Source organism: Paraburkholderia lacunae, assembly GCF_003353175.1.
Classification (GTDB): Bacteria; Pseudomonadota; Gammaproteobacteria; order Burkholderiales; family Burkholderiaceae; genus Paraburkholderia; species Paraburkholderia lacunae.
The window spans coordinates 1-115,343 of sequence record NZ_QHKS01000007.1 but is presented as its reverse complement, the minus strand read 5'-3'; the positions used below and the strand labels follow the sequence as shown (position 1 = coordinate 115,343).

The window sequence follows — 115,343 nt, the reverse complement described above, 5'->3', positions numbered from 1 at the left end:
ATGACTGGAGTGCAAACATGACTCATGCCGCCGACGAACGCGTGGAGGTCGTCAAGCTCCGGTTCATGCTGGGTGTCAAGCTCGCGGCCTTCAACCAATTTGTTGCGGGGCAACTGAGACTGAACGTCACCGACCTGAAATGCCTGGAAGTCGCCTATTACGATGAGGTGCAGCCGGTCACGCCTGGCCGGCTGTCGAAACTGACGGGACTATCGCCTGGCACGATCACGACTTCCCTGAAAAACCTTGAAAAAGCCGAGCTGATAAAACGCGAATCCGATCCGACCGACGGTCGGCGCATCCTGTTGCGCTTTATTCCGGGCCGGCGGGCACTGATCGATGCTTACTTTGAACCGGTCAACCGTGATCTGGCCGATTTCGATCGCACGCTCGACAGCGGAGAACTGGAAAGCGTCAAAAAGTATCTGTGCGGATTGATGAGGATTCTTGACGAATATATGTCGGCACCCAGCCCGATGATACGGGCCCACTCGATGCTGCGCCCCAGTAAGAACAGTCGGAGAAGGACATGAGCACGATCACTACCGAAACGGCGGCACTTGTAATACCTCTAGCCGGGAGCGTCGCGTACATGATGCACAAGGCGATACCGCGCTTGGGCGATGCGTTGCTCGAAGTATTGGCACGGGTCGGCTCGGCTTCGCTGTTGGGCCTGTTCGCATACTTCGCGATCCAGCATTGGCTTGCCGATCCCGGACGCATCACGCTGTTGCTGCTGGTGATCGCCGAGTGCTTCACCGTGGGTCTGTCGCTTTTCACAAGGATTCCGGTCAAGCGTGACTGGACGCCGTTCGCGTTCGTGTGCTCGATGGGTGCCACGTACTACTTTCTTGCCATTCAGCTTGGACCTGGTGCACGACTCGTACCGGAATCGATCGGGGCTGCGCTTCAGGTTTCCGGTATCTGCTGGCAGCTCGTTGCAAAGGCCTCGCTGCGGCGCTCGTTCGGCATTCTGCCGGCCAACCGCGGTGTCGTGTCCTGTGGCGCCTACCGGTTCGTACGGCATCCAATGTATCTCGGCTACCTCGTTGCGGATATTGGTTTTCTGCTGACGAACTTCGATTTGCAGAACGTTCTCGTGTACGGCTTTCAGTTTGCCTTGCAGGGTGGGCGCATCCTGCGTGAGGAGCGGATCCTGTCGTCCGACGAGAACTATCGTCGCTACAAAGGAAATGTGCGCTATCGGGTGATTCCTGGGGTGTTCTGATCCTGTGAATCGTTCGGCATCGGCAGCGGCCACTAAGCCACTCGATCGGTCGCAGCTTGAAGAGGATGCGCCCGACGAAGGGCTGCCCGTGGTCTGGTGCGGAGCGATTTCCAAGTGTTGGGGATAGAACAAAACAAAGCATGGAAGCGGACCGGGGACTCAAGTGAAGAATACGTTCATTATCGAAAAGCGAACGACTTACGATTCATGGGGCAGAGTAACCGTCCCGATCGTTGTCGCGTTAATCGGCTATGGCATCGTCCTGTTCGCGCGGCAGTTTCTGAATGATGGCGATACCTACTGGCACATCGCAGCGGGCAACTGGATGCTTCAGAACGGCTCGGTCCCGCACGCCGACCCGTTTTCGTATACGGCCGCCGGAGCGCCGTGGGTAGCGCATGAGTGGCTATCTGAGGTTCTTATGGCGCTCGCCTACAAGGCTGGCGCATGGAACGGCATCGTCATGCTCTATGGCGCCACAACCGCGTTGGCATTTGGACTGTTGGCGCATTTCCTTCGACGCTGGTTAAATCAACCGGCTGCGCTGGTCGTCTTTGTGCTCGCAGCCGCATGTGTCAGCCCGAGCCTGCTTGCGCGTCCGCACATTCTCGTGTTGCCGATCGTGGTGCTTTGGTCCGCCGGTTTATTTTTGGCGAAGGACAGGGGCGCGGCGCCATCGCTGCTTCTGCTTCCACTTATGCTGATCTGGGCAAATTTGCATAGCAGCTTCGTTTTCGGCCTTGCGCTTACCTTGCCGATCGCACTCGAAGCACTGGTTGCGACGAAGGTGGACCGAGCCCGGATCGCACGCAGTTGGGGCGTGTTCTGCGCAGCGGCAACTGGGGTATCGCTTTTGACGCCGAATGGCTGGCATGGACTGCTGTTCCCGTTTCAGGTCTCACGCATGCCGCATCTCTCGCTCATCGGCGAGTGGAGTTCAACGAACTTTCAGACGCTTGGGCCGCTGGAGCTAGCGCTAATAGCGGCGCTCTGCATCGCGTTTTCGCGGGGGATCCGGTTGCCGATTCCCCGGCTGCTCACGCTTATCGTGTTGCTGCATCTTGCGCTTCAGCACAGTCGGCATCAGATGCTCGCCGGTGTCGTGGGCGCGTTACTGCTGGCGAGGCCCCTTGGCGAGGCTTTCGGCGGAAACGAGCAAGGCAACGCGAGCCGCCTCGCCTCGTTACGCTGGGCCGTCGTTGGGTTGGCTTGCGTGGTGCTATTGACGGCACTTCGTCTGGCACAACCTCTCGTGCGTACCGACGATCGCGTGTCGCCGATCGCGGCGCTAAATCATGTACCGGCAGAGATTTTGCGGGAGCCTGTCTTCAACAGCTATGACTTCGGCGGCTATTTGATATTCAAGAATATCAAACCATTCATCGATGGCCGCATCGACATGTACGGGGATGATTTCTTTGCAGATTACATCGTCGCCTTGACGCCGAACCGCGTTGCCTTTGAGCGGTTAGTAGAGAAGTACGGAATTCGATGGGCGATCCTGAGCGCGAACAGTACCACGCTGGATATGGTCGATTCGCTTCCGCAATGGCGGCGTCTGTATGCGGACGGTGTTGCCGTGGTGTACGTGCGCGATGCGCCGCGATCATAGCTCGTCGCGCATCGCTCTCGTTACCGTCGAAGCTTTCGACTGCAGAACGTTGAGTCCGCCGCGAGCCTATGGCCGGATTACACAAGAAAGAGAAACGTCCGAGATGAGCGTACGTGATATGCAAGCCACATTCGCCCGCGTTCATCCGGCATAGCGTGTCAAATCAGAATAACGGGGAGGTAGCGATGCCTGAACAACACAAGGGCCCACTGATTTCACTGGTGGTGCCGTTCTACAACGAATGCGACGCCGTAGGCCACTTCTTCAGCGAGATCGTCCCGGTTCTCGAAGGGATTGCATTGACGCGTTTCGAAATCGTCTGCGTCAACGACGGCAGCACCGATGGAACCCTTGACAAGCTGATCGCTGCCAGCGTGCGGGACGCGCGCATACGCGTAATCGACCTGACGCGAAACTTCGGCAAGGAGGCGGCGCTGACCGCTGGTATCGATGAAGCGTGCGGCGACGCGGTGATCCCGATTGACGCGGACCTTCAGGATCCGCCGAGCCTGATTCCGGTGATGGTCGAACACTGGCGGCAAGGAGCGGAAGTGGTTGCCGCCAAACGGACCAACCGCGCGTGCGACACCTTCGCGAAACGCACCGCCGCCGCGATCTACTATCGCGTTCACAATGCGCTGTCCGAAGTGAAGCTTCCGGAAAACGTCGGCGACTTTCGTCTGATGGACCGCCAGGTCGTCAATGCACTGCGAAACTTGCCTGAGCGGCGGCGATTCATGAAAGGGCTGTTTGCGTGGGTTGGCTATCGGACTGTCATTGTCGAGTATCAGCGCGAGCCGCGTAGCGCCGGCCATTCGAAATTCTCCGGATGGCGGTTGTGGAATTTTGCGCTCGAAGGCATCACGAGCTTTAGCACCGTGCCGCTGCGTAGCTGGACCTATATTGGCCTTGCGATCGCCACCGTGGCTTTTCTCTATGGCGGTTTCATCATTGGCCGCACGTTGTGGTTCGGCAACCCCGTCCCCGGTTATGCGTCGCTGCTTTCCCTGATGCTGTTCATGGGCGGTATCGAACTGATCGGCATCGGCGTGGTTGGCGAATATATCGGGCGCATCTACTACGAGACAAAGGGCAGGCCAGTCTACCTCGTGCGCCGACGCTATCAGGCAAAGAGCAAGGTCAGCACGCTGCCCATCAAACGCGACGGTTCGCGCACGTCGAACACACTGCGGCTCGAAGACTCACGCAAGCGTAATGGCCAGCGTGTGCGGTTTGCTGCCCGCTGAATCGTGGAGGCATAAATCATGTCCCCGGATGCTTATCTGCAGATGGCCGAAACCGAGGCCGAACATTGGTGGTTTCGCGGCCGGCGCGATGTGTTGCGTTCGATACTGCGCCGCCTCGCGTTGCCGTCCCGAGCGCGCGTGCTCGAAGTGGGCTCGGGCACAGGCGGCAACCTGGAGATGCTGGCCGAATTTGGCAGTGTGAGTGGAATTGAAATGGACGAAACGGCACGGAGGCTGACCGCAAAAAGCACCGGTGAGCGCTTCGACATCCGCGCGGGGCGTTGTCCGGATGATCTGCCGTTCTACTGCGAACGCTTTGACCTGATCTGTTTTTTTGATTGCCTTGAGCACATCGCCGACGACGTGGGCTCGCTGGTGCGCATGCGGGAGGTGCTGGCCTCCGGCGGAAAAGTTGTCGTGACGGTACCGGCCTATCAATGGCTATGGAGCGCGCATGACGTGTTTCTTCAGCACCACAGACGCTACAGTCGAGCGACGCTGACGGCGTGTGCGGACGAAGCTGGATACCGCATCGAACGCATCACGTACTTCAACACGCCGCTGCTTCCGCTCGCGATTGCCGTGCGTTTAATCGATCGCCTGCTCAAGCGCGACAGATCGAGCGGCGATGCCACGCCGGCCGGCGTGCTGAATACGCTGCTATACCGGATCTTCAGCGCGGAGCGCCACTGGCTTTCACATGGCGCGTTGCCGTGCGGAGTTTCGCTACTCGCTGTGCTGACGGCGAAGTGACTCGGCTATGACAGCCCACCCCGAGTTGATAAGACTGGTCCGCTTCGGTGTCTGCGGACTGCTGGCGACAGCGTTGCATATCATCGTGGCCGTCGTGCTGATATCGCACGCCGGCGCCTCGCCGACGCTGGCGAACACGGTGGCGTTCGCCAGCGCGACGTGCTGGTCATATCTGGTGAACACGCTTTGGAGCTTTTCGTCTTCGCTTCGTCTCAGGAATGTCTGGCGATTCATCGTTGTTTCGCTTGGCGGTATGGCTTTGGCCGGACTGGTGTCGTACCTCATGCAGGTTGCCGGAGCGGGTCCGTGGATAGGGATTGCAATCGTCGTCTGCGCGGTGACTCCGCTCACTTTTGTCACACACCGTCGCTGGACATATCGATAGGGTGTGGATATCTGTGAGTCGTCGCATCCTCTATCGAGAACGTTCTAACAGCATAACTGACGACCGAGCAAGAAGCCGGCCTTATATCTATGGAGGAAATCCATGCTTGCGTCCAATCCGCTTCCTGCGCTGTGGCACTTCGCATGCGAATGGTGGTTCCGCTATGAGATCGTGTTGTCGCTGTTCATCGTAGGCGCGTTGATCGAGGCGCGCCGGCCGGTACAGCATCTGCAGTCCAGGGCGGTCATCCGTTTGAACCTCGCATACTCAGCTATCTCTACGGCCTTGGGTCAGGCCGCGCGGCCGTTGACCGCGGCCGCTTCGGTCTGGATCGTCAACCTGCTGGGAGGCGGCCTGATCGTGTTGCCCGCCCACGGCTGGGGCGTGTTCGTATCGGTTCTTGCGCTCGTGCTCACGATCGACCTGCTCGAATATCTGTTTCATCGCCTGCAACATGCGTGGCCGCTGCTGTGGCGCATGCATTCGTTGCATCACAGCGCGGAATCGTTCAACGTCACTCTGACCACGCGCCACTACTGGTTTGAAGCGCTACTCAAGGGCTTCCTGATGTTTCCGTTGGTCGGCGTGCTGTTCAGGGTCGATCCGTCGATCGCAGGCATCGCCACCCTGGTGTTTTTGCCAGTCAACTTTTTTGCGCATATGAACCTGCGCATCAACCTCGGTCGCTTCGTTACGTGGGTCAACAACCCGCAATATCACCGGCTGCATCACTCTCGCCGCGCCGAACATTTCGATAAGAACTTCACGCAAATGTTTCCGTTGTGGGATCGCCTGTTCGGCACGATGTGGACACCGGCGCCGCACGAGTGGCCGCCAACCGGGCTTGACGACGCCGCCGAGCCCGCGTCAGTGCTGGCCGCGCTGTACTGGCCGCTGCGCAGGCGCACCGGCGGCGACCCCGCCGCCGCGGTGGCGCGCGTGGCCGAGTGACGGTCGGCGATAGCGCGCCACGGTGCCTTCATCGGGTGCACGGTGCCTTCATGGGGTGTTTACACATGACCCAAAAGCCCCGACTTCCTTGGCAGTCAATTGCGCCCTGAGCACCCACTGGTCCAGCTTTTCCAACCTGCCAGGTTAGGTGAAACCTGTAGACCGGTGCCCGCGACACCCCCGCGTCCTTATGCATGAACATCAGCGTCACTACGGGAAATAGCGGGCTGGCGTACTGATGCATCGCGCAAACTATTGCTGTCGTGGTCCCGTCACAAAATTGGGCAGTCGAGGATGCCGGACAGGATAGGTAGTGGAAGATGCTCGTCGCCGCCACGTTGCCAGCGGGATGTACACTTTCCAGTAGGGGGCAGTTTCAGGACGGGCTGAATCAGGCAGGCAAGGTCGGCAATGAAAAGAATTTACGGATACAAAGGCTTTGAAGTCGCCGTGGAGCTCGAGCCAGTGTGGAAGACTGCAGGCGGCGTTACGCTATTGGCCCCGCAGGGATTCGTCGCCGTTGTGCAAATCAGAATGGCGGGCGCTACTCACCCGCTGGTTGCGCCGATACGCCTCTCGTCGACCACCCAGCAACCATTCGCGACACAAGCCGAGGCGCTCATGGCGGGATATAGCGCCGGGCAGCGGGTAGTGGACGACACGCTCGCGGGCTGACAACAGTTCGCTACGGGATACCAGCACCACGAATCCGAACCGCGCATCGCGGGACATTCGTATTGCCACGGGCGTATAGATAACGTCGAGTTTCGCGCCCGGGCCGGCCTCGCGCTGATTCCTGCCCCCGATCTTGTTGCAGGCCGGGTCCTCCTCGCGCATGCCGCTCGTCGAGCACGAAACCCGCCGTACTTCGCGGCGGCAACCAATACTCCCATCTTTCTGAGCATTTCGACATTGCCGCCGATACTGTATGAATGTACAGTATCGTGCGTAGCCGGACAGCAAGCGCAAGCGCATTCCGGTCGGGGGCGTCATGCAATGATTCTGTGGCGAGTGTTCGGCCGTGGGGCGATCGATGGCCTACAAATCAAATATCGGCTGGCCGGCTGGCGCGGCGAAGGCGCACCGTGAATCCGGCCGCCGCCGATTAATTTTTCTTGGCGCGCGGGCAAGCGCGCACGTTTGAACGGAGATTCAACTCATGCCGGCTTCACCCACTCAGGCGCGCCATGCCTGAACAGCTTTGGTTGCCCGGGCTCGAGGCGCCGCCAATCCCGACAGACGGCCTGTTCTTCGCCGTCGTTCCAGACACGAATACGGCGGCCAGCATCTCGAAGCTGGCGCAACAGCTCTGCGGCGAGACGCGCTCAAAGAGCAAGCCGCTCGCGGCCAACCGTTTGCACGTCACGTTGCTTCACCTCGGAAACTTCGCGGGAGGTTTGCCGCCCGCGCGTGTAGAGGCGGCGATGAACGCAGCGGCGTCGATCAGGATGGCGCCTTTTAGCGTCGAGTTCGACCGTGCGGTCAGTTTTGCGTTGAAACCGCGGCCGGGGCCATTGGTGTTGGCCGGAGGTGAGGGCGTCGCGGGACTGCAAGCACTTCACGACGCGCTTGAACTGGCATTGGACAACGTGGGCTTCGGGGATCGCACAGCCTCGCCAAATGCGCCGTACACGCCGCACGTGACGCTGGCTTACGGCATGCCGTGGGTGGCGACCCGTGCGGTCGAAGCGGTCAGTTGGAACGTGCGTGAGCTTGTTCTGGTCCACAGCTTGCTCGGGCGCACCCGGCATGTCGCTCTGGCGCGCTGGCGGTTGGCAGCCGAGTGAGAGGCGCGCGCGCCGGGCGCCCCTCAAATACCTAAAATCTGAAAACCAGGGGGTTTCGTCGGTGGGACTGCCGGAACGGGCATGCGCGCCCTGATAGAATGCTTGGGCCGCAACGTAGTGGACTGCAGATGAAATTGCTTGATGCGTTAGTCGAACAGCGTATTGCCGCCGCAGCCGCGCGCGGTGAGCTCGACGATTTACCGGGCGCCGGCGCGCCGCTGCCCCAGGACGACGATGCACTGGTCCCGGAAGAAGTGCGCGTCGCCAACCGGATTTTGAAGAATGCGGGCTTCGTGCCGCCCGCCGTCGAGCAGTTGCGCGCTTTGCGCGACTTGCAGGCGGAGCTGAACGCGGTCAGCGACCAGGTTGCCCGTTGCCGTCTGCAGGCTCGCATGCTGGCGCTCGACATGGCGCTCGAATCGCTGCGCGGCGGCCCGCTGGTCCTGCCGCGCGAATACTGCCGGCGGATCGCCGCGCGGCTGACGGAGCGCGTCGGCACCCTCAATACGGCCGAAGCGGGATCGCAGTGAGCGACCCGCTTATCCGCTCCGCCACGCCTCGTGCGGACTCTATCAAACCGGGTGAAGCCGCAGCGTCGCCGGCGTGTCAAGCCGAAATCGTTGGCGCCAGTTCCGTCGAACCGGCGCCCTATGCGCCATATGACCCACCAGTCGGCGCATCGACTCATGCCTCACTGCCGGACGAACCGCCTGCAGCACTGATTTCCGAGCGCGATCGCCGCTTCATGGCGCTCGCCCAGGCCGCAGCAGAAGAAGCACGTGCGGCGGGCGAAGTGCCGGTCGGCGCGGTGCTCGTACGTGGCGACGAAGTCATTGCCAAAGGGTTCAACCATCCGATCGGTGCGCACGACCCATCGGCGCATGCGGAAATGGTCGCGATACGCGCAGCCGCGCAAGCCGTCGAGAACTACCGGCTGCCCGGCTGCGAGCTGTATGTGACGCTCGAACCCTGTCTGATGTGCGCCGGCGCGATCATGCATGCGCGTATTGCTCGCGTCGTCTTCGGTGCGCGCGACCCGAAAACGGGCGCGTGCGGCAGCGTCGTCGATGCATTCGCAAATGCCCAGTTGAATCATCACACCACGGTGACGGGCGGCGTGCTCGAAAGCGAATGCGGCGCCGCGCTCAAAGCATTCTTTGCCGAGCGGCGGCGCGCAAGCCGCGAAGCACGCGAGGCGGCGCGCACCGAACCAGGACCGGCTGAGCCGCTCTAGAAACTACAACGTTCAACAGGTCTTGCCCATGACCGTTCATCGCACTTTCGAACTGATCGCGCCGTCCGGCTATCCGCATGACACGGAGGTGCTGCATCGCGCATTGCACCGCTTGCATGCGCAGGGGCATCGCGTGAACGGCGTGGAGGCAGCGATGCGCCGCTACCAGCGTTTCGCCGGTACCGACGGCGAGCGCGCGGCCGAGTTGAACCGGCTGGCCGATCCTTCGCGGGCACTGCCCGACATCGTGCTGACGGTCCGCGGCGGTTACGGCGCGATACGCATTCTGCACGGACTCGACTATGCAGGACTCCAGCGGCGGCTGACCGATCAGCCGGTCGCGTTGGTGGGGCACAGCGATTTCACCGCAATCCAGCTCGCGTTGCTCGCGCGCGCCGGGGTAAAGACTTTCGGCGGTCCCATGCTGATGAGCGATTTCGGCGCGGAAAATGTGAGCGAATTCACCATGCGGCACTTCTGGTCGGCGCTGACGAAGCCGACCATGACGGTGACAAGCGATGTGCCGCAAGCACAATCTGCCGATGTCTCCGGCATGTTGTGGGGCGGCAATCTGGCGGTGCTGGCATCGTTGATAGGCACGCCGTACATGCCGCCGGTGCAGGGCGGCATCCTGTTCCTCGAGGACACCAATGAGCAGCCGTACCGGCTCGAGCGGATGCTTTACCAGTTGCATCTTTCCGGCATCCTCGCGCAGCAGCAGGCGCTCGTGCTTGGCGATTTCTCCGGCGGTAGTTCATACGACTACGACAACGGGTATGACCTGCAGGCGATGATCGAGCAGGTGCGCTCGGTGATCGGGATTCCGGTCGTCACCGGTCTGCAGTTCGGGCATACGCCGGACATGCTGACGCTGCCGGTCGGCGCCGACGCGCACCTTGTAGCCGGCGCACACGGATTCAAGCTGACGTTATCGGGCTATCCCTGCCTGGTTTGAAGCGGCAAAGAAAGCGGGCGGTTGTCCGCTTTCTTTGGGGCTGTAGATGCAACTAACGGTCAGCTATTCGATGTCACCACTGACAGAGCAGACAGTGAAGGCCCATCCATTTTGTTGACAAAAACCGCCATCAATAGACAGCCCACGCTCACCTTAATTAAACTGATATTGAAGCGAGACCGGACTTCAGTCCCGTACCAGATAGGCTGAAGCCCAACACCGTCATGATGATTGTCGAAAATAAAGATAAAAATTGTTGACAATCTTTATGTCCATCCTAAGATGACCGACATAGCGAGACGAACATCATGTCCGACACCGATTCCGCCAGCGCGAATAGTTCGAAACCCGAGGCGATCGCCGAGCGCATCCGCGCCGCGATCCTCGAACATCGGCTCGCTCCTGGCGCCAAGCTGACAGAAGCCCAGTTATGCGAAGTATTTGGCGTGAAGCGCGGTCCGATCCGCCAGGCGCTTGCGCAACTGGCCACCGATCACCTCGTCGACCTCGAGCCGAACCGTGGTGCATTTGTCGCGAGTCCGTCGCTGCAAGAGGTGCACGAGGTGTTCGAGATGCGCCGGATCATCGAACTGGCGGTGGTGGAGCGGCTTTGCAGCGGGCACGGCATGCGGCGTTTGAAGAGTATCGGCAGCATGATCGGCCGCGAACGCAAAGCGTTCGAAACCCGTGATTTTCCGGCATGGATTCGTCTGTCGGGGGAGTTCCACACCGAGTTGGCCGCGCTGACCGGCAACACCGTGCTGTGCGACTGTCTGAACGGCCTGGTGGCGCGGTCCACGCTGATTTCCGCACTGTACGAGTCGCTCGGACGCAGCCCGTGCTCGTTCGAGGACCACGAAGCCATTCTCGCCGCGCTCGACGCCGGCGATGCGAAAGAGGCGGCGGCCTTGATGTCGCGCCATCTGCAAAGCGTCGAGTTGAAGATGCTGGACCGCCCGGCACGCGGCGCGGCCGATCTGCATGAAGTGTTCGGTGCACGTAACGATGCACACAAAGGCAAGTCCGCGCCAGGCTGAGGCAAGCGGCCGGTGTGCGCCCGTTGCTGGTGCGCGCCGCACTGAACTGAACTGAACTGAACTGAATCAAGCGTTGCAAGGCGGCTCGGCGCGAGCGCTGCCGGCTTGCGTGCGCGTGGCCGTCGCCGGGCGGTGGCCTGGGAGTAGTCACACATCGTCAGGGGGCCGCGGCTGCTGGCGGTGCGATAAGCACAAGTACTTCAGTACGGAGACATCCGCGGCGCGGCCATTCAGGCGACTGAAATTCCGTTCGGTTCAACCCGGATGGGAGGGTGCGCCTGGCATAGCCGATGCAACGTCCTTCGATTCGCTATCGATGGTCCCTATCCCAAAGGAGGAATCATGGCTCAGTTCAGTGCAGCGCCCGGCAGTCCCGCAATTTCCACTTATGAAGACGACAGCGCGACCGGCGACCCATCGTTGCCGTTGGGTTACAGCGAGAGGCTCTACAACGAAGACCTGGCGCCGCTGCGCCATCAAACCTGGGGCGCCTACAACATCTTCGCGTTCTGGATGTCGGACGTGCACAGCGTCGGCGGCTATGTGTTCGCGGGCAGTCTGTTCGCGCTCGGGTTGACGAGCTGGCAGGTGCTGATCGCATTGCTGGTCGGCATTACGATCGTCAACGTGCTGTGCAATCTGATTGCCCGGCCGAGTCAGCAGAACGGCGTGCCTTATCCGGTTGCCTGCCGCGCGACCTTCGGCGTGCTCGGCGCGAATATTCCCGCAGTGATTCGCGGCTTGATCGCGGTGGCGTGGTACGGGATTCAGACCTATCTGGCTTCGAGCGCGCTGGTTATCGTGGTGCTGAAGTTCGTCCCGCAACTGTTGCCGTATGCGGACGTTCATCACCACGGCTTCATGGGTCTATCGACACTCGGCTGGGCCGGTTTCATGCTGTTGTGGGTGTTGCAGGCGCTGGTGTTCTGGCACGGCATGGAGACCATCAAGAAGTTCATCGACTTCGCCGGTCCGGCGGTCTACGTGGTGATGTTCATTCTCGCGGGCTATATGGTGTATCGCGCAGGATGGCGGAACATCGGCATCAACCTGGGCGGCGTCAAATATCACGGCATGGAAGTGGTGCCGGTGATGATCACGGCAACCTCGCTGGTGGTGTCGTACTTCTCCGGACCGATGCTGAATTTCGGCGACTTTTCGCGCTACGGCAAGAGCTTTCGCAGCGTTCAGCGCGGCAACTTCTGGGGCCTGCCGGTCAACTTCCTGGCCTTCTCGCTGGTGACGGTGGTCACGACCGCGGCCACGCTGCCGGTGTTCGGCCAGCTGATCACGGATCCGGTCGAAACGGTGGGCCGTATCGATTACCCGACCGCGGTGATTCTCGGCGCACTGACCTTCACGATCGCGACCATCGGTATCAACATTGTCGCCAATTTCGTGTCGCCGGCCTTCGATTTCTCGAATGTCGCGCCGCGCCTGATCAGCTGGCGCGCGGGCGGCATGCTCGCCGCGGTGGCGTCGATTTTCATCACGCCCTGGAATCTGTTCAACAATCCGGCGGTGATTCACTACACGCTCGATGTGCTCGGCAGCTTCATCGGACCTTTGTATGGCGTCCTGATCGTCGATTACTACCTGGTGAAACGCCAGAAGATCGTGCTCGACGACCTCTATACGGTGTCCCGAACCGGCTCGTACTGGTACCGCAACGGCGTCAACTACCGGGCTGTGGCTGCGTTGCTGCCGGCCGCGCTCATCGCCGTGGTCTGCGTGATGGTGCCGACGCTCGATGGGCTGGCAAATTTCTCGTGGTTCATCGGCGCCGCGTTGGGCGCGCTGTTCTACCGCGTACTCGCTCGCTGAGCCGGCGTCGCAACAGGAGTCGATATGCGCATCAAACTGATCAACCCGAATACGACGCAACGTATGACCGAGGCAATGGGCCGTTGCGCTCGCGAAGTTGCCTCGCCAGGCACCGAAGTGATCGCGGTGAATCCGACGATGGGACCGCCGTCGATCGAAGGCTACTACGACGAGGCTCTCGCGACGCCTGGCTTGCTGGCCGAGATCAGCGCCGGCGAGCGCGACGGTTGTGACGGCTACGTGATCGCCTGCTTCGGCGATCCCGGACTGTACGCCGCGCGCGAACTGGCGCGCGGGCCGGTCATCGGCATCGCCGAAGCGGCGATGCACGCGGCAAGCGTGCTGGCGCCGGGCTTTTCAGTGGTCACGACGCTGGCGCGCACCTGCGGCATGGCATGGCATCTCGCCGAGCGCTACGGCATGAAGCGCTTTTGCCGCAATGTGCGCGCCACCGACGTCGCCGTGCTCGATCTCGACAAACCCGGCTCGGCGGCACGCCGCATCATCCTCGACGAATGCCGCCGCGCGCTGGACGAAGACGGTTCGGACGCGATCGTGCTCGGTTGCGCCGGCATGGCGGAGTTGTGCGCGGAGATCGAAGATGCATTGGGCGCACCGGTCATCGAGGGCGTGACGGCGGCTGTCAAATGGACCGAGGCGCTGGTTGCGCTGCGTCTGTCGACCGCCAAGCGCGGCGACTATGCGCGGCCGCTGGCGAAGCGCTACGACGGCGCGTTGGCAGCTTTCAGTCCGACCGATGCCGCTCCGAATCCGCTGCCCCAGCGCGGTTTCGCGGTCGATGCGCAAGAAGCAGCGACCAACGCCGATTCGCTGCGGGTAAACACTACAGACGCGGCGCCGCACATACATTCCGTCTGACACGCACTATCTGCCCGGGTGTATGGGCGCACCCGGGCGTTTTCGCTAAACTGATCCCACTCGGCGCTGGTGCCCGAAGCGCTTATTGCTGCTGCTTTTCCGGCGCTTTCTGGTGCTGTTCCGGGGGCTATTGCCGCCCGCGCCGGCTCGGATCACAAGCCGATGCCGAGCAAACCCCGAGCGAACTTCATATGCATGTCATGTGAATTCCACGCGAATTTTTCGTACCGTCACCACGCATCTCGTCAAATCATGCCACTCGACTCGAACTATCCACGCGATCTGATCGGCTACGGCCGCTACCCGGTGCAGGCGAACTGGCCCGGGCGAGCGCGCGTGGCGGTGCAATTCGTCCTGAACTACGAAGAGGGCGGTGAAAACTGCGTGCTGCACGGCGATCCGGGTTCGGAGCAGTTCCTGTCGGAGATCGTCGGCGCGGCGGCCTATCCGGCCCGCCATATGAGCATGGAGTCGATCTACGAATACGGCTCGCGCGCGGGCGTGTGGCGCATTCTGCGCGAATTCGAAAAGCGCGGTTTGCCGCTCACCGTGTTCGGTGTCGGCATGGCGATCGAACGGCATCCGGAACTCGCGCGCGCTTTCGTCGAACTCGGTCATGAGATCGCCTGCCACGGCTATCGCTGGATTCACTATCAGGACGTGCCGCCGGAGAAAGAAGCGGAGCACATGCGCCTCGGCATGGAAGCGATCGAGCGTGTCGCGGGCGAGCGGCCGCTCGGCTGGTACACCGGCCGCGATAGTCCCAACACCCATCGGCTGGTCGCCGAATACGGCGGTTTCCTTTACGACTCGGATTACTACGGCGACGACCTGCCGTTCTGGATGGACGTCGAAGTGACAGGCGGTGCAAAAGTGCCGCAACTGATCGTGCCGTACACGCTCGACACCAACGATATGCGCTTTGCGAGTCCGCAAGGCTTCAATACGGCGGATCACTTCTTCACCTATTTGCGCGACGCATTCGACGTGCTCTACCAGGAAGGCGACGAAGCGCCCAAGATGCTGTCGATCGGCATGCACTGCCGCTTGCTCGGCCGCCCAGGGCGTTTGCGCGCGCTGCAACGTTTCCTCGACCATATCGAACAGCACGATCGCGTGTGGGTGACGCGGCGCGTCGATATCGCGCGGCACTGGCGCGAACATCATCCTTACCAGCAGAACAACCGCGAGGCAGCGGCATGAAGGCGATGCAATACACTCTTGATCAACTCAACAGCACCTCGACCGACGCGTTTGTCGCGGCGCTGTCGGGCATTTTCGAGCACTCGCCGTGGGTCGCGGAAATCGCGGCGAGTCAAAGGCCCTTTGCGAGCATCGACGAGTTGCATCGCAAGATGTCGAACATCGTCGAAACGGCGGGCGAAGAGAAGCAGCTCGCCTTGATCAACGCCCACCCGGAGCTCGCGGGCAAAGCTGCGGTGCGCGGCGAGCTGACGGCCGAGTCGACCCGTGAGCAGAGCGGCGCGGGCCTCTCCCAATGCACGCAGGAAGAATTCGACAAGCTGGTCGCGCTGAACAGCGCCTATCGCGGAAAGTTCGGTTTCCCGTTCATCCTCGCGGTGCGCGGCTTCGACCGCCACGGCATCATCGCGAACTTCGAGGCGCGTGTGAACAACAGCCGCGCTGACGAATTGCGCGCCAGCCTCGACCAGATCTACCGCATCGCACGTTTCCGGCTCGACGACCTGATCGACGCGTAAGGTTTTCAGCGCGCGTTTCTAGTGTGCATTTCTAGCGTGCCGCGGACCTCGAACCGAAACGTTTTTTCAGCACTGACCACATCAAGGAAGACAAAGATGGCACTCCCGATTCTCGATCCCAACGCACCGGACTTCACGCGCCGCTATGTGAACCTCGCGGACCCGCGTCTGGGCGCACAGGCGCTCGAGGCCAGCGACGATTTCTTCGCGCCGAAGGAGCGCATGCTGAATCCGGAGCCGGCGGTCTTCATTCCCGGCAAGTACGACGACAACGGCAAATGGATGGACGGCTGGGAAACGCGCCGCAAGCGCGCCACCGGCTACGACTGGTGCGTCGTCAAGCTCGCGCGTGCGGGCGTGATCAAGGGGCTTGATCTCGACACCAGCCACTTCACGGGTAACTTCCCGCCGGCGGCTTCGGTGGAGGCCGCACGCGTGGCGGACGGCGTGCCGAACCCGTCGACGCAATGGACCGAGATCGTGCCGTCGACCACGCTGCAAGGCAACAGCCACCACTATCACGAAGTCAGCGACGCGAACGCGTATACGCACCTGCGCGTGAACATCTACCCGGACGGCGGCATCGCGCGCCTGCGGGTGTATGGTCAGCCGCAAGTGGACTGGGCGGGCGCGAGCCGCACCGAGCAGTTCGATCTGGCGGCAATGGAGAACGGCGCGTATCTGGTCGCCGCGAACAACCAGCACTTCGGCGCTGCGTCGACGCTCCTGATGCCGGGCCGGGGCGTGAACATGGGCGACGGCTGGGAAACGCGCCGCCGCCGCGAGCCGGGCAACGACTGGGCGATCGTCGCGCTGGCGCAGCCGGGCGTGATCAGGAAGATCGAAGTGGATACGGCTCACTTCAAGGGCAACTATCCGGACCGCTGCTCGATCCAGGCCGCGTATGTGACGGGCGGCACGGATAGCTCGCTGATCACGCAGGCGATGTTCTGGCCGGTGCTGCTCGGCGAACAGAAGCTGCAAATGGACAAGCAGCATTACTTCGAGAGCGAAATCGCCGCACTGGGTCCGGTGACGCATGTGCGCTTCAACATCATTCCGGACGGCGGCGTGTCGCGTCTGCGTCTGTGGGGCACGCTCGAATCATGAAAACGCTGGCGATCGAACCGTTGACGAAGGAAGCGTTCGCCGCGTTCGGCGACGTGATCGAACTCGAAGGCGCGAAGCAGATTCCGATCAACCTCGGCACCACGATCCGTTATCACGACCTCGCGAAGGTGGACGTGAGCGACGAGAGCGGCCGCACGCTCGTGAATCTGTTTCGTGGGCAGCCGCGCACGCTGCCGTTCGAAGTGAAGATGCTCGAGCGTCATCCGCTCGGCAGCCAGGCGTTCGTGCCGTTGAACGACAAGCCGTATCTGGTGGTCGTGGCGCCGGCGGGCGAACTGGATCCGAAGCGGATTCGCGCGTTCGTGACGAGCGGCTGGCAGGGCGTCAACTATGCGAAGGGCGTTTGGCACCATCCGCTGATCGCGTTAGGTAACGTGAGCGACTTCATCGTCGTCGATCGTGGCGGGGACGGGCTTAACCTCAATGAGCAGGATCTGACCGAGTCGCTCTGGCTCACCGAAGATACGTTGAGCGCCGTGACGGTTTGAGGTTTGTTGCGTCAGCGCATTGAAGAGTCTGGTTGTAAAGAAGCCCACAGTGCATGCTGTGGGCTTTTTCAGTTAACGGGCTGCGATGGGCGCAACTTCGTCTTTCAGTTGCGCTTGCCCAGAAGCGGTGGGTGCTCGATGAATTCGCGCGCAGGTTCCGCCGGCTCGGGCGCGGAACAGCCTGCTGGTTTCGATGTTCGAATCGGGCATGCGTTGCTCAGCCACAATGTCCTCGAACTTGCATCCATGTCCATGCGCCGCGACCTTGAGGTCATCGCTCGCCGCTTCGGGCAAGCGCGCGAAGCGCGACGCGCTCATGTCATTCAGGGTGAATACTCCATGCGCGCCTTACGGCCTTCAGTGTGTCCATGACGTCGGCTACGGTGGTCATGTACAGGCGGCAAAGAAAAAGCGGGCTTCCCGCTCGCGCGAAAAGCCCGCTTCATGTTTGGCCAGGCCAGGCACGAGGCCCGGCCCAGTTCGCTCATTACTTCGCCGCACCGCCCTGGAACCACGCAGCGATCTTCATCCGCTCGTCGTCGGTCATGTGGGTGACATTGCCCAGCGGCATCGCCTTCAACGTGACAGCCTGCTGATAAATCCGCTGCGCGTTCTGCGAAATCTCATCCGGCGTATCCAGCAGCACACCGGCCGGGGCGCTGCCCATCATCGTCGGATGGGCGGAGTGGCAGGCCACGCAACGCTGTTGCAGCACGGGTGCGATATCGGCCACCTTGACCACCGGCGCATTCGCGGCTTGCGCTTGCGGCACGACCGGCTTCGGCATGGTCCAGAAGAGGGCCGCGAACATCAGCACGATACCCACGAGCGGCAGGTACCACAGCACCTGGCCACGGTGACGCATCACGAAGAACTGCCGGATCAGCGCGCCGGCCAGCATGATGATCACGAGCACGGCCCAGTTGTGCGGGTGCGTGTACGTCATTGCATAGTGGTTCGACAGCATCGCGAACACGACCGGCAACGTGAAATACGTGTTGTGCACCGAACGTTGCTTGCCGCGCTTGCCATAGATCGGGTTCGGCGTGTCGCCCTTGAGCATCGCGTCGACCATCTTGCGTTGGCCTGGAATGATCACGAAGAACACGTTCGCCGACATGATCGTGGCCAGCATGGCGCCCATGATCAGATAAGCCGCGCGGCCCGCGAAAATGTGGCACGCAAGCCATGCCGCGATCAGCACATATGCGCCGACGCAGATGCCGAGCACCTTGTCCTTGTTGCCGAGAATGCGGCACAGCGAGTCGTAGACGATCCAGCCGGCGGCCAGAAAGCCGAGCGCCGAAGCGACGGCGACCACCGGACCCATGTCGAGCACGTTCCTGTCGATCAGGTAAGTCGTGGGCGAGAACAGATACAGCACGGTGAAGAGACCGAAGCCCGACAGCCACGTGGTGTACGACGGCCACTTCGACCAATGCAGATCTTCCGGCATTTCCGGCGGTGCGACGGTGTACTTCTGCATGTTGTAGAAGCCGCCGCCGTGCACGTGCCACAGTTCGCCGAACACGCCGCGCTTGCGCTGGTTCGGGTCCTGCGGCGGTTTCAGGCTGTTGTCCAGCGCGACGAAATAGAACGATTCGCCGATCCATGCAATCGCGGCGATGACGTGGAACCAGCGAATCGCCAGATTCAGCCAGTCGGTGATAAAGCCTTCCATGACACTCCTCCACTTCTGATTCGTTGTACGCGCAATGACGGAGTTGCTTTCCGGGACCCGGGCCACGAGTCATCGGCATGCATCGCGTCGTTGCGCAGACTGCGCGGCGCCCCCAAGGGGACTTCTTTCGGGGCTGCGCCCCTTCAGGGCGAAAGACGCGGTGCGTTCAGTTCGCGCGCGCCGTTTTTTTTGGAACTGCGGGTCGAGTCGCCGGCGTTCGATTGCGTTTCGCGGGTGCCTTCATGCCGATGGGCGCGGGCGCGCGCATCGGCGTTCATCTGCGCAATGCAATCGGGCGCGATCAAAAAATGCAGCACAATAAATGCAGCACGACTTCAAACTCGCCTTCACCCCTTAGCTGCCCCGATACGTGCTGTACGACCACGGCGACACCAGCAGCGGCACGTGATAGTGCGCTTCGGCATCGGCGATGCCGAAGCGCAGCACGACGCGATCGACGAAGCGCGGCTCCGGCACCTTCGTACCGATCGATGCGAAATAGTCGCCGGCAGCGAACACCAGTTCGTATTCGCCCGCGACCAGCGCGTCGCCTTCGAGCAGCGGCTGATCGCAGCGGCCGTCGTCATTGGTGAGGGTGGTTTTGAGCGCGCGGCGAGTGTCGCCCGCGAGCGCGAAGAGTTCGACCTTGATGCCCGCGCCGGGACGGCCGTTCGCGGTGTCGAGCACGTGGGTAGTGAGCTTTCCCATTCGCAATTTTCCTTATGTGAATGCGAGGTTTCGGCGGCAGCCCGATCCAGTTACGTTTGCGGCGGATCGAGGCTCCACGTCAGTGGCTACATACCCGTCGGCGAATTGAAGCGAGCGCCGTGGCATCCATTGTAGAAAGGTTGTTCCCGTCAGCGCGCGAGAGATAGGAAAGATAATACCTGGCGCATGACGGACAGCCCGCTGAAAGCCGCAGCGAGTCGATTCGTTCGACTATTGCAATGCGATTCGATCCTACCGGCGCCAAAAAAGGCCCACTATATCGGCAGCGTGAAGTCGGGTATCGCACCGGCATGAGTTGTCAGCGTAATTTTGGCCGTCGAAGGTTACGTCTGTGCGCCGCAGCACGCAGGTTTCAGGCGAGGCGCACGCCCCGAAGGAAGTCCCTTCGGGGGACCCCGAAGACGGCGGAACACGCTGGGTAACCGGGCCAACGGCGTTCGACGGGACGCGGCGGCACGGTGGCGTGCCGTCACATCGCGTTCGAACGGCTTTGCACGGAAGCAACGAAGCGGAGAAACGAATGACGATGGAGCAGGCGGCGAGCGCGCCGCATGAAGCGGGTAAGCCGAAGAAAACGATGCTGGTCAGGCACGCGGACGTACTGGTCACGATGGACGGCGCCCGGCGCGAACTGCGCGACGGCGGACTGTATATCGAGGACAACCGGATCGTCGCGGTCGGACCGACGGCGCAACTGCCGCAAACGGCCGACGAAGTGCTGGACATGCGTGGGCATCTGGTGATTCCGGGGCTGGTGAACACGCACCACCACATGTATCAGAGCCTGACGCGGGCGATTCCCGCCGCGCAGGACGCCGAGCTGTTCGGCTGGCTGACCAGCCTCTACAAGGTGTGGGCGAACCTCACGCCGGAGATGATCGAAGTCTCGACGTTGACGGCCATGGCCGAGCTGCTGCTGTCCGGTTGCACGACCTCGAGCGACCATTTGTATATCTATCCGAACGGCAGCCGCCTCGACGACAGCATCGCCGCGGCGCGCCGGATCGGCATGCGTTTTCATGCGGCCCGCGGCAGCATGAGCGTGGGGCGGAAGGACGGCGGTCTCCCCCCGGATTCGGTGGTCGAGCGTGAAGCGGACATTCTGAAGGACACGCAGCGTCTGATCGAGACGTATCACGACGAGGGACGTTACGCGATGCTGCGCGTGGTGGTGGCGCCGTGTTCGCCGTTCTCGGTGAGCCGCGATCTGATGCGTGAATCGGCGAAGATGGCGCGCCACTACGGCGTGTCGCTGCACACGCACCTCGCGGAGAACGTCAACGACATCGCGTACAGCCGCGAGAAGTTCGGCATGACGCCCGCCGAGTATGCGCAAGACCTCGGCTGGGTCGGCCACGATGTGTGGCATGCGCACTGCGTACAGCTCGACGAGCCAGGCATCGAACTGTTCGCCCGTACCGGAACAGGTGTCGCGCACTGTCCGTGTTCGAACATGCGGCTCGCATCGGGCATTGCGCCGGTCAAGCGGATGCGTCTCGCGGGTGTGCCGGTCGGGCTCGGTGTGGATGGCTCGGCTTCGAACGACGGTGCGCAAATGGTCGCGGAAGTGCGCCAGGCGCTGCTGTTGCAGCGGGTCGGTTTCGGCCCGGATGCGATGACCGCGCGTGAGGCCTTGGAGATTGCGACCCTGGGGGGCGCGAAAGTGTTGAATCGCGACGATATCGGCGCGTTGGCGCCGGGCATGGCGGCGGACTTCGTGTCGTTCGATCTGCGCCAGCCGCTGTTCGCGGGCGCCTTGCACGATCCGGTGGCGGCGCTGGTGTTCTGCGCGCCGTCGCAGGTGAGCTACAGCGTGATCGGCGGCAAGGTGGTGGTGAGAGACGGGCAGTTGACGACGCTGGAACTCGGGCCGGTCATCGAGCAGCACAACCGGTTGGCGAGGACACTTTACGAAGCAGCGGCGTAACGAAATAGCGTGAGGCGTGCAATCTATCGGCATCCGCAACGCGTGAGCGATGCCGATAGATCACTAAAGAAGCTCAAGGCTTATCGATCAAGGTCCTGGTTGCTTCTGCAACCAGACTGCGCAGCCAGCGCACTTCGTCGGAGTAATGCACGCGTTCGTGCCACAGCTGGTAGTACTGCATCGGCGGGAAATCGAGCGGTGCGGGGACCACGGTCAGCGGCAGGAATTTGGCGTAGTAATCGGCAAACAGGCGTGTCGTCGTGAAGATCAGATCGGACTTGATCAGCACGTACGGCGCCAGATTGAAGTACGGCAACGTAACGACCACATGACGCTTTAACCGCTCGCGCGCGAGGTGCACGTCGATCGCGCCGCGCTGGCCCACCGAGTAAGGAGTAGGCGCAAGATGCGGAGCATTCAGGTACTGGTCGAGCGTCAGCCCGCCGCGCTTGGCGAACGGATGCGTGTTGCTCATCAGGCAGACGATCTGGTCGACGAACAGGTTGGACAGGTGCAATTGCTCCGGCGGCTCCGGCCAGTTGCCGACCACGATGTCGAGCTTGCCGTCCTCGAGCGCGAGTTCGTAGTCGAACGCCGGCCCGAGCGAATGAAACTCGAGCGTCGCGTTCGGTGCGGCCTGACGGAAGCGTTCGACCACCGTCGGCACGAAGAGCACGTTCAGATAGTCCGGGCAGCCGATCCGGTAGCAGCGAATGGAGGTGGCAGGATCGAAGTTGTGCTGCTGAAACTTGATGCGCTCGATCTCGCGCAGCGCGTTCTGCACCGGTTCGAGCAGGCGCAGGCCGTATTCGGTCGGCACCATGCCGGACTTGCCGCGCACCAGCAGCGGGTCGCCGGTGATGTCGCGCAACCGTCGCAGCGCCGCACTGATCGCGGGTTGCGATTGATTCAGTTTGACGGCCGCGCGCGTGACGCTGCGTTCCATCAACAGGGTGTGCAAGACGCGTAGTAAGTAGGTATCGATCGCCTCGCGTTGCTGACTCATGACTTCTCCGATATATATGTGCTGGCTGATCGAATGGGCGTGGGGTTATATGACTTTTAATATGAACACAAAACCACGTCAAGAGTGGGATACCCGCAGAGCGCGCTACGGCGCGGGTTTGCGGGGAATTTTGGCGGCTCGACTGAGTGGGTCGAATTAGGTATTGTCACCCGGTTGTGGTGACGGATCGCTCGCCGTGAGGGCGGGCGGACGCGCTGGAACCGGCAGTCACCGACGTACTACGGAATCACATGAGCGACTCTTCTTATAGCGACGGCGCCGCCGCGCAGCCGGCAACGAGGCCGGCACAGGCGGCGCCCCGGCTGGTGCTCGAGGGCATCACCAAACAGTACCCGGCCGTGCGCGCCAACGACGACGTCACGTTGGTCGTCGCGCCGGGCGAAATCCACGCCGTGCTCGGCGAAAACGGCGCCGGCAAAAGCACGCTGATGAAGATCATCTACGGTGCGGTGCGGCCCGACGCCGGCGAGATCCGCTGGGAAGGCGAGGCGGTCGAGATCGCCAGTCCCGCGGCGGCGCGCAAGCTCGGCATCGGCATGGTGTTCCAGCACTTTTCGCTGTTCGAGACGCTCACGGTCGGCGAAAACATCGCGCTCGCACTCGACGAACCCTTCGATCTGAAGACGCTCGCTAAACGCATCCGCGAAGTCTCCGCCGAATACGGCCTCGACATCGATCCGCAACGTCACGTTCACAGCTTGACCGTGGGCGAGCGGCAACGCGTCGAGATCGTGCGCTGCCTGTTGCAGAACCCGCGTCTCTTGATCATGGACGAACCGACATCGGTGCTTACGCCGCAGGCGGTGCGCAAGCTGTTCGCGACGCTGCGGCGGCTGGCCGCCGAAGGTTGCAGCATCCTCTACATCAGCCACAAGCTCGACGAGATCCAGGAGTTGTGCGACACAGCGACGGTGATGCGCGGCGGCCGTGTAACCGGTCACGTGAAGCCGAAAGAGGAAACGCACGCGTCGCTCGCGCAGTTGATGGTCGGCCATTCGCTGCCCGATTACACGCGGCGCGAGCATCAGCCGGGCGACGTGCTGCTCGACGTGAAGCAACTCTCGGTGGAAAGCGACGATCCGTTCGGGACCTCGCTCGATAACGTGTCGTTCGGCGTGCATGCCGGCGAGATATTCGGCATCGCGGGCGTGTCGGGCAATGGGCAGGCTGAACTGCTGGCGGCGCTTTCGGGCGAGAAGCGCGGCGTGCGCGCCGATGCGATCGCCATTTGCGGCAAGCCGGCGGGGCGCATGGGCGCGGGCGGCCGGCGCGCACTCGGTTTCGGCTTCGTGCCGGAAGAACGTCTCGGCCGCGGCGCAGTGCCGGCCATGACCCTGTCGGAAAACGCGTTGCTGACCGCGCATCGTCAGCAGATGGTGAGTTCCGGCTGGATCAGGGCAGGCGCCATGCGCGCGTTCGCGAAGCGTTGCATCGAGGCCTTCGACGTGCGCTGCGGCGGCTCGGAAGCGCTGGCGCAAAGTCTCTCCGGCGGCAACTTGCAGAAATACATCGTGGGGCGCGAGATTTTGCAGGCGCCCAAGGTGCTGGTGGTCGCACAGCCGACCTGGGGCGTCGACGTCGGCGCGGCGGCCTTCATCCGGCAGCAGCTGCTCGATTTGTCCGCGCGCGGCGTGGCGATCCTGGTGATTTCCGAGGAGCTCGAAGAATTGTTCGACATCTGCGATCGCATCGCGGTGCTCGCGCGTGGCAGACTCTCGCCGGTGCGTGCGACCGGCGCGACCAACGCCGAGGAAATCGGCCGCTGGATGGCGGGCCTGTTCGGCGGCCGCGAGGATGCGGCGCCTTCGGCGGAACAGACGGCCCACGCGTGAGCCGTTCTGCAACGCCAGCAACCCACATAACGACACGCTACCCATGATTCTTCCGTATCGACTCGAAGCCCGCACGACGCCCTCGCGCACGATGCAGCTTGCCGTACCGCTGATCGCCGCGTTGCTCACGCTCGTGATCGGCTTTCTGATTTTCAGCCTCGTCGGCCGCGATCCGCTGCAAGCGATGCATGCGTTTTTCATCGAGCCGCTCGCGAGCGTGAATGGCTGGTCCGAGTTGCTGCTCAAGGCCTCGCCGCTGTGTCTGATCGGTCTCGGCCTCGCGATCGGCTATCGCGCGAACGTCTGGAACATCGGCGCCGAAGGGCAGATGCTGCTTGGCGGCATTGCCGCGAGCGGCGTCGCGATCTATTTCGATCAGGCCACCGGCTGGTGGATTCTGCCAACCATGATGATCGCCGGCGTATTCGGCGGGATGGTGTGGGCGGCGATTCCTGCGCTGTTGAAGAGCCGCTTCAACACCAACGAGATTCTCGTCAGCCTGATGCTCACGTATGTGGCAACCCAGTTGCTCATCTATCTGGTGAGCGGCCCGTGGCGCGATCCGCAGGGCATGAACTTCCCGCTCTCGGAGATGTTCAGCGGCGACGCGCTGTACCCGACTTTCTTCGGCGACTGGCACTGGAAATGGCTGCGCGGCACGCGTCTGAACGCGTCGGTGCTCGTCACGCTGATCGCCATTCCGCTCGTGTGGCTGTTCATGGGCAAGAGCTTTGCGGGTTACCGGATGAACGTCGGCGGTCTGGCGCCGCTCGCCGCGCGCTACGCCGGTTTCTCCGACAAGAAAACCATCTGGACGTCGCTGCTGATCAGCGGCGCTCTGGCGGGCCTCGCCGGCATGGGCGAGATCGCCGGCCCGATCGGCCAGTTGCAGGCGACATGGTCGCCGGGCTATGGCTTCACCGCGATCATCGTCGTGTTCGTCGGACGGCTGCATCCGGTCGGCATCGTGCTCGCGAGCCTGCTGATGGCGCTGCTCTATCTCGGCGGCGAAGCGGTGCAGACCTCGATGCAATTGCCGCAGGCGCTCTCCGGCGTATTCCAGGGGCTGCTGCTGTTCTGCCTGCTGGGCGCCGACCTGTTCGTGAACTACCGCGTGCGCCGCCGTTCGCTGGCAGCACAAGTTCACTAATTAGCTCACTGATTTTCCCGCCGGATCTCCATGGATATTCAACAAGCCAGCGCGCTCACCTCGAGCGCCGTCTCCGCCGCGATCCCGCTGATGTTCGCGGGCGCGGGCGAACTCGTCGCCGAGAAGTCGGGCGTGCTCAATCTCGGCGTCGAAGGGATGATGCTGATGGGCGCGGTCACCGGCTACGCGGTGACCGCGATTACCGGCAACCCGTGGCTCGGCGTGGTCGCCGCGATCGGCGCCGGGCTCGCGATGTCGCTGCTGTTCGCGTTCCTCACGCTCACGATGCTCGCCAACCAGGTCGCCACCGGTCTTTCGCTGACGATCTTCGGCATCGGGCTGTCGGCTTATGTCGGCAAGCCGTACACGTCGGCGGCCGTGCGCGCGACGATCGACACCTGGACCATTCCCGGTCTCTCGAAGATTCCCGTGCTCGGGCCCGCACTCTTCAGCCTCACGCCGCTCGATTACCTCGCGTTCCTGATGTTCGCGGTGATCGGCTGGTTCCTGTACCGCACGCGCGCCGGGCTCGTGCTGCGCTCGGTCGGCGAATCGCCGCAAGTCGCCCACTCGGTCGGTTTTCCGGTGGTCGGCGTGCGCTACGGCGCGGTGGCCTTCGGCGGCGGCATGGCCGGGCTCGCGGGCGGTTATTACTCGATCGTCAACCTGCACCTGTGGCAGGAACAGCTCACTTCGGGCCGCGGCTGGATTGCGCTCGCGCTGGTCGTGTTCGCGACGTGGCGCCCCGGGCGGCTCCTGATCGGCGCGCTGCTGTTCGGCGCGGTGACCGGCTTGCAGTTCTATGCGCAGGCAATCGGCGTCCCGGTGCCGACCCAGTTTCTTGCGATGCTGCCGTACATCGCGACCGTCGTCGTGCTGGTGCTGATTTCGCGCAATCCGAACACGATCCGCCTGAATGCACCCGCATCGCTCGGCAAGCCGTTTTTCTCGGCCGGCTGACGCGGTCGTCCCTCGCGACCGGCCGCCACACGTTTCACATCAGTTGATAAACACGCATTCGTTCGACACGACAGGAGAAAACATGAAGAGAAGAAATCTGCTGACCGCCTTTGCATGGGGCGCGGCCTCGCTGGCGCTCGCCGCGCCGCTCGCGCAAACCGCGCAGGCCGCCGACGCGCCCGGCGTCGCGTTCGTCTACCTCGGCAACCCGGGCGATGCAGGCTGGACCTTCGCGCACGACCAGGGTTCGAAGGAAGCGGAAGCGAAGTTCGGCGGAAAGGTCAAGATCACGCGTATCGAGAACGTGCCGGAATCGGCCGACTCCGAACGCGTGTTCCGCGATCTGGCGAACAAGGGCAACAAGATCATCATCGGTTCGAGCTTCGGCTATCAGGATTTCGAACTGAAGGTCGCGAAGGACTTCCCTGACACGGTGTTCCTGCACGCAACCGGCTACAAGAAGGCGCCGAATTTCGGCACCTATGATGTGCGCATGTATCAGGGCGCGTATCTGGCCGGCGTCGCCGCGGGCTACGTGACGAAGACCAACACGCTCGGCTTCGTCGCCTCGGTGCCGATTCCCGAAGTGATCCGCAACATCAACGCGTACACGCTCGGCGCGCGTTCGGTGAATCCGAAGGTGCACACCAAGGTCATCTGGATCAACAGCTGGTTCGATCCGGGCAAGGAGAAGCAGGCTGCTGAAACGCTGATCGGGCAGGGCGCCGACGTGCTGCTGCAAAACACCGATTCGAGCGCCACGCTCGCGACCGCATCGGAAAAGCACGTGCATGCGTTCGGCTGGGATTCGGACATGAAGAAGTTCGGTCCTGACGCGCACCTCGGGTCGGTGGTCGCGCACTGGGGCGTGTACTACAACGCGGCCATCCAGCAGGTGCTGGACGCCAAGTGGAAGAACGATCCGGTGTGGTGGGGCATTCCGCAAAAGGCCGTCAATCTCGAGGACCTGAACACGTCGGCGATTCCGGTCGACGCGCAAAAGCAGGTGGCGGCGAAACGCGATGAACTGGCGGGCGGCAAGTGGGACGTGTTCACCGGGCCGATCAAGGACCAGGCGGGCGCGGTGAAGGTGCCGGCCGGCAAGACGCTGACGGATCCGGAATTGCAGCGTCTGAACTGGTATGTGGAAGGCGTGGACGGTTCGCTGCCGAAGTAATGTTGCTTCGGCAGGAATGACCGGGTCGCGATCGACCGGGTCGTGATCGACCGGGTCGCGCTTGAGCGGGTCGCGATCGACCAGGCGGCGGTGTCAGCGACCGCTGCTTCAAGGAGCTGCGTCCAGTACGGACGCAGCTTTTTTTCGCTTCGGATTCTGCTTTGACATTCGTTCAGAGGGATCGCGCGCTGCTTATTCGATGCGCAAACCGACCTTGATCGTCACCTGCCAGTAGGCGACTTTGTCGTCCTCGATCTGGCCCCGCGTTTCCGTCACCTCGAACCAGTGCAAATTGCGCAACGTCTTCGACGCTTTGGAGATCGCGGTGCTGATGGCGTCGTCGATCGACTTGGTCGATGAACCGGTCAGCTCGATTTGTTTATAGACGTGGTCTGACATGAACTTCCTCCTTTGATCTTCGTTGGTGTGCAAAAAGTATAGGCAATGGAACTCGACCGACGTCCCCCGCGTGCGCGAGTCATCCCGCACATCGGGTGTCCGGTATGCCGACGGCCGGCGCGGCCGTTATCATGTCCGCGCAGACTCAACCTGACACTGACGAGGCTTGAACGTGGAACTTGGTTTTTGCGGTCCCGGTTTGATGGGTGCGCCGATGATCCGGCATCTGCTGCGCGCGGGGCATGCCGTGCACGTCTGGAATCGCACCCGGGCCAAAGCGGACGCGCTGCTGGCGGACGGCGCGCGGGTGGTCGATACGCCGCGTGATCTGGCCGCACGCTGCGAAGCGGTGTTGTTGTGCGTCGCGGATGCGGCGGCGGTCGAAGAAACCGTGTTCGGTGAAGCCGGACTGCTCAGCGCCGGCGCACCGGGCCGGGTGCGCTGGATCGTCGATCACTCCAGCATTCCGCCCGCGGCAACGCGCGCGTTCGCCCAGCGCGCGGCGGCGCTTGGGGCAGGCGGTGACGGCGCGGCGGGCGTCGGCTGGATCGATGCGCCGGTGTCGGGCGGCGTCGCGGGCGCTGTGGCGGGCACGCTGGCGGTCATGGCGGGCGGCGCCGCGGCGGATGTCGAGGCCGTCCGGCCGCTGCTCGGCGCGTACGCGGCCCGCGTCACGCATATGGGCGAGACCGGCGCGGGCCAGACCGCCAAACTCTGCAATCAGACCATCGTTACCGCGACGCTGGCCGCGATCGCCGAAGCGGTGAGCCTCGCGCAACGCAGCGGCATCGACGCCGCCAAGCTGACCGAGGGTCTCGCCGGCGGCTGGGCCGATTCGGTGCTGCTGCAGATTTTCGTGCCGCGCATGACGCAAAGCGGCCTTGCGCCGATCGGCGCGCTCCGCACGTTCCAGAAGGATATCGACACGGTGGCCGCCACCGCTTACGAAACCGGCACGCCGATGCCGGTGTCTTCGACGGTTCAGCAGTTGCTGCGCCTGGGCGCGGCAATGGGCCTCGCCGAGGCCGATCTGTCGGCCTTCATCGACGTTTTGCAGACGCCGCGCGGGTCGAATTCGCGATAACCTGCTAAAATATCCGGTTTTTCGCCGATATCACATTCAAAGGGACGCGCCGTGCTGTCTACCGCCAATATCACCATGCAATTCGGGCCGAAGCCCCTTTTCGAGAACATCTCGGTCAAATTCGGGGAAGGGAACCGCTATGGCCTGATTGGTGCGAACGGCTGCGGTAAATCCACCTTCATGAAGATCCTCGGTAGCGATCTGGAGCCGAGCTCGGGCAACGTGATGCTCGAGCCGAACATCCGCCTCGGCAAGCTGCGCCAGGACCAGTTCGCGTACGAAGACGTTCGCGTGCTCGACGTCGTGATGATGGGCCACACCGAAATGTGGGCCGCAATGACCGAGCGCGACGCGATCTACGCGAACCCCGACGCCACCGACGACGATTACATGCACGCCGCCGAACTCGAAGCGAAGTTCGCCGAGTATGACGGCTACACGGCCGAAGCGCGCGCGGGCGAACTGCTGCTCGGCATCGGCATTGCGATCGAAGACCACAACGGCCCGATGAGCAACGTGGCGCCGGGCTGGAAACTGCGCGTGCTGCTCGCGCAGGCGCTGTTCTCGAAGCCGGACGTGCTGCTGCTGGACGAGCCGACCAACAACCTGGACATCAACTCGATCCGTTGGCTGGAAGACGTGCTCAACCAGTACAACTCGACGATGATCATCATCTCGCACGACCGGCACTTCCTGAACCAGGTCTGCACGCACATGGCCGACATGGACTTCGGCACGCTGAAGGTCTATCCGGGCAACTACGACGACTACATGCTGGCGAGCACGCAGGCGCGCGAGCGTCAGCAGAACGCCAACGCGAAGGCGAAGGAGCGCGTCGCCGACCTGCAGGACTTCGTGCGCCGCTTCTCGGCTAACAAGTCGAAGGCGCGTCAGGCCACCAGCCGTCTGAAGATGATCGACAAGATCAAGATCGAGGAATTCAAGCCGTCGTCGCGGCAGAATCCGTTCATCCGCTTCGAATACGAGAAAAAGCTGCACAACATTGCTGTGGTGGCCGACAAGATCTCGAAGAAGTACGAGCGCCAGATCTTCAACGATTTCAGCATCAGCGTGCAGCCGGGCGAGCGCATCGCGATCATCGGCGAGAACGGCGCGGGCAAGACCACGCTGCTGCGTTCGCTGCTCGGCAAGCTCACGCTCGATCACGGCACGGTGAAGTGGGCTGAAAACGCCAATGTCGGTTACATGCCGCAGGATACGTATGAAGAGTTTCCTGCCGACGTCACGCTGATGGATTGGATCGACGGCTACCGTAAGGAAGGCGACGACGAGCAGATGGTGCGCGGCACGCTCGGCCGGCTGCTGTTCAATGCCGACGACATCCGCAAGTCCGTGAAGGTTCTCTCGGGCGGCGAGAAGGGCCGCATGATCTGGGGCAAGCTGATGCTGGGCCGCCACAATGTGCTGCTGATGGACGAGCCGACCAACCACATGGACATGGAGTCGATCGAATCGCTGCAGATCGCGCTCGACAAGTACGAAGGCACGCTCATTTTCGTGTCGCACGACCGGGAGTTCGTGAGCGGTCTGGCGAACCGGATCATTGAAGTGCGCACCAATGGCACGTTGAACGACTTCGGCGGCAACTATGAAGACTTCCTGCTGAGCCAGGGCGTGCAATAAGCCGTTCGTTGGCTCATGTGTTACCGCAAAGCCCGCTTCCTTGAAGCGGGCTTTTTTTGTGTGTGCCTGCGGCAGTGCTTTTCCTTGCCCGGAAAAACCAAACCATCCCGCGCCAATGCGCCGCACAAAAACCTGCTACAGCGTGACGAGCGTCAACCCTTCAACCAGAAACTCAAACCTGTCGCCAACCGCTTGATCCGGCGCAATGCAAATCGCGCCCTAACAACGACCATGACCGCTTCGAAAAACCGAAACCATAGGTCGCCATGTTTACCTCTCACTCGTTCCCACCTCTGGTCATCCGTGGCCGCAGCTTGCTGCCGATCGTGCAAGGCGGCATGGGCGTCGGCATCTCGGCACACCGGCTCGCCGGCTCGGTCGCCCGCGAGGGCGCTCTGGGCACCATCGCCAGCATCGACCTGCGCCATCACCATGCCGATCTGATCGAACGCTGCCGTCAAAGCCCGGACCGGGCCACCCTGGAACAGGCCAACCTCGCCGCGCTGGCCCGCGAGATCCACGCCGCGAAAGCAATCAGCGAAGGTCGCGGCATGATCGCCGTCAACGTGATGAAAGCAGTCAGCGCGCAAGCAGACTACGTGCGAGTCGCCTGTGAAAACGGCGCCGACGCAATCGTGATGGGCGCGGGCCTGCCGCTCGATTTGCCCGACATGACCGAAGGCCACGACATTGCGCTGATCCCCATCCTGTCGGACAGCCGTGGCGTCGCCCTGGTGCTGAAAAAATGCCTGAAAAAAGGCCGCCTGCCGGACGCCGTGGTGATCGAACATCCCGCCCACGCAGGCGGCCACCTCGGTGTGAGCAACCTCGCTGACCTGCACGACCAACGCTTCGACTTTTTCCGCATTCTCGAAGAGCTCGATGCGGTATTCACGTCGCTCGGCCTGGATCGCAACGACGTGCCGCTGATCGTCGCGGGCGGCATCAATAGCTACGAAGCGGTGTGCAATCTGTTGAACGCGGGCGCAAACGGCGTGCAGCTCGGCACGCCGTTCGCCGTCACCGAAGAAAGCGATGCGCATCCCAACTTCAAACGCGTGCTGGCTGACGCGACACCCGACGACATCGTCGAGTTCGTCAGCGTGACGGGATTGCCCGCGCGCGCCGTGAAGACGCCCTGGCTGATGCGCTATCTGCGCAACGAAACAAAAATTCGCGAAAAGATCGGCGCGCTCAAACAGGTCTGCCCGACCGCGCTCGAGTGCCTCAGCGTGTGCGGCATGCGCGACGGGATCGAGAAATTCGGCCACTTCTGCATCGATACGCGGCTCGCCGCGGCGTTGCGCGGCGACGTGGCCAATGGCCTGTTCTTCCGCGGCCGAGAAGCGTTGCCGTTCGGCACGGCAATTCGCAGCGTGCACGATCTGATCGAATTGCTGCTGACCGGCGCGACGCGACCGGCTGTCGCAGGGCGATGGGCGTTCTCGCTGGGTTGATGCGGGTCAACGCGGCGCCTGGCGGGACCCTCGACAATCGCCGCACGCAAACAAACACTCGGGGAAGCACATGAAGCACTCGCTCAGGAAAACAATCAGGGCGGCCGCCGTCGCATCGAGTCTGCTATGCGCGGGCGCTCTGGCTCAAGAGGCGCATGCCGCCGGTGACGACCAGCTGAACGGCATTCACGCCGGCGACGTGCTGGTGCGTCTGCGCGCGATTAGCATCATGCCGAACGTGGAGACCAACCAGTCGCTGTCGGCGCTGAACGTGGGCGTCAACAATGCAATCGTGCCGGAACTGGATCTGACGTACATGATCCGCGACTACCTCGGCGTCGAGCTGATTCTCGGCACCTCGCGTCATCAGCTCACATCGAGCCTCGGCAAGCTCGGCGGCGTGAACGTGTTGCCGCCCACGCTGCTGTTGCAATATCACTTCAATCACGCGGGGCGCATTCGTCCGTATGTCGGCGCGGGTATCAATTACACGTACTTCTACAACAACGGACTGAACGCCGGCGGCCAGCCGATCTCGATCACCAATCACAGCTTCGGCCCGGCGCTGCAAGCCGGCGTCGACGTGCAGGTGACCCGATCGCTGTTCGTCAACGCGGACATCAAGAAGATCTGGATGCACACCGATGCATCGCTCGGCGCTCAGCCGCTCGGTCGGCTGAGTATCGACCCGGTGGTGGTCGGCCTGGGCGTCGGTATGCGGTTCTGACGACAGCCTTGTCAGGTTCGACGCTCACATTTAGCGCTCAAAAAAACGCCGGGATAGCCCGGCGTTTTTTATGGTAAGCGCGAAACGAACCCAACGCAGGTCAGAGCTTGTCGTATTTGAAGCGCATCGCCGTGCCATCCTGCTGGATGCGGACCCACACAGCGTGCTTTTCCTCGTCGCTGAGGAATACCCAGTTGGACACTTCGGCTGCGGTGCGGCCGCAGCCTTTGCAGACTTCGTCGAAGAGCGTGGAACAGACGCCGATGCACGGGCTGTCGGGAAGATCGTGGAGATTCGAAGCCATCGGAAACCTTGGGCGGGAAGCGGAGTTCCGCTATGTTAACCGATGCGGCGCATGCATCTTGCTGTGGCGCTGAAGGGCGCAATGAGGAAGGCGGCCCAGCGTCGAACGACGCCGCGCCGAGCGGTGTCGTTGCGCGGCATCGGGAGATGCTAAGAGAATACTTACAAATTAGCTTCATTCGCATAGGGATCGGGCGGAAACAGATCGAGCAGAGCAAACAACAACCGTTCTTTGTCCCGCTTTGTCCTTCTGTCGGCTATCGTGCACAGTGAAGCGGCTGTCCGTTGATCGTCGTTCAGACCATAGCCGATGCGCATAGCCGCGCGACGCCAACCGTCGACGGTTACACTCGCGTGACCGGAGCGAACCCAGCGGCAAACCCAGCGACGAACCCCGCGCACCCAGCTCGCGTAAAGTGACAACGCGATCGCACCGGGACGGCCACTGGTGTTTTTTTCGGGTAGACACGGGCGGATAACCCGCTAAAATTGCGCCCATTTTGTAGCGGCGCGGCTTACGCTGTACCGTTTGCGCGACAGCCTGGCATTTTTTTTGAAGCGCGCAATAATTAATGGTAGTTTTCGGGTTTTTCAGGGGAGCCGCGGGTGATGTTTCGCGGCGCGAGTGTGAACGAGGCCGGCTAGGGCCGGCCAGGATCGGAGAACGGGATGAAAAAACGGGTAGTAGGGCAAGTGGCGGCACTGGTTTTGTGCGCGACGCCTTGGTTGACGGCCGTTGCGAAAGACACGCAACTGAACGTGTATAACTGGTCCGATTACATCGCGAAGGACACCATCCCGAACTTCACCAAGCAGACTGGCGTCCAGGTCAAGTACGACAACTACGATAGCGACGACACGCTGCAAGCCAAGCTCCTCACCGGCAATTCCGGCTACGACATCGTTGTGCCGACCAGCAACTACGCCGGCAAGCAGATCGCTGCGAAAATCTTCGCGCCGCTCGACAAATCGAAGCTGCCGAACCTCAAATATCTCGACCCGTCGTTGATGGCGCTGGTCGCCGGCGCCGATCCGGGCAACAAGTACACGGTACCCTGGGCGTACGGTACGACCGGCCTCGGCTACAACGTCACCAAGGCGCAGCAGATCCTCGGCAAGAACGTACCGCTCGACAACTGGGACGTGCTCTTCAAGCCGGAAAACATTTCGAAGCTGAAAGCCTGCGGCGTGTCCGTGCTCGACGCACCGGACCAGATGTTCGCCGCCGCGCTGCACTACATCGATAAGGATCCGATGAGCACGAACCCGGCCGACTACCGCGCCGCGCTCGCCATGATGAAGAAGATCCGCCCGTACATCACGCAGTTCAACTCGTCGGGCTATATCAACGACCTGGTTGGCGGCGACGTGTGCTTTGCGTACGGCTGGTCGGGCGACGTCGTGATCGCCAAGCATCGCGCGGTCGAAGCGAAGAAGGCCTACAAGATCGAGTACTACATTCCGAAGGGCGGCGCGCCGGTGTGGTTCGACGTGATGGCGATTCCGAAGGACGCGAAGAACAAGGAAGCCGCGCACGAGTGGATCAACTACATCGAAACGCCGCAGGTGCACGCGGCGATCACCAACGCCGTCTACTATCCGAGCACCAACCTCGAAGCGCGCAAGTACGTGGACAAGGACGTGGCGAACGACCCGGCCGTGTATCCGCCGCCTGAAGTCATCAAGACCCTCTTCCTGCTCAAGCCGCTGCCGCCGGAAATCCAGCGGCTGCAAACGCGGCTGTGGACTGAATTCAAGTCCGGCCGCTGATCCGCGGCTCCAGTGAACGGGTTAGCATCACCCTGAAGCCCTCGGTGTCCACCGGGGGCTTTGTTCGTCAAACGCCGGAGTGAAGCAGCATTATGATGAGTAGTGACCAGTCGGGCGTGGTGGCAGGTTCCGCAGCACGGTCCCCGAGCCATCTCGCCGTCGCGGACGACGCAGCGGACAATTTCGTGCAGATCGTCGACGTCGTGAAAAAATTCGGCGAGACCGTGGCGGTCAAGCAGGTCAATCTGTCGGTGAAAAAAGGCGAACTGTTCGCGCTGCTCGGCAGTTCCGGTTGCGGCAAGTCGACCTTGCTGCGCATGCTCGCAGGCCTCGAAACCGTGACCTCGGGCAAGATTCTGATCGACGGCGAAGATCTCGCGCAGTTGCCGCCGTACCGCCGCCCGACCAACATGATGTTCCAGTCGTACGCGCTCTTTCCGCATATGACGGTCGAGGCCAACGTCGCCTTCGGCCTCAGGCAGGAAGGCGTGCCGAAAGCCGAGATGAAGGAGCGTGTGCAGCACACGCTCGAACTGGTGCAGATGGCCCGCTTCGCGAAACGCAAGCCGCATCAGCTTTCCGGCGGTCAGCAGCAGCGCGTGGCGCTCGCGCGTTCGCTGGTCAAGCGGCCCAAACTCCTGTTGCTCGACGAACCGATGTCCGCGCTCGACAAACAGATCCGTCAGCGCACCCAGATCGAACTGGTCAACATTCTCGACAAGGTCGGTGTGACCTGCATCATGGTGACCCACGACCAGGAAGAGGCGATGACGATGGCTGCCCGCCTTGCTGTGATGAGCGAAGGCGAGATCGTCCAACTCGGCACGCCGCACGCCGTGTACGAATATCCGAACAGCCGCTTTTCCGCCGAGTTTATCGGCTCGACCAATCTGTTCGAAGGCCATACGGTCGAGGACGAGCCCGATCACGTGTTCATCGACACGCCCGATCTGCCGTGCCGCCTCTACGTGAGCCACGGCATCTCCGGGCCGCTCGGCATGCCGGTGACGATCTCGGTGCGGCCCGAGCGGATCGCGCTCACGCGCAAGCCGCCTGAAGGCGCGTACAACTGGGGCAAGGGCGTCGTCACGAATATCGCGTACATGGGCGGCTATTCGCTGTATCACGTGAAGCTCGAGGCCGGCAAAACGGTGATCGCGAACGTCACGAGCCTCGCCTTGACGGAGATCGATCCACCCACCTGGGGCGACGAAGTGTATGTGCGCTGGAGCGCATCGGCCGGCGTGGTGCTGACATCATGAAGCGCCTGGTGAGTTCTCTGGCGGCGTGGCCGGTGCGCCGCTTCAACCTGACTGGCCGCACCGCGGTGGTGGCCGGGCCGTTCACCTGGCTGCTGCTGTTTTTCCTCGTACCGTTCCTGCTGGTCGTGAAGATCAGCTTCGCCGATTTGCAGCTCGGCATTCCGCCGTATACGGAACTGGCGACCTATACGGACGGCGTGGTTCACGTCGCGCTCGATCTGTCGCATTACGCGTTTTTGCTGACCGACAGCCTGTATTTCGCGACCTATGTGAATTCGGTGGTGGTGGCGGCGATTTCGACCTTGCTGTGTTTGCTGATCGGTTATCCGATGGCGTACTACATCGCGCGTTCGAGTCCGGCGAGCCGCAATCTGCTGATGATGGCGGTGATGCTGCCGTTCTGGACGTCGTTTCTGATTCGCGTGTATGCGTGGATCGGGATTCTGAAGAACAACGGTTTGCTGAACAACTTCCTGATGGCGACCGGCTTGATTCATACGCCGGTCGAGCTGTACCACACGAATGCCGCGGTTTATATCGGCATGGTGTATTCGTACCTGCCGTTTCTCGTGATGCCGCTTTACGCGCACCTGGTGAAGATGGACATGACGTTGCTGGAAGCCGCCTACGACCTCGGCGCGAAGCCGTGGAAGGCGTTCTGGCGAATCACCTTGCCGCTGTCGAAGAACGGCATCATCGCCGGTTGTTTGCTGGTGTTCATCCCGGCGGTGGGCGAGTATGTGATTCCTGAGTTGCTGGGCGGCGCGAACACGCTGATGATCGGCCGCGTGATGTGGAATGAGTTTTTCGACAATGCCGATTGGCCGATGGCGTCTGCCGTGACCTGTGCGATGGTGTTGTTGTTACTGGTGCCGATGGCGTTTTTCCAATACTCGCAGGCGAAGGCGATGGAGGAAGGGCGCTAATGAAGCCGAACCGGATTTTCCAGTTCATTGCATTGGGCATTGGATTTTTGTTTCTGTATGTTCCGATCGTCAGTCTGGTTGTGTATTCGTTCAACGAATCGCAGCTGGTCACGGTGTGGACGCGCTTTTCGACGCGCTGGTATGCGGCGTTGCTGCAAGATGGCGAGTTGATTGCCGCCGCGTGGTTGTCTTTGCGGGTGGCTTTGTTGACGGCGTTTGCTTCCGTGGTGATCGGCACGTGGGCCGGGTTTGTGCTCGCGCGGATGGGGCGGTTCCGCGGCTTTACGCTCTACACCGGGATGATCAACGCACCGCTGGTGATTCCCGAGGTGATTCAGGGGATTTCGCTGCTGCTGTTGTTCATCGAAATGGCCAAGTGGCTGGGATGGCCCGCCGGACGCGGCATTTTCACGATCTGGATCGGGCACGTGATGCTGTGTATTTCTTATGTGGCCATCATCGTTCAGTCCCGCGTGAAGGAGTTGCATCCTTCTCTTGAAGAGGCGGCGCTCGATCTTGGCGCTACGCCGGTCAGGGTGTTTTTCTCCATTACGTTGCCGTTGATTTCGCAGGCGCTCGTGTCCGGGTGGTTGCTGTCATTCACGCTGTCGATCGACGATCTGGTTTTGTCGGCGTTCCTGTCGGGGCCTGGGTCGACTACCTTGCCACTGGTTGTGTTCTCCCGCGTTCGGCTTGGCTTGAATCCCGAGATGAATGCGCTTGCTACGCTGTTTATTGCCGTCGTCACGGTAGGGGTCGTGGTGGGGAATTACTTTATGCAGCGAGCCGAGAGGAAGAGGGCTGTCATGGCAGTCTAGGTTTTTCGTGTCTGACGCCTGATTGCGGCTTTTTTTGCCCTGGGCGGCGGCATTTTTCTGTGCGTCCGCGGCGGTGGCCTTTCTTTTGATAACAGGAAAAGCCCAATACCGCCGGCATCAAACCATCGTGCGGCTCGCATTGGCCGTAGCCGACAGAAACGCGCGCAAATCGACCATGACGCGCTCCGGCGCTTCCTCCATCGGGATGTGACCCAGCCCGGGATATATCACCGACTTCGCGCGCGGAATGCGGCTCGCGAACTCCGCCGCATGCGCGGTCGGAATCCACCGGTCCTTCGCGCCCCACATCACCAGCGACGGTACGTCGAGCGTCTTCAGCACGTCGGTATTGACGTCTTTGAAATCGAGCGTCGGCACCATCTTGCCGATCGCAGCACGTGTGCCTTCGCCGTGGAAAAATTCGATGTAACGCCGCAGCGTCACCGCGTCGAGCCGGCGTGGATCGCCATACACGTTGCGCACCGCGCTTTTGATGATGGCTTCAGGCAGCCACCACGGCGAACTGATTCGCACCGGCGCGCTGTTGAACAGACCGATGTAAATCGGCAGCTTCATTGGAAATCCGGCCGAATCGATCAGCACCAGCCGTTCGACAGCGTCGCGATGACGCACCGCGTAGTCCCACGAAATCAGGCCGCCCAGCGAGTTGCCGATCAGCGTCGCGCGCGAAATGCCCAGCGCCTGCATGAACGTATCGAAGAAACGCCGGTAGGTCGGCAGATTCATCGTTTCGATCGCGCCGGAGGTCGAGCGCAGCGGACCTGTCACGCCGAACGGCGGCAGATCGAGACGGATCACGCGATGCGTGCGCCTGAGTTCGTCAGCGACGCGATTCCACGTATGCAGAGAAGACGCAAAACCATGAATCATCACGATCGTGTCGCCGCTGCCTTCATCGACGTAGTGCACGTCGGCGCCCATGATCGTGACGAACTTCGAACCGCTTTGCGTATAACGCTGCCGCAATTCGGCGCGCGGCACGCTGGCGATGCCGAGGCGCGCGGCGAGCGAGCGCGGCGGCAGCGGCGCGGATGCGGCGGGCGTGGTGGATTCGATGCTTGCCATGGTTTTTATCTCCCTTTTCACTTTTCTGGTTTTGAGTTGGACAGCAGGCGATGCACGGCCCCTCGGCCGCGGGCAATGTCACGCGCATCAAGGCGCAAAGCGATAGTCGCGCGGCCGCACGCGGCGCGTGCGCTTGCGAAAACTGAACGTGAAGCCCGGCCAGATCGCCGTCACCTTGCCGCTCCGGGTCTGATACCAGCTATGGCAGCCGCTCACCCAGACGGAGTGCTGCATTTCTTTCTGCAAACGCGCGTTGAAGTCGCGCTGCACGTCGGGCCGCAGATTCATCGTGCGGGCGCGGCGCCGGCGCAGCTCGCGCAGGCAATCGGCGATGTATTGCACCTGCGACTCGATCATGTAGATCATCGAGTTGTGACCGAGGCCGGTGTTCGGGCCGGCCATCATGAAGAAGTTCGGGAAGTTCGCGATGCTGGTGCCGAGATACGCTTGCGGGCCGTCGTGCAGCCACATCGCGCCGAGATCGGCGCCGCCGATACCGGTCACGTCGAACGGCGCGCCGGCGTCGTTGACCTGGAAGCCGGTGCCGCAAATGATCGCGTCGGCGGGGTGATGCGCGCCGTCCTCGGTCACGATGCCGTCGGCGACGATCTCGCGGATGCCGGCCGTCACCACGTCGACGTTCGGCTGACCGAGCGCCGGATAATAATCGCTCGACAACAGCACGCGTTTGCAGCCGAGCCGGTAGTTCGGCGTCAGCCTCGCGCGCAGCGCCGGATCCTTGACGCGCCGCTCCAGATAGCTCAGACCGAACTTCATCGGAAACTTCATCAGCTTCGGATTGACGACGAACGCGATCGCGCGCGATTCGAGCTGCCAGTAGATGGCATTGCGCACGAAACGCTGCGTGAACGGCAGATGGTGGAACAGCCAACGCGCGCGCGGGCCGATCGGTTTGTCGGGCTTCGGCATGATCCACGGCGCGGTGCGCTGGAACAGTTCGAGCCGGGCGACGCGCGGCTGGATCCGCGGCACGAACTGGACCGCGCTCGCGCCGGTGCCGATGACGGCGACGCGCTTGCCTTCGAGCGGATACGCATGGTCCCAGCGGGCCGAGTGAAACAGCTTGCCTTCGAAGCGCTCGAGCCCGGCGATTTGCGGCATGGCCGGCCGCGACAGCGGACCGCTCGCGGCAATCACGACATCGGCTTCGATGCTTTCGCATGTGCCGTTCGCATCGATCTCGACGTGCCATATCTGCCGCGCTTCATCGAAGCGCGCGGCACTCACGCGCGCGTTGCAGCGCACGAAACGTTCGACGCCATACTTGCGTGCGCAATGCTTCAGGTACGCCAAGATTTCCGCCTGGCCGCTGAACGCGCGCGACCACGCCGGGTTGGGTTCGAAAGAAAACGAATACAGATGCGACGGCACATCACAAGCCGCGCCGGGATAGGTGTTGTCGCGCCACGTGCCGCCGATATCGCCGGCCGCCTCGTAGACCGTAAACGACGTGATGCCCATTCGCTGAAGACGGATCGCCATGCCGATCCCCGCGAATCCGCTTCCGACAATGGCAATGCGTGGCGTGGCAGGTGAGGCAGGCGTCACAGCGGGTCTCCGGAGTTGGGCAGGAAAACGGCAAAATTCAAGTGTCTACAGGTGTCTACTTCAGACTAACGCGCAGGGTAGACAACTGTACACTTCGCGTCAAGATCGTTTAGAGTACGACAATTAAACGCACGTGTTTCGCGCCGATTGAAACCTCATGACATCCGTACCCGCAGCGGCGCCCGCCGCTGACTATGCCGCGCCCGGGCAGGAATTGCCGCCCGGCAAGCGCAAGCTGATCGAAGCCGCGTTGCGCCTGACCGCGGGCGGCCGCAGTTTTGCGAGCCTGGGTTTGCGCGAACTGGCGCGCGAGGCGGGGTTGAATCCCAACACGTTCTATCGTCATTTCGACACGCTCGACGATCTGGCGCGCGAAGCGGTCGAATCGGTGAGCCGCCGCTTGCGGCCGATGCTGCGTCGCGAACGCTGGCTGGCCGCGCATGACGAGCCGCATAGCGTGCCGCGCCGCGCCTGCGTGGCGTTTTTCGAGTTCGCGCTGGAAAGCCGCGAAGCGTTCCGCAGCGCGCTGGCCGAGTATCACGGCACCTCGCCGGCGCTGCGCGAAGCGGTACGTGCGAACCTCCACGAGGTGTCGGCGGAAATGGCGGACGACGTCGTGCAGTTGAATCTGATGCCGGCGCTAGCCCGCGAGACTATCGACGAAGTCTGCACCCAGATCGTGCTGCAGCTGTTTCATCTGTCGGATGAATACATCGCCGCCAATGCCGCGCGCCGGGAAGCCCTGATCGGTTATGCGGAGCGTTTCATCGTCAGGCTGTTTGCGGGGTCCGCGCTGCTCGCGCAACACGAAGCGGCGAGGGCGTAGCGAGGAAGCGCAAAAAAACAGGCTCCGTGAAGGAGCCTGTCGTCATTGGTGGCGTACCGAAAGCGCGCGCTCAGGTATCGCTCCAGCCGCCGGAGTCGTCGTTGCTGCCCAGATCGACGCCACCGCCGCTGTTGTCGTTCCAGTCGTTCGAACCCTGGCCGAAATCGAGCCCGCCGCCGTTGCCGCCTTCGTTGCCGCCGCGGCGACGCGTTTCGTCGTCGACGATCACATCGCGCTCGACCACGCGTTCACGGCCGGAATTCAGCGCTTCGCCGAGCAGCACGCCGGTCAGCAAACCGCCCATCCCGCCGCCGAAACCGCCGCCGCCTTGCTGCACGATCACCTGCGGTTGTTGCTGATAAGGGCCTTGCTGCGGATAGGGCGCCTGTGGCGGATTGCCGAAACGCTCCGCTTCCTGCGCATACGGCGACTGCGGTGTGCTGGCGGCGGCCGGCGCGGCATTCGGATCGGGCCGTCCGTCAGCGCGTGCGCGCAGGCTGGCGATGCGCTGCTCCAGTTCGTCCAGCTGGTACGGCGGCAGCGGATTCTTGCCGTTCGACAGCGTTTCCATGAGGCCGCGCAGCTGTTCTTCGGTCGCTTCGACTTCCTTCTCCAGCGCTTCATGGCCTTGCGCGGTGGAGAGCTTGACGTCGAGCTTCAACGAACGCACGGCGTTCAACATGTCGGTCGCTCGCTTGAGTTGCACGCGACGATCGTCGTCGGCGCGCGAATCGTCTTGCGAGCGGGCGCGGCGCAGTGTCCAGCGCAGCACCAGCGCGATCACGCCGATGACGAGAATGATGCCGATCCACGCGCCGATCCCCGGGCCATGCCGTTGCGGCGCCTGCGACACCATCGCCGACTGCTGCTGCACGGCCGGCGTGTTCTGTTGCACGAACGGGTCGGCCGCGCGACGCGAGGTGTCGCCGGCGGCGCCACCGGCACGTTCCGCGTCCTTGCGCAGGCGCGCTTCGGTTTGCGCGAAACGGGTCGGGTCGGTGAAGCGGATTTGCGGGTCGAGCGTCTTGGCCTGCTGGACCTGGGCGAGCGCGTCGGCATAACGGCCTTCGCGATCGAGCACCTGGCTGTACAGATAGTGCGCGCGGGCATTGTTCGGATGCGCTTGCAGCACTTCGCTCAAGCCTGCGTCGGCTTGCTGCCAGTTGCCTTGCGACATCGCGGATTCGATCTGCTGAACCGTCGGGACGGCGAATGCCGCGGCGGACGCCAGCAGCAGCGATGCGAACGCGGTTGCGAGAAATTTTTTCATGTACGGGCCGGGCGCTGCGCGCCCGTCTCCTTGGCAATCGATTCCGGCGGCCGGCGATCCGGCGGCCGGCGCTCCGGTTAATACGCATGTGGCGGGGGGGGGGGCCGGAATACGCCCGGAACGCCGGTGCAACTCGCAGCGTCGCGCACCGTGCCGACGCTGCCTGACAATTTACTGCGAACTGCGTCTACGCAGTCCCGTCAACACCGTTACTGGGCCGGCGTATTGAGCTGTTTCTTCAACGCTTCGAGACGGTCTTCGACCGACGGGCCGCGGTTCAGATCCGCGAGTTTGTCGTCGAGCGCCTTGCCGCTCTTCACGTCAGCCGAATTCAGACGCGCGTCGGAACGGGCATTGGACAGCGCGACCTTGTCTTCCAGCTTCTGGAAATCCTCGGACAGATTCTGGCCGCCGATACCGCCCAACGCGGTTGCCGCGACGTCCTTGGCCTGTGCGATCTGCTGTTTGGCTTGCAGAATGTTCGAGCGCGCGTTCAGGTCGTTACGACGGGCGCGCATGTCTTCGATCTGGCTCTTCAACTGTTCAACCGAAGGTTCCAGCGTGGTCAGCTCCTTGGCCAGCGCGTCGCGTTCGGCTTCGGCGGTGGCTTGCGCGCCGAGGGCTTCACGCGCCAGCGCTTCGTCGCCGGATTGCAGCGCCCGCTTGGCACCGTCTTCGTATTTCTTCGCCTTGTCCGCGGCAACATCGCGCTTGCTTTGCTGCGTGGCCACTTGCGCCTGAATCTCGATCAGCGAGTTCTCCGCTTTAGCGATGCTGTCGTCGAGTTCGCGCACGATCTGGCGCGAGTCGCGCGACGGGTCTTGCACCGAATCGGCTGCATCGTTCAGGAGACCTTTAACTGTGCGCGAAATGCTGTCAAAAAGCGACATGAAAACCTCCAAAGAATGTAATCGGCGCTGAATAAATCCCGGCGCGCTTAACCGCTTTTCAGCTGTTACTTTACGCCGCTGCGCGCGACGCGGCGCAAGCGGTCGCACCGGATTTCGGGGCGCATGCGCCGATTGCAATAGCGGCGCCGTAAATTGTCCAAGGTCGCAAAACCGGGTTTGTCATATCGGGTTTGCAAGCAGCGCCCAGCGGTTAAAACGCGCGACGGGAATTCAACTGCTCGCGGATATTACACCACGCTATCTCTTAAATACGCCTTAAAGGGCATGATGACGTAATCGCGAACTCTGCTCGCAATCGGTGTCGCGAATGTGAAGGTGTGGCGAATGTGAAAATTTGATCGCGTGTTAAGCGCATGCTCGAACAGGCGCCGCACGCGGGCGGCGCAGTGCGGCGTTGCCGCATGGGCTGCGCATGGAGGCCGCCTGGCGTGTGCGTCGCCAATATGCCGCCGGCGGGAGGCGAGGCGGTTCGACTGCTTCACCTTGCAACGTCGAAAGCCTCGCAAAGCCATGATGCGCCGCTGCGCAAGCGCTGCTTCCCGGCGCATCGTTCTCGCATGATGCCATTCATGGCGTCATGCAACGCCGTTCACGCAAAGCGGCCGCCTTCGGTGCTCGGGTCGCCGTGCGGATCGTCTTCGTCGCGAGCGGCGGAGTCGAGGCGCGGGCGCTTGAATGCGCTGAGCGGCTGCACTTCCGTTTTCGTTTCTTCCGTCGCCGATCCGGCTGTTGCCGCAGCTTTGGCCGCCGTGACGCGCGCCACGGCTTCGGCTGCCGCGGCGGCTTCTTCGTCGGCCGCGGTCGCGGCGAGGGCGGCTGGGACGCCGGCCGGCAACAGGGGCGCAGGGTTTGCAGCGGCGGGCGTCTCCGGCAATTCATCCGCATGCGGCGCGGCCACGCGGTCTGCCGGCGTGGTGGACTGGCTGCCGCCGCGCGTTGGCACGGCGGCCGGCAGCGCCGCCCGCGCGTGCCGCGTGCCGCGCGCGACCCGTTGCAGCGCCGCGTCGAGCGCGTCCGGCTCGCGCGGCGCGCGCAGCCGGTCGACGATACTGGCTGCTTTCACCTGTTCGCTGGTCGCCCCAAAGCTCAGTACCGCGCGCCGCATCAGTTCGCTGACGCTAATGCCCAGATTGTCGGCGGCGGCGGTGATCGCGCGTTTCTGCGCGGTCGTGACGAATACGACGATGCGTTCGCTGGGCTTGTTCATGGTCGGCTCGCATACTTGTTTGTTGGCATTGGCGGTTTATCGCGTGCGTTGGGCGTTGGCCGTTCGCGCGCGTCGATGGTGACTCATGCGCCGGGTCCATCATATGACGAGTCGTGCCGATGCGAAACGGGCGCGGCATGAAAATGCCGCCGCATCAACGAGTTGTAAAGTTTCCGGCGTGCTTGTCCACAGGCCTTTCAACATTATCTGTTGATAACCCCGGGCAGGTGGCGCTAAAGCGCGGCGTGGCTTTGCAACAGACGCAAGACAAGCAGCGCGAAGGGAATTCTTACAAAAAAACTGTCTTGGACGGCGCTTGATTTCTTTAAAATGCGCTGTTACGTTGCGCCGGACACCGTTCCGGGCGCGCCGTGCGGCCGCCGGGGGGCGTAGGGCCGCAAGGTGTTTTGCGCCTGACGCGGTCCGTTTGTTTGTGTCGTTTTTTGCCACGTATGCTGCCGGTGATGCTGCCGGTGCCGCGAACCTTGAATTCGGGCTGCGGCAAGCATATGAGAACGGCGTTCTCACGCCAAGACGCGACGACCGATCCATGCGCGCGCCGCGAGCGTGCGCAGAAGGCGTTCAGTCACGCGCCCACTATTCCAGTCATGCCAATCATCAAACGACCGCATTCTGCACATTCTCCGGCTGGTGAAGACCGGGACTCCTACCACCGCACTCCAGGACGCAACGCCGCTTCTCGCGACGCCGAAGACGGCCGCCGTTCGTTCGGCGCCTCCATCGCGCTCTGGTTTGTCGGCCTGCTGGCGACGATCGCCGTGGTCGGCGCGCTGATCATCGGCTATGCGCTGGTGGTGATGGGGCCGCAACTGCCGTCGCTCGACGCACTGACCGACTACCGCCCGAAAGTGCCGCTGCGGGTCTACACCGCGGATCACGTGCTGATCGGCGAGTTCGGCGAAGAGCGGCGCAGCATCGTGCGCTTCCAGGACATTCCCGACCAGATGAAGAAAGCCGTGCTGGCGATCGAAGACTATCGCTTCTACGAGCACGGCGGCGTCGACTTCCTGGGCATTCTGCGCGCGGGCACGGCCGACCTGATGCACGGCGGGGCCTCGCAGGGCGCGAGCACGATCACGATGCAGGTGGCGCGCAACTTCTTCCTGTCGAGCGAGAAGACCTACACGCGCAAGATCTACGAAATGCTGCTCGCGTACAAGATCGAGCGCGCGCTGACCAAGGATCAGATTCTCGAGCTGTACATGAATCAGATTTATCTGGGCGAGCGCGCTTACGGTTTTGCCGCGGCTGCGCGCGTGTACTTCGGCAAGGATCTGAAAGACATCTCGCTGGCTGAATCGGCGATGCTGGCCGGCCTGCCGAAGGCGCCGTCGGCGTACAACCCGGTGGTCAATCCCAAGCGCGCGAAGATCCGTCAGGAATACATTCTGAAGCGCATGCTCGAGCTGAAATTCATCAGCCAGGACCAGTACGACCAGGCCGTCAAGGAAGAGATTCACACCCGCAACCCGGGCAACGAATACAGCGTGCACGCCGAGTACATCGCCGAAATGGTCCGGCAGATGATGTACGCGCAATACAAGGACGAAACCTATACGCGCGGCCTGAACGTCACCACCACGATCGATTCCGCCGACCAGGACGCCGCTTACCGCGCGGTGCGCAAGGGCGTGATGGATTACGAGCGGCGTCATGGCTATCGCGGGCCGGAAGGTTTCGTGGAGCTGCCCGCAGCGGGCGACGACCGCGACCAGACGATCGACGACGCGCTCACCGATCACCCCGACAATGGTGAAATCATCGCCGCGGTGGTGACGGACGCGAATCCGAAGCAGGTGAAGGCGCAACTGGTCGACGGCACCCAGGTGACGATCGCCGGCGATGGTCTGCGCTTTGCCGCAGGCGCATTGAGCGCGCGCGCGGCGGCTGCCGCGAAGATCAAGCCGGGTTCGATCGTGCGCCTCGTTGCCGACGACAAAGGCAACTGGCAGATCACGCAACTGCCGCAAGTGGAAGGCGCACTGGTGTCGCTCACGCCGCAGGACGGCGCGATCCGCGCGCTGGTGGGCGGCTTCGACTTCAACAAGAACAAGTTCAACCACGTGACGCAAGCCTGGCGTCAGCCGGGTTCGAGCTTCAAGCCGTTCATCTATTCGGCGGCGCTCGACAAAGGACTTGGACCGGCGACGATCATCAACGACGCACCGCTGTACTTCCCGTCGAGCACGCCCGGCGGCGATGCGTGGGAGCCGAAGGACGACGACCAGCCGGATGGTCCGATGCCGATGCGCCTCGCGCTGCAGAAGTCGAAGAACCTGGTGTCGATCCGCATTCTGTCGTTCATCGGCACCAAATACGCCCAGGACTACGTGACGCAGCGTTTCGGTTTCGACGCCGACAAGACCCCGCCGTATCTGCCGATGGCGCTCGGCGCGGGGCTCGTCACGCCGCTGCAATCGGCCGGAGCGTATTCGGTATTCGCGAACGGCGGCTACCGGATCAATCCGTATCTGATCAACGAGGTCACCGACGCGCGCGGCGTGCCGCTGTCCAAAGCTCAGCCGCTGACCGCCGGGCGCGATGCGCCGCGCACGCTCGAACCGCGTAACGCGTACATCATGAACAGCCTGCTGCATTCGGTCGCGACCGCAGGGACGGGCGCGGGCACCAACGTGCTGCATCGTTCGGATCTGCAGGGCAAAACCGGTACGACCAACGACGCGAAGGACGGCTGGTTTGCCGGCTATCAGCAATCCCTCGTGGCGGTTGCGTGGATGGGCTACGACCAGCCGAAGAGCCTCGGCAGCCGCGAATTCGGCGCACAGCTTGCGTTGCCGATCTGGGTCGAGTACATGCAGCGCGCGTTGCGCGGCGTGCCGCAGGACGAACCGGCGCAGCCGGACGGCGTGGCGGTGGTCGACGGCGAACTCTTCTACACCGACATGACGCCTGGCAATGGCTTTGTCGCGAGCATCGGCCTTGACTCGGCGAATCCGACCGCCGGCGTGAGCGACGCGGTCGGCGGCGTGGGGCCGGCGGGCATGACGCCGCCGGCAGTGCCGCCGCCGAGCGTTTCGTCGAACGAGAAGAAACAGATTATGGATCTGTTCGAGCCGAACAAACCTTGAGGGCGCCTCAAGGCAAGCTTGGCAACCGAGCGGCAACCGAGCAGCAGAGCGAGCAGCAGAGCGAGCAGCAGAGCGAGCAGCAGAGCGAGCAGCAGAGCGAGCAGCAGAGCGAGCGTCCGGGTTGCGACGGCTCGGACGCCGTAATAAAAGGCAAGCTTGGGCCTGGGGCCTGCAAATCCTTGTCTGGCGGGCGTTTGCGGACGTTCGCGAGCGGGCCCGCCGGCCGTTTTCGTAGCGGCCATGAGCGGTGTGTTTTAATCACGCCTGCGATGCTTTGATGGGTCCGACAGAGACGCTCGATTCCTAGCCGGTTTCAGCTCCCAGCACCGCTGCGTTTCGCCGCGAGCGAGACGTACATCTTCGAACCATGCGCCGCGTGAGACCCGGTATGACGCGCGCGCAAGCCACTTCGTCTGTCAGCAGCTGTCGTGCTGCTGCGGCCGGCGTGTTTGTCATCCAGCATCCACCGGGTCCCACTCGTGAAAGGTCGAATACTCATCATTCTGATGACCGCGCTGCTGCGCGCGTTTGCCTTCTTGCCATACGGTGTCGTCGCGCGGATCGGCACCGGTATCGGCGCGCTGCTGTATCTCATTCCGAGCGCGCGCCGCCGCGTCGTGCATACCAATCTCAAACTGTGTTTCCCGGACATGAGCGATGACGCGCGCGAACGCCTTGCGCGCGCCCATTTCTGTCATGTGATCCGCAGCTACGTCGAACGCGGGCCGCAATGGTTCGGCAATGCCCAGGCGCTCGCGCGTCTCGTCGAAGTGGAGAGCGCGATCGATCTCGCCGACATTCAGGCGCAGCCGACGATTTTTGTTGGCTTCCATTTTGTCGGTATCGAGGCGGGCTGCATGATGTATTCGACGCGGCACCCGGTCGCCTCGCTGTACACGCCGATGTCGAATCTATTGCTGGACGCGATGGCCAAGCGGCAGCGCGGCCGCTTCGGCACCGAGATGATTCCGCGCAGCGATAGTGTGCGGCGCGCGCTGCGGGTGCTGCGCGAGGGCAAGCCGGTGATGCTGGCGGCGGATATGGATTTCGGTTTGCGCGATTCGGTGTTCGTGCCGTTCTTTGGCGTGCCGGCTTGCACGCTGACTTCCGTCTCGCGGATGGCGCGCGCGGGTAATGCGCGGGTGGTGCCGTTTGTTACCGAGGTGTTGCCGGACTATCGCGGCTACAAGCTGACTATTTTCGACGCGTTAAGCGATTTTCCATCCGATGATGTTGCCGTCGACGCGCGGCGGATTACGGCCTTTCTCGAGACTCAAGTGACACGGATTCCTGATCAATATTATTGGGTGCACAAGCGGTTCAAGAATCGGCCGGTTGGGGAAGCAGGGGTTTATTGAGGTTGTGCGCGTGGCGGCTGGCAGCTGGTTGTTGTTGCCTGTGGCGGCGTACAACCACAGCGCCGCGCGGGCAAAAACATCTGAAACGGAATTCAAAGCGCACTCAAGCACTTAAACACCCTGTCCTAAGCTTATCAACAGGCCTTTCAACAAAATCTGTGGATAAGCGAACCACTCCCCAATCCGCCAGTCGGCCGCGCCTGGCAAGAAATCGTCATTGCACTCGCGGACACCGCGAACAACAAACCGATCTGCATCAAGCACTTAAGCTCATAGCCCCGTAGTTATCAACAACCCTGTCAACACAAACTGGGGATAACGTCGAGGCATCCCAACAGCTTCGATCGGCGACGACAGGCGCGTACAGCGCCCTCTGGTTCATTGCGCACCGTGCCCGGAAACCCGAGCGCGTTCAACGTGTTAGCCCGCTTGTCAGATGGTTTTCAACAGCCTCATCAACACAAACTGGGGATAACTCCGCAGCTGTCGTTACGGAATCCCAGGTTTAGTGGGTGGTGGGCGCACCCGCATTCGCTGCCGGACCCGCGGGCGCCGCCGTCGCAACGGAGGGCGCCGGCTCCACGGGCGGATTGCCCATTGCCTGGAACAACGCCGCCGTATCCGTCAGCCGCGCGCTGGTATAGCGGATCTCATCGAGCCGTGCATTGCGAAACTGCTGCTCGCTCGAACGGGTTGCCGATACCGGTACGGCGCCCAACCGATAGCGCCCCGACGTCTCTTCGAATATCCCCTGCGCCGAGCGCGCAGCGACGTTCGCCGCGCCGAGGGCCTGCGTGTCGTGCTGAAGCGCGGCGAGCGTATCGGCGACGTTCTGAAACGCGGCCAGCACAGTCTGCCTGTATTGCGAAACCGTGGCGTCATACGTGTCCAACGCCGCGCGGCGCTGCGCGACCAGTGCGCCGCCATGAAACAGCGGCTGCGACAGCGATGCGCCGATGCTCCAGATCGCACCGGCGCCCGACAGCGCCGCCGGCCAGCTAAAGCCGCCTTGTCCCATCGATGCGCTCAGCGACAGGCTAGGGAACATCTGCGCCGTCGCGACGCCGACATCGGCGGCCGCTGCCTTCAACGCGGCATCCGCAGCCTGGATGTCGGGGCGCGTGCGCAACAGTTCGGACGGCACCACGACCGGCACCTGTTCGGGCACATGCAGTTGCGCCAGATCGAGGTCATCGGGCGCGGCGTCCGGCGTGCGGCCGAGCAGTACGGCCAGCGCGTGGCGTGTGGTCAGCCACTGCTGCTTCAGACCCGGCAAGCTGGCGGACAGACTCGCCGCGCTCTGTTGCGCGCTCAACTGGTCGGCGTGCGAGACCGCGCCGAGCGTGTAGCGCCGCTGCGCATCGCGCGCCTGATCGTCGGCGAGCGCCACGAGTCGCTCGGTCGTGTCGATTTGCGCGCGCAACGCGGAACTGGTGATCGCCGCCGAGACGATGTTGGCAGCCAGCGCGCGGCGCGCGGCATCGAGCTGATACGCCTGCACGTTCACGCGCGCGGCAAGCGCGGCATCCGCGAGCCGCGCCGCGCCGAACAGGTCGAAGGTGTAGTGCGCCTGCAATTGGCCGACGAATACGTTGTACAGGAACGTATTCGGGCCGCCCTCGGGAATCGCGAGCGCGCGATTGCGGGTTGCCTGACCGCCTGCGTCGATGGTCGGCAGCATCGAACTGCCGATCTGCGCGCGCAGTTGCTCGCGCGCGGCGGCGAGGCTCTTGTCAGTGGCTGCAAGCGTCGGGCTGTTGCGCAAACCTTCATCGACCAGCGCGTCAAGCGCGTCCGATTGATAAAGCTTCCACCATTCGGGCACGGGTTTCGCGCCGACCACGAACTGCTGCGTGACGCCTTGCGCGGCCACAGTCTGCGTCGGCTGCGCTTCGGCGCCATAGTGGGCCGGCTGCGGCATCGCGGGCGGCGTGCCGCTCGGGCCGAACGAGCAGGCGGCGAGCGCGAGTGCCGCGGCGCTCAGCGCCGTGATGCGCAAGGCTCGAGGGAATGCAATAGTAGCCATGGTCAATTCCCCGTATGCGTCGCGCCGGACGGCGTCGGCGGCTCGCGCTCGTCGCCGCGGACCCTGAACGACGCGGCGTACAGCGCAGGCAGATAGAACAGTGTGAGGATGGTCGCGCTCGTGATGCCGCCCATCAGCGCAGTGGCCATCGGGCCGAAGAAGTTCGAGCGCAGCAGCGGAATCAGCGCGAGCACGGCGGCAGCGGCGGTCAGCGTGATCGGCCGGAAACGCCGCACGGTTGCGCCGACGATCGCGTCGAAGCGCTTGTGCCCGGCGGCAATGTCCTGCTCGATCTGGTCGACCAGAATCACCGAGTTGCGCATGATGATGCCGAACATCGCGATCACGCCGAGCATCGCGACGAAACCGAACGGCTGGCCGAACAGCAGCAGCGTCAGTACCACGCCGATCAGCCCGAGCGGCGCGGTCAGCACCACCATCAGCACGCGTGCGAAGCTCTGCAACTGGATCATCAGCAGCGTCAGCACCGCGATGATCATGATCGGCATCTGCGCGTTGATCGACGTCTGACCCTTGCCGCTTTCCTCGACCGAGCCGCCCACTTCGATCCGGTAGCCGACCGGCAGCGAGTCGCGAATCTGGCTCAAGGCCTGGTCCACGCTATGCGTGACGTCGATCCCTTGCGCGCCGGCGGCGACATCGGACTGCACGGTGATCGTCGGTTGCCGGTCGCGCTCCCAGATCACGCCGTATTCGAGATCGTTGCGCAGGTGGCCGAGCGTGCCGAGCGGCACCGGGCCGTTCGGCGTGGGCATTGCCAGCGTCAGGAGCCGGGCAGGGTCGACGCGTTCCGATTTCGGTGCGCGCAGATCGACGCTGATCAGCTTGTCGCGTTCGCGATACTGCGTGACCGTGTAACCGGACAGCGTCATCGCGAGGAAGCTCGACACGTCTTCGGAACTCACGCCGAGTTCGCGCGCCTTCTTCTGGTCGACTTCGAAACGCACCGAGCGCTCGGCTGGTTCGTCCCAGTCGAACTGGACGTTGCTGGTGCGTCGGTCGGCGCGCATCGTCGCGGCGACGCGCTCGGCGATCGAACGCACGGTGGCGATGTCGTCGCCGCTCACGCGGAACTGCACCGGATAGCCGACCGGCGGGCCATTCTCGAGGCGCGACAGGCGCGTGCGGATCGCCGGAAAGCGGTTGCGCAATTCCGGTTCGAGCCACTGCGCGAGTTTCTCGCGGTCCTTGACGGACTTCGCCGTGATCACGAACTGCGCGAAATTTGGCTGCGGCAGTTGCTGATCGAGCGGCAGATAAAAGCGCGGCGCGCCGGTGCCGACGAAGTCCACGGTGTGATCGATTTCGGGGCGGCCTACGAGCGCCTTTTCCAGGCGCTGCGCCTGCCGCAAGCTCGCTTCGAACGACGCGCCTTCGGGCAGGCGCACATCCACCAGCAATTCCGGACGATCCGAACTCGGGAAGAACTGCTGCGGCACGAGCGTGAACCCCGCCATCGCCGCGATGAACAGCGCGACGGTGATCGTCAGCACGACAAAGCGCCGCTCGATACACCAGCTGATCCAGCCGCGCAGGCGCGTATAGAAGCGCGTGTCGTAGATATCGTGCTCGTGATCGTCCGGTAGATGCGTCTCATGCGCCTCGCGTTTGCGCTCCGGCAGCATGTGATAGCCGAGCAGCGGAATCAGCACCACCGCCGCGAACCATGAAGCGATCAGCGCGATCGCCGATACCTCGAAGATCGAGCGCGTGTATTCGCCGGTGCTCGATTTCGCGAGCGCGATCGGCAGGAAGCCCGACACGGTCACGAGCGTGCCCGTCAGCATCGGAAACGCGGTGCTGGTGTACGCGTAGGCAGCGGCGCGCGTGCGGTTCAAGCCTTGCTCGAGTTTCACCGACATCATTTCGACCGCGATGATCGCGTCGTCGACCAATAGCCCCAGCGCCAGCACCAGCGTGCCGAGCGACACCTTGTGCAAACCGATATCGAACAGATACATGCACAACGCCGTGACCGCGAGCACGACCGGTATCGAGATCACGACCACCATGCCGGTGCGCAAGCCCAACGACACGAGACTCACCACCAGCACGATCGCGATCGCCTCGGCGACCGCTTCGAGAAAGTCGTCGACCGAACGCGCGACCGCGTGCGGCATGCTCGACACTTCGACGAGATTCAGGCCGGCCGGCAAGCGCTTGCGCAGCTGCACCGTCTGCTGGTCGAGCGCCTTGCCCAGACGAATCACATCGCCGCCGGACTGCATGGTCACGCCGATGCCGAGCACGACCTTGCCGGCGGAACGCATTTGCGTGGCGACCGGGTCGTCGTAGCCGCGTTTGATCGTCGCGATGTCGCCGAGACGGAACGAGCGGTTGTTGATGCGGATCAGCGTGTCGGCGAGCGCGGCGACGTCCTTGAACTGGCCGGTGGGGCGCACGAACACGCGGTCGTCGGTGGTGGTCAGCGTGCCGGCCTGCGAGACGCTGTTCTGCGAATTGATCGCCTGGCCGAGCTGCTGCGGCGAGATGCCAAGGCGCGTGAGTTGCGTGTTGGCGATCTCGATGTAAATGCGCTGATCCGGATCGCCGAAGTAATCGACCTTGCCGACGCCCGGCACGCGCAGCAGCATCGTACGCAGCTGATCCGCGTAATCGTGCAGTTGTGCGGCGGAAAAGCCGTCGCCTTCGAGCGTGTAGATGTTCGTGTAGACGTCGCCGAATTCGTCGTTGAAGAATGGGCCTTGAATGCCTGACGGCAAGGTCGCCGCGATATCGCCGACTTTCTTGCGCACCTGATACCAGGTTTGCGGCACGTCCTTCACCGGCGCGGAGTCTTTCATGGTGAAGAACATCATCGATTCGCCGGGACGCGAGTAGCTGCGCACGAAGTCGATGGCGGGCGTTTCCTGCAATTTCCGGCCGATGCGGTCGGTGACCTGCTCCTGCATCTGGCGCGCGGTCGCGCCGGGCCAGAAGGTGCGGATCACCATCACACGGAACGTGAAGGGGGGGTCTTCGGATTGCGCGAGGCGCGTGTACGCGAGGATGCCGAATGCGGTAGCGAGCGCGATCAGGAACACGACCAGCGCCTGATGGCGCAGCGCCCATGCGGACAAATTGAAGCGTCCTTCTTCAGGCGTGGTGCTCATGAAGCAAAGTCCTCGGGATGCAGCGGCGGGATCACGCGGACTTTCTCGCCGGCGCTCACCGTGTGCACGCCTTGCAGCACGACACGCTCGCCGTCTTTCAGACCTTGGGCGATGGCGATGGTGCGCTCGTCGTAGCGCATCACGGCGACGCGCCGCAGTTCCAGCGTATCGGCGCTGGACGCGTTGCCGCCGGCGCGTACGACCCACACGGCCGGCTGCGTGCCGTCGTGGAATAGCGCGGTGGCGGGCAGGATGAACGCGCCGTGTTGATTCGCCGATGCATTCGCGGGCGACAACGCGATATCGGCTGTCATGCCGAGGCGCACGTCGGGGCCGGGATTGTCGAGCGTGAGTTTGGCGCGGTAGGTGCGGCTTTGCGGGTCGGCGGCGGGCGACAGTTCGCGCACACGCGCGGTGAAGCTGCGCCCCGGCAACGCGGCCAGCGTGACCGTGGCGGTTTGCCCGACCGACAGCGCGGCCAGCGCGCTTTCCGGCACGTCGCAGACCACGTCGACATCGCCGCTCCACGCGAGGTTGTAGACGGCCTGGCCCGCTGACACGTTCTGGCCCGTGTCGGCCTGTTCGGCGGTGATCACGCCGGCGTGATCGGCCGCGAGCGTGGTGTACTGCAACTGATCTTTCGATAGGGCCGCCTGCTGCGCGGCCTGATCGCGTTGAGCCAGCGCCGACGCATAGGCATTGGTCGTCTGTTCGAGTTGTGCGGGCGCGATCAGGTTCTCTTTTGCCTGCGCCTGGTCGCGATCGAGCTGCTGCTTCGCATAGATCAGACTGTGCTCGGCGGCCGCGAGCTGCGCTTGCGCGCTGGCGGCGCTCTTCTGCGCATCGGCCGGATCGAGCCGGGCGACGATCTGGCCGTTCTTCACGACGTCGCCGAGCCGCACGCGCCGCTCGACGATCTTGCCGCCGACGCGAAACGACAGCGGCGTGGCATAACGCGCTTGCACTTCACCGGGCAACGATGACGCGGGCGTGGCGCTGCCGTCCGCATACACGGCGACGGCGACCACCGGACGCGGCGCCGGCGCGGCAACTTCCCGCTTCGAGCACGCGCTGAGCATGACGATGCCGGCTAGCGCGAGGGCGCATGCGGTGCGGGCAGCACGCGCAGAGCGATAAGACTGCTGGCGCATCACAGAGGATGCGGGAGGACCGATACGCTTCACGATGACCCCAACCTGGAAACAGCGAACGAACACGGCAGGCCACAGCGGCCTGCCAGCGAAGACGCGCAGATCGAACCGATGTAATCGGCATACGCGTTTGACTTCGAATGATGGGTTGAATTCTAATACACGTGTGTATCTGAGTGTCGAGATGAATTGAAATTCTTTCCGGTGCTAGACTGGCGGCCATGAAAAGGCAACGACTCACACGCGAGCAGAGCAAAGACCAGACGCGCCAGCGCCTGCTCGATGCTGCTCAGGCAATTTTTATGAAGAAAGGCTTTGTCGCGGCGAGTGTCGAAGACATCGCCGGGGCGGCAGGCTATACGCGCGGGGCGTTCTATTCGAACTTCCGCAGCAAGAGCGAACTGTTCCTCGAATTACTGCGGCGCGATCACGAAACGATGCAGGCGGGTCTGCATGCGATTTTCGAGAGCGCGGCGTCGCGCGAGGAAATGGAAAAGCGCGTGCTGAGCTACTACAGCACGCTGCATGGCGAGAACAAATGTTTTTTGCTGTGGGTTGAGGCGAAGCTGCTCGCGGTGCGCGACGGCCGTTTCCGGATCCGCTTCAACGCTTTCATGCACGAGAAACTGGAGCAGTTGAGCGCCTATATCCGCGAATTTTCGGTGCGGGTGGGCACGCCGCTGCCATTGCCGGCCGAGACGCTGGCGATGGGTTTGATGGGTTTGTGCGACGGCGTGCAGTTCTTCTACACAGTCGACCCGCAGAACGTGTCGTTCCAGAAGGCGGAGTCGGTGCTGGCGGGGTTTTTCGCGCGTGTGGTGTTCGGGCGCGACGCGTAACGATGGCGCGCGGCAGGGCGTAAATCGAACACGCCCGGACCACCGCTCGGCGCTGGTGGATGACTTCCTGCCTAGTTGGCCGACAATTGCGCGCAAGCGTCCGCGACCGGCGTCGCGCAGACGAACGAATATTGCCCGCTATAACGCAGGACTTCTTCGCCGACGTGTAAAACGACCTTGATGTCCGGGCACCGCTCGTAAGCGATGAACGCCGAGCAGGCGGCGGCCGACCAGCAGACTAGCGAAAACGCGATTTTTTCGAAAAGCTGGAAACGATGTGGCATGGCGATATAGCGATGATTTCCGGTCAGGCGCTATGGTTATCAGAGCATAAGGGTTTATACCTAGTCGAAATCCGCAAAAGGCGCTGCAACGGCGTCGCGAGTACATCGCGAACCTGACCGTTTTGTCACGTTCGGGTCAGGGTTGGGACATGGTCGGGTCGATACAATCGGATCGTTGGGCTGGCCTGAGTGCGCTGAGTGCGTTTTGCCGCTTGGGTTCGACACGCGCGGCGAGTGGCCGCCGGCCCGCGTTACCGTGGCAGGAGTCGCCCCATGAATCAATTGCAGTCGATGCGCGTGTTCGTCAAAGTGGCCGATCTCGGCAGTTTCGTTCGTGCGGCCGGTGCGCTGGATCTATCCACGGCGGTCGTCACGCGCCACGTCGCCGATCTGGAAGGGCGGCTCGGCACCCGCCTGCTCAATCGCACCACGCGCCGTCTTTCGCTGACCGAGTCCGGCAGGACCTATCTGGAACGGGTGCGCCACATTCTCGACGACCTGGAAGGCGTCGAGCAGATGGTGGTGGCGCGCAATCACGAACCAGTCGGCACGTTGCGGATCGTCGCGCCGGTCGTGTTCGGTCTGCATAGTCTCGCGCCGGTCGTGCAGTCGTACGCCGAGCGCTATCCGGATGTCGTGCCCGACGTCACGCTGGCGGATCGTCAGGCCGATCTGGTCGAAGAGGGCTTCGACGTCGGCATCATGGTCGCGCGGCAGATGCGCAGCGCGAGCATCGTCACGCGGCGTTTGACCACCGGTTACATGACGGTCTGCGCGAGCCCGGCGTATCTCGAGCGGCATGGCACGCCGACGCACCCCGAGCATCTGCGCGTGCATCCGTGTCTGAGCCGGCCGGCCGAGCAAGGCGGCGACGAGCGCGTATTCACCGGACCGGACGGCGAGGTGCGCGTGCGGACGACCAATGCGATCGCCGCGAACAATACGGAGATGCTGCGGCAGTTCGCGCTGCTGGGCATGGGCGTGGCGATCTTGCCGAGCTATCTGATCGGCCGCGATCTCGAGTCAGGGCGGCTGGTGCCGTTGCTCGGCGATTACCGTCTGCCGAACGTCGAAATCACGATTGCTTATCCGAGCCGCCGTCATTTGCCGGCGAAGGTGCGAACGTTTATCGACCATCTCGTCGAGCATTTCCGGCACGCCGACGAGTATGGGCGCGACCCGCGATCTGCGGCGCCGCCGCGTGGGGTTGCCGATGCGGTTGCAGATACAGTTGCCGCGCTGCCGGCGTATGCCGACGGCGCCCGGCCGGTGTCGGCCTCGGCCGGTGAAGCGGCGCGGCCGTTACGCAAGGCGCCGCGCCCAAGGATGGCAGCGGCCTCGCCGGTTTGAGGCGGTTAACGTGCGCGAGGTGTGCGCCGTTTTTCGGTTTGAGGCGGTCAGCGTGCGCGGAGTGTCCGCCGTTTTTCGGCCTCGTGAAAAAGGGGCGTGGCTTCGGCTGCGCCTTTTGTATTTTTGAGGCGCCTCGCGCGTACCTATTCGTCTGTGCACCCCAATATGTGAGTCGAGTGCATGAGCACCCTTTGAGACGGGTGCCAACCCGGCCTAGATCCACACGTCGTTCGCGGCGGTCCGTTCGTTGATGTCGCCGCCGGTGTTTTTCACGCCGCGCGGCTCGATCAGCAGCAGCTTGACCTCGTGTTCGGCATACGGCTTATGCTCCGTGCCCTTCGGTACGACGAACATTTCCCCGGCCGACAGCAGCACCGACCCGTCACGCATGTCGATGCGCAACTGGCCGTCGAGCACGATGAAGGTCTCGTCGGTGTCGGCATGCTCGTGCCAGACGAAGTCGCCTTCGATCCGCACCAGCTTGAACTGGTAGTCGTTCATCTCCGCGACAACGCGCGCTTGCCATTGGTCGTCGAAGAGTTTCAGCTTTTCGGCGAAATTGATGGCGCGGTACGGCCCGCGGCAACGCTGTTTGATTGCTTGATCGTTCGACATTGCGATGCGCCTCCTGAGCGAGAACTGTCAGGCGGGAGCGTAGGGCGCGAGGCGCGGTTCGGTCTTGTACGTTTGTGCGCGCGCGTCGTGAGCGGCAATAGGTGCGGCGGCAGAGTTGGCGAGGCGTTCAGGCGCTCGCTGTCAGCCGGTCGTCAAAGACCCCAGCATCTTCAGCCAGCGCGCCGGCGCCACGCCCCATGCGCGCTTGAAGTGCCGCGTCATATGGCTCTGATCGGTGAAGCCCGCCGCCGCCGATGCATCGGCGAGCGATACGCCCTGAACTGCGAGCCGCCGTACGAGATCGAGACGCCGCATGGTCAGGTAGCGGTGCGGGCTGGTGCCGAACAGCGCGCGAAAATCCCGCGACAGACTCCAGCGGTCACGTCCGCTCGCCGCCGCCAGTTCATCCAGCGTGACCGCGCTGTCGAGCGACGCCAGCAGGTATTCGCGTGCCTGTTCCGCCGCGCGGTAATCCACCGGACGGCGCGTCGCCGGCGCCCCCGCGACCGTGTCGAGCGCAATGGCCAGATCGTAGAGCGCGTCGTCCTGTTCGAGCGAGTCGATCGCGCAATCCATCGTCCGCAGCAGGCTTTCGGTGGCGGCGAAGAGGCGCGGATCGTTCGACAAACCGCCTTCGAGGAACGGCAGCGGCTTGCCGCCCAGCGCCGCCTGGAACAGCGCCGGGTCGACGTAGATCATCCGGTAGCGAAAGCCTTCGCCGGTGCCGGCCTGGCCGTCGTGCGGCTCATCGGGATGCAGCACCATCGTGCCGCCCGCCTGGCTGTTGCGGGTGCTGCCGCGATAGTGGAAACTCTGCACGCCCGCCAGCGTGCGGCCGATCGCATAGGTATCGTGCCGGTGCATGTCGTATGCGGCGCGATGAAAGAAGGCTTCGATACGCTCGATGCCGCTCGACTGCGGCGCGCGATAGATCCAGTCGGCGCCCGCTTTCCGGGTCGACGAGCGGGTAGATGAAGGCGAATCCAGCGGCGCCGCCGGCTCCCCGTTCATGCGCCCAGACCCGGCCCGTAGTTGCCGCCGATCAGACGGGTGACGGATGCCACGTCCGCATAGTCCTGCTCGGGCAAGCCGTCGAGCATCGACAACACCTCGTTGCTGGCGCCCGCCTCGCGAGCGATGTCGACCAGCGCGTCCTTGTTGACCGGGAAATGGACTTCACGCAGTATGTCGGCGATTTGCAGGTCAATCGGTTCGCCGGGAATAGCCGATGCGGTCATGCAGCACTCCTGTTCTTTTCTCTTCGATGTGAATTTCGCCGCTGGCCGAATGCTCAATACCTGGTGAGAGCCCGCTGGACATCGCCTGAAGTTTGCCGCCCCGCGCCGGGGCGGCGCAAACCCCGCCTGCCGAACGCCGCCGGGTATCAAGTCTGGAGATGCTCGTTCTGTCCGGCGACGCTTCGGTCCAGATGGCGCGACTTGGGCAGCGCGATATGTTGCCATTGTTGCGGACGGATGTCGTCCGTGGCGGCGACGTCCGGCGCCGCGGGAGCGACCGGGGCGGCGTTGGCGCGTTCGGCCAGGCTGCCGGCGGTGGTGCTGTCGGGCCCGGTGTGAACCGGCGCGGCAAAGCACGAGGCCGACAGCGTCACCATCGTCATCAGTGTCGAGGTTTTCATCGCCCGACCTCCTAAGCTCATGCGACGCTAGCGGCTTGGCAAGCGCTGTGTCGTCCCCGCGTCGAAAAGACGGCCCAGTCTTTGCACGGCGCTGCTGTTCGCGGCCGGCCTGCATCTATCATCTTAGATGGCAATTTTGCGCAACGCCCGCGCAAAAGCGACAAAACCAAGTTGTCGATTTCAAATGATGGCAGGAAAAAGGCAGATCCGTCGCGAACGGTCGTGCCGGGTGGGTGCTGCGACGCAGCACGGCGCGGCCGACACCCTAGCGCGGCAGCGCGGCGTGCCGCGGCTCGTTGACCCAGCGCGGAGAATGGCGGGCGTCTAGCGCAAAACCTCGAAGCGCGTCCAGGGCCACGATGGCCGGTCGCGCATGTACCCGTTGAGCCAGTTCCACTGCGGATGGCGTTTCATGAACGCCTGCGCGTCGAATGGCCGCCCGCACGGATGGCCCCAGCGCGCACTGAACGACATATTGCGCGCCATTTCGCTGTCGACCACTTTGCCGTCGTTGGCGCCCCACGGATTGAAGGGTCCGTGATCGGAGCCGCCGAAGCGCGCGTCGTCCAGTTCCAGATGGCCGCAGATGGTGCGCGAGCAGGGGTTGTCGTTGCGGTCGAGATAGACATCGTGATGATCCGCGATCATCTGCTTGGCGAGTTCGACGTCGATCTTGCCGTGATGGATATCCTCCAGTTGCATGAAGCGCAAGCGCCGCGCGCCGTTCTTGCGCACGTCCGTATAGTCCTCGCCTTCGCCGATGCATTCCTGGTTGCGGATCTTCAGATCGGTCGCGGTGTTGTAGCCGCTGTAGAAACCGTCCCTGGTGCTTTCGAAACCGGAATAATGCAGCCCGAGTTCGTAGCGGGCGATCTCGCCGGTTTTGGTGTCGCCGAGCAGCCAGCTGTTCGCGTAGCCGCCGTTATTGGCGATCGCGAACATCTCGCACCAATCGCCGATGCTGTTCGCGTACTGCGACGCGCGCCGCGAGCGGTAGAACTCCGGCGCGCCCGCCGCGTTGTAGCCGACAAAGTTGGAGATGGTGGTTTCGGTCACCATCAGGCCGGCGGCCGTTACCCAGAAATCGGTGAGGCTGGAGATGCAGCCGGGCAGACCCTGCATCAGGATCCGGTTGCCGCGATCCGGCACGATGTCGAACACCACGTTGAACGCGTCGCCCGCGGCGTAGCGGTCCCACGAGTTGTGCGCCATCACGATGCGGCCGTCGCGCGTGGCGTTGCCGGTGGCGATGAACGCGCTGCAATGATGGCCGCGCCGCCCGCGCCACGGTTTCAGCCCGAGCCGCGGTTGCTGCTGCGCGGCGTGGGTCGGCCACCAGCTTTGCAGCAGATCCATGTAGCCGTTCCATGCCAGCACCTCGGCGAACGGCAGCTTCGCGCCGTCGGCGATGCCCTGGATTTCGTCGGCGAATTCGGTGTCGAGTTTGTTGGCGAACTGCGAGACGGCAGCGTTGACGAAGGTGTCGAAGTCTTCGCCGGTGTCCCACTTCGCGAGGTAGCGGGCGGTGCGGATCGCGTTCTGGATTTCAGTGGCGAGCAACTGACCGTGCTGCTCGCCGCGATCATACGGCTCGCCTTCGATATGCAGAAAAATCCAGCCCGCCTGATCGCGGCGCACGGCATCGAGGGACGGTTCGCTCATCTTCGCTCCGATCGAAGGGCGGGCGTCTCGGTGCGCCCGTCTTGGCGTAACGCGCGCTGCGTGCAATCGCCGCAGCGTTTTCCCATTGTAGAGAATCTGGCGGGCTTTGCACGGCTCGCGATGTGTCCGTTGGCGTGGCGCCGCACGGTACGCGCGGCTTGATTGAAGCGCAGGACTAGCGGGTCGGATTCATACGGAAATACGCGTCGAGCAGGGAGGTCTTATAGACCACGCCCGCGAGCGTCGGCTGCGCCGTGCTTTCGATCACCGGCAGCCGCTCGCCCTGGAACGCCAGGAAGTGCTGCAATGCAACGCCGAGCGGCATGTCGGGCGTGAGCACATCGAAATGCGGCTGCAAATAGTCGGCGGCGGTTTTCGCGGCGGTGTCGCGCTCGTCCAGCAGATCGGACGTGATGTCTTTCAGCGCGACCACGCCGAGAAACGCGCCGGACTCGTTGGCAACGTACAGATACTTCACCGGATATTCGAGGAACACGCGCGTCATGTCGTGCACGGTCGCATTGGGCGGCACCACGGTTTCGGCGGGACGGATCAGCTCGCGCATCTGCGTCGCGCGCAACTGCGAGCGTTCCTGTTCCTCGCGATTGCGGCGCAGCGTGATTTCGTACATCGAAGTCTTCGCAATCGCACGCGACACGAAATAGGCGACCACGCACGACAGCATCAGCGGCAGCACGACCTGATAGCTGAGCGTCATTTCGAAGATCATCAGGATCGCCATCAATGGCGCCTGGGTGGCGCCGGCCAGAAACGCGCCCATGCCGACCATCGCATACGCGAACGGCGCCGAGGTGCCGTGCGGCCACAGCGCATGCATGCCCAGCCCGAACAGCGAGCCCACCACCGCGCCGACGAAGAGCGTCGGCGTGAACACGCCGCCGATCGCGCCGGAACCGGCGGTGGCCGCAGTGGCGACGAGCTTGAACACCAGCACGAGGACGAGCGCGCCCCAGGTCCACGGCGAGTGCAGAATCGAGTTGACCACGCTATAGCCATTGCCCCACACCTCGGGCGACCACACCGAGAGAATGCCGACCGCGAGGCCGCCGAGCGCGAGCCGCACCGGCAGCGGCAACGGCAGCTTGCGAAAGCCCGCCTTCGAGACATCGAGTAGCCGCAGGAATTGCGGCGCGGCCGCGCCGCACAGTACGCCGAGCGCGACGAACAACAGCACTTCGACGCCCGTCACCGGCGGGAACACGGGCATCTCGTACGGCGGCTTGTAGCCCGCGAATTCACGCATCGTGATATTGGCGACCACCGCCGCGACCACTACCGGCCCAAAGCTTTCCATCGCGATCGAGCCGAGCACGATTTCGGTGACGAAAAACGCGCCGGCAATCGGCGCGCTATAAGCGGAGGTAATCCCGGCCGCGGCGCCGCACGCGACCAGGAGCCGCAGACGCGGCGGATCGAAATGCACCCAGCGGCCGATCAGCGACGCGGCCAGCGCAGCCAGTTGCACCATCGGACCTTCGCGGCCAATCGAGCCGCCGCTCGAAATCGTGAACAGCGACGACACGCTGCGCCACAAGCTCAGCTTCACCGGCACCACGCCGTCGCCGATCGCGACCGCTTCCATGTAGTCGACGTGATTGCACTTGTCGGCGTAACGCTGCGCGATCAGCAGAAAGACGCCGGCGATCAGGCCGCCCGCGGCCGGCAGCCAGACGCGCACGGTCCACGGCAAGCCGCGCGCCATTTCGACGAAACTGCCGGACTCGCCGGACACCGCGAGTTGCAGCAGCGCGATGCCTTCGCGAAAGAGGAACGTCGCGAACGCACCTGCGACGCCGACCACCACCGACCAGACCAGCATCGTGTGGGCATCGGAAAGGCGGAACAGGCGTTGGGCGCGGGTGCGCAGCTTCAGCAGGAATGAAAGCACGTCGGCAGTAGAGGGCGTGATGGGTGGAGGAAAAGCGCGCGCGGCAGCAGCGTCGCGTCCGCTATCGTAAGCGGGCGCGATGCGGCCGGCGAGCGCAGGCGGGCGGCGCGGATCAAGCCGCCGCCTTGTCGAGTTCGGGGTAGTGCCGGAAGATGCAGGCTTCGTTATGTGCGATGCGCCGGTCGGACTCGAGATACGCGGCGATGTTCGGCCGCGCCATCACCGCGTCGTGCAGCGCGGCGAGGCGCGGATAGTGTTCGCCGAACCGCTTGAGCGCACGTGGAAACGCATACAGCAGGCCGTCGATCAGCTGGAACATCGACAGGTCGACGTAAGTCAGCGCGTCGCCCACCATGAACTGGGCGCCGGCCGGATTCTGCTTGAGCACGCGCTCGAAGTACTTCATGAACTTCGGAATCCGATTGTCGATGAAGTCGTGCGCGCGCAGTTTTGCGGCGTCTTTCTGCTCTTCGTAGTAGAGGCCGGAGGCGAGCGGATGATGCGTGTCGTGCGCTTCGGTGACGACGTCGGCGATCGTCAGTTGCAAGCCGTTGGCGACGTAGCGCAAGTTCTCGACGGCAGGCGCCAGGTTCAGGCGCGGGCCGAGGTAGAACAGGATGTTGGCGGTCTGCGAGATCACCAGATCGCCGTCTTTCAGAAACGGCGGCGCGAACGGCGGATACGGTTCGGCGGCGCTCTTCATCACCGACATCATCGCGCTCGTGCCGAGGCCCTCGGCCTTCTTGCCGCGCGCCACTTCCACATAGTCGGCGCCGGCCTCTTCCAGCGCGAGCCGCACGAATTCGCCGCGGCCTTGCAAGCCGTCCCAATAGTAAAGTTCCAGGCTCATCGGTCGATCCTCACTCCGGTTGCATGAACGGGTTTGCGTGAACGCGTTACGTCAGCAGTGACGTCAGCAGCCAGTATGCCGCGCGAGCATGTCGGATTGTTCTCCTGAATGCGCAAAACCCCGCGCGCGGCGGGGTGGGTTGGCAGACAAGGGCGGCTTAACCGAACAGGCGCTGGACAGTCCACGTGATCCCCAGTCCACCGGCAGTCAGCCACACGTACAGGATCAGTCCTGTGGTCAACGCGCGAGGCCCGGCCTGACGGATCTGCGAGATGCGGGTTTCGATGCCGAGCGCGGTCATGGCCATCGTCAGCGCGAAGGTGTCGAGCGTATTCAGCGTGTTCGTCGCGGTGTCGGGCAACACATGCAGCGAATTGACCACGACGAAGGCGAGGAAGCCGAGTGCGAACCAGGGAATCGCCAGCTTGCGCGGTGCGTGCCGTGCGCCGTCGTGTGCCGTCGCTGAAGTGGATGCCGATGTGCGGCGCGCCGAGCGGTTCACCCACATGCCGATCGCCAGCAGCACCGGCACCAGCAGCATCACGCGGGTCATCTTGACGATGGTCGCGACATGGGTCGCTTCCGGGCTCACATTGCTGGCTGCGCCGACCACCTGCGCGACTTCATGAATCGTGCCGCCGAAAAAGAGGCCCGCGCCGACCGTGTCGAGATGCAGCCAGCCTGCCTTGAACAGCACCGGGTAGAGGAACATCGACAGCGTGCCGAACAGCACCACGCTGCCGACCGCCATGGCGCTCTTGTGCGGCTTCGATTGCAGCGTCGATTCGAAGGCGAGCACGGCCGCCGCACCGCAGATCGCGCTGCCCGCCGCGGTCAGGAGCGCCGTGTCGCGATCGAGCTTCATGGTCTTCATGCCGACCCACGTGCCGATGACAAGGGTGCTCACCACGATCAGCACCGATTCCGCGAGGCCAGGCAGACCGACCTGGGCGATTTCCTGCAAGCTCACGCGCAGGCCGAAGAACGCGACGGCGATGCGCAGCAGCTTGCGCGCCGAGAAGTTGACGCCGGCCGCCCAGCTTGCGGGCATGCCGTCGCGCAGCGCGTTGCCATAGACGGCGCCCGCCACGATGCCGACGATCAACGGACTCAAACCCAGACCGGCGATGGCTGGAATCGACGCGATACGGGTCACGGCGGCGGCGAACAGCGCAACGAACAGGATGCCGTTGAGTTGGCCGCGGGTCGAAGACTCGGTCGATGCGGTAGTGGCGGTGAGATGAGCGGTGGACATGGTGTAGTGCCCTTCTGTGACTGTCGTGATTCGATGGGCCTAATCCTAAATTAGATATATCGATATGAAAAATCATGATTTAGAATGTAAAGTATCGGATGGACTGATACATTAACCATCATGACCCCGGATCAACTTATAACATTCGCCACTGTCGCCGAGCATCGCAATATCAGCCGGGCCGCGGTCGCGTTGCATCTGTCGCAGCCGGCGGTGTCCGGGCAATTGCGGCAGTTGCAGGACGAATTCGGCGAGCCGCTGTACCAGCGCGACGGCCGCGGCGTGCGGCTCACGCCCGCCGGCGAGCAACTCGCCAGCTACGCCACGCGGCTGCGCGACACGTGGCGCCAGGCGCACGCGTACCGCGACGCGTTGCGCGGCATGGAGCAGGGCACCTTGCGCATCGGCGCGAGCACCACGCCGGCCAGTTATCTGCTGCCCTACCTGATTGCCGACTTTCATCGCCGCTATCCGGACGTGTCGTTGCATACCGCGGACGGCAACACCACGGAAATCGTCGGCGCGCTCGATTCGGTCGACATCGCGCTGATCGAAGGGCCGGTCGGCTCGGATCTGCCGCCGGACACCGCGGTGCACGCGTGGCGCGAGGACGAGATCGTCGCGATCATGCCGCGCACGCATCCTCTCGCGCAGCTGGGCGGCGCGACCGGCGAGGGCGGCGAGGGCGGTCGGGTGGAGCTGGCGGCGTTCGGCGCACATCCGCTGGTGTTGCGCGAAGCCGGCTCCGGCGTGCGGCAGATCGTCGAGCGCGCGTTTGCGCGGGCCGGCGTGCCGATGCGCGTGGCGCTGGAAATTGCCGGGGTCGAAGGCGTCAAGGAAGCGGTGCGAGCGGGCATGGGCATCGGCTTCGTCTCGGCGATGTCGATGCGGCATGAAGACGGCGCGCTGTGCCTGTTCTCGCTGAGCCCCGAGCCGTTGACGCGGCGGCTGTCGATTCTGGTGCCGCACGCGAGCGCACCCTCGCGGGTGTTGCAGCAGTTTCTCGCGCTGTGTCTGGCGGACGGGGCCTGATCGCCGGGCCTCGGGCGTTCCTGCTCGGCGTCACTCGGCGTCCCACGCTGGCCCAAGGCTCGCGACCAAGGCTGGCGACCAAGGCCGACGGCCCAATCCGGCGTCCCAAGCTAGCCGCACAGGCTGGCGCCTGGGGATTTCCACTATGGTGCACTCCTATCGCCTCGGCGCACCATTCGCACATCAAAGCGCAATGGCGCTTTTTTTAGATCGCGATTTGGAACCGGTTCCATACGCCGAAACGAAAACAAGGCTGGGTAAATTCGACATGGCTGACATGGCTGATGTGGTGATTGTCGCAAGTGCATTCGGGATGGACGCGGTTCGCGCCGGCGGCCACGCGAAGTGGACGAGCGTGAGCGCGGCGGCTGGCGCCGGCGGTTTCGAGGTGCGCCGCGAGTTGTTCGCGAGCGATGCCGACGCCTCGGTTGAAGCGCTGCGCTCGCTGGGCAACGCAATGGCGAAACTCGGCTTGTGGTCGGTTTACTCGACGCCAGAGTGCCTCTACACGCCCGAAGGCGTGCTCGATGTCTACGCCTTGCGTCTCGCCTTGATCGAGGCCACGGCACTCGGCGCGCGTTTTGTGAAATTGCAACTCGGCGGCTTTGCCGCGCATGCGAATGCCGCGGCGATCGCTGCCTGCGTGCGCGGGATGAGCCCGCGGCTCGTCGTCGAAAACGGCCAGTTGGAACAGGGCGGTTCGCTCGCGCAATTCGTCGGCCTGTTCGATGCGTTGGCGCGCGAAGGACACGCCGGCGTGCTCGGCATGACGTTCGACGTCGGCAACTGGTTGTGGCGCGGTGTCGCGCCGCTCGACGCCGCGCAGCAACTTGCGGCGCATGTCGAATACGTTCATTGCAAGACGATGAACGGCGAGGGCACGCGCCGCTTAGCGAGCGCGCCGGCCGCGGACGACGCGCAGTTCGCGGCGGTGCTCGCCAGCTTGCCGCCCCATGTGCCGCGCGCCATCGAGTTTCCCTTCGATGCCACGCGCATCGAGGCCGACGCGGCGCATTACGTCGCGTGGCTGGCCGCTGCTTGAGTGGCTCGTAGAACCGGAGGGAACGACAAAAGACAAGTAGTAAAAGACACACAGTAAAAAAACACGCAGCGGAAGAGAGCACAGCAGAAGAGAGCACAGCAGAAGAGAGCACAGCAGACGAGAACCCGCAGCAGAAGAACGCAGGAGCAGGCATGAACGAGACAACCCGGATTCCCGCAGCACTCGACGTCGTCACCTACGGCGAAGCGATGGCCATGTTCGTGGCCGCCGAAACCGGCCCGCTCGCCGGCGTCGGGCAGTTCACGAAGCGTGTCGCGGGCGCCGATCTGAACGTGGCGATTGGTCTTGCGCGGCTCGGTTTCAGGGTCGGCTGGATGAGCCGTGTCGGCAACGATTCGTTCGGCCAGTACGTGCGCGACACCCTGAGCAAAGAAGGTATCGACCAGCGCTGCGTCACCACCGACGAGCGCTACCCAACCGGCTTCCAGTTGAAGTCGAAATGCGACGACGGCAGCGATCCGGCGATCGAATACTTCCGCAAGGGCTCGGCCGCGAGCCACCTGTCGCTGGCCGACTACGCAGCGGATTACGTGCTGTCCGCGCGTCACCTGCATCTGACCGGCGTGGCGCCGGCGATCTCGGCAAGCTCGCGTGAACTCGCGTTTCATCTGGCGCGTGAAATGCGCGCGGCCGGTAAGACGATTTCGTTCGATCCGAACCTTCGCCCGACGCTCTGGCCGTCGCGCGCCGCGATGATCGAAGGTCTGAATGCGCTGGCGGCGTTGGCCGACTGGGTGCTGCCGGGCATCGGCGAAGGCGAGATTCTGACCGGCTACACGAAGCCGGACGACATTGCGCGTTTCTATCTCGACCACGGCGCGCGCGGCGTGATCATCAAGCTCGGCGCGCAAGGCGCGTACTTCCGTACCGCCGACGACGCCGGCGTGGTCGTGTGCAAGCCGGTCGCGAAAGTGGTGGATACGGTGGGCGCGGGCGACGGTTTCGCCGTCGGCGTGATCAGCGCGCTGCTCGAAGGCAGGCCGCTGCCGCAAGCGGTGGCGCGCGGCAACCGGATCGGCGGGCTGGCGATTCAGGTGATCGGCGACTCCGAAGGCCTGCCGAGCCGCGCGGAACTCGACGCGCTGGAACTCTGCGATGCGAAGGCACTTGCCGATCCATCGCCGATTGTGACCGCAGCCTGACCGTCCGGCGGCGCACGCAACGAATTCGATAACGACAAGAGCGCTCGGACAGCGCCCCCAAACCCCTCATCATTGATTCGGGCAGCAGTAAGGAGACACCCATGACTTCATCGCTTGCGATTCGCCGTTGGTGGACGATCATGCCGATCGTATTCATCACCTATAGCCTCGCTTATCTCGACCGCGCGAACTACGGTTTTGCGTCGGCCGCCGGCATCAATCAGGATCTCGGCATCAGCAAAGGGCTGTCGTCGCTGATCGGCGCGCTGTTCTTTCTCGGCTATTTCTTCTTCCAGATTCCGGGCGCGATCTACGCGGAACGGCGCAGCGTCAAGAAACTGGTGTTCTGGAGCCTGATCCTGTGGGGCGGCTGCGCGGCGCTGACCGGGATGGTCAGCAATATTCCGTCGCTGATGGTGATCCGCTTCGTGCTCGGCGTGGTCGAAGCCGCGGTGATGCCCGCGATGCTGATCTTCATCAGCAACTGGTTCACGAGGCGCGAGCGCTCGCGCGCCAACACCTTCCTGATTCTCGGCAATCCGGTGACGGTGCTGTGGATGTCGGTGGTGTCCGGCTATCTGGTGCACTCGTTTGGCTGGCGTCACATGTTCATCGCCGAGGGCGCGCCCGCGATCCTGTGGGCCGTGTGCTGGTGGTTCATCGTGAAGGATAAGCCGCAGCAGGTGTCGTGGCTCACGCAGCAGCAAAAGGACGATCTCGCCGAAACGCTGCGCGCCGAACAGGCTGCGATCAAGCCGGTGCGCAACTACAGCGAAGCGTTCCGCACACCCGCGGTGATCAAGCTGTGCGCGCAATATTTTTGCTGGAGCATCGGCGTGTATGGTTTCGTGCTGTGGCTGCCGTCGATCCTGAAGAACGGTTCGACGCTCGGCATGGTCGAAACCGGCTGGCTCTCGGCGCTGCCGTATCTGGCTGCGACGATCGCGATGCTTGCCGCGTCGTGGGCATCGGATAAACTCAACCGCCGCAAAGTGTTCGTGTGGCCGTTCCTGCTGATCGGCGCGGCGGCGTTCGCGGCGTCGTACGCGCTCGGCTCGACGCACTTCTGGATCTCGTACGCGCTGCTGGTGATCGCCGGCGCCGCGATGTACGCGCCGTACGGACCGTTCTTCGCGATCGTGCCGGAGTTGCTGCCGAAGAACGTCGCGGGCGGCGCGATGGCGCTGATCAACAGCATGGGGGCGCTCGGTTCGTTCGTCGGCTCGTACGTGGTCGGCTATCTGAATGGCGCGACGGGCTCGCCTGCGGCATCCTATGCGTTCATGAGCGCGGCGCTGGTGGCCGCGGTGATCCTGACGCTGATCGTCAAACCGCAGCCGCAGCCGTTGACTGCGCCCGTGCTCGCTACACCGTTGCAAGGAAAATAAGCTGATGAGGAAAATCGTTGCCTGGAAGGCGCTGCCCGAAGACGTGCTCGCGTATCTGCAACAGCATGCGCAAGTCGTGCAGGTCGACCCCGCCCAGCACGACACGTTCGTCGCCGCGTTGAAAGACGCGGATGGCGGCATCGGTTCGAGCGTGAAGATCACGCCGGCGATGCTCGAAGGCGCGACCCGGCTGAGGGCATTGTCGACCGTGTCGGTGGGCTTCGACCAGTTCGACGTCGCCGATCTGACGCGCCGCGGCATCCTGCTTGCGCACACACCGGACGTGCTGACCGAATCCACCGCCGATACGGTGTTCTCGCTGATCCTCGCGTCGGCGCGCCGGGTGGTCGAACTCGCGCAGTGGGTGAAGGCGGGCAACTGGCAGCGCAGCATCGGACCGGCGCTGTTCGGCGTGGATGTGCAGGGCAAGACGCTCGGCATCATCGGGTTGGGACGGATCGGCAGCGCGGTCGCGCGCCGCGCGGCGCTCGGTTTCAACATGAAGGTGCTGTACACGAACCGGGCCGCGAACCTGCAGGCGGAACAGGCGTACGGCGCGCGGCGCGTCGAGTTGCCGGAGCTGCTCGCGAGCGCGGACTTCGTCTGTCTGCAAGTGCCGTTGACGCCCGAGACGAGGCACCTGATCGGCGCGGCGGAGCTCGAGTCGATGAAGAAGAGCGCGATTCTCATCAATGCATCGCGCGGCGCCACGGTCGATGAAAAGGCGCTGATCGAGGCGCTGCAAAACGGCACCATCCTCGGCGCGGGTCTCGACGTGTTCGAGACAGAACCGCTGCCGGCCGATTCGCCGCTGCTGAACATGCCGAACGTGGTCGCGCTGCCGCACATCGGCTCGGCGACCCACGAAACCCGCCATGCGATGGCGCGCAACGCTGCGGAAAATCTCGTCGCCGCGCTCGACGGCACGCTCGCCACCCATATCGTCAACCGCGAAGTTTTGGGTCGATGAGACGCATAGGAGTGACGCGCACATGAGCACGACACCCGTTGCCATCCCGCGCCGCGCGACCATCACCGACGTCGCGCGCGAAGCCGGTACCGGCAAGACCAGCATCTCGCGCTATCTGAACGGCGAGATGAGTGTGCTGTCGCCGGAGTTGCGCGCGCGCATCGAGGCGGCGATCGAACGGCTCGACTATCAGCCGAACCAGATGGCGCGCGGCCTCAAGCGTGGCCGCAACCGGCTGATCGGCATGCTGCTCGCCGACCTGACCAATCCGTACACGGTCGAAGTGCTGCAAGGCGTCGAAGCGGCGTGCCACGCGCTCGGGCTGATGCCGCTGATCTGCCACGCGGCCAACGAAGTCGAAATGGAGCGGCGCTATCTGCAGCTGCTGACCACCTATCGCGTGGAAGGCGTCATCGTCAACGCGCTCGGCGTGCGGGAAGAAACGCTGCGGCCGGTGGGCGGCGGCGGGATTCCGGCGGTGCTGGTCGACCGTATGGTGGACGGCCTCGTCGCCGACATGGTCGGGTTGGACAACCGCGCGGCGGTCGAGCTCGGTACGCGGCATCTGCTTGACAACGGCTTCGACGAGATCTGGTTTGTCGTGCAGCCGTTCGAACAGGTCAGCTCGCGGCAACTGCGCGAGGCGGCGTTCCGCGAGGTGATGAGCGGCCAACAAGCACCAGGCGGGAAGGGTGGGAAGGGCGGCGCGCGAGGCCATACGCTGGTGCTGAATCTTGCCGATCCTGCGGCGCTCGAGCGCAGTCTCGCCGAGCTGGATCACGCGCTGGACGCGGCGGCGAGCGATGGCGGCCGTGCGTGCAAGCCGGGCCGCGTCGCCTTGTTCGCGGCCAATGCGCCGGTCGCGTTGCGCCTCGCGCTGCATCTGAAAGCGCGTTACGGCGCGGACTGGCAAGCCCGCGTCGCGCTGTTGTCGATCGACGACCCGGAGTGGGCCGAATTGACCGGCATCACGACGATCCGCCAGCCGACCTACGAGATCGGCTACCGCGCGGTCGAGTTCCTGCATGAGCGCATCGAGGGTGTCCAGACCACGGCGCGCGACTGCCTGCTGCCAGGCGAATTGATCGTCCGCGCCTCGACTTTGCGCTGACTTCGCGCTCATCTGCGATCATGCGGGCTGCGGCGCGCAGCGGGTGCGCCGGTCATCGCAAGGAAACTCATGGTTGTTGCACCGCTTACCCTCTCGTGCCTCGCCCTCGCGACGCTGTTGGTCGCCGCCTTACCGTTCATTCTGTATCGCCGTCTACGCCGGCCGCTCGGGCTGAACCCGCGCGACGCGATTGTCGGCATCGCCGTGTTCGCGCTATTCGCGATGGTGATCGAGCGCGCGCTGAACGACTACCTGCTGCTTCGGAACGAGGCGACGGCCACCTTCCTGTCGAATCCGCTGGCATTCGTGATGTACGGCGCGCTGGTCGCGGGTATCTGCGAGGAAGTGGGGCGTTTCATCGGCATGCGCCTGATGCTCAGACGCGCGGCCGCAAGACCGGCATCCGTTGCGGCATCCGCTGCCGAAGTCGCGGGCGACGGCAGCGCGCTCACTTACGGCCTTGGCCACGGCGGCGCCGAAGCGTGGCTCGTCGGCGTGCTGATACAGGTGCAGTGGATCCTGTTCGCAGTCTTCGAAAATCGCGGCGCGCTCGACGGTTACCTGAACAATCTGCCGGCCGACTCGCTGATGCGCATTCACCTGATTCTTGCCAGTCTGAGCCCGCAGACGGCCGGCATTTTCGCGCTCGAACGGGTGGCCGCCCTGGTGTTCCAGATCGGTCTGTCGGTGTTGATGTGGCGCGGCGTGCGGGCGGGCTGGCGAGGTATCCTGCCGCTGGCAATCGTTCTGCACGCGCTGGTCGACGTGCCCGCCGCGCTATTCCAGGCGAACCTCGTGCCGCTCGCGGCGGTCGACGGAGCGTACGCGCTGGGGGCGCTCGTCGTCGCCGGCTTGGTCGTCAAAGTGTTCCGGCGGCCGGCCTTGGCAGCGTGATTACGCTGTCGCGTCGATCGCTGCGCGTATCATCGACGAATTTCTAATCTTCGACCCCTCATGGAAGCTTACCAATACGACTGCGCGAATCCCGAGTTCGAGGAACTGGCGCGCGTCATCAGCGATCTGTTCCCCGAGCAGACCCAGTTCGTGCAGCGCCCCGCCGACGAAGGCACTCCGACGCTGGCGATTCACTGGGTCGCCATGCGTTTCGGCGCGGCCGCGCGCCGCATCGTGATGAACGTGGTGATCGCGCCGGCCGCGTGGGCGCGCTATCGTGCGTTGCCGGCGCGGCTGCGCGGCCGGAGTTTCGCGGTGCTGCGGGCGTATGTCGAAGCGAGCATCGGCTCGCTCGAAGAGCAGTACGCGAACGGCGAGACGGTGCCGCGCGAGGTCACCGTAGATTTGGGGGATGAGTTTGCTTGACGGGGGAGCGTTGATTGACGCTCGCGGGCGTCAGTCCGCGCGCCGATAGACTTTCGCGAAGCGCGCGGCCTGCACCACGCCGTAGTCGCCGGGTGCGTATTGCATGATCCAGTCGCCGGCTGCGCCTTGCAGTACGTCGCCGCCGTCTGCCGAGCGGGCGAGCGAGAACGCTTCATTCATCTGCTTGGCCAACACGACCGCCGGACGGTTCCGGTAAGCGCCCGGCTCGCCGTGCGCGAGCGCGCCATCCGCCGGTACGTATTTGGCGTCGAAGCGTTCGCGCGACACTACCCAGCGGTCGCCTGTCGAGCCTGTAATCAGCGCATCGCCGCGAGCATAACGGTTCGGGCCTTCGAGGCTCATCAATTCGCCTTCGGCGGCGGCGAATTCCACACCGACGATTTCGTTTTTGACGACGCGTTGAGTGGCTGCGTCGGTACGCAGGTCGAGGTTTTTGAGTTCGGTCATGAAGCGAGTGGGTGAGGGTGTTGGAAAGACAGCGTCAGGGCCATGCGCTCATGCGCTGATGAGCCCGAGTACTCGCATCATGCCAGATCGATTCGGGGATTGAGGTTTTTCGACGCTGCCCGCGCAAACCTCAATCCGCGCGCAAACCCCAACCCTTAAGACTGCGCACCTGCATCATCAGCCGGCGTCTGCTTGCCGGCACCCTTGCCGTGATGCCGATGCCCACCACCCATCGCGCCGCCAGGCTGACGGAACGTCACGTCAGCAAGCTTCTTCTGATCCGGCGAAAAGCTGCTATACAGCGGATCAAACGCGTCGACCAGTTTTTTCATGCCGTCCGCATGAGCCTGCGCGATAGTCGCGTACTGCTTCATATCGTCCACCGCGGACAGGTTCGTGGCAGCCTTGCGTCGCTCAAACAGCTGGCCCATCGTCTGGCCGTTGTTGCGCATGACATCGGCGAACGCGTTCCATTGCGGTTCCTGCGCTGAAGTGATCTTCAACTGCGTGTGCAGATAAGCGATACGGTCTTCGACATTGCGCTCGTGGCCCGCTTTAGCAGCGGATACCGAAGCGGCGGCGCTCACCGGTGCCGAAGCGGGCGCGGAAGTTTGTGCGAATGCGCCGCTCATGGCGAGTGCGCAGGCCAGCGTAACCAGTGTTTTTTTCATCGGAACTCCTGTTGTCTGTTCGTATCGGGACAAGGCGCGCAAGGCGGGTGGCACGCTGCGCGTCAACCCTCGGGCGATCCAGGGCGGGCGGCTGACCGCTTCGCCGTCGCCGCTATTAGTATCACGATATCCCTACAATGCGGCTCTTGTGCGACAAACGCTTACAACCGAAACGAACAGGAAATAGCCGGTGGATAAATTCGTCAGCATGGAAATCTTCGTCGCGGTGGTCGATGCCGGCAGCCTGACGGCAGCGGCCGAGCGTTTCGACATTTCGTCGGCGATGGTGGGCAAACACATCCGCTCGCTCGAAACCCGGCTCGCGACGCGGCTGCTCACGCGTACCACGCGCCGTCAAAGCCTGACGGAGATCGGCCGTCAGTATTACGATCAGTGCAAGCGGATTCTGGCGGACGTGAAGGAGGCGGAGTCGCTCGCCGAGGCGATGGCGGCCGCGCCGCGCGGCGTGCTCAAAGTGACGGCGCCGCTGACCTACGGCGTCGAAGTATTCGCTCCGGCGATGACCGATTATCTGACCGCGTGGCCGGACGTGATCCTCGAACTGGATTTGTCGAATCGCGTGATCGATCTGGTGGAGGAGGGTTTCGATGCGTCGGTGCGAATCGGCCATCTGCCGGATTCGAGTTTTGTCGCGCGGCCGTTGAAGCCGTACCGGATGCGCGCGTGCGCGTCGCCGGCGTATCTGCAGCGCGCCGGCACGCCGCGCACACCGGCCGACCTTGCGCGGCACGAGTGCCTGGGTTTTCTCGACTGGGGCCGCGAGGGCTTGTGGCGGCTCGGCGGCGAAACCGCCGACGAAAACCCGCTGCGCGCCGGGCGGTTTCGGGCGAACAACGGCCAGGCGCTGAAGGTCGCCGCGTTGCGCGGCTTCGGTCTGGTGCTGCAGCCCGAAGCGCTGCTCGCCAAGGAGATTGCCAGCGGCGAGCTGGTGTCCGTGCTCGAGGACTATCTGCCAGACGGCGCGCCCGTCCATCTGATCTACCCGCGCGATCGCCGGGCGACGCCCAAGCTCACCACCTTCATCGATTTCGTGATCGAGCGGTTCGGCGTGTGAGCGCGCGGCTTGCCGCTGCTTGCCACTGCTTGCTGTTCGCTGCTTCTTTGCGCGCCGCGCGATGCGGAAGACGCGCGATAATCCGCTCCATTACCGACCAACTTCTTCTGCCCTCGATGAGACCTCCGCGCCTCGACCAACTCGACGACCTCGACCGCAACCTCGTTGCGCTGCTGCAAGCCAACGCCCGCGAAAGCGTCGCCAATCTCGCGCGCCAGCTGGACGTGGCGCGTACCACCGTGATCGCGCGCATCGCGCGGCTCGAACGCAGCAACGTGATCGCAGGCTATAGCGTGCGGCTCGGCCAGGACGTGCTCGACTCGAGCATCTATGCGTACGTCGGCATCATCATCGCGCCGAAGTTTGGGCCGGCGGTGCAGAAGCGCCTCGGCAAGATGCCCGAGGTGCAGCTGCTATGCGCAGTGAGCGGCGAGTTCGACTATGTCGCGTGGCTGCGCGCCGATTCGCCCGACCGGCTCAACGATCTGCTCGACCAGATCGGCGGCCTCGAAGGTGTAGAGCGGACGACGACCTCGATCATTCTGGCGCGCAAGATCGATCGGGGGATGGTGTGACCGGAGGGGTCCGGCTTTTACACCGTTTTAACGTGTTTTCGACATATCGACTGACCGCTTCGTCATAACGTCGAACTTCATGGTCATACCGCAGCATTTTGTGCGTATGAACTGTTTTTGCTTCTCCCTAAACTGTCTCTCAAGGGTTCAGCCCGCCGGGCGCGGCGCTTAAGCGCCGCGCACTTCCCAAACTCGAGACAACACACAGAATGGGACCGGAGTAAGTGCTTTGCATGGGACCAGAGTAACGCGCTCAAGCGCGAACTCTGGTCGACAGCTAAAGCGCCAACTCCGGTCGAAAAAAAGGAGAAGCGCATGAAAGTAGCCATCGTTGGCGCAGGTTTGATCGGTCACACCATTGCCCACATGTTGCGTGAGACCGGCGACTACGACGTCGTGGCGTTCGACCGCGATCAGCACGCGCTCGACAAGCTCGCCGCCCAGGGCATCCCGACCCGCCGCGTGGATTCCGCCGATGCCGCCGCGCTGCGCGCCGCCGTGCAAGGTTTCGATGCGCTCGTCAACGCGCTGCCGTATTACCTCGCGGTGAATGTCGCGTCGGCGGCCAAGGGCGCGGGCGTCCACTATTTCGATCTGACCGAAGACGTGCGTGCCACTCACGCGATCCGCGCGATCGCCGACGATGCCGATCACGCCTTCATGCCGCAGTGCGGTCTGGCGCCGGGTTTTATCGGCATCGCCGCGCATGAACTGGCGAACCGCTTCACGGAAATCCGCGACGTCAAGATGCGCGTCGGTGCGCTGCCGGAGTTCCCGACCAATGCGCTGAAGTACAACCTGACGTGGAGCGTCGACGGACTGATCAACGAGTATTGCCAACCCTGCGAGGCGATCCGCGACAGCCGTACGCAGTGGGTGCAGCCGCTCGAAGGCCTCGAACATTTCTCGCTCGACGGCACCGAATACGAAGCCTTCAACACGTCAGGCGGCCTCGGCACGCTGTGCGAAACGCTGTCCGGGCGGGTCGAATCGCTCGACTACAAGTCGGTGCGCTATCCGGGCCACCGCAACCTGATGCAGTTCCTGCTCGAAGATCTGCGCCTTTCCAGCGACCGCGATACGCTCAAGACCATCATGCGCCGTGCGGTGCCGTCGACCGCCCAGGACGTCGTGCTGGTGTTCATCACGGTGAGCGGTATGCGCGACGGTCAACTGGTGCAGGAGGTGTTCACCCGCAAGATTTTCGCGAAGACGGTGTGCGGCGTGGCGATGAGCGCGATCCAGATCACCACGGCCGGCGCGATGTGCGCGGTGCTCGATCTGTTCCGCGAGAAGAAGCTGCCGCAAAGCGGTTTTGTGCGCCAGGAGCAGGTGTCGCTGCGCGACTTCCTTGCGAACCGCTTCGGCCAGTTGTATGAAGGGCAGTCGCTGGACGCGATGGCGACGGTATAAGCTGTTGCGATCGCCCTGACGCGTATCGAGGCTCATCACCGAGGGCCGTGCGGCAGCGCGCTGGAGTCTGCCGCGAGCAACGAAGCAAGCCCCGCAGAGGGCCACTCGAACGCCCCGTCAAGCGGGGCGTTTTTTTGAGCCGGCGATGCTACGCCGCCATTGGCGGCGACATCGTCCCCTATAGCTCCGGTTCGCCTACGATCCGCGCGAGCAACGCTTCATAGTCCGCGTGAGTCGGCGCGGTATTGTCGAACATCAACAGGTCTTCGCAGATTTCGCCGCTCGGCACGAAGCGGCGCTGCCGATACTCGTCCCAATGCGCGAGCTTGTACGCATCGTTCGGATTGCCGCGATCGACGATCCGCCGATGCGCCACTTCCTCCGACGTATAGACCCACACCACCTGCAGCGCCACATTCGCACCGACACCCAGCCAGGCGCGATCGAACAGGCGCCGCTCGCGAACTTCGCGCGAGAGCGGACCGACCACCAGCGCGCTCACACCGAGTTCGAGATTGTCGCGAGCGGTATCGAGCAGGCCGCGATACTCCGCGTCGCGCAGATGCTGCAGGAAAAGCGGGCTGTCGCGGTCGTTCGGATTGCCGGTCAGCACGCCCATGACGGCTGCGCTGTAGCTGCCGTACAGCGTATCTTTATCGAGCAGGCAGAAGGGCGAGGCGCTCGCGTCCATCAGCGGGCCGATCAGCTTCTTTGCCAACGTGGTCTTGCCGGTGCCCGCGTGACCGCAGATGAAAACCAGACGGGTCACGAAGGCGCGTCCTCGCGGGTATCCGGGGGGGTGCCTTGCGCGTCGGCGCGCAACGGATCACGTGCGAAATTGCCGTTGGTTTCGAGCCACATCACATTGATGATGCCGAAGCCGAGGGCCACGCCGATGCCGAGAATCCAGCTGAAATACCACATTGCAGTCTCCTTGATCGTCTTTCCGGTGTGGCGCACCGCCAAGCGTGGCGCGCAGCCGGTATAGAGAAGCAAACATGCCGGCAAACAGGGGCGGCGCGCGATGGAACCGAGGGTAAATCCGCAGCAGGCAGCGCCCACGCCGCAGCCCTTTGCAGCGATCATGAAGAAGAACGCCGCGCCACGCAAGAGGCGGTGTGGACTTTGGCCGATTGGTCCGGATGGCGGAACGGACACGCGTCGCTATCATGCATGGCGCTGTGTGATCGGGACGTGAGCAGGGGAAGTCAGGATGGCAAATCTATCGATGCGTCGCATTGACGAAACGCTGTTCGAGGCACTCGTTCGGGGAGCCGAGGCGACTGGGCGCACGGTAGAGGAAGAGTATCGGGCGATTTTGTCGGGGGCGCTGCGGAAGGTCTATAACCGCCAGTTCGTGAGGACATTGCTGAGCATCCCTGATGTCGGCGAAGACTCTGACGTCGAGGGGGTAAGCGACAAGCGCGAGGCTTCGGTTGTAGTCGATTGGAACCAACGTCATCATCGGGACAGTGCTTAACCTCGATCACGCCAGCACAACGCAAAACGTCAATAGAGACAACCATCAACAGGGAGACCCGGCATGCCGATGCGTTCGCATTTCCGCTGGAACATCGTGTTGCTTGCATGCGCTTTGGCCTCGCTTGCCGGTTGCGCTTCGGCTCCCGCCGAGCCTGTCCCGTTCAAGGAAGTGCCGTCCGCACGTATCGTCAAGCCAGGCTATACACAGCCCGCGGTTGGACTGATCGCCGTCGACGTGCGTCGAGAGCGTTCGCGCGACGTTATCGTGAGGTTTCGCGATGCGCTGGTGTATATCGACGGCGAGCAGATCACCGATCTGATGAACGGTGAGCATGTGGTCTTCTATCTGAGCCCGGGGGTGCATCGCATCGGCGTGTCCACGCAGTTCGATCCGGTCATCGAGTTGCAGTTTACGGTGACAGCGGATACGCGCTACACGAACCGCGCGTCGGTCACGTTTGGCGAAGATCATCGCATTGCCTTGCGCCGCGTTGCGCGGTAGCGCACGGGGACGGCCCAGCACAGCACCGCACGCCACCGCACCGCACCAGGTTTAACAATTGAACACATGACTCCGACCCTGAGCACTTAACATGAGGGCTTTCGCGCCTTCGCCCCTTAGACCTGGCACCGAGCCGACTCACGCGACGGCGCCCGGTTAGTTTCCGTTTTCAAGGTAATCCAACATGCTGATCAATTGCGCTGCCTATCAGGACGGCCGAAAGCTGGCTGACATCGAGATCGACCACATCGGCGACTACGTGGCGCGGCCCGAGTGTTTCGTCTGGGTCGCGTTGAAGGATCCGGGGCCGGGCGAACTGGCCGTGATGAAGCATGAATTCGGCCTGCACGAGCTCGCGATCGAGGACGCTCAAAACGGCCATCAGCGGCCGAAAATCGAGGAATACGGCGAGTCGCTATTCGCCGTGCTGCACACCGTCGAGATGGACGACGACGGCGAACTGCTGATCGGCGAAGTCGACGTGTTCGTCGGGCGCAACTACGTGCTTTCAGTGCGGCGCGGCACCCGCATCGGCTTTCAGAAAGTGCGCGCCCGCTGCGAGCGCGAGCCGAAATTGCTCGAGGAAGGCTCGGCGTTCGTGCTGTACGCGCTGGCCGATGACGTCGTCGATCGCTATTTCCCGATCGTCGAGGCGATGAACGCCGAGATCGAGGCACTCGAAGACCGCATCTTCGAGCGCAACAATTCGGCGGCCTCGCGCGCGATCATTGAGGACCTGTACTCGCTCAAGCGGCGCCTCGTGATCCTTCAGCATCACATCACGCCGTTGCAGGAAGCGATCGGCAAGCTGACGGGCGGCCGCATTCCGAGCATTTGCGACGGCATGCAGGCTTACTTTCGCGACGTCTACGACCATCTGGAGCGGATCGTCAGGACCATCGAAGGCAGGCGCGAAATGGTCGTCACCGCGGTGCAGGTCAATCTGGGGATGATCTCGCTCGCCGAGAACGAGGTGACCAAGCGCCTCGGCTCGTTCGCCGCGCTGTTTGCGGTGCCGACCATGATCGCGGGCATCTACGGGATGAACTTCCAGAGCATCCCCGAGCTGCACTACCAGTACGGTTATCCGGTTTGTCTGGCAGTCATGCTGACGGTCGACCTGGTGCTGTTCTGGCGCTTCCGCAAAGCAGGCTGGCTATAAAGCCGGTCGCGGCTGAACCGCGCCGAGCCACACGCAGCCACCCTGAGATACTCCAGACAACCCTGAGCCACACGCAGCCACCCTAGAGCCACTTCCCACAACCCTGAGTCTCGCGCCGCCGTTTCGGGCGGCCAGCGTCGTTCCCGCTTGCACCGCGCGCAATAAAAGTCCAGCATATGCAGCCCGCCGGCTGCAAGCCTTGCAGCCGGCGGGAACCATCCGCCACGCACGGACCGAACGAGGGACCCTTGCCAGCACGCTGCCTGCCGGTGCGCTTACCCAGCATGCCGGCTCGAATCGATCGAGTGCATGCACAGACGCACATTCTGCGCGCCTGTGCACCGCAACACCGCGAATCGTTGACATTCCGGACAGACTGCGCTGAGAATAGACCTCGCAAACGTTTGCGTGTAACTAAAAATACGGCTCGCTCGCGAGCTCACAAACCTTGGAGATGTGCATGAACCATCGCATTCGCCGCCGCCTGCTGGCGGCCGCTGTCCTCGTCACCGCCACCGCCGCCTTGCCGTTTTCCAACGCGTACGCGCAAACCGCCCCCGCCCACAAGCCGAAGGTTGCGCTGGTGATGAAGTCGCTCGCGAACGAGTTTTTCCTGACCATGGAAAACGGCGCGAAGGACTACCAGAAACACAATCCCGCGCAGTTCGATCTGATCACCAACGGCATCAAGGACGAAACCGATACCGCGAACCAGATCCGCATCGTCGAACAGATGATCGTCTCGAAGGTCGATGCGATCGTGCTGGCTCCGGCTGATTCGAAGGCGCTGGTACCGGTCGTCAAGAAGGCAGTGGATGCGGGCATCATCGTCGTGAACATCGACAACCGGCTCGACCCGGACGTGCTCAAGTCGAAAGACCTGAACGTGCCGTTCGTCGGCCCGGATAACCGCAAGGGCGCGCAGAAGGTCGGCGACGACCTGGCGAAGAAGCTGAAGGCGGGCGACGAGGTCGGGATTCTCGAAGGCGTGTCGACCACCACCAACGCGCAGCAGCGCACCGCGGGCTTCAAGGACGCGATGCAGACCGTCGGCGCGAAGGTCGTCTCGGTGCAATCGGGCGAGTGGGAAATCGACAAGGGCAACGCGGTGGCATCGGCCATGCTCAACGAGTATCCGAACCTGAAGGCGCTGCTCGCCGGCAACGACAACATGGCGATCGGCGCGGTGTCGGCCGTGCGCGCGGCGGGCAAGCAGGGCAAGGTGATGGTGGTCGGCTACGACAACATCGGCGCGATCAAGCCGATGCTGAAGGACGGCCGCGTGCTAGCCACCGCGGATCAGTACGCCGCCAAGCAGGCCGTGTTCGGCATCGACACCGCGCTGAAGGCGCTCAACGAGCACAAGAAGCAGTCGCAGTTGTCCGGCGTGGTGGAAACGCCGGTTGATCTGGTGACGAAGTAAGCGTCGGCCAGCAAGCCCAGGCACGCGGATTCGCGCTTACGCTCCAGCGCACTACCGTCAAGGTGCGCTGAACCTTGGCGAATCCGCGTCAAGTCAATTCAATAAATGCTCAAGAAACCTGCAGCGCCGCCGTTAAATCCAGAGGTAAGCGTCAATGACGGCGGCTGCGCAGCGGGAGGGTGCGTGGCCGGAAGCGCCTGCGCATTCCGCGCATTGGGCCGGCATGACACGGGCTATCGGTGGGCTGCTTCATTCGAGCGAATTGCAGGAAGCCTCTTCGACTACCCCGGAACCAGGATTGCGATGGATTCAACCGACCACGACGCCTTGCCCGCCGTACTGTCCGTCAGCGGTATCGGTAAGACCTATGCCGAGCCGGTGCTCGCCGATGTTTCGTTGTCGCTGCGCGGCGGCGAGGTATTGGCGCTGACCGGCGAGAACGGCGCCGGCAAGAGCACGCTGTCCAAGATTATCGGCGGCCTTGTCGATCCGACCACCGGCACGATGCGCCTTGGCGGCGCGCCGTATGCGCCGGCCAGCCGCACCGAAGCCGAAGCGCTCGGCGTGCGGATGGTCATGCAGGAGCTGAATCTGCTGCCGACGCTGTCGGTCGCGGAAAACCTGTTTCTGAACCGCTTGCCGCAGGCCGGTGCGTTCCGCTTCGGCTGGATCGACCGCCGCAAACTGCGCGAAGACGCCCGTCACGCGATGGCGCAAGTCGGGCTCGACGCGATCGACCCGGATACGCTGGTGGGCGAACTCGGCATCGGGCATCAGCAGATGGTCGAGATCGCACGCAATCTGATCGACGACTGCCGTGTGCTGATCCTCGACGAGCCGACCGCGATGCTGACCGCGCGCGAGGTCGATCTGCTGTTCGAGCAGATCGAACGGCTGAAGTCTCGCGGCGTCGCGCTGGTCTATATCTCGCATCGTCTCGAAGAACTGGCCCGCGTGGCCGAGCAGATTGCGGTACTGCGCGACGGCAGGCTGGTGCATGTCGACGCGATGGCCAACCTGACCAGCGAGCGCATCGTCACATGGATGGTAGGCCGCGAACTGGGCGAGCGGATCGATCTGGGCGTGCGCAAGATCGGCGCGCCCTTGCTGAAGGTGGACGGGCTGACGCGCGGCAAGGTGGTGCGCGACGTGTCGTTCGAGGTGCGCGCGGGCGAGATTTTCGGCGTCAGCGGACTGATCGGCGCGGGCCGTACCGAACTGATGCGGCTGATTTACGGCGCCGACCAGAAGGACGGCGGCACGGTGTCGCTGGCGCAACGAGCGGGCGGGCCGCCAGCGCCGGTGCACATTGCCTCGCCGGCCGACGCCGTGCGCGCCGGCATCGCGCTCATCACCGAAGACCGCAAGGGTGAGGGCCTGTTGCTGCCGCAACCGATCGCGGCCAACGTGTCGCTCGGCAATATCGGCAGCGTGGCGCGGCACGGCATCGTCGATGCGAAGCGCGAGAGCGCGCTGGCGCAAAAGCAGATCGACGCGATGCGGATTCGCAGCTCGGGGCCTGGGCAGATTGTCGGCGAGCTGTCGGGCGGCAACCAGCAGAAGGTCGTGATCGGCCGCTGGCTGGCGCGCGAGTGCCGCGTGCTGTTATTCGACGAACCTACGCGCGGCATCGACGTCGGCGCGAAGTTCGATATCTATGGCTTGATGGGTGCGCTGGCCCGCGAAGGGCGCGCGCTCGTCGTGGTGTCGAGCGACCTGCGTGAGCTGATGCTGATCTGCGACCGGATCGGCGTGATGTCCGCGGGAAGCATGACGGGTGTGTTCGAGCGCGACGACTGGTCGCAAGACGCGTTGCTGGCGGCAGCTTTCGCCGGCTACCGCAGCCGCGAAGCGTTGCTGCATACCTACGACACCAATGAAGCAGGGAGTCTGTCATGACCCATCAATCGATGCAGGAAGCGTCGGGCGGCAAGCACGGCGGCGCCGATGTGGCGAACATCACGCCGCCGGCCGACCCGTCCGCGCCGCTCGCCAGCGGCAAACCGGCCGGCACGCGGCTCGGCTTTTCGAACTACCTCGGCCTCGCCGGCGCATTGCTGGCGATGATCGTGCTGTTCTCGCTGCTGAGCTCGCACTTTTTGACGTACGACACGTTCAGCACGATCGCCAATCAGATCCCTGATCTGGTGGTGATGTCCGTCGGCATGACATTCGTGCTCATCATCGCCGGGATCGATCTGTCGGTGGGTTCGGTGCTGGCGCTGGGGGCGTCGGTGGTCAGCGTGGCGGCCCTGAAATGGGGCTGGGGCCCATTGCCGTCCGCGTTGCTGGGCGTCGCCGCGGCGGCGCTGACCGGCACCCTGACCGGTTCGGTGACGGTGAGCTGGCGGATTCCGTCGTTCATCGTCTCGCTCGGCGTGCTCGAAGCCGCGCGGGGGCTCGCGTATCAGATGACGAACTCGCGCACCGCCTATATCGGCGACGCGTTCGATTTTCTGTCGAATCCGATCGCGCTCGGCATCTCGCCGGCGTTCCTGATCGCGGTGGCGGTCATGGTGATTGCGCAACTGGTGCTCACGCGCACGGTATTCGGCCGCTATCTGGTCGGCATCGGCACTAACGAGGAAGCGGTGCGGCTCGCGGGCGTCAATCCGCGGCCGTACAAGATCATTGTGTTCGCGCTGATGGGCGCACTCGCGGGATTGGCCGCGCTATTCCAGATTTCGCGTCTGGAAGCGGCCGACCCGAACGCGGGCGTCGGCATGGAATTGCAGGTGATCGCGGCGGTGGTGATCGGCGGCACCAGCCTGATGGGCGGGCGCGGGTCGGTCATCAGCACTTTTTTCGGCGTGTTGATCATTTCAGTGCTGGCAGCCGGCCTCGCGCAGATCGGCGCGAACGAGCCGACCAAGCGGATGATCACCGGCGCGGTCATCGTCGTGGCGGTGGTGCTGGATACGTACCGCAGCCGTCGCAAGCGTGCCTGAGCGGCATACAGCGGAGTCCGGCAAAGCGGCAAGCATCGGCATCGGGAAATGTAAGGTTCGAGGGTTTTGGTCTGTCATCGATGAAAACGTCCGGTGGATCGCCAGGTTGGCGCGGCCGGCGGGAACAAACAGGCAGGAGAGCAACAGGTTATGGCGACGATCAAGGATGTAGCGGCCGTGGCGGGTGTGTCGTTCACGACGGTTTCGCACGTGGTGAACAACTCGCGGCCGGTGTCGGCCGACGTGCGGGCGAAGGTCGAACACGCGATCCGTCAGCTTCACTATGTACCGTCGGCGGTGGCCCGTTCGCTCAAGGCGAAGGCGACGGCAACGATCGGTCTGGTGGTGCCGAACAGTACGAATCCGTATTTCGCGGAACTGGCGCGCGGCATCGAGGACGGTTGCTCGCGCAACGGCTACTGCGTGTTCTTCTGCAATTCCGACGACGATCCGGCCAAGCAGCGTAACTATCTGCGCGTGCTGCAGGAAAAGCGTATCGACGGGCTGATCGTCGCGTCCGCGGGCGACGACGCGGTGCTCGCGCAAACGCTCGCCGACTCGCGCGAGCCGCTCGTCATCGTGGACCGCAATATCGAAGGCCTCAACGCGGACCTGGTGCAGATCGATCACGAGAAGGGCGCGTATCTGGCGACCTGCCATCTGCTCGAACTGGGGCACGTGCGGATCGGCTGTATCACCGGGCCGGTCAAGACGGCGGTAAGCGCGATGCGGGTGCACGGCTTCATCCGCGCCATGACCGAGCGCGGCATCGACATTCCGCCCGATGCGATTGTCGAAAGCGACTTTTCGGGCACAGGCGGCCATCGCGCCGCGGGGCAACTGTTCGATACCGTGAAACCATCGGCGATTTTCGCCGGCAACGACATGATGGGCATCGGCGCGCTGCGCGCCGCGGCGGAACGCAATATCAGCGTGCCGCGCGATTGCTCGATCATCGGCTTCGACGATATCGAACTCGGGCGCTTCACCTATCCGGCGCTTTCGACAGTCGGGCAGTCGGTGCGCGCACTCGGCGACATGGCCGCGCAGACGCTGATCGAACGCATCGCCGGGGCCCCGGCGGGCAGTCCGCGCGCGCCGGGCCGCCGGCGAGTCGTATCGCCGCGGCTGATCGTGCGAGAATCCACCGCGACTTGGGCCGGCGCGGCCAAGCGCAATCTGGCGGCATGAGCAAATTTGGGGGAAAGGAAGTGTCAAGTAACGAAACGCGTGGCCGTGTGGCCGTGGTCGGCAGTCTGAACATGGACCTCGTGGTGCGCGCGCCGCGTCTGCCGCACCCCGGCGAGACGCTGGCCGGCCGGACCTTTGCGCAGGTGGCGGGCGGCAAGGGCGGCAATCAGGCGGTCGCCGCCGCGCGCCTCGGCGCGCAGGTGTCGATGCTCGGCTGTGTCGGCGCCGACGCAAACGGCGCGCAATTGCGCGCCGGACTCGAAGTGGAAGGTATCGACTGTACGGCTCTCGAAACCGGGGCCCAGGCGTCCGGCGTCGCGCTGATCGTCGTCGATGACGCCAGCCAGAACGCGATTGTGATCGTCGCGGGCAGCAACGGCGAACTCACGCCCGAGACGATCGCCCGTCATGAAGCGGTGCTGGCCGCCGCGGACGTCGTCATCTGCCAGCTCGAAACGCCGCCCGATGCGGTGCACGCGGCGCTTGCCGCGGCGCGGCGGCTCTCCAGAACAGTGATCCTGAATCCCGCGCCCGCCACCGGCCCGTTACCGGCCGACTGGCTGCCGCTGATCGACTATCTGATTCCGAACGAACTCGAAGCCGCGACGCTGACCGGTTTGCCGGTCGCCACACCCGCCGACGCGGCGCGGGCCGCCGCTGCGTTGCGCGACGCCGGCGCGCGCAATGTGCTGGTGACGCTCGGTCCGCGCGGCGTGCACGCCGCGCTCGACGGCGCGGATGCCACGCTTTACAGCGCGCCGAGTGTCAAAGCTGTCGACACCACCGCGGCGGGCGATACCTTCATCGGGGGATTCGCGGCACAACTCGCACGGGGCGCGAGCGTCGACGCGGCGATCCGTTTCGCACAGCGCGCCGCGGCGCTTTCGGTGACACGCGCCGGCGCGCAGCCTTCGATTCCTACCCGCGCCGAACTGGACGAGTCGGCCTGACGAAAACGTGGCGCCGTCCGCGAGCGTGCAAAATGCCGCACGTTCGATTGGACCTCGGTGGCCGGCGGCGCCGCGTTAAACCAATTTTCTGCTTCATAGCCGTAGCGTTGCAGCGTGCGCCTGCAGAGCCGCTCGATTGAGTTGTCGGCGCGAGGGCCGTTCGCACCGCCGCATCGCCACCCGTCCGTCCCATCTTCCGAGCCTCATCCCTCACTCCGACGCAGGCGATTACCACGACATGCTCGCGCCGACAGCATTTTGTAATTTCTTCCATCTGCTTACAACGGCTTTCTTCATACCATATAAAAGCTTCAAGCAGCGCGCTTCAGTGCCGTAAACGATATTAGAGCGCCGTGTCAAAAAGGCGCCGCGCACGAAGACGCCACACGCTACCCCGCGCTGCGCACGCAGCATCTCATTTGGTTAAGTACAGGAAGAAGCATGTTGAACAAAGGGATCACGATCAAGGCGCGAATTGGCCTCACGATGGCTTTTCTGGCCGCGCTGCTGGTGACTATCGGCGTTTTCGGTTTGTTCGGCATGAGCCGCTCGAATGACGCATACCGGGATACTTTCACCAACGCAATGCCGAGTGCGGTGGCTATCGGCGACGCCGAACTCTACGCGGCACGCGAGCGTCTCGCACTCGATCGCGCCGCGTTCCAGATTGGCACGCCGGACGCCGCAGCGCCGCTCGAACGCGCGCGCGGCATGCGCACCTTGTCTGATTCGTGGTGGAAAAAGTACATGGATCTGCCGCGCGATGCGGAGGAAGATCGTCTGGCGCAGGTTGTGATCGGTAAGCGCGACGGGCTGCATCAGCAGTTGGATGCGTTCGCCGCGGTCATTGCAGCGAACGATCAGGGCAAAGTTGCCGATAGCGCCAAGCGCTTGCAGGTTGCCTACAACGAACTGGCTGAAGCCGACGCGACGTTGAGCAAATTCCAGTTCGTATCGGCCGAGGGGGGCTTCAACTCCGCGCAAAACAGCTTCGCGGTGTTCCGCATGATCAGCTTGGGCGCGCTGCTGGTGGGCGTCATCGCCGCCGCGCTGTCCTATGTGACGCTCAGCCGCGCGATTGGTCGGCCGCTCGGCGAAGCGCTCGGTCATTTCGATGCGATCTCCGCAGGCGATTTGCGTCGTCCGGTCGTCATCACGTCGCGCGACGAAATGGGGCAGTTGCTCGAAGGGATCGCCAGGATGCAGCGCAGTCTCACCGAAACGGTGCGTGCGGTGCGCGGCGGCAGCGAATCGATCGCGACTGCGACCCGTCAGATCGCCGCCGGCAATATCGACCTGTCTTCGCGCACCGAAGAGCAGGCGTCAGCGCTGCAGGAAACCGCGTCGAGCATGGAAGAGCTGACCGGCACCGTCAAGCAGAACGCCGACAACGCCCGCCAGGCGAGTTCGCTGGCGGCCAATGCGTCGGAGATCGCGAACAAGGGCAGCGCGGTGGTCGGCCAGGTGGTCGGCACGATGGGCGACATCAATCAGAGCTCGGCGAAGATCGCCGACATCATCTCGATCATCGAAGGGATTGCGTTCCAGACCAATATTCTGGCGCTGAACGCCGCAGTGGAAGCGGCGCGGGCCGGCGAGGAAGGGCGCGGTTTCGCGGTCGTGGCAGGCGAAGTGCGCAGTCTGGCGCAGCGTTCGTCGGCGGCGGCCAAGGAAATCAAGGAACTGATCGATACGTCGGTCGAGCGCGTGCAGTCCGGCTCGGCGCTGGTCGACGAAGCCGGCCGCACCATGAGCGAGATCATCAGCGCGGTCCAACGCGTGACCGACATCATGGGCGAAATCGCGGCGGCTTCGGAAGAGCAAAGCGGCGGGATCGACCAGGTGGCGCGCGCCGTCACGCAAATGGACGAAGTCACGCAGCAGAACGCGGCGCTGGTCGAGGAAGCAGCGGCGGCAGCGCAATCGCTCGAAGATCAGGCCGGCAAGCTGCGCACCGCGGTGGCCGTGTTCCAGCTCGACGATGAAGCGCACAAGGCGCCGGTGAGCGCCGCGCCAAGGCGCGCAACGACGCCGGCCCGGCCGATGACCGCGCGTAAGGCACCGCCTGCCGCGCATGCGAAGGCCGCTGCCGTACCGGCTGCGGCACTGTCCAGCACGCCGTCCGCCGCCGCGCCGGCCAAGGCTCCGGCCAAGGCACTGGCGAGTGCAGGCAGCGATCAGGATTGGGAAACCTTCTGATCGGCCTGAGGACGTAGATCGCGCGGCACCGCAAAAAGGCGGACGTACGGCGTCATCGCCGCGTTTTCGACGCGACGATGCGGCTGTGGCGAGCCGTAGCGTCGGCAATCGTGTCGCAACATTCGTTCCCGGTTGCGCAGCGTACCGAGCCGTGCCGACGCAGATAACCGTATGGTGGCAAAAGGCCGCGATTGCGCATGCAACCGCGGCCTTTTGCCGTGCACTGCGGGCTAACTAACGTCGACGATGACAGTCCGTGCCCTGGCGAGCGCTGTGATCCGGTACATTGACGGACGCGACTGCTGCTTGCATCGGCGCTATCGGCCGGTACCGGCAGTCGGCGTGCGGACCTCGGACGACGCAAACGCAATTCCGGCGCCGCGGCTTCGCAGCAACCCACCTTTCAACGCGCCCCAGCCAAAAAGGACTGACATGACGCCACACGACCTCGCGCACCGCCTCGTCGAAGCACGCCGGCAGCATCGCCCGATCGATGCGCCCGCACCCGACAGCCTGCCGCCCGATGCCGCAACCGCGTACGCGATCCAGCAGGCCGTCATCGCGGGTCTCGGCGAATCGACCGGGGCGTGGAAGATCGGCGCCAAAGCGCCGGGCGGCGCGGCCTCAGGCGCGCCGATTCCGGCCTCGCTGGTGCTGCCGTCGCCGGCGCGGGTCGCCCGTGCGGGATTCTTCCGGATGCTGCTGGAACTCGAGATCGGCTTCCGCTTCGCCGAGGCGATCGAGCCGCGCGGCCGAGCGTATGCGCGCGACGAGGTGCTCTCGAAGGTGGGCGTGGTGCTGCCCGCCATCGAGATCGTCGACAGCCGCTTTGCCGAGTGGCCGAACGTTGCGCCGCTCGCGCAGCTCGCCGACGCACAGAACAACGGCGCGCTGATCACCGGCCATCCGGTTGCCTATGCGGGAATCGCGCGCGGTTTCGATTTCGTGTCGCCCGAACTGGAATTGAGCTTCGACGGCGACTCGCTGGTGCCGGACGCCACCGGCAATCCCGCCGGCGATCCGCGCGAACTGCTGGTCTGGTTCGTCAACCACTGCGCGGCCATGGGTATCACCATCGAACCCGATTGGACCCTCACCACCGGTTCGTACGTCGGCGCTCACAATGTGGACAAGCCCGGCATTGTCCGTGGACATATCGACGGTCTCGGCGAAGTCGAGATTGAACTGACCTGAGCATGTAACGGCGCGTTACGAAGTGCGCTACAAACGGCTGCCTGAACTGCGTAAGCTGCATGAAGGTAGCCGTTTCACATTTACGGCGCCTACGGCGATCGTCTAGCCGGATCGTTTAGCCGTATACACCTATGGAAGCCGAGGGCGCGCGGCCGTGATCCAGTTATCGAGCGCGGCCGACCGTGCCGACAATGCGGGTAATGCACGCGGCGAAGGGCAAGCGGTGAGCGCCCGACGCGTCCCTCTGCGCTTGGAAGTCGGTCGGGAACGGCGCGAAACAAATCCGTTCACGCATTGACGAACAGCTTGAAGGTGCGTCCCTGTGCCGGGCGCTGACACGCCGGGCGCCGAAGCATCGGTGAACGAACATGTAACACGCGCTCGTCGCTGTAGACCAAAGGCTCAGGTCGCGCGTTGATGAAAAAAAGTAGCCGGGCAAGCGCGAAACACATGACATCCACGCGTAATGCAGCGAAGTGTGCGCGTGCAGACAGGCTGTCCGGTGTAGCAGCGAGATCATCCGATGAACGAGACGGTCCGCGCGATACAGCAGTGCAAGCGGGGTGTGGAGCAGGGAATGGAGCAGGCGGTAGCGAGGCAGCAGGACAGGTCTGCAATTGCTGCGATGTCAGCGCAAGATTGTAGGTGAGCGAATCTGTGTTTCCAAGTGAGGAATGTCGGGAGGTGACTGCGGCGCGATTTTCGCAACGTAGTTCGTGAAAAAAAATTTAAAAGGGTTTAGGATGAATTCGAGCGATGTCGTTTCCGAATAGCGCGCCGCGCACGACATCGGTCTAGACTTCGGCGAGGAGGTAGCATGGATATCTACAGCAGTTTCGCGACCCGCTTCGAGAAAACACGAGAAGATGAACTCTCGCTCGAGGAGTATCTCGCGCTCTGCAAAGACAATCCCGCCGCGTACGCCACGGCTGGCGAACGCATGTTGATGGCAATCGGGGAACCAGAACAGATCGACACCCGCAACGATCCGCGCCTGTCGCGCATCTTCGCAAACAAGGTCATCAAGGTATACCCCGCGTTCCGTGAGTTCTACGGAATGGAAGATGTGATAGAGCAGGTGGTCGCGTACTTCCGGCATTCGGCCCAGGGGCTCGAAGAGAAGAAACAGATTCTGTATCTGTTAGGCCCGGTCGGCGGCGGTAAATCGTCGATCGCGGAAAGGTTGAAGCAGCTGATGGAACGCGTGCCTTTCTACGCGATCAAGGGTTCGCCCGTGAACGAGTCGCCGCTTGGGCTGTTCGATTACGACGAAGACGGTCCGATCCTCGAAGAACAGTACGGCATTCCTCGCCGCTACCTGAAAAGCATTCTGAGTCCGTGGGCCGTGAAGCGCCTGCACGAATACAACGGCGACATCCGCAAGTTCCGCGTGGTACGCCGCTATCCGTCGATCCTCCGGCAGATCGGCATTGCCAAGACCGAACCGGGCGACGAAAACAATCAGGATATTTCATCGCTGGTCGGCAAGGTCGATATCCGCAAGCTCGAACAGTACGCACAAGACGACGCCGACGCGTACAGCTATTCCGGCGGTCTGTGTCTCGCGAATCAGGGCCTGCTCGAGTTCGTCGAAATGTTCAAGGCGCCGATCAAGGTCTTGCACCCGTTGCTTACCGCCACTCAGGAAGGCAACTTCAAGGGCACGGAAGGCTTCGGTGCGATCCCGTTCGACGGCGTGATTCTGGCCCACTCGAACGAGTCCGAATGGAAGGCGTTCCGCAACAACCGCAATAACGAAGCACTGCTCGACCGGATCTTCGTCGTGAAGGTGCCGTACTGCCTGCGCTACAGCGAAGAGGTCAAGATCTACGAGAAGCTGCTGCGTAATTCGTCGCTGGCTAGTGCGGTATGCGCGCCGGGCACGCTGAAGATGATGGCGCAGATGTCGGTGCTCACGCGCTTGCAGGAGCCGGAGAATTCCAGCCTCTTTTCGAAGATGCAGGTGTACGACGGCGAGAATCTCAAGGACACCGATCCGAAGGCCAAGTCGTATCAGGAGTATCGCGACTTCGCGGGTGTGGATGAAGGGATGACCGGCGTGTCGACCCGCTTCTCGTTCAAGATCCTGTCGCGCGTCTTCAACTTCGATTCGACCGAAGTCGCGGCGAATCCGGTGCACCTGATGTACGTGCTCGAACAACAGATCGAGCGCGAACAGTTTCCGCCGGAAACCGAACAGAAGTATCTGTCGTTCATCAAGGACGTGCTGGCCTCGCGCTACGCCGAGTTCATCGGCAAGGAGATTCAGACCGCGTATCTGGAGTCGTATTCCGAGTACGGCCAGAACATCTTCGATCGCTACGTGACGTATGCCGACTTCTGGATTCAGGATCAGGAGTTCCGTGATCACGACACCGGCGAAAGCTTCGACCGCGCGGCGCTGAACGCGGAACTGGAGAAGATCGAGAAACCTGCGGGTATCAGCAACCCGAAGGACTTCCGCAACGAGATCGTCAATTTCGTGCTGCGCGCGCGGGCTGCGAATGCGGGTAAGAACCCCGCGTGGATCAGCTATGAGAAGCTGCGCGTTGTGATCGAAAAGAAAATGTTCTCGAACACGGAGGAGTTGCTGCCGGTGATCTCGTTCAACGCCAAAGGTTCGGCGGAAGAGCAACGCAAGCACGAAGACTTCGTCAATCGGATGGTCACGAAGGGGTATACGCCGAAGCAGGTGCGCTTGCTGTGTGACTGGTATCTGCGCGTGCGTAAGTCGTCATGATACGCACTGCGTGCCGCCCGCGCGGTCCGACCGCTCGGGCACCTTGCGAGGCGCAAGCTGCATGGACATAGCGTTGTGTTTGTAGGCATGCAAATGCAACGTGCGTCTCGCGCACTCGAAATTACAGCGGGAGACCGGGCGTGCTTCATCAAATCATCGACCGCAGGTTAGCAGGCAAGAACAAGAGCATTGCAAATCGCGAGCGCTTTCTGCGCCGCGTCAAGAACTATATTCGTCGCGCCGTTTCGGATGCGGTGCGCGATAGGAGCATCAAGGACATTCAGAACACCCAGAGCATCACCATTCCGCGCAAAGACATTGCGGAGCCGTCGTTCCGGCATGGTCCCGGCGGCAAGCGGGAAATGGTGCATCCGGGCAATTCCGATTACATCCGCGGCGACAAGATCCAGCGTCCGCAAGGCGGCGGAGGCGGCGGGGGTAGCCAGGCCAGCAACGAGGGCGACGGCCAGGACGACTTCGTGTTCGAGTTGAGCCGCGAAGAATTCATGCAGTATTTCTTCGACGATCTCGAGCTGCCTCGCCTCGTCAAAACCCATCTGATGGCCGTGCCCACGTGGAAAAGCATCCGCGCCGGCTGGGCGGCCGAAGGTACGCCGAACAATATCGATGTGGTTCGTTCGCTGAGGAGCGCGCTCGGCCGCCGCATCGCGCTCGGGGCGCCGCTCGTCAACCAGTTGCACGAGATGGAGCGGCAGCTCGAAGTCATGAAGGCCGATCCGGCCGACCGTCGCGAGGAAATCAAGCTGCTCGAAGACGAAATCCACCATTTGCGCGGGCGCATCTGGCGTATTCCGTTCATCGATCCGTTCGATCTGCGCTATGTGAACCGGGTGAAGCAGCCCACGCCGTCCAGTCAGGCCGTGATGTTCTGTCTGATGGATGTGTCCGGCTCGATGGACGAGCAGCGCAAGGATCTCGCCAAGCGCTTTTTCATCCTGTTGTATCTGTTCCTGAAACGGAATTACGAGCGCATCGAGGTGGTGTTCATCCGCCACCACACGCGTGCCGAGGAAGTCGACGAAGACACCTTCTTTCACTCGACCGAAAGCGGCGGCACGGTGGTGTCGAGCGCGCTGGAGCTGATGCAGAAGGTGATGGAGGAGCGCTATTCGCCGACTGAATGGAACATTTACGGCGCTCAGGCCTCGGACGGCGACAACTGGACCGACGACTCGCCCAAGTGCCGCAAGATACTCTCGGATGACATCCTGGAGAAGGTGCGCTATTTTGCGTATATTCAGGTAACACCCGAAGAGCAGAACTTGTGGCTCGAATACGCGCAACTGGCCCTGAGCCAGCCGCACATGGCGATGAAGAAGGTCGAAACCGCGGCCGATATTTATCCGGTGTTTCGCGAGTTGTTTGAGAAGCAGGCGGCGTCGTCATGACGACAAAGCACTTGCACAACGAAGCGCGCGGCTATCAGCCGGAGCGCGGAAAAGGCGTGCCGCAGCGTCAGTCGGGGCATGCCGAGGCCGGGGCGGACTCTACCGGAGCCGCCGCAGCCGGAGCAGTCGATGCCGCTGCAGCACGGGGACACACCGGAACGCCCACTGAGGGGCAAAGGGAAGTCCGTATGAACGTAGCCGATAGACGGCCTCTGCCGTGTCCGTCCGACTGGACCTTCGAATTGATCGAAGAGTACGACTCACATATTGCTCTTGTTGCAGAGCAATATGAGCTCGACGTCTATCCGATCCAGCTCGAACTCATCAGCGCCGAACAGATGATGGACGCCTACGCGTCCGTCGGCATGCCGGTCAATTACCGTCACTGGTCGTTCGGCAAACACTTTCTCTCCACCGAAAAGAGCTACCGTCGCGGGCAGATGGGTCTGGCGTATGAAATCGTCATCAATTCGAATCCCTGTATCGCGTACCTGATGGAAGAGAACACGATGACGATGCAGGCGCTCGTCATCGCGCACGCGGCCTACGGGCACAACTCGTTCTTCAAGGGTAACTATCTGTTCAAGCTGTGGACGGATGCGCACGCGATCATCGATTACCTTGTCTACGCGAAGAACTACATTGCGGAGTGCGAGGAACGCTTTGGGCTCGACCGGGTGGAGGAGCTGCTCGACTCTTGCCACGCGCTGATGAATTACGGCGTGGACCGTTACAAGCGGCCGCAGAAATTGTCGCTGGAGAGGGAATTCGCCGCGCGCCGCGAGCGTGAGGCGTACCTGCAATCGCAGGTGAACGAACTGTGGCGCACCTTGCCGACCCGGCATACGCCGTTGCCGGAGGAAATCGAGGAACGCTATCCGCCGGAGCCGCAGGAAAACCTGCTGTACTTCGCGGAGAAGAACGCGCCGCTGCTGGAGCCGTGGGAGCGGGAAGTGATCCGCATCGTGCGCAAGGTGGGCCAGTATTTCTATCCGCAGCGGCAGACCCAGGTGATGAACGAAGGCTGGGCGACGTTCTGGCACTACACCTTGCTCAACACGATGTACAACCAGGGCAAGCTGGAAGACGGCTTCATGATGGAGTTTCTCCATTCGCACAGCAATGTGGTCTACCAGCCGCCGGTCACCAAGCCGTATTACAGCGGTATCAATCCGTACGCGCTGGGTTTTTCGATGATGAGCGACATCCGCCGGATCTGCGAAGCGCCGACGGAAGAGGACCGCAAGTGGTTCCCGGAGCTGGCCGGCAGTCCCTGGTTGCAGGCGATGCACTACGCGATGCGCAATTTCAAGGACGAGAGTTTTGTCGCGCAGTATCTGTCGCCGCATCTGATCCGCGAGATGCGCCTGTTCTCCGTGCTCGACGACGACATGCGCGATGCGCTGGAGGTTTCCGCCATTCACGACGACAGCGGCTATCAGTACGTGCGGCAGGCGTTGTCGCGGCAGTACGACATGCATCATCGCGAGCCGAACATTCAGGTGTGGGCGGTGAATACACGCGGCGATCGTAGTCTGACGCTGCGGCATTTCATGAGTGATAACCGGCATCTGTCGTCGGACAGCGACGAGGTGCTCAAGCACATGGCGCGCTTGTGGCAGTTCGACGTGTATCTCGAGAGCGTCGATGAGAACGGCACGGTGAGGAAACGCTATGAATGCCGGTATGTGCCGCCTGCGGTGAGGGTTTGAGAGCTGGAACGGTCCGTAACGTAAAACTCAGCCTGCTCGTCCGAAGCCCCTGTTTGTCTCCGACACACAGGGGCTTTTTGTCATTGAAGCGCTCGCGAACCGCGGCCTCCGGTTGTCGGTAACAACCGATGCGCGACGCCCACGAGGCCGGACTGGCCGAGCTTGGCGCGCTTCGGACAAGCCTTGCGGCCTTGGCCTGCTAACAAACACTCCTCTTTTCCTTGCGATTCTGTAAAATCCGCGCACCCGCGCGACGACTACTTCACCGCGTGTTTTGAAGGCGGCGCCACGACCGCTACCTCCGTTTAGAGACAAGGAAAGACAACAACATGACCGACCTGACCGATCACACCGTGGCCTCCGCCCACGATACCCGGCGCCGTATCTTTGCGATCGTTGGCGCATCATCGGGCAACCTAGTCGAATGGTTCGACTTCTACGTGTACTCGTTTTGCGCGCTGTACTTCGCGCCGGCCTTCTTCCCGAGCGGCAACACCACCACGCAGTTGCTCAACACCGCGGGCGTGTTCGCCGCGGGTTTCCTGATGCGCCCGATCGGCGGCTGGTTCTTCGGCCGCCTCGCCGACAAGCATGGGCGGCGAACCGCGATGATGGTGTCGGTGTTCATGATGTGCGGAGGTTCGCTCGTCATCGCCTTATTGCCCACGTACGCGCAGATCGGCGCCCTCGCGCCTGCGCTGCTGCTGGTCGCGCGGCTCTTCCAGGGCCTGTCGGTGGGCGGCGAGTACGGCACCAGCGCCACCTATATGAGTGAGGTCGCGCTCAAGGGGCGGCGCGGCTTCTTCGCGTCGTTCCAGTACGTCACGCTGATCGGCGGCCAACTGTGCGCGCTGCTGGTGCTGGTGATCCTGCAACAGACGCTCTCGACCGAAGAACTGAAGGCGTGGGGCTGGCGCGTGCCGTTCGTGATCGGCGCGCTGGCGGCGCTGGTCGCGCTGTATCTGCGTAGATCGCTCGACGAGACCACCACCGCCGAAATGCGTCAGCGCAAGGAAGCCGGCACGCTGCGCGGCCTCTGGCAGCACAAGGGCGCGTTCCTGACGGTGCTCGGCTTCACGGCCGGCGGCTCGCTGATTTTCTACACCTTCACGACGTACATGCAGAAGTACCTGGTCAACACGGCCGGCATGCACGCGAAGACGGCCAGCAACGTGATGACCGCGGCGCTGTTCGTCTACATGGTGATACAGCCGGTCTTCGGTTCATTGTCGGATCGCATTGGCCGGCGTCGCTCGATGCTGTTCTTCGGCTTCTTTGCGACGATCGGCACAGTGCCGCTGCTGCATGCGCTGAAAGACGTGACGAGCCCGTATGCGGCGTTCGGCCTCGTTGTCGTGGCGCTGGCGATCATCAGCTTCTATACGTCGATCAGCGGGCTGATCAAGGCCGAAATGTTCCCGCCGGAAGTGCGCGCGCTCGGCGTCGGGCTCTCGTATGCGGTGGCCAATGCGGTCTTCGGCGGTTCGGCGGAATATGTCGCGCTGTGGCTGAAGTCGGCGGGCAACGAATCGATGTTCTACTGGTACGTGACCGCGCTGTGCGCGATTGCCGGCCTCGTGTCGCTGCGCATGCGCGATCCGTCGAAAGTGGGCTATCTGCGCAACGAGCCTTGAGCCTGAGCGACACACGTCAGCGCTGATTGAAAACGGCGGCCTGGGGCAACCCGGCTGCCGTTTTTATGTGGTCGGCGGACGCGGAAAAGCCGCTGCAAATCAGCGCCGCGAACCAGTGGCGAACCAAGCGCGAACCAGCGGCGCTACGTACGCTCACGCCACCACAATCTCCGTCCCCAACGCATGCAGCAGATCGCGCAGCGTCTCCGCCTGCGCCATCTTCGCGCCGCTGCGCAAATGAATCTGCAACGCGCGCCCTGCGATCCCGTCGACGGGATGCGCGAGCCACAGCTCCACCGCGAGCCCCAATCCTTCCGGCTGATTGACGACGACCGGCTCGATCACGCGCGGCTTGAAACAGGCACTGTCGGACATGGCGAACAACCTCCGTGGCTGATGACGGTTCGAGGTCCATCCTAATCAGCCGCGCGCTTCATACCAAGCGACAAATACGCGTTTGCTAATCAGCGGATGCTTAGCAGAAAACGCGCTTATTACAGGAGCATTTCGGCGCATTTCCGCAAGGACCGCTCGGCGGCGCGGCGCTCACGCTCGTACTCGCCTTGAGTTCCGCGCTTGCCTCGGCTGTGCTCGGCGTGGCCGGCGGCATCGCGTTGGCCATGGCCGGGCGTATCGCACGCGTGCCGTTGCTGCTCGCGATCGGTTTCTTTTGGCGCAGGCATGGTCCGGCGACTGACCCAGCACGAGCGCCGCTGCATGCTCAAACGAGTTCGGAGTGATCGGTCACGCGGTCCGTCACGACCGAGGGATCTGCGACAGCGTCGACGACAGCGGCGGATACCGCCGCTGTCGCAGCCACCGCGACCGCGACCGCCGCCTGCGGCCGCCTGGCCACCACCGCATGCGACAGCATCAGCAGATGGTAGTAGAGCCGCATGCTGAAACCGTAGTTGTACGCGAACAGATGCGTGAGCGCGATCTTGAAACCGAGTAGGGGCTCGCGATTCTTCGCGTAGACCGAAACGACGATCGGCACGAGCCGGCGCAATGCCAGTTTGCGCGAAGGCTCTAGTTGCGGCGGCAGTTCCAGCGCCTCGACGAACGCATACGCACTGACGCTCGCCGCCACCGTCGTGCCGCGTGTGCTGTGCGAGATCGAGGTCGCCGTCTTGCGATAGACCGACACGTACTCGTGCAGATAAAACACCTCGCGCGCCGCGAGACAGAGTTCGGTGCCGAACACGAAATCGCAGCACATGCCGTACTGCTCCCTATAACTGATCCGCTTCACGAGTTCGGCGTTGGCCATCCAGCCGTTGTTCGGAAACATCTGGATCAGTCCTGTTCTGCCGGGCAGCGGTTGCAGGCCTTCCGCGTCTTTGGTGCGTCGAAACGCAGTGTTCAGACGCGTGCTGGCGTCGTAGTCGACGGCGCCGGTGTGATCGGCTTCGTATTGATCGGCGAACGCCACTTCAAGCTGCGGATGACGCGTCCATAGCGACACCAGTTTTTCGATGCCGTCGGTCGTGAGGAAATCGTCGTCGTGAATCAGCAGGATCTTGTCACCGCTCGCCCGCTCGAACAGGTTCGCGACATTGCGTGCCTGGCCGAGAGACGGCCGGTTCATCGCATAGCGAATGCGCGGCTCGTTCGGATAGCGCTGCGCGATCAACTGCTGGGTGCGCGCGTCCCTGGAATCATCTCCAATCACGATCTCCAGATTGCTGTATGTCTGCGCGAGGCACGAATCGATGCACTGCGCGATCAGCTCGGGCCGATTGCAGGTCGGCAGGCAAATGGAGACTTTCGGAGAGGAGCGTGAGCTTGAAGAGGTTGAGAAGGCGAACATGACCGTCTCCGTTTTTATCTGTTGAGGGGCGGCAGCCGGTTCGCTTTGCGCACACATTGCTGCCTGCAGCAAAATAGTCGATCGCGCGAAAAAAATAATCGGTAATAATTCGGAAAAAATGTCTTCCTTCCGAAAGGGCGTCGAAGGGTGAAATGCTGCGGCTTTGCTGCCTGACTGACAGCAAAGCCGCTTGCATGTTGATCATGGTATTTTTAAACCAGCTGACGGCGCACCCTTGCCAGATATTTTTTTTCAACTCGCTGACGGTTCATCCTCACCCGGTTTTTTGCCCGGACGACCGGCGGGCCATTTCATCCGAAGGTCGCCACGACGAAATCGATGAAGCTGCGCAGCTTGGGTGTCGATTTCCGATCGGGCGAGAACAGGATGTGCATCGGCCGCGACGGCGATTCATAGCCCGGCAGCACCCTGACAAGCTGGCCGCTGGCGAGATCTTCGTCGAGCATCTCGCGCGGCTGCTGGATGATGCCGAGGCCCGCCAGCGCCGCGCTGCGCAGCGCCTGCCCGTTGTTGATCGAAAAGCGGCCTTCGTCGACCAGATCGACGATGCGGTCGCTCAACGTCAGATCGATATCGACTTCCGGATACTGCTTCAGATAGCGCGCGAGGGCCGGCGTGAGACTGTGCGCGCCGAAGCTGACCGGCGCATTGACTTTCAGCTTGCCGCGCGGCGCGGCCTGCAAATTGGCCGCCAGCGCTTCGGCCGCGTCCGCTTCCGCCAGCACCGCCTTGCTGCGCTCGTAGAAGGCGCCGCCCGCTTCGGTCAGGCTTTGGCGGCGCGTGGTGCGGTCGATGAGGCGCATTCCGTAGCGCGCCTCGAGAAAGCGGATGTGCTTGCCGACCATCTGCGACGACAGCCCCAATGCGGCCGCCGCGGCGGAAAACGAACCGGTCTCCGCCGCTTTGACAAACACCGTCATGCTGGTAAGTCGATCCATGATTAGAAACCAGATGTTTCAGGAGATGGGTCAAAAGCGCGATTTATCGCCCCAACGGTTCGAATTATAGTGACTTCAACGATTACACCTAACCTGTTGGAGAGTGAGCATGCCGCGCATCGTACGAATTCATGAAAACGGTGGCCCCGAGGTGCTGAAGATCGAAGACGTGGAGGTCCCGCCGCCGGGCCTCGGCGAGGTTGCGTTGCACGTCAAGGCGTTCGGGCTGAACCGTGCCGAATCCATGTTCCGTTCGGGGCATTACGTCGAGGCCCCGGTGTTTCCCGCGCGCCTCGGTTACGAAGCCGCGGGTATTGTCAGCGAGATTGGAGCGGGCGTGACGAACGTGGCGGTCGGCGATCACGTCAGCGTGATTCCGCCGTTGTCGATCACGCGCTGGGGCATGTACGGCGAAGTCGCGACCGTGCCCGCCGAAGTGGTGGTCAAGCATCCGGAGTCGCTCAGCTGGACCGATGCCGCGGCGATCTGGATGCAGTACGTGACAGCATGGGGCGCGCTGATCGACATAGCGAAACTACGCGCGGGCGATGCGGTGATCATCACCGCGGCCTCGAGCAGCGTCGGGTTGGCGGCGATCCAGATCGCGAAGATGGTTGGGGCGACTTCTATCGCGACGACGCGTAAGCGTGCCAAACAGGACGCGTTGTCAGCGGTTGGCGCGGATCATGTGATAGCTACTGCTGAAGAGGATCTGGTTGCGCGAGTGCGTGAGATTACGGACGGCAAGGGCGCCCGGGTTGCATTCGATCCGGTGGTGGGGGCGACGTTCGAGCAGCTTGCCGAAGCGATGTGCGAAGGTGGGATTCTGTTCGAGTATGGCGCGCTGAGTGCCGAGCCGGCGGCGTTTCCGCTTTTTCCCATTCTCGCGAAGATGCTGACCGTTCACGGTTACCAGTACAAGCAGATCGTACGGAATCCTGAGCGCCTTGCTAAAACGAAAAAATTTGTACTCGATGGACTCACTACGGGAGGGCTGAAGCCCGTGGTCGATAAGATTTTTTCACTTGATCAGATTGTTGAGGCGCACCGGTATCTGGAGTCCAATCAGCAATTTGGGAAGATTGTCGTAGTGGTTTGATCTGGATTTTTGCCACGAAAGCAAACAGAACAACAGCAACACCGCAGGCCGGGAAGCAGCCGCTCAGGCAGCTTCCTTCACGAGAGAGACAATAAAATCAAGAAACGCCCGAACCTTGGCCGGCGGGTGATGCCTGGAAGGATAAAACGCATACAACGGATAAACCTCATCGCCCCAGTCGGGGAACAACTCCACTAACTTTCCATTGGCCAGCAACGACTCGGCCCCCAACGCAAGAATCTGCGCCACCCCCTGCCCGGCAGCGCACACACTGTGCAACGTGCCGACATCGTTTACAGTCAGCCGCCCCTGCGGTGTGATCACCATCTTCTTGCGTCCGCGATGAAACGCCCAGCTAAACGGATAGCCGGTCAGCGGATCACGAAACTTGATGCACACATGCTTGGTGTTTTCGAGTTCGGCCGGGCTCGCCGGTTGCCCATGTTTCTTCAAATACGACGGCGCGGCCACGGTCAGAATGCGCGTGTCCAGCAGCTTGCGTGCAATCAGCGAAGGCACCGGCGGCTCGCCGAAACGAACCGCGAGGTCGAACCCGTCTGCGACCATATCGCCCAGTTGATCGCGTGTGATCAGTTCGAGTTGCAGCTCGGTGTGCTTGTCGATGAAGCCGCTCAGTCGCGGACCCTGCACAAGACGCGAAAAGAACGGGTCCATGTTCACGCGCAAACGTCCGCGAACCGCAGTCGCGCCTTGCGCCGCCGATGCCGCCGCTTCTTCCAGGCCGCCGAGCAGCGGCACGATCTGTTCGTAAAAGCGCCGGCCTTCGTCGGTCAGCGTGACCGAGCGCGTAGTGCGGTCGAATAGCCTGATGCCCAGGCGCGCCTCGAGCCGCGCGACCGAACGGCTGACGCCGGATTGCGACATGTCGAGCGCTTCGCCCGCCGCCGCGAAACTGCCGCTGTCGACGATCGCCGTCAACACGCCCATTCCGTTCAGCATGCGCTCGTCAAATGGCATGGTGGTGTGACCTTGTGATGGATTCCATGCATCACATGCTAACTTGAAAGCGCGTTTTAACGTAGAGGCATAGTGTCGCCAATTGCTATCCGGAACGCTCGATAAATGACATATTGTCATGGGCTGAATGACAGCCACGCTATCGCGTCAGGCGCTCAGTTGGCGCCTCAGTTGGCGCTAGGCTGGGCGAATTCGCCGGATGCACGAGTCAATGCGGTTCTCGTCAAGCGTCGGGCATATTTCGATTGATTGCTGGAGCACGTCTTCATGTCCCGCATCTTTATTGCCGATGCGATTGTCAGGCGTCCGCTTGCCTGACTGAGGCAGCCGCCGTGCCGGTCGCGGCGATTCAGCGGCCCGTGCTAGCCGCCGCACGCGGGCGCGCCGTGCGGGCGCCCGGCACGTCTTCGTCGAGGTGACGGAACACCCACGCCGACATTAGCGTAATCACGCCGACGCAAACAAAGCTCAAGCGGAACCCGAGCGCCGCCGAACCCCATTGCGCGGAGAACAGGTTCACGAGGCCGCCGCCAATCGACACGCCCAGTCCAATCGCCAGCATCTGGACCATCGAAAACAGGCTGTTGCCGCTGCCGGCGTCTTCATGCGACAGGCCTTTGAGCGTGACGCTGTTCATCGCCGCGAACTGCATCGAGGCGCCCGCGCCGAACACCATCAGAATCGCGATCTCGACGGCGACCGGTGTGCCACGCGAGATGAGCGCGAAGGCGACGATCGATGCGCCCACGATCACCGTGTTGACGAGCAGGAACGTGTCGTAGCCATAGCGGCGCACGAGCGGCGCAATCCAGCGTTTCGCCGCGGCGCCGGCCAGCGCGGCGGGCAGCATCATCAAGCCGGAGTGCAGCGGCGTATAGCCGAGTTGCAACTGCATCAGCAGCGGCAACAGGAACGGCACTGCGCTCGCGCCGATGCGGCACAACAGATTGCCGATCAGCCCCACGCTGAAATTCGGTTCGCTGAAGAGCGCCAGTTTGAAGAGCGGATTGCGGCGGCGCCGTGCGTACGGAATGTAGGCGAGCGCGCTGACTAAGGCGAGCACGAAGAGGCCGGCCGCCCACGCCGCCCGATGCATTTCCACCGGCGTATCCACCGCCAGCGAAAACGCGATCATGCACAGCGACAGTAGCCCGCAGCCGGCGAAGTCGAACGGCGGCGCCTGCGTGGCCCCATGCGGCGGCAAAAACCGCTGGACCGCATACAGGCCCACCGCGCCGATCGGCACGTTGATCAGGAAGATCCAATGCCAGCTGATGGCTTGAACGAGCCAGCCGCCGAGCGTCGGTCCGACAATCGGCCCGAGCTGGCCGGAAACCGAAATGAAAGCCAGCGCCGACACGTATTGCTCGCTGGAGACGCTGCGCAGCACCGCGAGCCGTCCGATCGGCAGCAGCATCGAGCCGCCCAGGCCTTGCAGCACGCGCGCCAGCACCAGTTGTCCCAGCGTATGCGCGCTCGCGCAGCAGATCGAGCCGAACACGAACACGAGGATCGCCGTGAAATAGACCCGCCGTGTGCCGAAGCGGTCGGCGAGCCAGCCGGAGGCGGGCGTGAGCATCGCCATGGTCAGCGTGTAGGCGACCACGATCGGCTGCATCGCGAGCGGCGAGACGTGCAGGCTGGTCGCCATCGACGGCAACGCGGTGTTGACGATCGTCGTGTCGAGCGCCTGCATGAAGAAGCCGGCGGCGACGATCCAGAGCAACGCGGTGTGGGATGAACGCTTGGTCATTGAGAGGGCGAGGGCGCGGCATGTGGCCGTGCCCTCGGGGGAATCGTTCTGGGACTCCGTCATCTTATTGACATCCTCGTCAATCGGGAACCCTGCTGGGGCGCTGACTGTCATCGACTTTGCCGATGACCAGGGCGACAATGGCGCATGCTCAATCCCATCTGGCTCAAGACCTTTTCGACGGTGGCCGCCTGCCATAGCTTCACCGAGGCGGGGCGGCAACTCGAACTGACGCAGTCGAGCGTCAGCGAACATATTCGCCGGCTCGAACAGAGCGTCGGCCGGCGGCTGTTCGTGCGCGACACTCATTCGCTCGCGATGACGCCGGACGGCGAAGCCATGCTCGCGCATGCCCGCGTGATCCTGCAGGCGCTCGCGCGAGCCGAATCGCAGTTTCGCGCGCCGCGTCTGAAGGGGCGCGTGCGGCTCGGCTCGTCGGACGACGTCGCGCTCGGACCGCTGCCGGCCGTCCTGGCGGCGTTTCGCGACGCGCATCCCGATGTCGAGCTGGAAATCACCATCGGTATGACCGGCAGGCTGTACGAATTGCTGGACGCCGGTTCGATCGATCTGCTGGTCGGCAAGCGGCGTCTCGGCGACCGCCGCGGCGTGCCGCTTTTCACAGGTCGGCTGGAGTGGCTGGCGCGCGTGGGCACGCACGTCGATCTCACGCAGCCGCTGCCGCTGATTCTGGTCGCCGAGCCGAGCGTGACGCGGGCCGTGGTGCTCGATGCGCTTGCCGAAACAGGTTTCAGCTGGCAGGTGGTGTGCACCAGCAGCAGTCACGCGGGCTGCATCGCGGCTGCCCGCGGCGGGCTGGGCATCACGGTTCGTCCGCAGTATCTGGCGGCGCGCGGACTCGCGCCGCCGCTGAACGCCGCCAGCCTGCCGACGCTGCCGTCGGTGGAATTCATCTCGCTGGCAGCCAAACGGCTCAGCCGTCCGGCGGGTACGTTGTTGCAACTGTTGCACGACAGCGATTTGCGCGGCTCCTGGATCGGCGAATAACAGCGCGCTTTTCCAGCGCGCTGTTGCGGACTTGCGGAAAGCGTGACCCGGTCACCTGGGTTGGTGAAGCCGCCGCCAGTGTCTCGAACTCGCTTCGAAACGCGTACCATGCCGATAGGATTCCAGAAGAATTCGCTATGACATACCTGGCGCCCGGATGCATCGGCGAGGCACCCGGATCACCCATGCGCGGCTCCCAGCGACCATACGCTTCGTAATGGCATCGTTGCCGGGCCTGGTGCGATTCTGTATGGTGGATTATCGACCTACCCAAGAGATATCGAATGACGTCCGACGCAAACCAGCTTCCGCAACCGATTCGCACCGATGTCCTGATCGTCGGGGCCGGGCCCGTGGGCCTCTTCGCTGCTTTCGAGGCGGGCGTGATCGGCCTGTCGTGCCAGATCGTCGACGCGCTCGGCAAGATCGGCGGCCAGTGCACGGAGCTGTATCCCGACAAGCCGATCTACGACATTCCCGCGATCCCGGCGTGTACCGCGCGTGAACTGGTCGACCGTTTGATGGTGCAGTGCAAGCCGTTCGACGTGCCGATCCATCTGGAGCAGCGGGTTCAGTCGGTCGAACAGCGCGACGACGGGCGCTGGATCGTGCGCACCGACCGGGGCCTCGTATTCGACGTCGCGGCGATTCTGCTCGCCGCCGGCAACGGTGCGTTCGTCCCGCAAAAGCTGGCGCTCGCCGAGGCCGTGCCGCTGGAAGGCCGTCATGTGCACTACAGCGTGCCGCGTGTCGCCGATTTCGCCGACAAGACCGTGGTGGTGGCGGGCGGCGGCGATTCCGCGCTCGACTGGGCGCTCGCCTTGCGCAAGGTCGCGCACCGCGTAACGCTGGTGCATCGGCGCAACGGCTTCAGCGGGGCCGATTCGAGCGTCGCTGAGATGCGGCGTGCGGTCGAGGCGGGTGAGATGGACTTCATCGTCGGCGCGATTTCCGGGCTGACGGTGCAGGACAACGCGTTGAGGTCGATCGGACTGCGTCATATCGGAGGGGAAACCCAGCTCGAGGCCGAGCAGCTCGTCGTGCTGTACGGGCTGGTTGCGGACCTGGGGCCGATCGCGCAGTGGAACCTGTCGATCCACGGTGGCCGCGTCGACGTGGATACCTCCAACTATGAAAGCTCGCGGCCCGGTATTTTCGCCGTTGGCGACATCGCCAACTATCCGAACAAGCAGAAGCTGATTCTGTCCGGCTTTCACGAGGCGTCGCTCGCCTTGCGCAAGGCTTATGCGTATGCGTTTCCGGACAGGAAGCGAGTGCACGTCCATTCGAGCTACGACGCCAGGCTGGCGGAAAAGGTCGCGGCAGCAGCCTGACGGCTCGGCGGCCCAGCGGTGCCCTCAGCGCAGAGCCGTCGATTCCTTTGGCGATGAACGAGCTCGAGGTCTCTTCCTCTGATCCGACGAAGCGGTGGCACGAGGCTGGCCTGCTGATGAGCGGCAACAGGCGTTGCTCGCGCGGTTCCTACCCCCGGCCGCCTCGCGCGATCTCTTCGCCGGCGCCGTGCGGCATGCGCAAAGTAACCGGAATCGACGCGAACGAGCAGAGCCCCACCACCAGAAACGCCGGCCAGAAATCCGACCACGCGATGGCCGGGTGCCCATGCAGCACGCGTGAAATCTGCAGCACGATCCCGCCGATCGTCACGCCGAGCCCGAGCGACATCTGTTGCACCACGCTGCCGAGGCTCGTGGCGCGCCCCACGTCGCGGCTGGCGATTTCCGCATAAGTCAGCGAGTTCAGGCTGGTGAATTGCAGTGCGGGGAAAAAGCCGCCGAGCAGCACGACCACCCAGATGATCCAGATCGGCGTGCCGGGAAAAAACAGGCCGCACGCCGCGATCGACAGTCCGGACAGCGCTGCGTTGACCACCAGCACGGAGCGAAAGCCGAAGCGATGCAGCGCGCTCGAAGCGACCACGCGCATGAACATGCCGCCGAACGCGGACGCGCAGGTGATGAGGCCAGATTCGAACGCGCTCATCCCGTGCCCTTCCTGCAGCATCAGCGGCAGCAGAAACGGCAGCGCGCCGAGGCCGATACGAAACAGCGAGCCGCCGAGCACGCTTGCCTGGAAGGTCGGTACCTTGAAAAAGCGCAAATCGAGCAACGGCAGTTTGACGCGCTGAGCGTACGCGACATAGGCCGCGAGCAGGGCAGCGCCGCACGCGCACATGCCGAACGCGTCGCGATTGGAAATCAGCTCACCGCCGACCAGCGACAAACCGAGCAGAAGCAGCACCGCGCCGGCCGCCGATAGAAAGAAGCCGATCCAGTCGAGTGGACCCGGATCGGGCTCGCGCGTGTTGGCGATATGCCGGTTGGTCAGATAGATGCCGAGAATGCCGATCGGCACGTTGATGAAAAAGATCAGGCGCCAGTGCAGATACGTGGTGATGAAGCCGCCGAGCAAGGGGCCGGCGGCGGGTCCGAGCATCGCGGGAATGCTCAGATAATTCATTGCGCGGATGAAATCGGATTTGTCCACCACGCGGAAGATGATGATCCGGCCGACCGGCACCATCATCGCGCCGCCCACGCCCTGGACGAAGCGCGCGAGCGTGAAGGTGGCCAGCGAGTTCGACGCCGCGCACAGCAGCGAGCCGGTCACGAAGATGCCGATGGCGCTGCGGAAGATCGTGCGTGCGCCGAAACGGTCGGCAAGCCAGCCGCACACGGGAATGAAGACGCCGAGGCCGAGCACATAACTCGTCACCGCGATTTTCAGCGTGACCGGATCGCGGCCGAAGTCACGCGCCATGACCGGCAACGCGGTCACGATCACGTTGGCATCGACACTTTCCATGAACATCGCGCACGCGACGATGAGAGGCGCAATCAGGGCTTTCTGGGCGAGCGTCATGGAGGCGGGCTGCGGCGGGCAGGCGCGGGCAAAGGTGTGATTATTGCACCCGTACGGTGCGAATGGTGAATGCCCCGCAACCTGATGCCGCCCCTTTTCACGAAGCTGCAAACGGGCAGATGTGACCGTCGCACAACAGCCCGGCGGTATTTTTGATATTTGTTGCGGTGCGGCATCAGACGGCTATAATAAGGGTTATTGCCTAGGTATAAACCCTATACAGGAGTCCACGATGAACACCGCTACCAACACCACGACCGCCCACACGCTCCTCACCGCCAACACCACGTGGCTCGGCAAGCTCCGCGCGCTCGCGTTGCATGCGCTGAACCTGCATCTGCAGAGCTGTGCCGTGATCGCTGAAGCGTATCGCCGCCCGCAGTAATCAAAAAGTCAGTACGAAACAAGCGCGCAGCAAAATTAGCAATCGCCGCACTCGCGGCCATGGCCGCGCCAGCCGGCGGCTGAAACATGCGCCCGGGATCAGAGCCCGCATGCGCCCTGAGCGGTGAGGAATCAGCGGCTGGGAATCTCGAATACCAGACAGGTCGTCGTGGCATGCGCGTACAGCGTGCCGTCGGGCCCGACGAGGCGCGCTTCCGCCGTCGCCAGTTGCCGCCCGCAATGGATCACCTTGCCTTCGGCGCGTACGCGCTGCGCGCGTGGCGTCACCGCTTTCACGTAGTTCACGCTCAGCTCGGCCGTCGTGTAGCTGCGGCCTGGCGGCATCAGCGTATGCACCGAGCAGCCTAGCGCGGAATCGAGCAGCGTCGCGACCCAGCCGCCATGCACGGTTCCTAGCGGATTCAGATGCCGCGCGAGCGGCGTGCCCTGAAATACCGCGCGTCCCGCGCTGACTTCGACAATCGCGAAGTCGAGCGTGCGCGCGATCTCGGCATACGGCAGCTCGCCATTCATCATCGCCTGCAGGATTTCGAGGCCACTCTTGCCCGCAACCTGTTCAGGGGTGGCGACGCCGGGGCCGGGGCCCGCATTCAACTTCGCCAATACTTCCTGCTCCTGCGCGAGCCAGCGTTCGAGTTGCTGTTCGTTCGTCAATTCGTGTCTCCTGTCCAAGTGGAAAGCATGCGTCGCGATTCGATGCACCGTCGGCGATTAGAGCATCAAATCGCGTCGCGCCGCTGGAGGGCCGCCTCTGGACAAGCAGCTCAGCGCGGCCTGAAGCCGTTGCCGAGCGGGCGTCATCGACCTGATGTCGAATCGTCATCTCGCCGATCGCGATTAGCGTTTACACTCCTGCCCCCTGCGTGACTTGAGCGGCCGTAGCCGCTAATGCATTCGGCAATATCGACCGATTATCGGCGCGTATTGCTGCGCCAAGCCTCCAACCCTTATTCCGCCTCGCTTTGCCGGCCGGGATTAAATACCGGTGAGCTGCCTTACGCTGTCAACCTTTTACGGATTGTGCCGTTATCCATTTGTAATCGCCGGCTTAAGGCAACGCCGCGGCAGACGACCCGTCGCCCCGACAGCATCAAGACAGCACTCAGCAAGGCCGCACTACCTATGTTCCACCGATGTAGCAATAAATTCGACCGGCTAGGCGCGATGTTCGACCGTGCATCGAAAACGCTCGGCAGCCGGGGCATTCTCTCGCCCGTGCTAGCGCTCGTCGTTTGCGGGCTGCTGCTGGTTGTCTTGCAGCATCTGTCGCAGGCCGTCGACTACCGTTCGGTGATGCGCCAGTTGCGTCACCTGAGTGCTGCAGAATGGGCCGCGTCGCTCGGCGCGACCCTGCTCAGTTATGTCGCGCTGGTCGGCCGCGACGCGATCGGTTTGCGTTATCTCGGCGCCGTGGTGCCGCGCGCGGCGCTGTGGATCGGCGCGACCGCGGGTTCCGCGCTCGGCAACGCGACCGGCTTCGGCGCGTTGACCGGCGGGGCGGTGCGCGCGCGCGTCTATGGCGTTGCGGGCGTTACGCCTGCGCAGATCGGCCGCATGACGGTGTTCACGAGCGTCTCGCTGGCGCTCGCGCTGGTGCTGATGACTGCGCTCGGCATGGTATGCGCGGCCGAACCGCTTGCGTCGCTGCTGCATCTCGCGCCGCTCGCGCTTGGCTGGGGCGGCGCGGCGCTATTGACTGTGCTCGGCCTCGCCGCCGCCGCTTGCCGCGGCGAAAGCCGTCCGATCCGCACGCGCTGGCAGTGGCTCTCGTTCGATATTCCGGCGCGCCGCGATCTGCTCGCGCAAGTGGGGCTCGCGGTCCTCGACGTGATGGCCGCGGGCCTCGCGCTGTGGGTGCTGCTGCCGCATGCGGACGTGAGCTTCGTGACTTTCATCACGGTCTACGCGGCGGCGATGCTGCTCGGCATGATCGGCCACACACCCGGCGGCGTCGGTGTATTCGAAGCGGCGATGGTGTTCACGCTGAAGGGCAGTGTCGCCACGCATCAGATGGTCGCGGCGCTGCTCGCGTATCGCGCGATCTACTTCGGCGCGCCGCTGATCGTGTCGGCGGGACTGCTCGCCGGCTTCGAAGGCCGCGCGCTGAAGAGCCGTTTGCCGTTGCGGCACGCCGCGCACGCCTCGAAACTCGCGCCGCTGTTCCTGAGCCTCGTGACCTTCGTGGTCGGCGGCATGCTGGTGATTTCCAGTGCGACGCCCGCGTTCTGGCAACGTATTCAGATGTTGCGCGACGTGCTGCCGCTGTGGGTGCTCGAAAGCTCGCAGATGCTGTGCAGCGTGCTCGGCGTGCTGCTGCTGTTCGTCGCGCGTGGTTTGCTGCGGCGTCTGGATGCCGCGTGGTGGGTGACGCTGCTGCTGACGGTGCTGAGTCTCGGGTTGTCGCTCACGAAGGGTCTCGCGTTCGTCGAAGCGGGCGTGCTCGGTACGCTGATCGTCCTGCTGCTCGCCACGCGCCGCCGTTTCAACCGTCATTCGTCGCTGTTCGCCGAGCGCTTCACGGCGGGCTGGCTGGTGTCTGTGGCGATGGTGCTGATGCTGGCCGTCTGGGTGATGCTGTTTGCGTTCCGCGACGTGCCGTACACGCGCGATCTGTGGTGGCAATTCGCCTTCGACGAACGCGCGCCGCGGGCATTGCGCGCGACGCTGGCCGCGAGCGTCTTCGCGGCCACCTTCGCGTTCTGGCAGTTGCTGCGCCCGGCGCCGGGCCGCTTCGTCAAGCCCGCGCAAGAGGATCTGCTGGACGCGGCGCGCATCGTGCGCGCGCAGGAACGCAGCGACGCCGGTCTCGCGCTGATGGGCGACAAGAGTTTCCTGTTCTCCGAGTCGCGCGAGGCCTTTCTGATGTACGCGAAATATGGCCGTACGTGGGCGGCGCTGCACGACCCAGTCGGCCCGCGCGAAGAGTGGGCTGGCCTCATCAGCAAGTTCGTTGCGCTCGCGCATGCGCATAGCGGCCGTGCGGCGTTCTATCAGGTGCGGGCCAATGCGTTGCCGTTGTATCTCGACGCCGGCCTCACGCTGATGAAGCTCGGCGAAGAAGCCCACGTGGTGCTCGACGATTTCGACCTGAAGGGCTCGCATCGCGCGCATCTTCGCTATGCGCTCAAACGTGGCGAACGTGACGGCTTTACTGTCGAAGTGATCGATCAGGTGGACGTGCCCGCGTCGCTCGAGACGTTGCGGCAGATCTCGGACGGCTGGCTCGACAGCCGCGACGCGCGCGAAAAAAGCTTCTCGGTGGCCGCGTTTACCGACGAGTATCTCGCCGCGCAGTCGGTCATGCTGGTGCGGCAGAACGGCGAGCCGGCCGCTTTCGTGACCTTCATGACGACCGATCTGAACACCGAGGCGACGGTCGGCGTGATGCGCCACGTCGAGGCCGCGTCGGCGTATGCGATGGAATATCTGTTCACGCAGCTGGCGCTGCATCTGAAGCAGGCGGGTTTCCGCTCGCTCAGCCTCGGCATGGCGCCGCTCTCCGGCATGCAGCCCACGCCGCTCGCGTCGCGCTGGCATCGGCTGGCAGGAATCGTGTGGCGCTTCGGCGGCCGCTTCTACAACTTCCGCGGACTACGCGCTTTCAAGAGCAAGTTCCAGCCGCACTGGGAGCCGCGTTATCTCGCGGCGTCGGGTTCGGTGGGCGTGTTCCTCACGCTGGCGGACCTGTCATTGCTGGCGGGAGGCCGGCGTTCATGACATTGCATCCGGTTTTCAAGCTCGCCGTTGCGGCAAGCCTCGTTGTTTGCTGCGCGGGCGCTCAGGCGGCCACCACCGTGTCAGGTGGCCGCTACGGCGACGTTTCGGTCACGCAGCCGGTCGGTCCCTTGCGCGGCTTCGTGGTGCTCTACTCGCAAGCGGGCGGCTGGACGGCTGCGGACCAGCAGAGCGCCGATGCGCTCGCCAAGGCCGGTGCGCTGACGGTCGGCGTGGATACGGCGCGCTATGCGGCGAATCTGAGCGAAAAAAAGGAAGCCTGCCATCAACTGGTGGGCGATGCCGAAGCCTTGAGTCACCAACTCGAACGGCAATCGCAATCGAGCCGCTATTTCGCGCCGATCGTCGCCGGCACCGGCCAGGGCGCGACGCTCGCGATGCACGTGCTCGAGCAGGCGCCGTCGAACACGATCGCCGGCGCGGTCGCGGTGGATGCGCAACGCGATCTGGACCCGCGCTTTCAACCGTGTCCGCCGGACCCCACCGTGATTCGCGACAAGGTGCCGGGCTTCGTCGAGACGGCAACGACGGGCACGTCTGTTACGTCTGGTGCGTCTGGCACGTCTGGCCGGCCGCGCCTCGTCGCGTTGATCGCGCCGCATCTGCACGCGGCGCCGGCGAACGAGGACGATGTCTCCGATCTGCCGCTGATCGAGTTGCCCGCGGCGCATCCGAACGGCCTGATGGCGGTCGTGATCTCCGGCGACGGCGGCTGGCGCGATCTCGACAAGACCATCGCCCAGGCCTTGCAGAAAGACGGCGTCTCGGTGATCGGTCTGGACAGCCTGCGTTATTTCTGGAGCGAGAAGACGCCTGCGCAGACGAGCCGCGACCTCGCCCGCGTGATGCAAACCTATGCGGCGCGCTGGCATGCGGACCACATTGCGCTGGTCGGCTATTCGTTCGGCGCCGACGTGATGCCGTTCGCCTATAACCGCTTACCTGACGCGTTGCGCGCGAAGGTATCGCTGATCTCGCTGCTCGGCTTCGCGCCCGACGCCGATTTTCAGATTCGCGTCGGCGGCTGGCTCGGCATGCCGGCAAGCGACAAGGCGCTGAAGGTGCAGCCCGAATTGACGAGCGTGCCGCCCGCGATCATGCAATGCTTTTACGGCGAGAATGAGAAAGACACCTTGTGTCCGGCGCTGGCCAATACCGGCGTCGAGATCATCCGCACATCGGGCGATCACCACTTCGGCCGCGATTACAACGCGCTGGAGCGGCGCATTCTCAGCGCCTTCAGGAAGCAAAGCGGCCTACACGAATAATTACGCTGAATGAATTAGTCGCCGATCCTTAGCGAGCAGCGCTTCAGTCATGCGCGATGCGGTAGGCCGGCGGCGATATCGAGAAGCGCTGTGGCTCGAAGTGCGCCTAGGCCCGGTTGATCAAGCGGGGATTGACAAAGCCGGACAAGTCAACGAAGATCGGCTGCATGAACTGCCTCGACATCCGTATTGCGCTGATTATTAGCACCATTCATCGAATGGTGGGTTAGCGCGCGTCTGATAGCAGTGACATCAACCCGCCCCACGAGGCGGGTTTTTTTATGTCCGTCTCCTGGGGACTTTCTGGTGATTTGCCTTTGCCGCACAGGAGCTTGCCTTGCCGTTACTCGAACTCAAACAGGATGCCGAAGCCGCTGACAGCGTGGCCCTCCGGAACGACTACCTGAAGAAAACCCTGACCGCACGCGTCTACGACGTGGCGCGCGAGACCGAACTCGAACGCGCGCCGAATCTGTCGGCCCGCCTGCGCAATCCCGTCTATCTGAAGCGCGAGGACA

105 protein-coding genes and 2 pseudogenes (1 of these 107 running past the window's edge) are annotated in these 115,343 nt (G+C 63.3%); 72 read left to right on the top strand and 35 right to left on the bottom strand.

The annotated features are described in order from the left end of the window. The 20 genes from DLM46_RS12360 to DLM46_RS12265 all read left to right on the top strand — a co-directional run. Position 1, top strand: partial view of a type II secretion system F family protein gene (locus DLM46_RS12360; protein WP_115101058.1) — a 1-nt sliver only. 983 nt of this gene lie to the left of the window's left edge; only 1 of the gene's 984 nt is visible here; its start codon lies off the left edge, out of view; only part of the stop codon is in view: it crosses the left edge, with 1 base visible at position 1. Between the two features lie 16 nt (positions 2-17). Beyond that, complete coding sequence (locus DLM46_RS12355) at positions 18-533, top strand: MarR family winged helix-turn-helix transcriptional regulator (RefSeq protein ID WP_115101057.1); 516 nt, start codon at positions 18-20, stop codon at positions 531-533. 59 nt (positions 534-592) lie between these two features. Beyond that, the gene (locus tag DLM46_RS12350) at positions 593-1,228 is read left to right on the top strand and encodes a methyltransferase family protein (protein ID WP_425273985.1); all 636 of its coding nucleotides are present in this window, start codon (positions 593-595) and stop codon (positions 1,226-1,228) included. 163 nt (positions 1,229-1,391) lie between these two features. Then, on the top strand, positions 1,392-2,840 hold the full coding sequence (locus DLM46_RS12345) for a hypothetical protein (protein ID WP_115101055.1): 1,449 nt from the start codon (positions 1,392-1,394) through the stop codon (positions 2,838-2,840). Between the two features lie 185 nt (positions 2,841-3,025). Then, positions 3,026-4,087, top strand: a complete 1,062-nt coding sequence (locus tag DLM46_RS12340; protein ID WP_115101054.1) for a glycosyltransferase — start codon at positions 3,026-3,028, stop codon at positions 4,085-4,087. Between the two features lie 18 nt (positions 4,088-4,105). Further along, complete coding sequence (locus DLM46_RS12335) at positions 4,106-4,840, top strand: class I SAM-dependent methyltransferase (protein WP_115101053.1); 735 nt, start codon at positions 4,106-4,108, stop codon at positions 4,838-4,840. Positions 4,841-4,847: 7 nt separating this feature from the next. Further along, entirely contained in the window at positions 4,848-5,225 is a 378-nt protein-coding gene (locus DLM46_RS12330) for a GtrA family protein (RefSeq protein ID WP_115101052.1), read from the top strand. Between the two features lie 102 nt (positions 5,226-5,327). Further along, on the top strand, positions 5,328-6,176 hold the full coding sequence (locus tag DLM46_RS12325) for a sterol desaturase family protein (RefSeq protein WP_115101051.1): 849 nt from the start codon (positions 5,328-5,330) through the stop codon (positions 6,174-6,176). Between the two features lie 411 nt (positions 6,177-6,587). Further along, positions 6,588-6,851 (top strand): hypothetical protein, encoded by a 264-nt coding sequence (locus DLM46_RS12320; RefSeq protein WP_115101050.1) that lies wholly within the window; start codon positions 6,588-6,590, stop codon positions 6,849-6,851. A 512-nt stretch (positions 6,852-7,363) separates the two neighbouring features. Next, positions 7,364-7,963 carry a 2'-5' RNA ligase family protein gene (locus tag DLM46_RS12315; protein ID WP_115101049.1) on the top strand — a complete coding sequence of 200 codons (600 nt, stop codon included), beginning with the start codon at positions 7,364-7,366 and terminating at the stop codon, positions 7,961-7,963. Between the two features lie 128 nt (positions 7,964-8,091). After that, positions 8,092-8,493, top strand: coding sequence for a DnaJ family domain-containing protein (locus DLM46_RS12310; RefSeq protein WP_115101048.1), 402 nt, complete (start codon positions 8,092-8,094; stop codon positions 8,491-8,493). Between the two features lie 164 nt (positions 8,494-8,657). After that, positions 8,658-9,197 carry a tRNA adenosine(34) deaminase TadA gene (tadA, locus tag DLM46_RS12305; RefSeq protein ID WP_244306164.1) on the top strand — a complete coding sequence of 180 codons (540 nt, stop codon included), beginning with the start codon at positions 8,658-8,660 and terminating at the stop codon, positions 9,195-9,197. Between the two features lie 28 nt (positions 9,198-9,225). Then, the gene (gene ldcA, locus DLM46_RS12300) at positions 9,226-10,152 is read left to right on the top strand and encodes a muramoyltetrapeptide carboxypeptidase (RefSeq protein ID WP_115101046.1); all 927 of its coding nucleotides are present in this window, start codon (positions 9,226-9,228) and stop codon (positions 10,150-10,152) included. Positions 10,153-10,460: 308 nt separating this feature from the next. After that, a complete protein-coding gene (locus DLM46_RS12295) occupies positions 10,461-11,189 on the top strand; it encodes a GntR family transcriptional regulator (RefSeq protein WP_115101045.1) in 729 nt (242 codons plus the stop codon). A gap of 342 nt (positions 11,190-11,531) precedes the next feature. Continuing rightward, entirely contained in the window at positions 11,532-13,013 is a 1,482-nt protein-coding gene (locus tag DLM46_RS12290; protein WP_115101044.1) for an NCS1 family nucleobase:cation symporter-1, read from the top strand. Between the two features lie 24 nt (positions 13,014-13,037). Further along, entirely contained in the window at positions 13,038-13,892 is an 855-nt protein-coding gene (locus tag DLM46_RS12285; RefSeq protein WP_115101043.1) for an aspartate/glutamate racemase family protein, read from the top strand. Between the two features lie 252 nt (positions 13,893-14,144). Next, complete coding sequence (gene puuE / locus DLM46_RS12280) at positions 14,145-15,095, top strand: allantoinase PuuE (RefSeq protein ID WP_115101042.1); 951 nt, start codon at positions 14,145-14,147, stop codon at positions 15,093-15,095. Then, positions 15,092-15,613: a 2-oxo-4-hydroxy-4-carboxy-5-ureidoimidazoline decarboxylase gene (gene uraD / locus DLM46_RS12275; protein ID WP_115101041.1), complete on the top strand. Its 522-nt coding sequence runs from the start codon at positions 15,092-15,094 to the stop codon at positions 15,611-15,613. The genes puuE and uraD overlap by 4 nt, the downstream gene beginning before the upstream one ends. Positions 15,614-15,709: 96 nt before the next feature. After that, the gene (alc, locus tag DLM46_RS12270; RefSeq protein ID WP_115101040.1) at positions 15,710-16,723 is read left to right on the top strand and encodes an allantoicase; all 1,014 of its coding nucleotides are present in this window, start codon (positions 15,710-15,712) and stop codon (positions 16,721-16,723) included. Beyond that, the gene (locus DLM46_RS12265; RefSeq protein WP_115101039.1) at positions 16,720-17,232 is read left to right on the top strand and encodes an ureidoglycolate lyase; all 513 of its coding nucleotides are present in this window, start codon (positions 16,720-16,722) and stop codon (positions 17,230-17,232) included. Before alc ends, DLM46_RS12265 begins: the two co-directional genes overlap by 4 nt. 487 nt (positions 17,233-17,719) lie before the next feature. Here the strand turns inward: DLM46_RS12265 and DLM46_RS12255 are convergent, their stop codons facing one another. The 3 genes from DLM46_RS12255 to uraH form a co-directional block, all read right to left on the bottom strand. Continuing rightward, positions 17,720-18,913: a urate hydroxylase PuuD gene (locus DLM46_RS12255; protein ID WP_115101038.1), complete on the bottom strand. Its 1,194-nt coding sequence runs from the start codon at positions 18,911-18,913 to the stop codon at positions 17,720-17,722. Positions 18,914-19,056: 143 nt separating this feature from the next. Beyond that, positions 19,057-19,191 carry a hypothetical protein gene (locus tag DLM46_RS40910; RefSeq protein ID WP_279635184.1) on the bottom strand — a complete coding sequence of 45 codons (135 nt, stop codon included), beginning with the start codon at positions 19,189-19,191 and terminating at the stop codon, positions 19,057-19,059. A 76-nt stretch (positions 19,192-19,267) separates the two neighbouring features. After that, positions 19,268-19,621: a hydroxyisourate hydrolase gene (gene uraH / locus DLM46_RS12250; protein ID WP_115101037.1), complete on the bottom strand. Its 354-nt coding sequence runs from the start codon at positions 19,619-19,621 to the stop codon at positions 19,268-19,270. 541 nt (positions 19,622-20,162) lie between these two features. Here uraH and DLM46_RS12245 point away from each other — a divergent pair. After that, positions 20,163-21,569, top strand: a complete 1,407-nt coding sequence (locus DLM46_RS12245; RefSeq protein WP_115101036.1) for an 8-oxoguanine deaminase — start codon at positions 20,163-20,165, stop codon at positions 21,567-21,569. A gap of 73 nt (positions 21,570-21,642) precedes the next feature. Here DLM46_RS12245 and DLM46_RS12240 read toward each other — a convergent pair whose 3' ends face one another. Next, complete coding sequence (locus DLM46_RS12240; RefSeq protein ID WP_006051768.1) at positions 21,643-22,575, bottom strand: LysR substrate-binding domain-containing protein; 933 nt, start codon at positions 22,573-22,575, stop codon at positions 21,643-21,645. Between the two features lie 251 nt (positions 22,576-22,826). Between DLM46_RS12240 and DLM46_RS12235 the strand changes: the two genes are divergently transcribed. The 4 genes from DLM46_RS12235 (at position 22,827) to DLM46_RS12220 (ending at position 27,715) form a co-directional block, all read left to right on the top strand. Next, positions 22,827-24,428 (top strand): ABC transporter ATP-binding protein, encoded by a 1,602-nt coding sequence (locus DLM46_RS12235; protein ID WP_115101035.1) that lies wholly within the window; start codon positions 22,827-22,829, stop codon positions 24,426-24,428. A gap of 43 nt (positions 24,429-24,471) precedes the next feature. Next, entirely contained in the window at positions 24,472-25,578 is a 1,107-nt protein-coding gene (locus DLM46_RS12230; RefSeq protein ID WP_115101034.1) for an ABC transporter permease, read from the top strand. Positions 25,579-25,608: 30 nt separating this feature from the next. Then, a complete protein-coding gene (locus tag DLM46_RS12225) occupies positions 25,609-26,538 on the top strand; it encodes an ABC transporter permease (RefSeq protein ID WP_115101033.1) in 930 nt (309 codons plus the stop codon). Between the two features lie 82 nt (positions 26,539-26,620). After that, entirely contained in the window at positions 26,621-27,715 is a 1,095-nt protein-coding gene (locus tag DLM46_RS12220; protein ID WP_115101032.1) for a BMP family ABC transporter substrate-binding protein, read from the top strand. 192 nt (positions 27,716-27,907) lie between these two features. Here the strand turns inward: DLM46_RS12220 and DLM46_RS12215 are convergent, their stop codons facing one another. Then, positions 27,908-28,114 carry a dodecin gene (locus DLM46_RS12215; protein WP_115101031.1) on the bottom strand — a complete coding sequence of 69 codons (207 nt, stop codon included), beginning with the start codon at positions 28,112-28,114 and terminating at the stop codon, positions 27,908-27,910. 172 nt (positions 28,115-28,286) lie between these two features. Here DLM46_RS12215 and DLM46_RS12210 point away from each other — a divergent pair, with 172 nt between their 5' ends. From DLM46_RS12210 to DLM46_RS12195, 4 genes are all read left to right on the top strand, one after another. Beyond that, entirely contained in the window at positions 28,287-29,198 is a 912-nt protein-coding gene (locus DLM46_RS12210; RefSeq protein ID WP_115101243.1) for an NAD(P)-dependent oxidoreductase, read from the top strand. Positions 29,199-29,249: 51 nt separating this feature from the next. After that, entirely contained in the window at positions 29,250-30,842 is a 1,593-nt protein-coding gene (locus DLM46_RS12205; protein ID WP_115101030.1) for an ABC-F family ATPase, read from the top strand. 266 nt (positions 30,843-31,108) lie between these two features. Next, complete coding sequence (locus DLM46_RS12200; protein ID WP_115101029.1) at positions 31,109-32,299, top strand: NAD(P)H-dependent flavin oxidoreductase; 1,191 nt, start codon at positions 31,109-31,111, stop codon at positions 32,297-32,299. A 70-nt stretch (positions 32,300-32,369) separates the two neighbouring features. Continuing rightward, positions 32,370-33,026 carry an OmpW/AlkL family protein gene (locus DLM46_RS12195; RefSeq protein WP_115101028.1) on the top strand — a complete coding sequence of 219 codons (657 nt, stop codon included), beginning with the start codon at positions 32,370-32,372 and terminating at the stop codon, positions 33,024-33,026. Between the two features lie 100 nt (positions 33,027-33,126). Here DLM46_RS12195 and DLM46_RS12190 read toward each other — a convergent pair whose 3' ends face one another. Beyond that, a complete protein-coding gene (locus DLM46_RS12190) occupies positions 33,127-33,330 on the bottom strand; it encodes a DUF1289 domain-containing protein (protein ID WP_115101027.1) in 204 nt (67 codons plus the stop codon). A gap of 32 nt (positions 33,331-33,362) precedes the next feature. Here DLM46_RS12190 and DLM46_RS39020 point away from each other — a divergent pair, with 32 nt between their 5' ends. The 5 genes from DLM46_RS39020 (at position 33,363) to DLM46_RS12170 (ending at position 38,105) form a co-directional block, all read left to right on the top strand. After that, positions 33,363-33,602: a hypothetical protein gene (locus DLM46_RS39020; protein WP_133300330.1), complete on the top strand. Its 240-nt coding sequence runs from the start codon at positions 33,363-33,365 to the stop codon at positions 33,600-33,602. A gap of 396 nt (positions 33,603-33,998) precedes the next feature. Beyond that, positions 33,999-35,099: a polyamine ABC transporter substrate-binding protein gene (locus DLM46_RS12185; protein ID WP_115101026.1), complete on the top strand. Its 1,101-nt coding sequence runs from the start codon at positions 33,999-34,001 to the stop codon at positions 35,097-35,099. 95 nt (positions 35,100-35,194) lie between these two features. Beyond that, the gene (locus tag DLM46_RS12180; RefSeq protein WP_244306161.1) at positions 35,195-36,361 is read left to right on the top strand and encodes an ABC transporter ATP-binding protein; all 1,167 of its coding nucleotides are present in this window, start codon (positions 35,195-35,197) and stop codon (positions 36,359-36,361) included. Further along, positions 36,358-37,287 (top strand): ABC transporter permease subunit, encoded by a 930-nt coding sequence (locus tag DLM46_RS12175; RefSeq protein ID WP_115101025.1) that lies wholly within the window; start codon positions 36,358-36,360, stop codon positions 37,285-37,287. The genes DLM46_RS12180 and DLM46_RS12175 overlap by 4 nt, the downstream gene beginning before the upstream one ends. Then, positions 37,287-38,105 carry an ABC transporter permease subunit gene (locus DLM46_RS12170; protein ID WP_115101024.1) on the top strand — a complete coding sequence of 273 codons (819 nt, stop codon included), beginning with the start codon at positions 37,287-37,289 and terminating at the stop codon, positions 38,103-38,105. Before DLM46_RS12175 ends, DLM46_RS12170 begins: the two co-directional genes overlap by 1 nt. 117 nt (positions 38,106-38,222) lie before the next feature. Here the strand turns inward: DLM46_RS12170 and DLM46_RS12165 are convergent, their stop codons facing one another. Both DLM46_RS12165 and DLM46_RS12160 read right to left on the bottom strand, forming a co-directional pair. After that, positions 38,223-39,191 carry an alpha/beta fold hydrolase gene (locus tag DLM46_RS12165; protein WP_115101023.1) on the bottom strand — a complete coding sequence of 323 codons (969 nt, stop codon included), beginning with the start codon at positions 39,189-39,191 and terminating at the stop codon, positions 38,223-38,225. 87 nt (positions 39,192-39,278) lie between these two features. Continuing rightward, positions 39,279-40,760: a flavin-containing monooxygenase gene (locus DLM46_RS12160; RefSeq protein WP_115101022.1), complete on the bottom strand. Its 1,482-nt coding sequence runs from the start codon at positions 40,758-40,760 to the stop codon at positions 39,279-39,281. 157 nt (positions 40,761-40,917) lie between these two features. Here DLM46_RS12160 and DLM46_RS12155 point away from each other — a divergent pair, with 157 nt between their 5' ends. Further along, on the top strand, positions 40,918-41,586 hold the full coding sequence (locus DLM46_RS12155) for a TetR family transcriptional regulator (RefSeq protein WP_115101021.1): 669 nt from the start codon (positions 40,918-40,920) through the stop codon (positions 41,584-41,586). A 70-nt stretch (positions 41,587-41,656) separates the two neighbouring features. Here DLM46_RS12155 and DLM46_RS12150 read toward each other — a convergent pair whose 3' ends face one another. From DLM46_RS12150 to DLM46_RS12140, 3 genes are all read right to left on the bottom strand, one after another. Continuing rightward, a complete protein-coding gene (locus tag DLM46_RS12150) occupies positions 41,657-42,856 on the bottom strand; it encodes a tetratricopeptide repeat protein (protein ID WP_115101020.1) in 1,200 nt (399 codons plus the stop codon). A 209-nt stretch (positions 42,857-43,065) separates the two neighbouring features. Beyond that, a complete protein-coding gene (locus DLM46_RS12145; RefSeq protein WP_115101019.1) occupies positions 43,066-43,746 on the bottom strand; it encodes a PspA/IM30 family protein in 681 nt (226 codons plus the stop codon). A gap of 610 nt (positions 43,747-44,356) precedes the next feature. Next, positions 44,357-44,974, bottom strand: a complete 618-nt coding sequence (locus DLM46_RS12140) for a hypothetical protein (protein ID WP_115101018.1) — start codon at positions 44,972-44,974, stop codon at positions 44,357-44,359. 608 nt (positions 44,975-45,582) lie between these two features. On the opposite strand from DLM46_RS12140, the gene DLM46_RS12135 reads away from it, so the two are divergent. Beyond that, positions 45,583-48,084, top strand: coding sequence for a penicillin-binding protein 1A (locus DLM46_RS12135; RefSeq protein ID WP_115101241.1), 2,502 nt, complete (start codon positions 45,583-45,585; stop codon positions 48,082-48,084). Positions 48,085-48,563: 479 nt separating this feature from the next. Continuing rightward, a complete protein-coding gene (locus DLM46_RS12125; RefSeq protein WP_115101016.1) occupies positions 48,564-49,442 on the top strand; it encodes a lipid A biosynthesis lauroyl acyltransferase in 879 nt (292 codons plus the stop codon). Between the two features lie 505 nt (positions 49,443-49,947). Here DLM46_RS12125 and DLM46_RS12120 read toward each other — a convergent pair. Genes DLM46_RS12120 through DLM46_RS12110 form a run of 3 tightly spaced genes read right to left on the bottom strand, consistent with a single transcriptional unit; the run spans position 49,948 to position 55,753 of the window. Next, entirely contained in the window at positions 49,948-51,468 is a 1,521-nt protein-coding gene (locus tag DLM46_RS12120) for an efflux transporter outer membrane subunit (RefSeq protein ID WP_165847962.1), read from the bottom strand. A 2-nt stretch (positions 51,469-51,470) separates the two neighbouring features. After that, on the bottom strand, positions 51,471-54,602 hold the full coding sequence (locus DLM46_RS12115) for an efflux RND transporter permease subunit (protein ID WP_115101014.1): 3,132 nt from the start codon (positions 54,600-54,602) through the stop codon (positions 51,471-51,473). Then, complete coding sequence (locus DLM46_RS12110) at positions 54,599-55,753, bottom strand: efflux RND transporter periplasmic adaptor subunit (protein WP_115101013.1); 1,155 nt, start codon at positions 55,751-55,753, stop codon at positions 54,599-54,601. The genes DLM46_RS12115 and DLM46_RS12110 overlap by 4 nt, the downstream gene beginning before the upstream one ends. 221 nt (positions 55,754-55,974) lie before the next feature. On the opposite strand from DLM46_RS12110, the gene DLM46_RS12105 reads away from it, so the two are divergent. Continuing rightward, the gene (locus DLM46_RS12105) at positions 55,975-56,592 is read left to right on the top strand and encodes a TetR/AcrR family transcriptional regulator (RefSeq protein ID WP_115101012.1); all 618 of its coding nucleotides are present in this window, start codon (positions 55,975-55,977) and stop codon (positions 56,590-56,592) included. A 71-nt stretch (positions 56,593-56,663) separates the two neighbouring features. Here the strand turns inward: DLM46_RS12105 and DLM46_RS12100 are convergent, their stop codons facing one another. Continuing rightward, a complete protein-coding gene (locus DLM46_RS12100; RefSeq protein WP_115101011.1) occupies positions 56,664-56,876 on the bottom strand; it encodes a hypothetical protein in 213 nt (70 codons plus the stop codon). 273 nt (positions 56,877-57,149) lie between these two features. On the opposite strand from DLM46_RS12100, the gene DLM46_RS12095 reads away from it, so the two are divergent. Further along, positions 57,150-58,226, top strand: a complete 1,077-nt coding sequence (locus DLM46_RS12095) for a LysR family transcriptional regulator (RefSeq protein ID WP_115101010.1) — start codon at positions 57,150-57,152, stop codon at positions 58,224-58,226. Positions 58,227-58,439: 213 nt separating this feature from the next. On the opposite strand, the gene DLM46_RS12090 is transcribed toward DLM46_RS12095, so the two are convergent. From DLM46_RS12090 to DLM46_RS12055, 8 genes are all read right to left on the bottom strand, one after another. Beyond that, positions 58,440-58,841: a cupin domain-containing protein gene (locus tag DLM46_RS12090; RefSeq protein WP_115101009.1), complete on the bottom strand. Its 402-nt coding sequence runs from the start codon at positions 58,839-58,841 to the stop codon at positions 58,440-58,442. A gap of 141 nt (positions 58,842-58,982) precedes the next feature. Next, entirely contained in the window at positions 58,983-59,852 is an 870-nt protein-coding gene (locus DLM46_RS12085; protein WP_115101008.1) for an AraC family transcriptional regulator, read from the bottom strand. After that, complete coding sequence (locus tag DLM46_RS12080) at positions 59,849-60,079, bottom strand: DUF2795 domain-containing protein (RefSeq protein WP_115101007.1); 231 nt, start codon at positions 60,077-60,079, stop codon at positions 59,849-59,851. The genes DLM46_RS12085 and DLM46_RS12080 overlap by 4 nt, the downstream gene beginning before the upstream one ends. A 146-nt stretch (positions 60,080-60,225) precedes the next feature. Next, a complete protein-coding gene (locus DLM46_RS12075; RefSeq protein WP_115101006.1) occupies positions 60,226-60,480 on the bottom strand; it encodes a hypothetical protein in 255 nt (84 codons plus the stop codon). Between the two features lie 324 nt (positions 60,481-60,804). Further along, positions 60,805-62,142: a C45 family autoproteolytic acyltransferase/hydrolase gene (locus tag DLM46_RS12070; RefSeq protein WP_115101005.1), complete on the bottom strand. Its 1,338-nt coding sequence runs from the start codon at positions 62,140-62,142 to the stop codon at positions 60,805-60,807. 175 nt (positions 62,143-62,317) lie between these two features. Continuing rightward, complete coding sequence (locus DLM46_RS12065) at positions 62,318-64,051, bottom strand: ClcB-like voltage-gated chloride channel protein (protein ID WP_115101004.1); 1,734 nt, start codon at positions 64,049-64,051, stop codon at positions 62,318-62,320. A gap of 112 nt (positions 64,052-64,163) precedes the next feature. Then, positions 64,164-64,901 (bottom strand): glutathione S-transferase, encoded by a 738-nt coding sequence (locus DLM46_RS12060; RefSeq protein WP_115101003.1) that lies wholly within the window; start codon positions 64,899-64,901, stop codon positions 64,164-64,166. A 157-nt stretch (positions 64,902-65,058) separates the two neighbouring features. Further along, entirely contained in the window at positions 65,059-66,156 is a 1,098-nt protein-coding gene (locus DLM46_RS12055; RefSeq protein WP_115101002.1) for a YeiH family protein, read from the bottom strand. A 120-nt stretch (positions 66,157-66,276) separates the two neighbouring features. Between DLM46_RS12055 and DLM46_RS12050 the strand changes: the two genes are divergently transcribed. The 8 genes from DLM46_RS12050 to DLM46_RS12015 all read left to right on the top strand — a co-directional run bounded on the left by DLM46_RS12050 (position 66,277) and on the right by DLM46_RS12015 (position 74,182). Then, positions 66,277-67,188 (top strand): LysR family transcriptional regulator, encoded by a 912-nt coding sequence (locus DLM46_RS12050; protein ID WP_115101001.1) that lies wholly within the window; start codon positions 66,277-66,279, stop codon positions 67,186-67,188. Positions 67,189-67,456: 268 nt separating this feature from the next. Next, the gene (locus DLM46_RS12045; RefSeq protein ID WP_208866266.1) at positions 67,457-68,230 is read left to right on the top strand and encodes a sugar phosphate isomerase/epimerase; all 774 of its coding nucleotides are present in this window, start codon (positions 67,457-67,459) and stop codon (positions 68,228-68,230) included. A 152-nt stretch (positions 68,231-68,382) separates the two neighbouring features. Further along, on the top strand, positions 68,383-69,393 hold the full coding sequence (locus DLM46_RS12040) for a sugar kinase (RefSeq protein WP_115101000.1): 1,011 nt from the start codon (positions 68,383-68,385) through the stop codon (positions 69,391-69,393). A gap of 101 nt (positions 69,394-69,494) precedes the next feature. Then, on the top strand, positions 69,495-70,781 hold the full coding sequence (locus tag DLM46_RS12035; RefSeq protein ID WP_115100999.1) for an MFS transporter: 1,287 nt from the start codon (positions 69,495-69,497) through the stop codon (positions 70,779-70,781). Positions 70,782-70,785: 4 nt separating this feature from the next. Further along, positions 70,786-71,751, top strand: a complete 966-nt coding sequence (locus DLM46_RS12030) for a 2-hydroxyacid dehydrogenase (protein WP_115100998.1) — start codon at positions 70,786-70,788, stop codon at positions 71,749-71,751. Positions 71,752-71,773: 22 nt separating this feature from the next. Further along, complete coding sequence (locus DLM46_RS12025) at positions 71,774-72,862, top strand: LacI family DNA-binding transcriptional regulator (RefSeq protein WP_115100997.1); 1,089 nt, start codon at positions 71,774-71,776, stop codon at positions 72,860-72,862. A gap of 69 nt (positions 72,863-72,931) precedes the next feature. Continuing rightward, positions 72,932-73,756: a YhfC family intramembrane metalloprotease gene (locus DLM46_RS12020; RefSeq protein ID WP_115100996.1), complete on the top strand. Its 825-nt coding sequence runs from the start codon at positions 72,932-72,934 to the stop codon at positions 73,754-73,756. A 60-nt stretch (positions 73,757-73,816) separates the two neighbouring features. Next, positions 73,817-74,182, top strand: coding sequence for a DUF3022 domain-containing protein (locus DLM46_RS12015; RefSeq protein ID WP_115100995.1), 366 nt, complete (start codon positions 73,817-73,819; stop codon positions 74,180-74,182). A 30-nt stretch (positions 74,183-74,212) separates the two neighbouring features. Here the strand turns inward: DLM46_RS12015 and DLM46_RS12010 are convergent, their stop codons facing one another. Both DLM46_RS12010 and DLM46_RS12005 read right to left on the bottom strand, forming a co-directional pair. Continuing rightward, positions 74,213-74,650, bottom strand: a complete 438-nt coding sequence (locus tag DLM46_RS12010; protein ID WP_115100994.1) for a PGDYG domain-containing protein — start codon at positions 74,648-74,650, stop codon at positions 74,213-74,215. A gap of 155 nt (positions 74,651-74,805) precedes the next feature. Continuing rightward, complete coding sequence (locus DLM46_RS12005) at positions 74,806-75,321, bottom strand: Spy/CpxP family protein refolding chaperone (RefSeq protein ID WP_115100993.1); 516 nt, start codon at positions 75,319-75,321, stop codon at positions 74,806-74,808. A 190-nt stretch (positions 75,322-75,511) separates the two neighbouring features. Here DLM46_RS12005 and DLM46_RS12000 point away from each other — a divergent pair, with 190 nt between their 5' ends. From DLM46_RS12000 to DLM46_RS11990, 3 genes are all read left to right on the top strand, one after another. Beyond that, positions 75,512-76,396 (top strand): LysR family transcriptional regulator, encoded by an 885-nt coding sequence (locus DLM46_RS12000; RefSeq protein WP_115100992.1) that lies wholly within the window; start codon positions 75,512-75,514, stop codon positions 76,394-76,396. Between the two features lie 116 nt (positions 76,397-76,512). Further along, the gene (locus DLM46_RS11995; RefSeq protein WP_115100991.1) at positions 76,513-76,971 is read left to right on the top strand and encodes an Lrp/AsnC family transcriptional regulator; all 459 of its coding nucleotides are present in this window, start codon (positions 76,513-76,515) and stop codon (positions 76,969-76,971) included. Between the two features lie 315 nt (positions 76,972-77,286). Continuing rightward, entirely contained in the window at positions 77,287-78,384 is a 1,098-nt protein-coding gene (locus DLM46_RS11990; RefSeq protein WP_115100990.1) for a saccharopine dehydrogenase family protein, read from the top strand. 178 nt (positions 78,385-78,562) lie between these two features. On the opposite strand, the gene DLM46_RS11985 is transcribed toward DLM46_RS11990, so the two are convergent. Both DLM46_RS11985 and cydX read right to left on the bottom strand, forming a co-directional pair. Beyond that, a complete protein-coding gene (locus DLM46_RS11985) occupies positions 78,563-79,153 on the bottom strand; it encodes a P-loop nucleotide/nucleoside kinase family protein (RefSeq protein WP_115100989.1) in 591 nt (196 codons plus the stop codon). Then, a complete protein-coding gene (gene cydX / locus DLM46_RS11980) occupies positions 79,150-79,308 on the bottom strand; it encodes a cytochrome bd-I oxidase subunit CydX (protein WP_115101239.1) in 159 nt (52 codons plus the stop codon). Before cydX ends, DLM46_RS11985 begins: the two co-directional genes overlap by 4 nt. 289 nt (positions 79,309-79,597) lie before the next feature. Between cydX and DLM46_RS11975 the strand changes: the two genes are divergently transcribed. From DLM46_RS11975 to DLM46_RS11910, 14 genes are all read left to right on the top strand, one after another. After that, a complete protein-coding gene (locus DLM46_RS11975; protein ID WP_133300329.1) occupies positions 79,598-79,864 on the top strand; it encodes a FitA-like ribbon-helix-helix domain-containing protein in 267 nt (88 codons plus the stop codon). A 63-nt stretch (positions 79,865-79,927) separates the two neighbouring features. Further along, on the top strand, positions 79,928-80,368 hold the full coding sequence (locus tag DLM46_RS11970) for a hypothetical protein (RefSeq protein ID WP_115100987.1): 441 nt from the start codon (positions 79,928-79,930) through the stop codon (positions 80,366-80,368). Between the two features lie 184 nt (positions 80,369-80,552). Further along, positions 80,553-81,530 carry a magnesium/cobalt transporter CorA gene (corA, locus tag DLM46_RS11965; protein ID WP_115100986.1) on the top strand — a complete coding sequence of 326 codons (978 nt, stop codon included), beginning with the start codon at positions 80,553-80,555 and terminating at the stop codon, positions 81,528-81,530. A gap of 460 nt (positions 81,531-81,990) precedes the next feature. Then, positions 81,991-82,953, top strand: coding sequence for a sugar ABC transporter substrate-binding protein (locus tag DLM46_RS11960; RefSeq protein WP_115100985.1), 963 nt, complete (start codon positions 81,991-81,993; stop codon positions 82,951-82,953). A 303-nt stretch (positions 82,954-83,256) separates the two neighbouring features. Further along, positions 83,257-84,852 (top strand): sugar ABC transporter ATP-binding protein, encoded by a 1,596-nt coding sequence (locus DLM46_RS11955; RefSeq protein WP_115100984.1) that lies wholly within the window; start codon positions 83,257-83,259, stop codon positions 84,850-84,852. After that, positions 84,849-85,901, top strand: coding sequence for an ABC transporter permease (locus DLM46_RS11950; protein ID WP_115100983.1), 1,053 nt, complete (start codon positions 84,849-84,851; stop codon positions 85,899-85,901). Before DLM46_RS11955 ends, DLM46_RS11950 begins: the two co-directional genes overlap by 4 nt. Before the next feature lie 150 nt (positions 85,902-86,051). After that, entirely contained in the window at positions 86,052-87,092 is a 1,041-nt protein-coding gene (locus DLM46_RS11945; protein ID WP_115101238.1) for a LacI family DNA-binding transcriptional regulator, read from the top strand. A 20-nt stretch (positions 87,093-87,112) separates the two neighbouring features. Beyond that, entirely contained in the window at positions 87,113-88,042 is a 930-nt protein-coding gene (gene rbsK, locus DLM46_RS11940; RefSeq protein ID WP_115101237.1) for a ribokinase, read from the top strand. Positions 88,043-88,483: 441 nt separating this feature from the next. Then, positions 88,484-90,241: a methyl-accepting chemotaxis protein gene (locus tag DLM46_RS11935; RefSeq protein ID WP_115100982.1), complete on the top strand. Its 1,758-nt coding sequence runs from the start codon at positions 88,484-88,486 to the stop codon at positions 90,239-90,241. A 432-nt stretch (positions 90,242-90,673) separates the two neighbouring features. After that, complete coding sequence (locus tag DLM46_RS11930; RefSeq protein WP_115100981.1) at positions 90,674-91,435, top strand: 2-keto-4-pentenoate hydratase; 762 nt, start codon at positions 90,674-90,676, stop codon at positions 91,433-91,435. A gap of 817 nt (positions 91,436-92,252) precedes the next feature. Further along, complete coding sequence (locus DLM46_RS11925) at positions 92,253-94,175, top strand: PrkA family serine protein kinase (protein WP_115100980.1); 1,923 nt, start codon at positions 92,253-92,255, stop codon at positions 94,173-94,175. Between the two features lie 140 nt (positions 94,176-94,315). After that, the gene (locus DLM46_RS11920) at positions 94,316-95,584 is read left to right on the top strand and encodes a YeaH/YhbH family protein (RefSeq protein WP_115100979.1); all 1,269 of its coding nucleotides are present in this window, start codon (positions 94,316-94,318) and stop codon (positions 95,582-95,584) included. Continuing rightward, positions 95,581-97,296 (top strand): SpoVR family protein, encoded by a 1,716-nt coding sequence (locus DLM46_RS11915; protein WP_115100978.1) that lies wholly within the window; start codon positions 95,581-95,583, stop codon positions 97,294-97,296. The genes DLM46_RS11920 and DLM46_RS11915 overlap by 4 nt, the downstream gene beginning before the upstream one ends. Before the next feature lie 329 nt (positions 97,297-97,625). Continuing rightward, positions 97,626-98,930 carry an MFS family transporter gene (locus DLM46_RS11910; RefSeq protein WP_115100977.1) on the top strand — a complete coding sequence of 435 codons (1,305 nt, stop codon included), beginning with the start codon at positions 97,626-97,628 and terminating at the stop codon, positions 98,928-98,930. 153 nt (positions 98,931-99,083) lie between these two features. On the opposite strand, the gene DLM46_RS11905 is transcribed toward DLM46_RS11910, so the two are convergent. Then, complete coding sequence (locus DLM46_RS11905) at positions 99,084-99,305, bottom strand: hypothetical protein (RefSeq protein WP_115100976.1); 222 nt, start codon at positions 99,303-99,305, stop codon at positions 99,084-99,086. A gap of 134 nt (positions 99,306-99,439) precedes the next feature. Here DLM46_RS11905 and DLM46_RS40200 point away from each other — a divergent pair. After that, positions 99,440-99,601, top strand: a pseudogene (locus DLM46_RS40200) (amino acid ABC transporter permease); the annotation flags it as partial. Between the two features lie 50 nt (positions 99,602-99,651). On the opposite strand, the gene DLM46_RS11895 reads toward DLM46_RS40200, so the two are convergent. The 3 genes from DLM46_RS11895 to DLM46_RS11890 are packed head-to-tail and all read right to left on the bottom strand — an operon-like array spanning position 99,652 to position 101,699. Then, positions 99,652-100,644 (bottom strand): glycosyltransferase family 2 protein, encoded by a 993-nt coding sequence (locus tag DLM46_RS11895; protein WP_244306157.1) that lies wholly within the window; start codon positions 100,642-100,644, stop codon positions 99,652-99,654. Next, positions 100,589-100,996: a hypothetical protein gene (locus tag DLM46_RS40195; protein ID WP_244306178.1), complete on the bottom strand. Its 408-nt coding sequence runs from the start codon at positions 100,994-100,996 to the stop codon at positions 100,589-100,591. The genes DLM46_RS11895 and DLM46_RS40195 overlap by 56 nt, the downstream gene beginning before the upstream one ends. Positions 100,997-101,051: 55 nt before the next feature. Continuing rightward, positions 101,052-101,699, bottom strand: a complete 648-nt coding sequence (locus tag DLM46_RS11890; protein ID WP_115100974.1) for a LysR substrate-binding domain-containing protein — start codon at positions 101,697-101,699, stop codon at positions 101,052-101,054. A 109-nt stretch (positions 101,700-101,808) separates the two neighbouring features. Here DLM46_RS11890 and DLM46_RS11885 point away from each other — a divergent pair, with 109 nt between their 5' ends. Then, a complete protein-coding gene (locus DLM46_RS11885; protein WP_115100973.1) occupies positions 101,809-102,798 on the top strand; it encodes a zinc-dependent alcohol dehydrogenase family protein in 990 nt (329 codons plus the stop codon). Positions 102,799-102,861: 63 nt separating this feature from the next. On the opposite strand, the gene DLM46_RS11880 is transcribed toward DLM46_RS11885, so the two are convergent. Together DLM46_RS11880 and DLM46_RS11875 are read right to left on the bottom strand one after the other, a co-directional pair. Further along, on the bottom strand, positions 102,862-103,776 hold the full coding sequence (locus DLM46_RS11880; RefSeq protein WP_115100972.1) for a LysR family transcriptional regulator: 915 nt from the start codon (positions 103,774-103,776) through the stop codon (positions 102,862-102,864). A gap of 349 nt (positions 103,777-104,125) precedes the next feature. After that, entirely contained in the window at positions 104,126-105,529 is a 1,404-nt protein-coding gene (locus DLM46_RS11875; RefSeq protein WP_115100971.1) for a DHA2 family efflux MFS transporter permease subunit, read from the bottom strand. 147 nt (positions 105,530-105,676) lie between these two features. Between DLM46_RS11875 and DLM46_RS11870 the strand changes: the two genes are divergently transcribed. Beyond that, the gene (locus tag DLM46_RS11870; RefSeq protein WP_115100970.1) at positions 105,677-106,537 is read left to right on the top strand and encodes a LysR family transcriptional regulator; all 861 of its coding nucleotides are present in this window, start codon (positions 105,677-105,679) and stop codon (positions 106,535-106,537) included. Positions 106,538-106,821: 284 nt separating this feature from the next. Continuing rightward, positions 106,822-107,871: an NAD(P)/FAD-dependent oxidoreductase gene (locus DLM46_RS11865; RefSeq protein WP_115100969.1), complete on the top strand. Its 1,050-nt coding sequence runs from the start codon at positions 106,822-106,824 to the stop codon at positions 107,869-107,871. Positions 107,872-108,019: 148 nt separating this feature from the next. Here DLM46_RS11865 and DLM46_RS11860 read toward each other — a convergent pair whose 3' ends face one another. Next, complete coding sequence (locus DLM46_RS11860) at positions 108,020-109,417, bottom strand: MFS transporter (protein ID WP_115100968.1); 1,398 nt, start codon at positions 109,415-109,417, stop codon at positions 108,020-108,022. A 232-nt stretch (positions 109,418-109,649) separates the two neighbouring features. Here DLM46_RS11860 and DLM46_RS39380 point away from each other — a divergent pair, with 232 nt between their 5' ends. Further along, entirely contained in the window at positions 109,650-109,802 is a 153-nt protein-coding gene (locus DLM46_RS39380) for a hypothetical protein (protein ID WP_165847961.1), read from the top strand. Between the two features lie 131 nt (positions 109,803-109,933). Here DLM46_RS39380 and DLM46_RS11855 read toward each other — a convergent pair whose 3' ends face one another. Then, complete coding sequence (locus tag DLM46_RS11855; protein WP_115100967.1) at positions 109,934-110,476, bottom strand: PaaI family thioesterase; 543 nt, start codon at positions 110,474-110,476, stop codon at positions 109,934-109,936. 510 nt (positions 110,477-110,986) lie between these two features. Here DLM46_RS11855 and mprF point away from each other — a divergent pair. The 3 genes and pseudogenes from mprF to DLM46_RS11840 all read left to right on the top strand — a co-directional run. Beyond that, positions 110,987-113,539 carry a bifunctional lysylphosphatidylglycerol flippase/synthetase MprF gene (mprF, locus tag DLM46_RS11850; protein WP_244306132.1) on the top strand — a complete coding sequence of 851 codons (2,553 nt, stop codon included), beginning with the start codon at positions 110,987-110,989 and terminating at the stop codon, positions 113,537-113,539. After that, a complete protein-coding gene (locus DLM46_RS11845) occupies positions 113,536-114,825 on the top strand; it encodes a virulence factor family protein (RefSeq protein WP_115100965.1) in 1,290 nt (429 codons plus the stop codon). Before mprF ends, DLM46_RS11845 begins: the two co-directional genes overlap by 4 nt. Before the next feature lie 337 nt (positions 114,826-115,162). Beyond that, positions 115,163-115,343: pseudogene (locus DLM46_RS11840) on the top strand (threonine ammonia-lyase, biosynthetic); the annotation flags it as partial.

Coding starts and splice junctions, on each gene's coding strand:
- DLM46_RS12315 (WP_115101049.1), top strand. CDS start 7,364: ATGCCTGAACAGCTTTGGTTGCCCGGGCTCGAGGCGCCGCCAATCCCG.
- DLM46_RS12110 (WP_115101013.1), bottom strand. CDS start 55,753: ATGCGCCAGCAGTCTTATCGCTCTGCGCGTGCTGCCCGCACCGCATGC.
- uraD (WP_115101041.1), top strand. CDS start 15,092: ATGAAGGCGATGCAATACACTCTTGATCAACTCAACAGCACCTCGACC.
- DLM46_RS12190 (WP_115101027.1), bottom strand. CDS start 33,330: ATGGCTTCGAATCTCCACGATCTTCCCGACAGCCCGTGCATCGGCGTC.
- DLM46_RS11925 (WP_115100980.1), top strand. CDS start 92,253: ATGGATATCTACAGCAGTTTCGCGACCCGCTTCGAGAAAACACGAGAA.
- DLM46_RS12175 (WP_115101025.1), top strand. CDS start 36,358: ATGAAGCGCCTGGTGAGTTCTCTGGCGGCGTGGCCGGTGCGCCGCTTC.
- DLM46_RS12195 (WP_115101028.1), top strand. CDS start 32,370: ATGAAGCACTCGCTCAGGAAAACAATCAGGGCGGCCGCCGTCGCATCG.
- DLM46_RS11955 (WP_115100984.1), top strand. CDS start 83,257: ATGGATTCAACCGACCACGACGCCTTGCCCGCCGTACTGTCCGTCAGC.
- DLM46_RS12255 (WP_115101038.1), bottom strand. CDS start 18,913: ATGGAAGGCTTTATCACCGACTGGCTGAATCTGGCGATTCGCTGGTTC.
- DLM46_RS11935 (WP_115100982.1), top strand. CDS start 88,484: ATGTTGAACAAAGGGATCACGATCAAGGCGCGAATTGGCCTCACGATG.
- DLM46_RS11905 (WP_115100976.1), bottom strand. CDS start 99,305: ATGTCCGACAGTGCCTGTTTCAAGCCGCGCGTGATCGAGCCGGTCGTC.
- DLM46_RS12075 (WP_115101006.1), bottom strand. CDS start 60,480: ATGAAAACCTCGACACTGATGACGATGGTGACGCTGTCGGCCTCGTGC.
- DLM46_RS12155 (WP_115101021.1), top strand. CDS start 40,918: ATGACATCCGTACCCGCAGCGGCGCCCGCCGCTGACTATGCCGCGCCC.
- DLM46_RS12285 (WP_115101043.1), top strand. CDS start 13,038: ATGCGCATCAAACTGATCAACCCGAATACGACGCAACGTATGACCGAG.
- DLM46_RS11990 (WP_115100990.1), top strand. CDS start 77,287: ATGAAAGTAGCCATCGTTGGCGCAGGTTTGATCGGTCACACCATTGCC.
- DLM46_RS12025 (WP_115100997.1), top strand. CDS start 71,774: ATGAGCACGACACCCGTTGCCATCCCGCGCCGCGCGACCATCACCGAC.
- DLM46_RS12215 (WP_115101031.1), bottom strand. CDS start 28,114: ATGTCAGACCACGTCTATAAACAAATCGAGCTGACCGGTTCATCGACC.
- DLM46_RS12095 (WP_115101010.1), top strand. CDS start 57,150: ATGAATCAATTGCAGTCGATGCGCGTGTTCGTCAAAGTGGCCGATCTC.
- DLM46_RS12060 (WP_115101003.1), bottom strand. CDS start 64,901: ATGAGCCTGGAACTTTACTATTGGGACGGCTTGCAAGGCCGCGGCGAA.
- DLM46_RS12080 (WP_115101007.1), bottom strand. CDS start 60,079: ATGACCGCATCGGCTATTCCCGGCGAACCGATTGACCTGCAAATCGCC.
- DLM46_RS12200 (WP_115101029.1), top strand. CDS start 31,109: ATGTTTACCTCTCACTCGTTCCCACCTCTGGTCATCCGTGGCCGCAGC.
- DLM46_RS12295 (WP_115101045.1), top strand. CDS start 10,461: ATGTCCGACACCGATTCCGCCAGCGCGAATAGTTCGAAACCCGAGGCG.
- DLM46_RS11960 (WP_115100985.1), top strand. CDS start 81,991: ATGAACCATCGCATTCGCCGCCGCCTGCTGGCGGCCGCTGTCCTCGTC.
- DLM46_RS11870 (WP_115100970.1), top strand. CDS start 105,677: ATGCTCAATCCCATCTGGCTCAAGACCTTTTCGACGGTGGCCGCCTGC.
- DLM46_RS12335 (WP_115101053.1), top strand. CDS start 4,106: ATGTCCCCGGATGCTTATCTGCAGATGGCCGAAACCGAGGCCGAACAT.
- DLM46_RS11890 (WP_115100974.1), bottom strand. CDS start 101,699: ATGGATCGACTTACCAGCATGACGGTGTTTGTCAAAGCGGCGGAGACC.
- DLM46_RS12150 (WP_115101020.1), bottom strand. CDS start 42,856: ATGAAAAAATTTCTCGCAACCGCGTTCGCATCGCTGCTGCTGGCGTCC.
- DLM46_RS11865 (WP_115100969.1), top strand. CDS start 106,822: ATGACGTCCGACGCAAACCAGCTTCCGCAACCGATTCGCACCGATGTC.
- DLM46_RS12055 (WP_115101002.1), bottom strand. CDS start 66,156: ATGTCCACCGCTCATCTCACCGCCACTACCGCATCGACCGAGTCTTCG.
- DLM46_RS12010 (WP_115100994.1), bottom strand. CDS start 74,650: ATGACCGAACTCAAAAACCTCGACCTGCGTACCGACGCAGCCACTCAA.
- DLM46_RS12245 (WP_115101036.1), top strand. CDS start 20,163: ATGACGATGGAGCAGGCGGCGAGCGCGCCGCATGAAGCGGGTAAGCCG.
- DLM46_RS12320 (WP_115101050.1), top strand. CDS start 6,588: ATGAAAAGAATTTACGGATACAAAGGCTTTGAAGTCGCCGTGGAGCTC.
- DLM46_RS11945 (WP_115101238.1), top strand. CDS start 86,052: ATGGCGACGATCAAGGATGTAGCGGCCGTGGCGGGTGTGTCGTTCACG.
- DLM46_RS12115 (WP_115101014.1), bottom strand. CDS start 54,602: ATGAGCACCACGCCTGAAGAAGGACGCTTCAATTTGTCCGCATGGGCG.
- DLM46_RS12005 (WP_115100993.1), bottom strand. CDS start 75,321: ATGAAAAAAACACTGGTTACGCTGGCCTGCGCACTCGCCATGAGCGGC.
- mprF (WP_244306132.1), top strand. CDS start 110,987: ATGTTCGACCGTGCATCGAAAACGCTCGGCAGCCGGGGCATTCTCTCG.
- uraH (WP_115101037.1), bottom strand. CDS start 19,621: ATGGGAAAGCTCACTACCCACGTGCTCGACACCGCGAACGGCCGTCCC.
- DLM46_RS39020 (WP_133300330.1), top strand. CDS start 33,363: ATGTTAACCGATGCGGCGCATGCATCTTGCTGTGGCGCTGAAGGGCGC.
- DLM46_RS12170 (WP_115101024.1), top strand. CDS start 37,287: ATGAAGCCGAACCGGATTTTCCAGTTCATTGCATTGGGCATTGGATTT.
- DLM46_RS12035 (WP_115100999.1), top strand. CDS start 69,495: ATGACTTCATCGCTTGCGATTCGCCGTTGGTGGACGATCATGCCGATC.
- DLM46_RS12020 (WP_115100996.1), top strand. CDS start 72,932: ATGGTTGTTGCACCGCTTACCCTCTCGTGCCTCGCCCTCGCGACGCTG.
- DLM46_RS11975 (WP_133300329.1), top strand. CDS start 79,598: ATGGCAAATCTATCGATGCGTCGCATTGACGAAACGCTGTTCGAGGCA.
- DLM46_RS12235 (WP_115101035.1), top strand. CDS start 22,827: ATGAGCGACTCTTCTTATAGCGACGGCGCCGCCGCGCAGCCGGCAACG.
- corA (WP_115100986.1), top strand. CDS start 80,553: ATGCTGATCAATTGCGCTGCCTATCAGGACGGCCGAAAGCTGGCTGAC.
- ldcA (WP_115101046.1), top strand. CDS start 9,226: ATGACCGTTCATCGCACTTTCGAACTGATCGCGCCGTCCGGCTATCCG.
- DLM46_RS11845 (WP_115100965.1), top strand. CDS start 113,536: ATGACATTGCATCCGGTTTTCAAGCTCGCCGTTGCGGCAAGCCTCGTT.
- cydX (WP_115101239.1), bottom strand. CDS start 79,308: ATGTGGTATTTCAGCTGGATTCTCGGCATCGGCGTGGCCCTCGGCTTC.
- DLM46_RS12120 (WP_165847962.1), bottom strand. CDS start 51,468: ATGGCTACTATTGCATTCCCTCGAGCCTTGCGCATCACGGCGCTGAGC.
- DLM46_RS12135 (WP_115101241.1), top strand. CDS start 45,583: ATGCCAATCATCAAACGACCGCATTCTGCACATTCTCCGGCTGGTGAA.
- DLM46_RS12265 (WP_115101039.1), top strand. CDS start 16,720: ATGAAAACGCTGGCGATCGAACCGTTGACGAAGGAAGCGTTCGCCGCG.
- DLM46_RS12040 (WP_115101000.1), top strand. CDS start 68,383: ATGAACGAGACAACCCGGATTCCCGCAGCACTCGACGTCGTCACCTAC.
- DLM46_RS11930 (WP_115100981.1), top strand. CDS start 90,674: ATGACGCCACACGACCTCGCGCACCGCCTCGTCGAAGCACGCCGGCAG.
- DLM46_RS11885 (WP_115100973.1), top strand. CDS start 101,809: ATGCCGCGCATCGTACGAATTCATGAAAACGGTGGCCCCGAGGTGCTG.
- DLM46_RS12050 (WP_115101001.1), top strand. CDS start 66,277: ATGACCCCGGATCAACTTATAACATTCGCCACTGTCGCCGAGCATCGC.
- DLM46_RS12310 (WP_115101048.1), top strand. CDS start 8,092: ATGAAATTGCTTGATGCGTTAGTCGAACAGCGTATTGCCGCCGCAGCC.
- DLM46_RS12015 (WP_115100995.1), top strand. CDS start 73,817: ATGGAAGCTTACCAATACGACTGCGCGAATCCCGAGTTCGAGGAACTG.
- DLM46_RS12350 (WP_425273985.1), top strand. CDS start 593: ATGATGCACAAGGCGATACCGCGCTTGGGCGATGCGTTGCTCGAAGTA.
- DLM46_RS12290 (WP_115101044.1), top strand. CDS start 11,532: ATGGCTCAGTTCAGTGCAGCGCCCGGCAGTCCCGCAATTTCCACTTAT.
- DLM46_RS12145 (WP_115101019.1), bottom strand. CDS start 43,746: ATGTCGCTTTTTGACAGCATTTCGCGCACAGTTAAAGGTCTCCTGAAC.
- DLM46_RS12180 (WP_244306161.1), top strand. CDS start 35,195: ATGAGTAGTGACCAGTCGGGCGTGGTGGCAGGTTCCGCAGCACGGTCC.
- DLM46_RS12240 (WP_006051768.1), bottom strand. CDS start 22,575: ATGAGTCAGCAACGCGAGGCGATCGATACCTACTTACTACGCGTCTTG.
- DLM46_RS12340 (WP_115101054.1), top strand. CDS start 3,026: ATGCCTGAACAACACAAGGGCCCACTGATTTCACTGGTGGTGCCGTTC.
- DLM46_RS39380 (WP_165847961.1), top strand. CDS start 109,650: ATGAACACCGCTACCAACACCACGACCGCCCACACGCTCCTCACCGCC.
- DLM46_RS11880 (WP_115100972.1), bottom strand. CDS start 103,776: ATGCCATTTGACGAGCGCATGCTGAACGGAATGGGCGTGTTGACGGCG.
- DLM46_RS12225 (WP_115101033.1), top strand. CDS start 25,609: ATGGATATTCAACAAGCCAGCGCGCTCACCTCGAGCGCCGTCTCCGCC.
- DLM46_RS12330 (WP_115101052.1), top strand. CDS start 4,848: ATGACAGCCCACCCCGAGTTGATAAGACTGGTCCGCTTCGGTGTCTGC.
- DLM46_RS12045 (WP_208866266.1), top strand. CDS start 67,457: ATGGCTGACATGGCTGATGTGGTGATTGTCGCAAGTGCATTCGGGATG.
- DLM46_RS12325 (WP_115101051.1), top strand. CDS start 5,328: ATGCTTGCGTCCAATCCGCTTCCTGCGCTGTGGCACTTCGCATGCGAA.
- DLM46_RS11875 (WP_115100971.1), bottom strand. CDS start 105,529: ATGACCAAGCGTTCATCCCACACCGCGTTGCTCTGGATCGTCGCCGCC.
- DLM46_RS12140 (WP_115101018.1), bottom strand. CDS start 44,974: ATGAACAAGCCCAGCGAACGCATCGTCGTATTCGTCACGACCGCGCAG.
- DLM46_RS11860 (WP_115100968.1), bottom strand. CDS start 109,417: ATGACGCTCGCCCAGAAAGCCCTGATTGCGCCTCTCATCGTCGCGTGC.
- DLM46_RS12185 (WP_115101026.1), top strand. CDS start 33,999: ATGAAAAAACGGGTAGTAGGGCAAGTGGCGGCACTGGTTTTGTGCGCG.
- DLM46_RS12105 (WP_115101012.1), top strand. CDS start 55,975: ATGAAAAGGCAACGACTCACACGCGAGCAGAGCAAAGACCAGACGCGC.
- DLM46_RS12090 (WP_115101009.1), bottom strand. CDS start 58,841: ATGTCGAACGATCAAGCAATCAAACAGCGTTGCCGCGGGCCGTACCGC.
- DLM46_RS12070 (WP_115101005.1), bottom strand. CDS start 62,142: ATGAGCGAACCGTCCCTCGATGCCGTGCGCCGCGATCAGGCGGGCTGG.
- DLM46_RS12100 (WP_115101011.1), bottom strand. CDS start 56,876: ATGCCACATCGTTTCCAGCTTTTCGAAAAAATCGCGTTTTCGCTAGTC.
- DLM46_RS40910 (WP_279635184.1), bottom strand. CDS start 19,191: ATGAACGCCGATGCGCGCGCCCGCGCCCATCGGCATGAAGGCACCCGC.
- DLM46_RS12165 (WP_115101023.1), bottom strand. CDS start 39,191: ATGGCAAGCATCGAATCCACCACGCCCGCCGCATCCGCGCCGCTGCCG.
- DLM46_RS12085 (WP_115101008.1), bottom strand. CDS start 59,852: ATGAACGGGGAGCCGGCGGCGCCGCTGGATTCGCCTTCATCTACCCGC.
- DLM46_RS12230 (WP_115101034.1), top strand. CDS start 24,472: ATGATTCTTCCGTATCGACTCGAAGCCCGCACGACGCCCTCGCGCACG.
- DLM46_RS11910 (WP_115100977.1), top strand. CDS start 97,626: ATGACCGACCTGACCGATCACACCGTGGCCTCCGCCCACGATACCCGG.
- DLM46_RS12030 (WP_115100998.1), top strand. CDS start 70,786: ATGAGGAAAATCGTTGCCTGGAAGGCGCTGCCCGAAGACGTGCTCGCG.
- DLM46_RS11915 (WP_115100978.1), top strand. CDS start 95,581: ATGACGACAAAGCACTTGCACAACGAAGCGCGCGGCTATCAGCCGGAG.
- DLM46_RS12220 (WP_115101032.1), top strand. CDS start 26,621: ATGAAGAGAAGAAATCTGCTGACCGCCTTTGCATGGGGCGCGGCCTCG.
- DLM46_RS11995 (WP_115100991.1), top strand. CDS start 76,513: ATGAGACCTCCGCGCCTCGACCAACTCGACGACCTCGACCGCAACCTC.
- DLM46_RS12355 (WP_115101057.1), top strand. CDS start 18: ATGACTCATGCCGCCGACGAACGCGTGGAGGTCGTCAAGCTCCGGTTC.
- puuE (WP_115101042.1), top strand. CDS start 14,145: ATGCCACTCGACTCGAACTATCCACGCGATCTGATCGGCTACGGCCGC.
- alc (WP_115101040.1), top strand. CDS start 15,710: ATGGCACTCCCGATTCTCGATCCCAACGCACCGGACTTCACGCGCCGC.
- DLM46_RS11970 (WP_115100987.1), top strand. CDS start 79,928: ATGCCGATGCGTTCGCATTTCCGCTGGAACATCGTGTTGCTTGCATGC.
- DLM46_RS11950 (WP_115100983.1), top strand. CDS start 84,849: ATGACCCATCAATCGATGCAGGAAGCGTCGGGCGGCAAGCACGGCGGC.